Origin of the sequence: Frigoribacterium sp. Leaf172 (genome assembly GCF_001424285.1) — a bacterium.
GTDB lineage: Bacteria > Actinomycetota > Actinomycetes > Actinomycetales > Microbacteriaceae > Frigoribacterium.
Window position 1 is genome coordinate 284,126 of sequence record NZ_LMPB01000002.1, and the last position, 115,343, is coordinate 399,468.

The 115,343-nt window shown below is 69.9% G+C and carries 104 protein-coding genes, 1 tRNA gene and 1 pseudogene (2 of these 106 running past the window's edge); 28 read left to right on the forward strand and 78 right to left on the reverse strand.

The features are described from left to right. A protein-coding gene (locus tag ASF89_RS07640) for a biotin transporter BioY (protein WP_055813569.1) crosses the window boundary here: on the forward strand, positions 1-349 show its 3' portion. The gene continues 257 nt to the left of window position 1, outside the view; the window shows 349 of its 606 coding nt (coding positions 258-606); the start codon falls outside the window, past its left edge; the stop codon is at positions 347-349. A gap of 104 nt (positions 350-453) precedes the next feature. Here the strand turns inward: ASF89_RS07640 and ASF89_RS07645 are convergent, their stop codons facing one another. Genes ASF89_RS07645 through sufB form a run of 5 tightly spaced genes read right to left on the reverse strand, consistent with a single transcriptional unit; the run spans position 454 to position 4,558 of the window. Further along, positions 454-786: a metal-sulfur cluster assembly factor gene (locus ASF89_RS07645; protein WP_055797530.1), complete on the reverse strand. Its 333-nt coding sequence runs from the start codon at positions 784-786 to the stop codon at positions 454-456. A gap of 2 nt (positions 787-788) precedes the next feature. After that, the gene (gene sufC, locus ASF89_RS07650; protein ID WP_055813572.1) at positions 789-1,571 is read right to left on the reverse strand and encodes a Fe-S cluster assembly ATPase SufC; all 783 of its coding nucleotides are present in this window, start codon (positions 1,569-1,571) and stop codon (positions 789-791) included. A 12-nt stretch (positions 1,572-1,583) separates the two neighbouring features. Next, positions 1,584-1,922, reverse strand: coding sequence for a non-heme iron oxygenase ferredoxin subunit (locus ASF89_RS07655; protein ID WP_055797524.1), 339 nt, complete (start codon positions 1,920-1,922; stop codon positions 1,584-1,586). Beyond that, a complete protein-coding gene (sufD, locus tag ASF89_RS07660) occupies positions 1,919-3,139 on the reverse strand; it encodes a Fe-S cluster assembly protein SufD (RefSeq protein ID WP_055813575.1) in 1,221 nt (406 codons plus the stop codon). The genes ASF89_RS07655 and sufD overlap by 4 nt, the downstream gene beginning before the upstream one ends. Further along, positions 3,140-4,558 (reverse strand): Fe-S cluster assembly protein SufB, encoded by a 1,419-nt coding sequence (sufB, locus tag ASF89_RS07665; RefSeq protein ID WP_055797516.1) that lies wholly within the window; start codon positions 4,556-4,558, stop codon positions 3,140-3,142. It lies immediately after the preceding gene. A 346-nt stretch (positions 4,559-4,904) separates the two neighbouring features. On the opposite strand from sufB, the gene ASF89_RS07670 reads away from it, so the two are divergent. Continuing rightward, the gene (locus ASF89_RS07670) at positions 4,905-5,873 is read left to right on the forward strand and encodes a heme A synthase (RefSeq protein ID WP_235484047.1); all 969 of its coding nucleotides are present in this window, start codon (positions 4,905-4,907) and stop codon (positions 5,871-5,873) included. A gap of 163 nt (positions 5,874-6,036) precedes the next feature. On the opposite strand, the gene ASF89_RS07675 is transcribed toward ASF89_RS07670, so the two are convergent. Continuing rightward, the gene (locus ASF89_RS07675; RefSeq protein WP_055797510.1) at positions 6,037-6,960 is read right to left on the reverse strand and encodes a heme o synthase; all 924 of its coding nucleotides are present in this window, start codon (positions 6,958-6,960) and stop codon (positions 6,037-6,039) included. Between the two features lie 296 nt (positions 6,961-7,256). Between ASF89_RS07675 and tkt the strand changes: the two genes are divergently transcribed. From tkt to pgl, 6 genes are all read left to right on the forward strand, one after another. Beyond that, positions 7,257-9,350, forward strand: coding sequence for a transketolase (gene tkt, locus ASF89_RS07680; protein WP_055797507.1), 2,094 nt, complete (start codon positions 7,257-7,259; stop codon positions 9,348-9,350). Between the two features lie 29 nt (positions 9,351-9,379). Continuing rightward, entirely contained in the window at positions 9,380-10,507 is a 1,128-nt protein-coding gene (gene tal / locus ASF89_RS07685; RefSeq protein ID WP_055797503.1) for a transaldolase, read from the forward strand. Continuing rightward, positions 10,504-12,099, forward strand: a complete 1,596-nt coding sequence (locus ASF89_RS07690; protein WP_055813581.1) for a glucose-6-phosphate isomerase — start codon at positions 10,504-10,506, stop codon at positions 12,097-12,099. Before tal ends, ASF89_RS07690 begins: the two co-directional genes overlap by 4 nt. Before the next feature lie 97 nt (positions 12,100-12,196). Further along, entirely contained in the window at positions 12,197-13,732 is a 1,536-nt protein-coding gene (gene zwf / locus ASF89_RS07695) for a glucose-6-phosphate dehydrogenase (protein WP_055813583.1), read from the forward strand. After that, complete coding sequence (locus ASF89_RS07700; RefSeq protein WP_055797494.1) at positions 13,729-14,679, forward strand: glucose-6-phosphate dehydrogenase assembly protein OpcA; 951 nt, start codon at positions 13,729-13,731, stop codon at positions 14,677-14,679. The genes zwf and ASF89_RS07700 overlap by 4 nt, the downstream gene beginning before the upstream one ends. An 8-nt stretch (positions 14,680-14,687) precedes the next feature. Then, complete coding sequence (gene pgl, locus ASF89_RS07705; protein ID WP_326934176.1) at positions 14,688-15,464, forward strand: 6-phosphogluconolactonase; 777 nt, start codon at positions 14,688-14,690, stop codon at positions 15,462-15,464. A 101-nt stretch (positions 15,465-15,565) separates the two neighbouring features. On the opposite strand, the gene ASF89_RS07710 is transcribed toward pgl, so the two are convergent. From ASF89_RS07710 to polA, 20 genes are all read right to left on the reverse strand, one after another. Next, the gene (locus ASF89_RS07710; RefSeq protein ID WP_055797491.1) at positions 15,566-15,922 is read right to left on the reverse strand and encodes an RNA polymerase-binding protein RbpA; all 357 of its coding nucleotides are present in this window, start codon (positions 15,920-15,922) and stop codon (positions 15,566-15,568) included. Continuing rightward, positions 15,922-16,173: a preprotein translocase subunit SecG gene (secG, locus tag ASF89_RS07715; protein WP_055797488.1), complete on the reverse strand. Its 252-nt coding sequence runs from the start codon at positions 16,171-16,173 to the stop codon at positions 15,922-15,924. The genes ASF89_RS07710 and secG overlap by 1 nt, the downstream gene beginning before the upstream one ends. A 114-nt stretch (positions 16,174-16,287) precedes the next feature. Continuing rightward, the gene (gene tpiA / locus ASF89_RS07720; protein ID WP_055813586.1) at positions 16,288-17,076 is read right to left on the reverse strand and encodes a triose-phosphate isomerase; all 789 of its coding nucleotides are present in this window, start codon (positions 17,074-17,076) and stop codon (positions 16,288-16,290) included. Then, complete coding sequence (gene pgk, locus ASF89_RS07725) at positions 17,070-18,281, reverse strand: phosphoglycerate kinase (RefSeq protein ID WP_055813589.1); 1,212 nt, start codon at positions 18,279-18,281, stop codon at positions 17,070-17,072. Before pgk ends, tpiA begins: the two co-directional genes overlap by 7 nt. A gap of 82 nt (positions 18,282-18,363) precedes the next feature. Continuing rightward, positions 18,364-19,368 carry a type I glyceraldehyde-3-phosphate dehydrogenase gene (gene gap / locus ASF89_RS07730; RefSeq protein ID WP_055797479.1) on the reverse strand — a complete coding sequence of 335 codons (1,005 nt, stop codon included), beginning with the start codon at positions 19,366-19,368 and terminating at the stop codon, positions 18,364-18,366. A 184-nt stretch (positions 19,369-19,552) separates the two neighbouring features. Next, positions 19,553-20,533 carry a DNA-binding protein WhiA gene (gene whiA, locus ASF89_RS07735; protein WP_055813591.1) on the reverse strand — a complete coding sequence of 327 codons (981 nt, stop codon included), beginning with the start codon at positions 20,531-20,533 and terminating at the stop codon, positions 19,553-19,555. Between the two features lie 58 nt (positions 20,534-20,591). Next, the gene (rapZ, locus tag ASF89_RS07740) at positions 20,592-21,473 is read right to left on the reverse strand and encodes an RNase adapter RapZ (RefSeq protein WP_055813594.1); all 882 of its coding nucleotides are present in this window, start codon (positions 21,471-21,473) and stop codon (positions 20,592-20,594) included. Between the two features lie 42 nt (positions 21,474-21,515). Further along, on the reverse strand, positions 21,516-23,444 hold the full coding sequence (gene uvrC, locus ASF89_RS07745) for an excinuclease ABC subunit UvrC (protein ID WP_055813597.1): 1,929 nt from the start codon (positions 23,442-23,444) through the stop codon (positions 21,516-21,518). After that, a complete protein-coding gene (uvrA, locus tag ASF89_RS07750) occupies positions 23,441-26,395 on the reverse strand; it encodes an excinuclease ABC subunit UvrA (RefSeq protein WP_055813600.1) in 2,955 nt (984 codons plus the stop codon). Before uvrA ends, uvrC begins: the two co-directional genes overlap by 4 nt. 41 nt (positions 26,396-26,436) lie before the next feature. Next, positions 26,437-27,339 carry an SDR family NAD(P)-dependent oxidoreductase gene (locus ASF89_RS07755; protein ID WP_055797463.1) on the reverse strand — a complete coding sequence of 301 codons (903 nt, stop codon included), beginning with the start codon at positions 27,337-27,339 and terminating at the stop codon, positions 26,437-26,439. Further along, on the reverse strand, positions 27,329-29,395 hold the full coding sequence (gene uvrB / locus ASF89_RS07760) for an excinuclease ABC subunit UvrB (RefSeq protein WP_055813603.1): 2,067 nt from the start codon (positions 29,393-29,395) through the stop codon (positions 27,329-27,331). The genes ASF89_RS07755 and uvrB overlap by 11 nt, the downstream gene beginning before the upstream one ends. Before the next feature lie 10 nt (positions 29,396-29,405). Next, on the reverse strand, positions 29,406-30,056 hold the full coding sequence (gene coaE, locus ASF89_RS07765; protein WP_055813607.1) for a dephospho-CoA kinase: 651 nt from the start codon (positions 30,054-30,056) through the stop codon (positions 29,406-29,408). A gap of 118 nt (positions 30,057-30,174) precedes the next feature. After that, positions 30,175-31,623: a 30S ribosomal protein S1 gene (rpsA, locus tag ASF89_RS07770; protein WP_055797456.1), complete on the reverse strand. Its 1,449-nt coding sequence runs from the start codon at positions 31,621-31,623 to the stop codon at positions 30,175-30,177. Between the two features lie 173 nt (positions 31,624-31,796). Next, positions 31,797-33,482, reverse strand: coding sequence for a DUF885 domain-containing protein (locus ASF89_RS07775; protein ID WP_055813610.1), 1,686 nt, complete (start codon positions 33,480-33,482; stop codon positions 31,797-31,799). A gap of 112 nt (positions 33,483-33,594) precedes the next feature. Further along, positions 33,595-33,864 (reverse strand): HPr family phosphocarrier protein, encoded by a 270-nt coding sequence (locus ASF89_RS07780; RefSeq protein WP_055813612.1) that lies wholly within the window; start codon positions 33,862-33,864, stop codon positions 33,595-33,597. A gap of 95 nt (positions 33,865-33,959) precedes the next feature. Next, positions 33,960-34,421: a PTS sugar transporter subunit IIA gene (locus tag ASF89_RS07785; RefSeq protein WP_055797450.1), complete on the reverse strand. Its 462-nt coding sequence runs from the start codon at positions 34,419-34,421 to the stop codon at positions 33,960-33,962. A gap of 2 nt (positions 34,422-34,423) precedes the next feature. Then, positions 34,424-34,732, reverse strand: coding sequence for a PTS lactose transporter subunit IIB (locus tag ASF89_RS07790; protein ID WP_055797448.1), 309 nt, complete (start codon positions 34,730-34,732; stop codon positions 34,424-34,426). A 58-nt stretch (positions 34,733-34,790) separates the two neighbouring features. Next, positions 34,791-35,993 carry a PTS mannitol transporter subunit IICB gene (locus tag ASF89_RS07795; protein ID WP_055813615.1) on the reverse strand — a complete coding sequence of 401 codons (1,203 nt, stop codon included), beginning with the start codon at positions 35,991-35,993 and terminating at the stop codon, positions 34,791-34,793. Between the two features lie 95 nt (positions 35,994-36,088). Continuing rightward, positions 36,089-36,850, reverse strand: a complete 762-nt coding sequence (locus ASF89_RS07800) for a DeoR/GlpR family DNA-binding transcription regulator (protein WP_055797439.1) — start codon at positions 36,848-36,850, stop codon at positions 36,089-36,091. Between the two features lie 227 nt (positions 36,851-37,077). Next, complete coding sequence (polA, locus tag ASF89_RS07805) at positions 37,078-39,744, reverse strand: DNA polymerase I (RefSeq protein ID WP_055813618.1); 2,667 nt, start codon at positions 39,742-39,744, stop codon at positions 37,078-37,080. Between the two features lie 173 nt (positions 39,745-39,917). On the opposite strand from polA, the gene ASF89_RS07810 reads away from it, so the two are divergent. Further along, entirely contained in the window at positions 39,918-40,268 is a 351-nt protein-coding gene (locus tag ASF89_RS07810) for a PaaI family thioesterase (RefSeq protein WP_235484094.1), read from the forward strand. 72 nt (positions 40,269-40,340) lie between these two features. On the opposite strand, the gene ASF89_RS15850 is transcribed toward ASF89_RS07810, so the two are convergent. Further along, entirely contained in the window at positions 40,341-40,946 is a 606-nt protein-coding gene (locus tag ASF89_RS15850) for an ANTAR domain-containing response regulator (RefSeq protein ID WP_055797432.1), read from the reverse strand. A 39-nt stretch (positions 40,947-40,985) separates the two neighbouring features. Here ASF89_RS15850 and ASF89_RS07820 point away from each other — a divergent pair. Next, positions 40,986-41,068: transfer RNA gene (locus ASF89_RS07820), tRNA-Leu, on the forward strand. A 243-nt stretch (positions 41,069-41,311) separates the two neighbouring features. Then, positions 41,312-41,515: a cold-shock protein gene (locus ASF89_RS07825; protein WP_055797427.1), complete on the forward strand. Its 204-nt coding sequence runs from the start codon at positions 41,312-41,314 to the stop codon at positions 41,513-41,515. A 119-nt stretch (positions 41,516-41,634) separates the two neighbouring features. On the opposite strand, the gene ASF89_RS07830 is transcribed toward ASF89_RS07825, so the two are convergent. The 40 genes from ASF89_RS07830 to ASF89_RS08025 form a co-directional block, all read right to left on the reverse strand. After that, on the reverse strand, positions 41,635-42,213 hold the full coding sequence (locus ASF89_RS07830) for a hypothetical protein (RefSeq protein WP_055813621.1): 579 nt from the start codon (positions 42,211-42,213) through the stop codon (positions 41,635-41,637). A gap of 86 nt (positions 42,214-42,299) precedes the next feature. Continuing rightward, positions 42,300-43,748 (reverse strand): pyruvate kinase, encoded by a 1,449-nt coding sequence (gene pyk / locus ASF89_RS07835; protein ID WP_055797423.1) that lies wholly within the window; start codon positions 43,746-43,748, stop codon positions 42,300-42,302. A gap of 74 nt (positions 43,749-43,822) precedes the next feature. Then, positions 43,823-45,280: a glutamate synthase subunit beta gene (locus tag ASF89_RS07840; RefSeq protein WP_055813624.1), complete on the reverse strand. Its 1,458-nt coding sequence runs from the start codon at positions 45,278-45,280 to the stop codon at positions 43,823-43,825. Further along, positions 45,273-49,850 carry a glutamate synthase large subunit gene (gene gltB, locus ASF89_RS07845; RefSeq protein WP_055813626.1) on the reverse strand — a complete coding sequence of 1,526 codons (4,578 nt, stop codon included), beginning with the start codon at positions 49,848-49,850 and terminating at the stop codon, positions 45,273-45,275. The genes ASF89_RS07840 and gltB overlap by 8 nt, the downstream gene beginning before the upstream one ends. A gap of 271 nt (positions 49,851-50,121) precedes the next feature. Then, complete coding sequence (lgt, locus tag ASF89_RS07850) at positions 50,122-51,123, reverse strand: prolipoprotein diacylglyceryl transferase (protein WP_055813629.1); 1,002 nt, start codon at positions 51,121-51,123, stop codon at positions 50,122-50,124. Positions 51,124-51,197: 74 nt separating this feature from the next. Then, a complete protein-coding gene (gene trpA / locus ASF89_RS07855; protein ID WP_055797416.1) occupies positions 51,198-52,007 on the reverse strand; it encodes a tryptophan synthase subunit alpha in 810 nt (269 codons plus the stop codon). Then, the gene (trpB, locus tag ASF89_RS07860) at positions 52,004-53,212 is read right to left on the reverse strand and encodes a tryptophan synthase subunit beta (RefSeq protein WP_055797414.1); all 1,209 of its coding nucleotides are present in this window, start codon (positions 53,210-53,212) and stop codon (positions 52,004-52,006) included. Before trpB ends, trpA begins: the two co-directional genes overlap by 4 nt. Position 53,213: 1 nt before the next feature. Further along, the gene (gene trpC / locus ASF89_RS07865) at positions 53,214-53,987 is read right to left on the reverse strand and encodes an indole-3-glycerol phosphate synthase TrpC (RefSeq protein WP_055813632.1); all 774 of its coding nucleotides are present in this window, start codon (positions 53,985-53,987) and stop codon (positions 53,214-53,216) included. Then, positions 53,988-54,242, reverse strand: a complete 255-nt coding sequence (locus ASF89_RS07870) for a DUF6704 family protein (protein WP_055814794.1) — start codon at positions 54,240-54,242, stop codon at positions 53,988-53,990. A gap of 40 nt (positions 54,243-54,282) precedes the next feature. Beyond that, positions 54,283-54,897, reverse strand: coding sequence for a Trp biosynthesis-associated membrane protein (locus ASF89_RS07875; protein ID WP_055813635.1), 615 nt, complete (start codon positions 54,895-54,897; stop codon positions 54,283-54,285). Next, positions 54,897-56,420 carry an anthranilate synthase component I gene (locus ASF89_RS07880; RefSeq protein ID WP_235476428.1) on the reverse strand — a complete coding sequence of 508 codons (1,524 nt, stop codon included), beginning with the start codon at positions 56,418-56,420 and terminating at the stop codon, positions 54,897-54,899. The genes ASF89_RS07875 and ASF89_RS07880 overlap by 1 nt, the downstream gene beginning before the upstream one ends. Continuing rightward, positions 56,413-56,805, reverse strand: a complete 393-nt coding sequence (hisI, locus tag ASF89_RS07885; RefSeq protein WP_055813638.1) for a phosphoribosyl-AMP cyclohydrolase — start codon at positions 56,803-56,805, stop codon at positions 56,413-56,415. The genes ASF89_RS07880 and hisI overlap by 8 nt, the downstream gene beginning before the upstream one ends. Further along, complete coding sequence (gene hisF, locus ASF89_RS07890; RefSeq protein WP_055797398.1) at positions 56,802-57,596, reverse strand: imidazole glycerol phosphate synthase subunit HisF; 795 nt, start codon at positions 57,594-57,596, stop codon at positions 56,802-56,804. The genes hisI and hisF overlap by 4 nt, the downstream gene beginning before the upstream one ends. Before the next feature lies 1 nt (position 57,597). After that, positions 57,598-58,437, reverse strand: coding sequence for an ATP phosphoribosyltransferase (hisG, locus tag ASF89_RS07895; protein ID WP_055813640.1), 840 nt, complete (start codon positions 58,435-58,437; stop codon positions 57,598-57,600). Positions 58,438-58,528: 91 nt separating this feature from the next. Next, positions 58,529-58,792 (reverse strand): phosphoribosyl-ATP diphosphatase, encoded by a 264-nt coding sequence (locus tag ASF89_RS07900; protein ID WP_055797391.1) that lies wholly within the window; start codon positions 58,790-58,792, stop codon positions 58,529-58,531. Next, positions 58,789-59,454: a ribulose-phosphate 3-epimerase gene (gene rpe, locus ASF89_RS07905; RefSeq protein ID WP_055797388.1), complete on the reverse strand. Its 666-nt coding sequence runs from the start codon at positions 59,452-59,454 to the stop codon at positions 58,789-58,791. Before rpe ends, ASF89_RS07900 begins: the two co-directional genes overlap by 4 nt. Positions 59,455-59,481: 27 nt before the next feature. Then, on the reverse strand, positions 59,482-60,843 hold the full coding sequence (locus ASF89_RS07910) for an RsmB/NOP family class I SAM-dependent RNA methyltransferase (protein WP_055797384.1): 1,362 nt from the start codon (positions 60,841-60,843) through the stop codon (positions 59,482-59,484). Continuing rightward, the gene (gene fmt, locus ASF89_RS07915; protein ID WP_055813643.1) at positions 60,840-61,835 is read right to left on the reverse strand and encodes a methionyl-tRNA formyltransferase; all 996 of its coding nucleotides are present in this window, start codon (positions 61,833-61,835) and stop codon (positions 60,840-60,842) included. The genes ASF89_RS07910 and fmt overlap by 4 nt, the downstream gene beginning before the upstream one ends. A 14-nt stretch (positions 61,836-61,849) precedes the next feature. Next, the gene (locus tag ASF89_RS07920; RefSeq protein ID WP_055813646.1) at positions 61,850-63,883 is read right to left on the reverse strand and encodes a hypothetical protein; all 2,034 of its coding nucleotides are present in this window, start codon (positions 63,881-63,883) and stop codon (positions 61,850-61,852) included. A 32-nt stretch (positions 63,884-63,915) separates the two neighbouring features. Next, on the reverse strand, positions 63,916-65,136 hold the full coding sequence (metK, locus tag ASF89_RS07925; protein WP_055814799.1) for a methionine adenosyltransferase: 1,221 nt from the start codon (positions 65,134-65,136) through the stop codon (positions 63,916-63,918). A 166-nt stretch (positions 65,137-65,302) separates the two neighbouring features. Beyond that, on the reverse strand, positions 65,303-65,569 hold the full coding sequence (rpoZ, locus tag ASF89_RS07930; RefSeq protein WP_055797372.1) for a DNA-directed RNA polymerase subunit omega: 267 nt from the start codon (positions 65,567-65,569) through the stop codon (positions 65,303-65,305). A 73-nt stretch (positions 65,570-65,642) separates the two neighbouring features. Beyond that, a complete protein-coding gene (gene gmk, locus ASF89_RS07935) occupies positions 65,643-66,557 on the reverse strand; it encodes a guanylate kinase (protein WP_055813650.1) in 915 nt (304 codons plus the stop codon). Further along, entirely contained in the window at positions 66,545-67,417 is an 873-nt protein-coding gene (gene pyrF / locus ASF89_RS07940) for an orotidine-5'-phosphate decarboxylase (RefSeq protein ID WP_235484049.1), read from the reverse strand. Before pyrF ends, gmk begins: the two co-directional genes overlap by 13 nt. Beyond that, positions 67,414-70,689, reverse strand: a complete 3,276-nt coding sequence (gene carB, locus ASF89_RS07945; protein ID WP_055813653.1) for a carbamoyl-phosphate synthase large subunit — start codon at positions 70,687-70,689, stop codon at positions 67,414-67,416. The genes pyrF and carB overlap by 4 nt, the downstream gene beginning before the upstream one ends. After that, on the reverse strand, positions 70,689-71,858 hold the full coding sequence (gene carA / locus ASF89_RS07950; RefSeq protein WP_055797364.1) for a glutamine-hydrolyzing carbamoyl-phosphate synthase small subunit: 1,170 nt from the start codon (positions 71,856-71,858) through the stop codon (positions 70,689-70,691). The genes carB and carA overlap by 1 nt, the downstream gene beginning before the upstream one ends. Continuing rightward, complete coding sequence (locus tag ASF89_RS07955; RefSeq protein WP_055813656.1) at positions 71,855-72,373, reverse strand: hypothetical protein; 519 nt, start codon at positions 72,371-72,373, stop codon at positions 71,855-71,857. Before ASF89_RS07955 ends, carA begins: the two co-directional genes overlap by 4 nt. Beyond that, complete coding sequence (locus ASF89_RS07960; protein WP_082489872.1) at positions 72,370-73,743, reverse strand: dihydroorotase; 1,374 nt, start codon at positions 73,741-73,743, stop codon at positions 72,370-72,372. Before ASF89_RS07960 ends, ASF89_RS07955 begins: the two co-directional genes overlap by 4 nt. Next, positions 73,740-74,696: an aspartate carbamoyltransferase catalytic subunit gene (locus tag ASF89_RS07965; RefSeq protein WP_055813659.1), complete on the reverse strand. Its 957-nt coding sequence runs from the start codon at positions 74,694-74,696 to the stop codon at positions 73,740-73,742. The genes ASF89_RS07960 and ASF89_RS07965 overlap by 4 nt, the downstream gene beginning before the upstream one ends. Continuing rightward, positions 74,693-75,265, reverse strand: a complete 573-nt coding sequence (gene pyrR / locus ASF89_RS07970; RefSeq protein ID WP_055797353.1) for a bifunctional pyr operon transcriptional regulator/uracil phosphoribosyltransferase PyrR — start codon at positions 75,263-75,265, stop codon at positions 74,693-74,695. The genes ASF89_RS07965 and pyrR overlap by 4 nt, the downstream gene beginning before the upstream one ends. Positions 75,266-75,366: 101 nt before the next feature. Next, positions 75,367-75,777, reverse strand: coding sequence for a transcription antitermination factor NusB (gene nusB / locus ASF89_RS07975; RefSeq protein WP_055813662.1), 411 nt, complete (start codon positions 75,775-75,777; stop codon positions 75,367-75,369). An 18-nt stretch (positions 75,778-75,795) separates the two neighbouring features. Continuing rightward, positions 75,796-76,356: an elongation factor P gene (gene efp / locus ASF89_RS07980; RefSeq protein ID WP_055797347.1), complete on the reverse strand. Its 561-nt coding sequence runs from the start codon at positions 76,354-76,356 to the stop codon at positions 75,796-75,798. 105 nt (positions 76,357-76,461) lie between these two features. After that, positions 76,462-77,547, reverse strand: coding sequence for a 3-dehydroquinate synthase (aroB, locus tag ASF89_RS07985; protein WP_055813665.1), 1,086 nt, complete (start codon positions 77,545-77,547; stop codon positions 76,462-76,464). Further along, positions 77,544-78,056, reverse strand: coding sequence for a shikimate kinase (locus tag ASF89_RS07990; protein WP_235476424.1), 513 nt, complete (start codon positions 78,054-78,056; stop codon positions 77,544-77,546). Before ASF89_RS07990 ends, aroB begins: the two co-directional genes overlap by 4 nt. Continuing rightward, positions 78,053-79,273 carry a chorismate synthase gene (gene aroC / locus ASF89_RS07995; protein ID WP_055813669.1) on the reverse strand — a complete coding sequence of 407 codons (1,221 nt, stop codon included), beginning with the start codon at positions 79,271-79,273 and terminating at the stop codon, positions 78,053-78,055. The genes ASF89_RS07990 and aroC overlap by 4 nt, the downstream gene beginning before the upstream one ends. Positions 79,274-79,343: 70 nt before the next feature. Beyond that, positions 79,344-80,381 (reverse strand): endolytic transglycosylase MltG, encoded by a 1,038-nt coding sequence (gene mltG, locus ASF89_RS08000; protein WP_055813673.1) that lies wholly within the window; start codon positions 80,379-80,381, stop codon positions 79,344-79,346. Positions 80,382-80,770: 389 nt separating this feature from the next. Beyond that, positions 80,771-81,280 carry a Holliday junction resolvase RuvX gene (gene ruvX, locus ASF89_RS08005; RefSeq protein ID WP_055797333.1) on the reverse strand — a complete coding sequence of 170 codons (510 nt, stop codon included), beginning with the start codon at positions 81,278-81,280 and terminating at the stop codon, positions 80,771-80,773. Between the two features lie 6 nt (positions 81,281-81,286). Beyond that, entirely contained in the window at positions 81,287-83,956 is a 2,670-nt protein-coding gene (gene alaS / locus ASF89_RS08010) for an alanine--tRNA ligase (RefSeq protein ID WP_055813676.1), read from the reverse strand. 63 nt (positions 83,957-84,019) lie between these two features. Next, positions 84,020-84,208 (reverse strand): hypothetical protein, encoded by a 189-nt coding sequence (locus ASF89_RS08015; RefSeq protein ID WP_055797328.1) that lies wholly within the window; start codon positions 84,206-84,208, stop codon positions 84,020-84,022. A gap of 141 nt (positions 84,209-84,349) precedes the next feature. Beyond that, positions 84,350-84,979, reverse strand: coding sequence for a 30S ribosomal protein S4 (gene rpsD / locus ASF89_RS08020; protein ID WP_055797325.1), 630 nt, complete (start codon positions 84,977-84,979; stop codon positions 84,350-84,352). A 222-nt stretch (positions 84,980-85,201) separates the two neighbouring features. Then, positions 85,202-86,596 carry a replication-associated recombination protein A gene (locus ASF89_RS08025; RefSeq protein ID WP_082489874.1) on the reverse strand — a complete coding sequence of 465 codons (1,395 nt, stop codon included), beginning with the start codon at positions 86,594-86,596 and terminating at the stop codon, positions 85,202-85,204. 92 nt (positions 86,597-86,688) lie between these two features. Between ASF89_RS08025 and ASF89_RS08030 the strand changes: the two genes are divergently transcribed. The 3 genes from ASF89_RS08030 to ASF89_RS08040 all read left to right on the forward strand — a co-directional run bounded on the left by ASF89_RS08030 (position 86,689) and on the right by ASF89_RS08040 (position 89,439). After that, positions 86,689-87,477, forward strand: a complete 789-nt coding sequence (locus ASF89_RS08030; RefSeq protein WP_055813682.1) for a peptidylprolyl isomerase — start codon at positions 86,689-86,691, stop codon at positions 87,475-87,477. Between the two features lie 90 nt (positions 87,478-87,567). Then, positions 87,568-88,800, forward strand: coding sequence for a DUF349 domain-containing protein (locus ASF89_RS08035; protein WP_055797314.1), 1,233 nt, complete (start codon positions 87,568-87,570; stop codon positions 88,798-88,800). A gap of 81 nt (positions 88,801-88,881) precedes the next feature. Beyond that, the gene (locus ASF89_RS08040) at positions 88,882-89,439 is read left to right on the forward strand and encodes a hypothetical protein (RefSeq protein WP_156463349.1); all 558 of its coding nucleotides are present in this window, start codon (positions 88,882-88,884) and stop codon (positions 89,437-89,439) included. Between the two features lie 105 nt (positions 89,440-89,544). Here ASF89_RS08040 and ASF89_RS15680 read toward each other — a convergent pair whose 3' ends face one another. Next, positions 89,545-89,697: a hypothetical protein gene (locus ASF89_RS15680; RefSeq protein WP_156463350.1), complete on the reverse strand. Its 153-nt coding sequence runs from the start codon at positions 89,695-89,697 to the stop codon at positions 89,545-89,547. Between the two features lie 237 nt (positions 89,698-89,934). Here ASF89_RS15680 and ASF89_RS16090 point away from each other — a divergent pair, with 237 nt between their 5' ends. Further along, positions 89,935-90,888, forward strand: coding sequence for a sigma-70 family RNA polymerase sigma factor (locus ASF89_RS16090; RefSeq protein WP_055813687.1), 954 nt, complete (start codon positions 89,935-89,937; stop codon positions 90,886-90,888). A gap of 28 nt (positions 90,889-90,916) precedes the next feature. Here ASF89_RS16090 and ASF89_RS15370 read toward each other — a convergent pair. Beyond that, positions 90,917-91,552: pseudogene (locus ASF89_RS15370) on the reverse strand (GAF and ANTAR domain-containing protein); the annotation flags it as partial. Further along, positions 91,549-92,520: a glycosyltransferase family 9 protein gene (locus tag ASF89_RS08050; protein ID WP_055813690.1), complete on the reverse strand. Its 972-nt coding sequence runs from the start codon at positions 92,518-92,520 to the stop codon at positions 91,549-91,551. The gene ASF89_RS08050 and the pseudogene ASF89_RS15370, both read right to left, overlap by 4 nt. A 198-nt stretch (positions 92,521-92,718) precedes the next feature. Here ASF89_RS08050 and ASF89_RS08055 point away from each other — a divergent pair, with 198 nt between their 5' ends. The 8 genes from ASF89_RS08055 (at position 92,719) to ASF89_RS16095 (ending at position 101,455) form a co-directional block, all read left to right on the forward strand. Further along, the gene (locus ASF89_RS08055) at positions 92,719-93,372 is read left to right on the forward strand and encodes an HAD-IIIA family hydrolase (RefSeq protein WP_082489878.1); all 654 of its coding nucleotides are present in this window, start codon (positions 92,719-92,721) and stop codon (positions 93,370-93,372) included. Beyond that, positions 93,369-94,529 carry a glycosyltransferase family 9 protein gene (locus ASF89_RS08060; protein WP_082489879.1) on the forward strand — a complete coding sequence of 387 codons (1,161 nt, stop codon included), beginning with the start codon at positions 93,369-93,371 and terminating at the stop codon, positions 94,527-94,529. The genes ASF89_RS08055 and ASF89_RS08060 overlap by 4 nt, the downstream gene beginning before the upstream one ends. A gap of 8 nt (positions 94,530-94,537) precedes the next feature. Beyond that, positions 94,538-95,611, forward strand: coding sequence for a glycosyltransferase (locus ASF89_RS08065; protein WP_082489957.1), 1,074 nt, complete (start codon positions 94,538-94,540; stop codon positions 95,609-95,611). Further along, positions 95,608-96,879 (forward strand): glycosyltransferase, encoded by a 1,272-nt coding sequence (locus tag ASF89_RS08070; protein ID WP_055813693.1) that lies wholly within the window; start codon positions 95,608-95,610, stop codon positions 96,877-96,879. Before ASF89_RS08065 ends, ASF89_RS08070 begins: the two co-directional genes overlap by 4 nt. Beyond that, on the forward strand, positions 96,876-97,613 hold the full coding sequence (locus tag ASF89_RS08075) for an SIS domain-containing protein (protein ID WP_369814547.1): 738 nt from the start codon (positions 96,876-96,878) through the stop codon (positions 97,611-97,613). Before ASF89_RS08070 ends, ASF89_RS08075 begins: the two co-directional genes overlap by 4 nt. Continuing rightward, entirely contained in the window at positions 97,610-99,022 is a 1,413-nt protein-coding gene (locus ASF89_RS08080) for a PfkB family carbohydrate kinase (RefSeq protein ID WP_055797288.1), read from the forward strand. The genes ASF89_RS08075 and ASF89_RS08080 overlap by 4 nt, the downstream gene beginning before the upstream one ends. Positions 99,023-99,160: 138 nt before the next feature. After that, positions 99,161-99,907, forward strand: coding sequence for an SDR family oxidoreductase (locus ASF89_RS08085; protein WP_082489880.1), 747 nt, complete (start codon positions 99,161-99,163; stop codon positions 99,905-99,907). A gap of 159 nt (positions 99,908-100,066) precedes the next feature. After that, the gene (locus tag ASF89_RS16095; RefSeq protein ID WP_055813696.1) at positions 100,067-101,455 is read left to right on the forward strand and encodes a hypothetical protein; all 1,389 of its coding nucleotides are present in this window, start codon (positions 100,067-100,069) and stop codon (positions 101,453-101,455) included. A 49-nt stretch (positions 101,456-101,504) separates the two neighbouring features. On the opposite strand, the gene ASF89_RS08095 is transcribed toward ASF89_RS16095, so the two are convergent. Then, on the reverse strand, positions 101,505-102,842 hold the full coding sequence (locus tag ASF89_RS08095) for a glycosyltransferase family 9 protein (RefSeq protein WP_235484050.1): 1,338 nt from the start codon (positions 102,840-102,842) through the stop codon (positions 101,505-101,507). A 118-nt stretch (positions 102,843-102,960) separates the two neighbouring features. On the opposite strand from ASF89_RS08095, the gene ASF89_RS08100 reads away from it, so the two are divergent. The 5 genes from ASF89_RS08100 (at position 102,961) to ASF89_RS08120 (ending at position 108,545) form a co-directional block, all read left to right on the forward strand. Next, the gene (locus ASF89_RS08100) at positions 102,961-103,965 is read left to right on the forward strand and encodes an aldo/keto reductase family protein (protein WP_055813698.1); all 1,005 of its coding nucleotides are present in this window, start codon (positions 102,961-102,963) and stop codon (positions 103,963-103,965) included. Positions 103,966-104,148: 183 nt separating this feature from the next. Next, on the forward strand, positions 104,149-105,765 hold the full coding sequence (locus tag ASF89_RS08105) for an aldehyde dehydrogenase (RefSeq protein ID WP_369814548.1): 1,617 nt from the start codon (positions 104,149-104,151) through the stop codon (positions 105,763-105,765). A gap of 5 nt (positions 105,766-105,770) precedes the next feature. Beyond that, positions 105,771-107,366 (forward strand): D-glycero-beta-D-manno-heptose 1-phosphate adenylyltransferase, encoded by a 1,596-nt coding sequence (gene rfaE2 / locus ASF89_RS08110; protein WP_055814816.1) that lies wholly within the window; start codon positions 105,771-105,773, stop codon positions 107,364-107,366. Next, entirely contained in the window at positions 107,363-108,334 is a 972-nt protein-coding gene (locus tag ASF89_RS08115) for a glycosyltransferase family 2 protein (protein WP_082475139.1), read from the forward strand. Before rfaE2 ends, ASF89_RS08115 begins: the two co-directional genes overlap by 4 nt. A 16-nt stretch (positions 108,335-108,350) precedes the next feature. Further along, positions 108,351-108,545, forward strand: coding sequence for a DUF2795 domain-containing protein (locus ASF89_RS08120; RefSeq protein WP_055797278.1), 195 nt, complete (start codon positions 108,351-108,353; stop codon positions 108,543-108,545). 85 nt (positions 108,546-108,630) lie between these two features. Here the strand turns inward: ASF89_RS08120 and ASF89_RS15685 are convergent, their stop codons facing one another. The 7 genes from ASF89_RS15685 to ruvB all read right to left on the reverse strand — a co-directional run. Beyond that, a complete protein-coding gene (locus tag ASF89_RS15685; RefSeq protein ID WP_156357339.1) occupies positions 108,631-108,807 on the reverse strand; it encodes a hypothetical protein in 177 nt (58 codons plus the stop codon). Positions 108,808-108,928: 121 nt separating this feature from the next. Further along, entirely contained in the window at positions 108,929-111,217 is a 2,289-nt protein-coding gene (locus ASF89_RS08125) for a bifunctional (p)ppGpp synthetase/guanosine-3',5'-bis(diphosphate) 3'-pyrophosphohydrolase (protein ID WP_304437738.1), read from the reverse strand. Positions 111,218-111,313: 96 nt separating this feature from the next. After that, a complete protein-coding gene (locus ASF89_RS08130) occupies positions 111,314-111,661 on the reverse strand; it encodes a rhodanese-like domain-containing protein (protein WP_326934175.1) in 348 nt (115 codons plus the stop codon). Further along, positions 111,658-112,653 (reverse strand): protein translocase subunit SecF, encoded by a 996-nt coding sequence (gene secF / locus ASF89_RS08135; RefSeq protein WP_055813701.1) that lies wholly within the window; start codon positions 112,651-112,653, stop codon positions 111,658-111,660. The genes ASF89_RS08130 and secF overlap by 4 nt, the downstream gene beginning before the upstream one ends. Then, on the reverse strand, positions 112,653-114,446 hold the full coding sequence (secD, locus tag ASF89_RS08140) for a protein translocase subunit SecD (protein WP_055813704.1): 1,794 nt from the start codon (positions 114,444-114,446) through the stop codon (positions 112,653-112,655). The genes secF and secD overlap by 1 nt, the downstream gene beginning before the upstream one ends. Before the next feature lie 91 nt (positions 114,447-114,537). Then, positions 114,538-114,951 carry a preprotein translocase subunit YajC gene (gene yajC / locus ASF89_RS08145; RefSeq protein ID WP_055797270.1) on the reverse strand — a complete coding sequence of 138 codons (414 nt, stop codon included), beginning with the start codon at positions 114,949-114,951 and terminating at the stop codon, positions 114,538-114,540. 80 nt (positions 114,952-115,031) lie between these two features. Beyond that, positions 115,032-115,343, reverse strand: the 3' portion of a protein-coding gene (ruvB, locus tag ASF89_RS08150; protein ID WP_055813707.1) for a Holliday junction branch migration DNA helicase RuvB. The gene runs 714 nt beyond the window's last position; only the last 312 of its 1,026 coding nucleotides appear in the window; its start codon lies off the right edge, out of view; the stop codon is at positions 115,032-115,034.

Consider the following 115,343-nt stretch of genomic DNA (forward strand, 5'->3'; position numbering starts at 1 on the left):
GATCTTCGCGGAGTTCACGGGCGGGCCGCTCAGCGTTCTCAAGCCGAGCTTCGGATTCGTCATCGGCTTCGTCTTCACCGCGGCCCTCATCGGCTGGCTCTCCGAGCGCGACTGGGACAAGCACTGGTTCCGCTCGGCCGCGGCCTTCTTCGCCGCGAGTCTCGTCCCCTTCGCCGTCGGACTCCCCTACCTCGCCGTGGTCCTCGCACAGCTCGGCTACCCGCACGACCCGGCGAGCGTCCTGGCCGCCGGTCTCTACCCGTTCATCGTGGGCGGTGTGGCCAAGTGGCTCATCGCCGCCGCTACGCTCCCCCTCGCGTGGAGGATGCTCGACCGACGTTCACGCTGAGGCGGCCGGTCTCGAGCCGGTCTCCGCGCCTCCTCGGCATTCTCTTCCGAGAGCAGAAGAACCCCCGACCAGCACGTGGTCGGGGGTTCTTCTCGCTTGCGGCCTCAGATCGAGAAGCCGATGGAGCGCATCATGTCGCGCCCGTCGTCTGTGATCCGGTCGGGGCCCCACGGCGGCATCCAGACCCAGTTGATGCGGAACGCGTCGACGACCCCGTCCAGAGCGTTGGCCGTATCAGCCTCGATGACGTCCGTGAGAGGACAGCCGGCCGAGGTGAGCGTCATGCTGATGATGAGCGCGTTCTCGTGCTCTTCGTCCATCGCCAGGTCGTAGATGAGACCGAGGTCGACGATGTTGACACCGAGTTCGGGGTCGACGACCTCCTTCAGCGCCTCGGCGACCTCGTCGAACTTCTCGGGTGCGAGGGCGACGGCCATGCTCAGCTCACCGCCGCGGCGGCTTCGGCGGCAGCCGCGGTGACGTAGCGGTCGTAGCCCTCGTCCTCGAGGCGATCAGCCAGTTCGGGCCCGCCCTGCTCGGCGACATGACCGTCGACGAAGACGTGGACGAAGTCCGGCTTGATGTACCGCAGGATGCGCGTGTAGTGCGTGATCATCAGCAGTCCGAGGCCGGTGTTGGCCTTCGCGCGGTTGACGCCCTCGGAGACGATCTTCAGCGCATCGACGTCGAGGCCGGAGTCGGTCTCGTCGAGGACGGCGAACTTGGGCTTCAGCAGTTCGAGCTGCATGATCTCGTGGCGCTTCTTCTCGCCTCCCGAGAAGCCCTCGTTGACGTTCCGCTCGGCGAAGGAGGGGTCCATCTTGAGGTCCGACATGTGCGTCCGCAGGTCCTTGACCCAGCTGCGGATCGCCGGAGCCTCGCCGTCGAGCGCCGTCTTGGCGGTGCGGAGGAAGTTCGCGACGGTCACGCCGGGGATCTCGACCGGATACTGCATGGCGAGGAAGAGCCCGGCCTTGGCCCGCTCGTCGACGGTCATGTCGAGGACCTCGCGGCCGTCGAGCAGGATGGAGCCGCCGTCGACGTTGTACCGCGGGTGTCCGGCGATCGTGTAGGCGAGCGTGGACTTGCCGGAGCCGTTCGGGCCCATGACGGCGTGGATCTCGCCCTCGTTGATGGTGAGGTCGACGCCCTTGAGGATGGGCTTGACGCCCTGGTCGGTGTCGATGCTGACCTTGAGGTCGCGGATCTCGAGAGTGGACATGATGCTTATTCCTTACTGCGCGACGCCCGCCGGCGAAGGCGTGGCACTGGTGTCGACGTACACGTCGCCGTCGACGACGGAGACGGCGAAGACCGGGACGGGTTCGTAGGCGGGGAGGGTCAACGGCTTGCCGGTGGTGAGCTCGAACTTGGACCCGTGAGCCCAGCACTCGAGCGTGTCGTCTTCGACGAACCCCTCGGCGAGCGAGATGTCGCCGTGGGTGCACGTGTCGCCGATCGCATGGATGACGCCCGCGCTGTCCTTGACGACGGCGATGGCGACACCGTCGACGACGACGCGGAGAGCCTGCGACGGGGTGACGTCGTCGGCGGCGCAGACCTTGACGGTCATCGGCGGACCGCCCCGGTGCCGGGTGCCTGGGTCAGTTCGACCTCGAGCGCGGTGATGAGTCGATCCTGGAGCCCGGGCTCGCCGATCTTCTGCACGACCTCGCTGAGGAACCCGAGGACGACCAGCCTGCGGGCCTCGTCTTCGGAGATCCCGCGCGACTGGAGGTAGAACAGGTGCTCGTCGTCGAAGCGACCGGTCGCACTGGCGTGACCGGCACCCTGGATGTCGCCGGTCTCGATCTCGAGGTTCGGGATCGAGTCGGCGCGGGTCCCCTCGCTGAGCACGAGGTTGCGGTTCTGCTCGTAGCTGTCGGTGCCCGGAGCCGTGCGTCCGATGAGGACGTCGCCGATCCAGACGGTGCGAGCACCCTCGCCCTGGAGGGCGCCCTTGTAGTTGACACGGCTGCGCGAGTTGGGGGCGTCGTGATTGACGTACACCTGCTGCTCGAGGTGCTGTCCGGCATCGGCGAAGTAGACGCCGTAGAGCTCCGTGTCGGAGCCCTGGCCGGCCAGGTGGGCCGACGGGTTCACGCGGACGATCGAACCGCCGAGGCTGACGACGAAGTGCTTGAGCTGCGCGTCACGACCGATCGTGGCGAAGTGGCTCGCCAGGTGAACGGCATCGTCGTCCCACTCCTGGAGGGTGACGACGGTGAGGTGCGCGCCGTCCTCGACCACGATCTCGACGTTCTCGACGAGCTGCGCTGCCCCGGTGTTCCGGAGGACGACGAGCGAGGTCGTGTGAGCCGCGGCGTGGATCAGCGTGTGCCCGGCCCGGGGTTCGCGGTCGAGTCCCGATCGGCCGATCGTGATGGTCGAGGGCTCCTCGCCGGTCAGCGAGACGAGCAGCACCTTCTCGGTGCTGGACCACGCATTGGCGGAGGCCTTGTCCTCCGGGGTGCCGGCGCGGCCCACCCGCGGGTCGGTGGGGTCGATCCAGTCGACCGCCGCCCCTCCGGTCTCCCGGGCCAGGTACGCGTAAGGGGACCCGTCGAGGACGCCGTCGATGAGGGGCCGGAGGCGCGTCACCGGGCTGAGCTTCCAGTCCACCTCGCGACCGGTCACCTCGGCGAACGCCGCGGGATCGGTCGACGAGAAGCGGGCCGACCTCGTCTGGACGGGGACGAGGCTCCAGCCGCCGTCGGTGTGGGCTCCGGCGCCGTGCTGCGTGCGCTCGGAGGTGCTGCTGTCTGTGGTGGTGGGTGCTGCGGCGGACATCTAGCCGACTGATCCTTCCATGCTCATCTCGATGAGCTTGTTGAGTTCGAGCGCGTACTCCATCGGGAGCTCGCGGGCGATGGGCTCGATGAATCCACGGACGATCATCGCCATGGCCTCGTCTTCGGCCATGCCGCGCGACATGAGATAGAAGAGCTGCTCCTCGCTGACCCGCGAGACGGTCGCCTCGTGACCCAGCTGCACGTCGTCGACGCGGATGTCGATCGCCGGATACGTGTCGGAGCGGGAGATCGTGTCGACGAGCAGCGCGTCGCACCGCACGGTGTTCGCGGAGTGGTGAGCCGACGGGTCGACGCGGATCTCGCCGCGGTACCCGGCGCGTCCGCCCCCTCGGGCGATCGACTTCGAGACGATCGACGAGGTCGTGTACGGAGCCATGTGGACCATCTTCGCGCCGGCGTCCTGGTGCTGGCCGGGACCGGCGAAGGCCACCGAGAGCGTCTCGCCCTTCGCGTGCTCGCCGACCAGGTAGATGGACGGGTACTTCATCGTCACCTTGGAGCCGATGTTGCCGTCGATCCACTCCATGGTCGCGCCCTCGTGGGCGATGGCGCGCTTGGTGACGAGGTTGTAGACGTTGTTGGACCAGTTCTGGATCGTCGTGTACCGCACGCGGGCGTTCTTCTTCACGATGATCTCGACGACGGCCGAGTGCAGCGAGTCCGACTTGTAGATCGGCGCCGTGCAGCCCTCGATGTAGTGGACGTAGCTGTCCTCGTCGGCGATGATCAGCGTCCGCTCGAACTGGCCCATGTTCTCGGTGTTGATGCGGAAGTACGCCTGCAACGGGATCTCCACGTGCACGCCCTTCGGCACGTAGACGAACGAGCCGCCCGACCACACGGAGGTGTTGAGCGCGGCGAACTTGTTGTCTCCGGCGGGGATGACGGTGCCGAAGTACTCCTGGAACAGCTCGGGGTGCTCACGCAGCGCCGTGTCCGTGTCCATGAAGATGACGCCCTGCTCCTCCAGGTCCTCGCGGATCTGGTGGTAGACGACCTCGGACTCGTACTGGGCGGCGACGCCGGCGACGAGTCGATTGCGCTCCGCCTCGGGGATGCCGAGCTTCTCGTAGGTGTTCTTGATGTCGTCGGGGAGGTCGTCCCACGTCGTCGCCTGCTTCTCGGTGGAGCGGACGAAGTACTTGATGTTGTCGAAGTCGATGCCGGAGAGGTCGGCGCCCCAGGTCGGCATGGGCTTCTTCTCGAAGAGCGCGAGGCCCTTGAGGCGGTTCTTGAGCATCCACTCCGGCTCGCCCTTCAGGGCGGAGATGTCGGAGACGACCTCGGGAGACACTCCCCGGCGCGCCGAGGCGCCCGCGGCGTCGGAGTCGGCCCAGCCGAACTCGTACTGTCCCAGGCTCTCGAGCTCGGGTCGGTCGATCAACACGTCTGACATCTCTTACCTCTTCCTTCTGCTGGACCGAACACGGGGAGTCGGATGACCATTCCCGTGCTTTCCTGCGGACGCGCCTCGTCGAGACGCGCTCTCTTGGTGGCCCAGACACTCGCGATACGAGGTGAACACACCGTCGGGCGTGATCCACGCTCCAGACGACCTTATTCACGGCCGGATGACAGGTGTGCGTTGCCTAGACTTGAGCCGCGCGGAGTGGCCATGCCACCCGCTCGCACAGCGGTCTGAGCAGACCATCGGCGTCGTCGTCGACACCGTGCCGGGTTGTGTTCCTGAACCCGTTGATTCTACAGGTCGAAGCGCCGAAAGCGACGAAAGGCAACAGTTCGTGAGCAACACACAGGTGGGTCCCGCCGGAGCACTGTCCCGAGTGCGGTCGTGGCTGCCCACGACCGTCGACCGTCGTGTCCGCATCATCGCCTGGGCGTCCTTCGCCTGCCAGGTGCTGCTCATCGGCACAGGAGGCGCGGTGCGGCTCACCGGATCCGGGCTCGGCTGCCCGACATGGCCGCGGTGCACGGCCGACTCGTTCGTGAGCACGCCGGAGATGGGCATCCACGGCGTCATCGAGTTCGGCAACCGTCTGCTGACGTTCGTCCTGACGGTCGTGGTGATCCTCGCCTTCCTCGCGGTGATCCGGATGCGGGCGGTGCGTCGCGACCTGTTCCTCCTGACGCTCGTCCAGGGGCTCGGCATCCCGTTCCAGGCCGCCCTCGGGGGCATCACCGTGCTCACCGGTCTGAATCCCTACATCGTCGGCGCCCACTTCGTGGTGTCGATCTTCCTCGTGGCGTTGACCACCGTCCTCCTCTGGCGTGTGCACCGAGGACCCCGCGGGTCGCACGCCGCGACACCCCGCGGCTACGCACGCCTGGTGCACGCCGCCGCCGGCGTGGTGGGCGTCACCGTCGTCGTCGGGATCCTCACGACGGGTTCGGGCCCGCACGCAGGCGACGCCGCGACTCCCCGCAACGGCCTGGACCCCGCCGTGATGGACCACGTGCACAGCTGGCCCGCCTACGCGACACTCGTGCTCACGCTCGCCATCGTCGCCTGGACCTTGCGGGCGGGACTCCCCCGTCGGTTCCCCCTGCTGCTGCTCGGGGTGGAGCTCGTCCAGATCGCCGTGGGGATCACGCAGGCGCGCACCGGCCTCCCCCCGATCCTGGTCGGCTCGCACATGGTCCTCTCGGCGCTCCTGGTCGGCGCCATGACGGCGGTCGTGCTGTCGCTGCGGAACGAGCAGGCCCCGGATGAGATCGATGCGCCGGTGGCCGTGGAGGACGCTCGGGTCTGATCGCCCTCTCCCTGACGACCCACCGGGCCGGCGCTCGAGGCGCGTCTTAGGTACCCGACGTCCTAACGACGGTCGTCGGACGGACGCACGAATGCCCCGGGCGCGAGCCCGGGGCATTCGTCTTCCGCTCTCCGAGTCGCCGCGTGACGGCGAGGTCGCAGACCTAGAACGGGAGCAGCGGGTCGATCCCGACGGCGATGAAGAGCAGGGTCAGATACGTGATGGAGCTGTGGAACACGCGCATGGGGCGGACCTCGGCGACGTGCTGGATGGCCCGACTGTAGAGACGGTGCGCCTCCCAGATGAACCAGAGGCCGCTGGACGCGGCGACGACGGTGTAGAGCACGCCCATGCCGGCGACCGGGACGAGCAGGAGGGAGCAGACGACGGTCGCCCAGGCGTACAGGATGACCTGCAGCCCGACGATCGACCGGCCACGGACGACGGCGAGCATGGGGACGTCGGCCGCCGCGTAATCGTCCCGGTACTTCATCGAGAGCGGCCAGTAATGCGGAGGCGTCCACAGGAAGATCACCATGAAGAGGATGACGGGCGTCCAGGTGAGGCTGCCGGTCACGGCGGCCCAGCCGATCAGGACGGGCATGCACCCCGCGATGCCGCCCCAGACAATGTTCTGCGGGGTGCGGCGCTTGAGCCAGAGCGTGTACACGACGACGTAGAACAGGATGGCGCCGAGCGACAGAGCGGCCGACAGGAGATTGACCGTCAGGGCCAGCCAGGCGATCGATGCGACGCCGACGACGTAGGAGAAGATCAGAGCCTCGCGGTCGGTCACCTCCCCCGTCACCAGCGGGCGACCCTGCGTCCGCTTCATGATGCGGTCGATGTCGCGGTCGATGTAGCAGTTGAAGGCCGAGGCGGAGCCGGCGCTCAGCGCACCGCCGATCAGCGTCGCGGCGACCAGCCACAGGTTGGGGACGCCGCCCTGGGCCAGGAACATGGTCGGGGCGGTCGTGACGAGCAGGAGCTCCATGACCCGGGGTTTCGTGAGGGCCACGTAGGCCCGAGCCTTGCGACGGATGCCCCGGGGTTCGGTGTCGGGGCGGGTGTCAACGGCTGCGGTCATGAGTCCTCTAACGAGATGAGCGGTTTGCTCGAAAAGTCTAGGCGATGATCGTCGACGGTGACGGCTCTCTGGGAGTCACATGCGGGCGGGACCGGCACGTTCGTCCCTATACTGACAGGTGCTTGCCAGTCGCACGCCCGTTCGGCGCTGGAATCTCCGACACCGGAACCCACTTCCCGTCCTGATCCCACCCTGCGGTGTGCGTTCGACCGAAGCCGACGACGTCTCGGCAGGCGCATGTCAGCGCGGGAGCGAATCGACCCCGCGCAATCCGCATCAAGAAGGGTCAACTCCACGTGGCAGATCTGCAATGGGAATCCATTGACAACAAGGCCGTCGACACCGTCCGCGTCCTCGCGGCCGATTCGGTCGAGAAGGTCGGTAACGGCCACCCGGGAACGGCGATGAGCCTCGCGCCCGCCGCCTACCTCCTGTTCCAGAAGGTCATGCGTCGTGACCCCAGTGACAGCGAATGGATCGGTCGCGACCGCTTCATCCTCTCCGTCGGCCACAGCTCGCTGACGCAGTACGTCCAGTTCTACCTCGGCGGCTACGGACTCGAGCTCGACGATCTGAAGGCGCTCCGCACCTGGGGATCCAAGACCCCCGGTCACCCCGAGTACGGCCACACCGATGGCGTCGAGATCACGACCGGCCCGCTCGGCCAGGGCCTCGCCTCAGCCGTCGGCATGGCCTACGCGGCGCGCTTCGAGCGCGGCCTGTTCGACCCCGAGGCGGCCGTCGGCACCTCGCCGTTCGACCACCACGTCTACGTCATCGCCGGCGACGGCGACCTGCAGGAGGGCGTGACCAGCGAGGCGTCGTCACTCGCCGGTCACCAGCAGCTCGGCAACCTCGTCGTCATCTACGACTCCAACCAGATCTCCATCGAGGACGACACGAACATCGCCTTCACGGAGGACGTCCACAAGCGCTACGAGTCGTACGACTGGCACGTGCAGGTCGTCGACTGGAAGAAGACGGGCGAGTACGTCGAAGACGTGCAGGCGCTGAACGACGCCGTCGAGGCGGCCAAGGCCGAGACCGGCAAGCCCTCCCTCATCATCCTGAAGACCATCATCGGATGGCCTTCGCCCAAGAAGCAGAACAGCGGCAAGATCCACGGCTCGGCGCTCGGCGCGGAGGAGCTCGCGGGCCTCAAGGAGGTCCTCGGCTTCGATCCCGAGAAGAGCTTCGACGTCGACCCCGAGGTCCTCGCTCACACCCGCAAGGCCGTCGAGCGCGGCCAGGCGCAGCACGCCGAGTGGACCGAGTCGTTCGACCGGTGGGCCGAGGCCAACCCCGACAAGAAGGTGCTCCTCGACCGCGTCCTGGCTGGGGATCTCCCCGAGGGTCTCGACGAGGCGCTGCCCGTCTTCCCGACCGACAAAGAGGTGTCGACCCGCGCCGCGTCCGGCAAGGTCATCAACGCCATCGCCGGAGTCGTCCCCGAGTTCTGGGGCGGGTCCGCCGACCTCGCCGAGTCGAACCTCACGACGATCGCCGGCGGCGGCTCGTTCGTCCCGAGCGAGTGGTCGACGCACGAGTGGCAGGGCAACCCCTACGGTCGCGTGCTGCACTTCGGGATCCGCGAGCACGCCATGGGCGCGATCATGAACGGAATCGCCCTGCACGGGAACACCCGCGTCTTCGGCGGCACGTTCCTGATCTTCAGCGACTACATGCGCCCTGCGGTGCGTCTCGCCGCGCTGATGAAGTCCCCCGTCACCTACGTCTGGACCCACGACTCCGTGGCCCTCGGCGAAGACGGACCGACCCACCAGCCGGTCGAGCAGCTCGCCGCCCTCCGTGCCATCCCCGACTTCGACGTCGTCCGTCCGGCCGACGCGAACGAGACGGCGTGGGCCTGGAAGACGATCCTCGAGCGCCACAGCGGACCCGCCGGTCTCGCCCTCAGCCGTCAGAACCTGCCGGTCTTCGAGCGCGGCGAGGGCGATGCCTCCGGTGAGGAGTTCGCCTCCGCCAAGAACGTCGCCAAGGGCGCGTACGTGCTCGCCGAGGCTCCGGGAGGCACGCCTGACGTCATCCTGATCGCCACCGGCTCCGAGGTGCAGATCGCCGTCGAGGCCCGCGAGGTGCTCCGCGGCGAGGGCGTCAACGCCCGTGTCGTCTCCGCCCCGAGCCTCGAATGGTTCGACGAGCAGAGCGCCGAGTACAAGGAGTCCGTCCTGCCCGCCGCCGTCAAGGCCCGGGTCTCGATCGAAGCCGGGGTCTCGCTCCCGTGGCGTGGCATCGTGGGCGACGCCGGACGCAGCATCTCGATCGAGCACTTCGGTGCCTCCGCCGACTACAAGACGCTGTACCGGGAGTTCGGGATCACCACCGAAGCCACCGTCGCCGCCGTCAAGGACTCGCTGGCCGCTCTCTGAGCGCCGACGAAGAGAAGAGAAGAAGACACATGACTGAATCCAACACAGCTCAGCTCTCCGCAGCAGGGGTCAGCATCTGGCTCGACGACCTGTCCCGTGAGCGCATCAACGCCGGCGGTCTCGAGAAGCTCATCGCCGAGCGCAACGTCGTCGGGGTCACGACCAACCCGACGATCTTCGCCTCCGCCCTGGCCAAGGGCGAGGCCTACGACGACCAGGTCGCGCTCCTCGCCAAGAGCGGGGTCAGCGTCACCGACGCTGTCTTCGAGATCACCACCGACGACGTCACGCGCGCCAGCGACATCTTCCGTGAGATCTACGACAACACGAACGGCTTCGACGGACGCGTGTCCATCGAGGTCGAGCCCGGTCTCGCCCACGACGCCCAGGGCACCATCGACCAGGCGATCAAGCTCGCCGCCAAGGTCGGCCGCCCCAACGCGCTCATCAAGATCCCCGCCACGATCGAGGGCCTCGAGGCGATCACCGCCGTCATCGCCCAGGGCATCAGCGTCAACGTCACGTTGATCTTCAGCCTCGAGCGGTACCGCGCCGTCATCAACGCCTACCTCACCGGTCTCGAGCAGGCCAAGGCCGCCGGCATCGACATCACGTCGATCCACTCGGTCGCGTCCTTCTTCGTGTCGCGCGTCGACACCGAGATCGACAAGCGCCTCGACGCCGTCGGCACGGACGAGGCGAAGGCGCTCAAGGGCAAGGCCGGCGTCGCCAACGCCCAGCTCGCCTACGAGGTCTACACCCAGGCCTTCGACACCGAGCGCGCCAAGGGCCTGCTCGCGGCCGGCGCGAACAAGCAGCGCCCTCTCTGGGCGTCGACCGGCGTCAAGGACCCCAACGTCCTCGACACCACCTACGTGGTCGAGCTCGTCGCGGCCGACGTCGTCAACACGATGCCGGAGAAGACGCTCGAGGCGACCTTCGACCACGGCGAGATCCGCGGGGACTCGATCAGCGCCTCCTACGCCGCCGCGAACGAGGTCATGGACGCCATCGCCGCCCAGGGCGTCTCGTACGACGACGTGACCGAGGTCCTCGAGAAGGAGGGCGTCGAGAAGTTCATCGTCTCCTGGAACGAGCTGCTCGACACCGTCACCGCCGCCCTCGAGGCCTCCAAGCCCGCCGAGGAGGCCAAGTGACGATCACGATCGCCGCCAGCGGCGCCGCTGCGGAGGCTGTCGAGAAGGTCGTACCCACTCTGGTGGACGACCTGGTCGCCTCTGGCATCACGGCTCAGAACCCCACGCTGTGGGGGGCCGACGCGGAAGACGAGTCGGCCAAGCGCCTCGGCTGGACCGAAGCGGTCGTCGTCTCGACACCGCTCATCGACCAGATCGCCGAGCTCCGCGAGGAGCTCGCGGGCAAGGGCGTCGATCACGTCGTCCTGGCCGGAATGGGCGGTTCGTCTCTGGCACCCGAGGTCATCACGCGCACGTACGGCGTGGAGCTGACCGTGCTGGATGCCACCGAGCCAGGACAGGTCCTGACCGCCCTTGCCGACCGGCTCGAGCGCACCGTCCTGGTCGTCTCGTCGAAGTCGGGCTCGACGGTCGAGACCGCGAGTCAGCGGAAGACGTTCGAGAAGGCCTTCCGCGACGCAGGCATCGACCCCGTCGACCGGATCGTCGTCGTGACGGATCCGGGATCGCCCCTGGACGCGTCCGCGCGCGAGGCCGGCTATCGCGTCTTCAACGCGGACCCGAACATCGGCGGCCGCTACTCGGCGCTCTCCGCGTTCGGTCTGGTGCCGTCCGGTCTCGCCGGCGCGGACATCCGCGAGCTCCTCAGCGAAGCGGACGCCGTCACGGTGGAGCTCGCTCAGGACTCCGTCGACAACCCGGGTCTCGTGCTCGGCGCCGTCCTAGCGGGCACTCAGCCGCTCCGAGACAAGATCGCCATCGTCGCCGACGGCACGCACATCATCGGCTTCCCCGACTGGGCGGAGCAGCTGATCGCGGAGTCGACGGGCAAGCAGGGCCGTGGTCTCCTGCCGGTCGTGCTCGGGTCGGACGCCCCCGAGGTGTCGCTCGGCCTGCACGACGTGCAGGTCATCCGGCTGGTGGCCAACGCCGCCGAGACGCGTGAGGTCGCTCCCGGCGAGGTCGAGATCTCGGGTTCGCTCGGCGGGCAGATCATGGTCTGGGAGTACGCGGTCGCCGTCGCAGGGCGCCTCCTCGACATCAACCCGTTCGATCAGCCCGACGTCGAGTCGGCGAAGATCGCGACGCGCGCTCTGCTCGACGACCGGCCCGCGCCGACTCCCCCGGCGTTCACCGCCGAGGGCATCGAGGTCCGCGAGGTCGGCGGCATCGAGCTCGGCGAGTCGCTGGAGAGTGCCGTGGAGGCGCTTCTCGCGCAGCTCGACGACGACGGCTACGTGTCGATCCAGGCGTACATCGACCGGGTTGCCAACCCCGAGCTCGAGAAGCTCCGTGACGCCCTGGCGGCGCGGACCTCTCGTCCCGTCACCTTCGGCTGGGGTCCGCGGTTCCTGCACTCCACAGGTCAGTACCACAAGGGCGGGCCGGCGAACGGCGTGTTCCTGCAGATCACGCAGGTGCCGGAGCGCGACCTCGAGATCCCGGAGAGCCCCTTCACCTTCGGTCAGCTCGTCCAGGCTCAGGCCGCGGGCGACGCCAAGGTGCTCGCCGAGCACGGTCGACCGGTGCTCACCCTCACGGTCACGGACGTCACCGCAGCGCTGCCCGCGCTGCTGGCCTCCGTCCGTTGATCACGCGGGCCGGCGTCCTCGCGACGCCGGCCCGCCTCCCGGTCGGGTGTCCGTGTCCCCGCCGGGCCGTCAAGACCCCCGAAGGAACCCCATACAGATGTCACCGGTGGAGATCACCCCGGAGTCCAACCCTCTGAGGTTGCCCTCCGACCGCAGACTCAATCGCATCGCCGGACCGAGCGGTCTCATCATCTTCGGCGTGACAGGCGATCTGTCCCGCAAGAAACTCATGCCGGCCGTGTACGACCTGGCCAACCGCGGTCTGCTCCCGCCGGGATTCGCTCTCGTGGGCTTCGCTCGTCGTGAGTGGGAGGGCCAGGATTTCGAGCAGGTCGTCTACGAGGCCGTCAAGCAGTACGCGCGCACACCCTTCGACGAGGACGTCTGGCGTCAGCTCAAGCTGGGCTTCCGCTTCGTTCAGGGCGTCTTCGACGACGCTGACGCGTTCGCCCGCCTGAAGGAGACGATCGAGGAGCTCGACCGGGAACGCGGCACGATGGGCAACCACGCTTTCTACCTGTCCATCCCGCCCAAGGCCTTCCCCATCGTGACGGAGCAGCTCCGCAACTCGGGTCTCGCTGAGGAGAAGGACGGCGCCTGGCGTCGGGTGGTCATCGAGAAGCCGTTCGGCAGCGATCTCGCGACCGCTCGAGAGCTGAACGCGGTCGTCGAGACGGTCTTCGAACCCGATTCGGTCTTCCGCATCGACCACTACCTCGGCAAGGAGACCGTCCAGAATCTCCTGACTCTCCGGTTCGCGAACCAGATGTACGAGCCGCTGTGGAACTCGAACTACGTGGATCACGTCCAGATCACCATGGCCGAGGACATCGGGGTCGGCGGCCGCGCCGGTTACTACGACGGCATCGGCGCCGCACGTGACGTGATCCAGAACCACCTGCTCCAGCTCCTCGCCCTCACGGCCATGGAGGAGCCGGTCTCCTTCACCGCCAAGGACCTGCGGGCGGAGAAGGAGAAGGTCCTGTCGGCCGTGCGTCTCCCCGAGGACCTCGCGGCGGGAACGGCGCGTGGTCAGTACGCCGGCGGATGGCAGGGCGGTGAGAAGGTTCTCGGCTTCCTCGACGAGGAGGGGATGAACCCCGAGAGCCTCACCGAGACGTTCGCCGCGATCAAGCTCGAGATCGCCACACGTCGGTGGGCGGGTGTCCCGTTCTACCTCAGGGCAGGCAAGCGTCTGGGGCGTCGCGTGACCGAGATCGCCATCGTGTTCAAGCAGGTCCCGGAGAACATCTTCGGATCGCAGACGTCGCTCGGGCAGAACGCGCTCGTGGTCCGGGTCCAGCCCGACGAGGGTGTGACGCTCCGCTTCGGCTCGAAGGTGCCGGGCATCGGGACGCAGGTCCGCGACGTCACCATGGACTTCGGTTACGGGCACGCCTTCACCGAGGCGAGCCCCGAGGCCTACGAGCGTCTCATCCTCGACGTCCTCCTCGGTGATCCCCCGTTGTTCCCCCGCCACGAGGAGGTCGAGCTCTCGTGGAAGATCCTCGATCCGATCGAGGAGTTCTGGGCGACCCAGGGGCAACCCGAGCAGTACCGACCGGGTACCTGGGGCCCGGCGTCAGCTGATGAACTCATGGCCCGTGACGGCCGAACCTGGAGGCGTCCGTGATCGTCGACCTGCCCGACAGCACCATCTCCCGAGTGCAGAAGTCGCTCGTCTCCATCCGCGAGGAGGGAGGCGTCGTGGCCCTCGGTCGTGTGCTCACCCTGATCATCTCGACCTCCCTCGGCGAGGAGGAGGAGGCCATCGAGGCCGCCAACGACGCCTCACGGGAGCACCCCATGCGGGTCATCGTGATCTCCACGGCACGGGAGACCTCGGCTGCCGCGGACGCGCGTCTCGATGCGCAGATCCGCGTCGGCGGGGATGCGGGGGCCAGCGAGGTGATCGTGCTCCGCGCCTACGGCGACACGGCGAGCGACGAGGAGGGTCTCGTCACGGGACTGCTGCTCCCCGACGCGCCCGTCGTCGTCTGGTGGCCGGGCCGAGCGCCGGCGATCGTCTCCGAGTCGCCCCTGGGGCGCATCGCACAGCGGCGCATCACGGACGCGGCCAGCCAGGAGAATCCGCGTCAGACGATCGTCGACCTCGCTGAGACCTACGCGCCGGGAGACACGGACTTCGCGTGGACGCGCCTCACGCTGTGGCGGACTCAACTCGCCGCGGTCCTCGACCAGCCGCCTTACGAGCCGGTGACCGCCGTCGACGTCAGCGGCGCCCCCGACTCCCCCAGCACGCTCCTGCTCGCCGCATGGCTGCGCCTGCAGCTGCAGGTGACCGTGGAGAACGAGCTGACGACACGCGCCACGGGGTCGAGCGGCATCCAGGGGGTCCGACTGCTGCGCGCCTCCGGTGCCATCGAGCTGGAGAGGGAGCAGGAGAACATCGCGACTCTGCGACAGCCCGGCCAGCCGACCCACGACCTCTCTCTGCCGCGCCGCTCGCTCCGCGACTGCCTCGCGGAGGAACTCCGTAGACTCGACCCCGACGACCTCTTCGGAGACGTCGTCAGAAACGGGGTTCGCCAACTGAGCGAACCCGTCCAGGACAACTAGGGCAGACGATGACCGTGACGAACGAACGCCGAGTGCTCGTGCACTCCAACAAGGAATCGCTGGGGGCATCCGTCGCCGCCCGATTCATCACCAAGATCATCGACGTCATCGAGGAGCAGGACTACGCCTCGGTGGTCGTGAGCGGCGGGTCGGTGAGCACGCTCGTTCTCGCCGCCATCAATGAGTCGCCGGCACGTGACAGCGTGAACTGGTCGAAGGTGTCGTTCTGGTGGGCTGATGAGCGGTGGGTCGAGGCCGACCACGCCGACCGCAACGACGTGCAGGCGGGGATCGACCTGCTCGATCACATCGGCGTCGATCCCGCCAACGTGCACCGCTTCGGTGCGGTCGGCGATTTCGAGGACGTCGAGGCCGCCGCCGCCGCCTACCGTGAGGAGCTTCTCGCCCACGCGCAGGGAGACGACCTCTCGCCTCGTTTCGACATCACCCTCCTGGGCGTCGGCCCCGACGGCCACATCGCCTCGCTGTTCCCCGACAGAGAACAGATCCGGGCGACGGACTCGACGGTCCTCACGATCGATGACTCCCCCAAGCCTCCGCCCATCCGCCTCACTCTCAGTCTGCCGGCCATCAACAACTCGCAGCGGGTCTGGATGATCCTCGCCGGTGCCGAGAAGGCCTCGTCGCTGGGTCTCGCCTTGGCCGGAGCCGGGGCGGATCAGGTACCGGTCGCCGGCGTCAAGGGGCGTCGACGCACGGTCTTCTTCGTGGACGGAGACGCGGCCGCCGAGGTTCCCGAAAAGCTCATCGCCTCGACCTACTGATTCTCACAGAACGACGAAGCCCCGCAGCGATGCTGCGGGGCTTCGTCGTTCTGTGACGAGGTCGTCCTGGAATCGGATCGGACCCCCTCACGAGGGATGGATCAGGCCTTGCCTCGGCGGACACGCAGCTGCTGCAGCGCCTCTTCCAGAAGCTGTGCTGCTTCCTCTTCGGAGCGACGCTCTTTCACATAGGCCAGATGCGTCTTGTAGGGCTCGAGCTTGGCGACGCTCGGGGGGTTCGCCTTGTCGCGGCCTGCCGGCAGACCACTGGACGGTGAGTCGACCGTCTCGGGGATCTCGTCTTCGGGGACGTTGGCTGCGAAATGACGCACCACCTCGTTCCCGAGGGCATCCCAGTAGGAGATCGTGATCCGCTCGGCGTGATAACCGCGATCCTGCTCGCCCATGGGGCCGGCTCCGACGCGCGACCCGCGGATGGCGCTACCGCCCGACGCCATCAGGCCACCGCCGAGAACTTGGTGATGAGACCCAGCACGACGATGCACGTGATCCACACGAGACCGAGGAACACGGTGATGCGATTCAGGTTCCGCTCGGCGACCCCGGACGCACCGAGGTTGCTCGTGACGCCGCCGCCGAACATGTCGGACAGACCGCCCCCTCGACCTCGATGGAGCAGGATGAGAAGGGTCAGCAGGAGGCTCGTGATGCCGAGCAACACCTGCAGGATGACCTGGAGAATTTCCACGTGGGACCTTTCGATGCGGTGAGACCGCTAACGAGTATAACCGTCGGCCCGGTCGTCAGCGGCCTCACCCGCGGGTGGAGCGAGATGTCCGACTCGCAGCGGTTGGGTGGTCGACTAGACGCCGACGTGCGACGGGAACCTGACGATGCTCGAGAACTCCTCGATGTCCAGGCTGGCTCCTCCGACGAGGGCTCCGTCCACGTTGGGTTCGCGCATGAACGAGGCGATGTTCGTCGACTTGACGGATCCGCCGTACAGGATGCGCGTCGCGGCGGCCGAGTCGGCGCCACGTTCTCGGGACAGGGCCTCCCGCAGGGCGGCGCAGACCTGCTCGGCCTGCTCCGCCGTGGCGGCCTTGCCCGAGCCGATGGCCCAGACGGGCTCGTAGGCCACGACGATCTCGGCGTCGCCGGGGAGATCCGCGAGGGCGGCTCGGAGCTGCGCGACCGGAACCGCGCTCGGTCCGTGCTTCTCGAGATCGTCCGCCGTCTCGCCGACGCAGAGGACCGGGACGAGTCCGTTGCGGTGGGCGGCGACGACCTTGCTCGCCACGACGGCATCGGTCTCGCCGTGCATCGTCCGACGCTCCGAATGACCCACGATGACATAGCGGATGTCGAGTTTCGCGAGGAAGGCGCCCGAGATCTCGCCCGTGTGCGCTCCGGAGTCGTGCGCGGACAGATCCTGCGCGCCGAGCCCGAGCGGGAGCTTGTCGGCGTCGAGCAGCGTCTGCACGGAACGGAGATCGGTGAAAGGAGGGAACACGACGGCCTCGACGGCCGAGTGGTCGTGCTTGGCGTCTTTGAGACTCCAAGCGAGCTTCTGGACGAAGGCGATCGACTGGAGGTGATCCAGGTTCATCTTCCAGTTGCCGGCGATGAGCGGCGTGCGCGTGGTCACCATCCGAGGACCTCCAGTCCGGGGAGTCGTTTGCCCTCGAGGAACTCGAGGCTGGCTCCACCGCCGGTGGAGATGTGGCCGAACTGGTCGTCCGAGAAGCCGAGCGCCCGCACGGCGGCAGCGGAGTCCCCGCCGCCCACGACGGCGAGCCCGCGGACGTCGGTGAGCGCCTGGGCCACCGTCTTCGTCCCCTGCGCGAACGCGTCGAATTCGAACACGCCCATGGGGCCGTTCCAGAAGACCGTCTTGGACCCGAGGACGATCTCGGCGAAACGAGCGGCCGTCTCCGGCCCGATGTCCAGTCCGATCGCGTCCGAACCGAAGGCGGACGCCTCGATGCCGTCGACGGAGACGGTCTGATGATCCGCATCGGCGGAGAACGCCGAGGCCACCTCGACGTCGACGGGGAGGACGATCGTCACGCCCCTCTTCTCGGCCTCCGCGAGGTAGCCCCGGACCCGCTCGATCTGATCGGCCTCGAGGAGGCTCTTGCCGACGGGGTGACCCTGGGCGGCGAGGAAGGTGAAGAGCATGCCCCCGCCCACGAGCAGGTTGTCGACCCGGGGCAGGAGATGCTCGATGACCCCCAGCTTGTCCGACACCTTCGAACCGCCCAGGACGACCGTGTAGGGCCGCTCCGGCGTCTCCGTGAGCCTCTGGAGGACCTCGAGCTCCGCGGAGATGAGCGTGCCCGCAGCGCTGGGGAGGAGCTTCGGCAGGTCGGAGACGCTCGCCTGCTCGCGGTGCACGACCCCGAATCCGTCGGAGACGAAGACGTCGCCGAGCTCCGCGAGCTTCTCGGCGAATTCCAGACGCTCGTCCGGGTCCTTGGAGGTCTCGGCCGCGGCGAAGCGCAGGTTCTCGAGGACGGTGATCTGGCCGTCCTGGAGGGCGGCGACGGCGGCGACGGCCTCCTCCCCCACGGTCTCGGAGACGAATCCGACGCTCTTGCCGAGCAGCTCGCTGAGCCGCTGCGCCACCGGACGGAGGCTGTACTCGGCGGCGACCTCGCCGTCGGGGCGCCCCAGGTGGCTGATGACGATGACGCGGGCGCCCTGGTTGATCAGGGCGTCGAGGGTCGCGAGAGAGGCCCTGACCCGACCGTCGTCGGTGATGCGACCGTCTTTCAGGGGGACGTTGAGGTCGCAGCGGACGATGACTCGCCGACCGGACAGGGAGCCGAGGGACTCGAGTGTTCTCAGGGTCATGACCTTCTCTTCGTTCGACGAAGGCGGCCGGGCACGGGGCCCAGCCGCCTTCGGTGGTTCGGTTCTCGGGATGCCGCCGCTGTTACAGGCGGTCCGCCACGTACTTGGTCAGGTCGACCAGGCGGTTGCTGTAGCCCCACTCGTTGTCGTACCACGAGGTGATCTTCACCATGTTGCCGATGACCTTGGTCAGCCCCGAGTCGTAGATCGACGAGTGCGGGTCGGTGGTGATGTCCGACGAGACCAGCGGGTCCTCGGAGTAGGCGAGGATGCCCTTGAGCTCGCCCTCGGCGGCGGCCTTGTACGCGGCGTTGATCTGCTCGACCGTCACCGGGGTGCTCGTCTCGAGCGTGACGTCAGTGATCGAGCCGGTGGGGACCGGCACCCGGAGGGCGTAGCCGTCGAGCTTTCCGGCGAGCTCGGGGATGACGAGGCCGATGGCCTTGGCCGCTCCCGTCGAGGTCGGGACGATGTTGACCGCGGCGGCGCGAGCGCGACGCGGATCCTTGTGGGGGCCGTCCTGGAGGTTCTGGTCGGCCGTGTAGGCGTGCACGGTGGTCATGAGGCCGCGCTCGACGCCGAAGTTGTCGAGGAACACCTTCATCAGCGGAGCGAGGCTGTTCGTCGTGCACGACGCGTTCGAGATGATGTCGTGCTTGGCGGGGTCGTAGATGCCCTCGTTGACGCCCAGGACGATCGTGGCGTCGTCGCCGGTCGCCGGTGCGGAGATCAGGACCTTCTTGGCGCCCGCCGTGATGTGCTTCCGGGCGTCCTCGGCCTTGGTGAAGAAGCCGGTCGACTCGATGACGATGTCGACGCCCAGCTCGCCCCAGGGCAGGTTGGCGGGGTCGCGCTCGGCGAGCACCTTGATCGGCTTGCCGTCGACGACGATCGAGTCGCCGTCGAGCTCCACCGTCGCGTCGAGGCGACCGGTGATGGAGTCGAACTTGAGGAGGTGCGCCAGCGCGGCGTTGTCGGTGAGGTCGTTGACGGCGACGATCTCGATGTCGGTGCCCTTGGCGAGCGCAGCGCGGAAGTAGTTGCGGCCGATACGACCGAAGCCGTTGATGCCGATCTTGACGGTCAATGAAACTCCTGTTGCTCAGGCGTCGTGGGGACGCGTGGAGGGGGTGGGCGACCAGACCCGAGAACGCACCCGACACCGTGAGGAAGAGGATGCGCAGCCGTACGCGACACTACCAGGCACGGACCGGTGTTACCCGGGGCGACGCCCGGGCTCGACCACCCTTCGGAGCGGCGTCCCGCCCCCCTCAGCGGAGGTCGAGATCCGACGGCAGACCGGAGTCCGTGCCGGGCAGCCCGAGGTCGGAGGCCTTCTTGTCGGCCATGGCCAGGAGGCGCCGGATCCGACCGGCGACGGCGTCTTTCGTCATCGGCGGATCAGCGTGCTGGCCGAGCTCGTCGAGACTCGCGTCGCGGTGGGCGAGGCGGAGCGTGCCGGCGTACTTCAAGTGGTCGGGGATGTCGTCCCCGAGCAGTTCCATCGCTCGTTCCACGCGGGCGCAGGCCGCCACGGCGGCTTCCGCCGAGCGCCGGAGATTCGCGTCGTCGAAGTTGACCAGGCGGTTCGCCGTGGCCCGCACCTCCCGGCGTTGGCGCATCTCCTCCCACTCGCCCACGGAGCGCAGGGCGCCCATCGTCTTGAGCATCGAGCTGATCGCCTCGCCGTCGCGGATGAGGACGCGGTGAACCCCTCGCACCTCCCGGGCCTTCGCGGGGATGCCGAGACGACCGGCGGCGCCGACCAGGGCCATGGCCGCTTCGTTGCCCGGGCAGACGACCTCGAGCGACGCGGATCGGCCGGGGTCGGTCAGAGTGCCCTGCGCGAGGAACGCACCACGCCATATGGCGGCGAGGTCTTCTCTCGATCCCGTCGTCAGCCGATTCGGCAGGCCTCGCACCGGACGTCTGCGCTGGTCCATGAGGCCCGTCTGACGCGCGAGCGTCTCACCGGCCTCGTGTACTCGGACGAGATAGTGATTGGTGCGCCTCACGCCCGAGGCCGCGATCACCGAGACGTCGCTCCGGGCGCCGTAGAGCTCGGCGAGGTCCTTCCGGACGCGACGGGCGATGCCCGGGCTGTCGAGTTCGGCTTCGACGGCGATGCGCCCGGATATGACGTGCAACCCGCCGGCGAACCGCAGGATCGTCGCGACCTCCGCGGCTCGGACGGTCGTCCGGCTCACGTCGATCTGAGCGAGTTCTTCTTTGACGTCGGCAGTCTGGGCCAAACCTGGGTTCCTTCTCTCGGGTCGATCGGCGCGCGCACGAATCCGCCGACCGTCTCGGTCACTCCCGGCCGAGGTCGCGATGCTTCACGCTGACGGCCACACCACGGAGCCCGCGCAGATGCGCTGCCAGTTCACCGACGAGGGTGACCGATCGATGCTTGCCGCCGGTGCAGCCAATGGCGATCGTAGCGTGTCTCTTGTTCTCACGCTGATAGCCCTCGAGCACGGGCTCGAGGGCGGCCCCGAACGCGTCGATGAATCGACGCGCGCCCTGCTGAGCCATGACGTACGTCGTCACCGTCTCGTCCAGACCGTTCTGCGGACGGAGTTCCGGAACCCAGAACGGATTCGGCAGGAACCGCGCATCGCCCACCATGTCCGCATCGGTGGGGAGGCCGTACTTGAAGCCGAAGCTGAGGACGGTCACCTGGACCCCGGGATCCTCCGACTCGGCGAAGGTCTCGGTGATCGCCGTCGCGAGCTGGTGGATGTTCAGCTCCGAGGTGTCGATGATGACGTCGCTCGTCTCGCGCAGCTCCTCCATCCTGGCGCGTTCGGCCAGGATTCCGTCGAGCAGCGTGCCGTCGCCCTGGAGCGGATGGGGTCGTCTGACCTGCTCGAATCGTCGCACCAGGACGGCGTCCGTCGCGTCGAGGAACAGGACCCTGACCTTGCTCGGCATGCTCTCACGGAGAGTGCGGACCGCCTCCTGCGCCTCGGAGAACAGTCGTCCGCCCCGGACGTCGACGACCGCGGCGATCTTCGGGAGGGAGTCGCCGGCGCGTTCCGCGAGATCCAGCAACGGGCGGAGCATCTGCGCGGGCAGGTTGTCGACGACGTACCAGCCGAGGTCCTCCAGGGCGTTGCCCACGGTGGAGCGGCCTGCGCCCGACATCCCGGTCACGATCAGGACCTCTTGCTGTTCGCTTGAATCGCTCATGACGGTGACCTTCGGTCGGGGCGGTCGGGCGGTGGGTCGAGTCTAAACGGGTACGGAGGCGTCGCCGGAGGCCGTGAGGTCGTCCTCGGCCTCCACCGACTCCGCCGCCGAGTCGCCGCCGAGTCTCTCCGCCACAGCCGTGGCGAGAGCCGGTCCGATGCCCTTGATCGAGGCGATCTCGTCGATTCCAGCCTCCTTCAGACGTCTGACCGACCCGAAGTGCTTGAGGAGCCGCGCCACGCGAGACGGACCGAGCCCGGGGATCTCCGCCAGCTGCGAGGCTATGTCGCGACGTCGACGCTGGCGCTGGAACGTGATGGCGAAGCGGTGCGCTTCGTCGCGGATGCGCTGGATGAGGAACAGCGCGTCGGAGTTCCGAGGCAGGATCACCGGGAAGTCGTCGTCGGGCAGCCAGATCTCCTCCAGGCGCTTGGCGATCCCGCAGAGGGCGATGTCCGTGACCCCGGCGTCGTCGAGGGCGCGTCGAGCCGCCGCGACCTGCGGTTGACCGCCGTCGACGATCAGCAGGTTCGGACGGTAGGCGAATCGCTTCCGTTGTTCGCCGACCTCCTCCACCGGAGCGAGCTCGTCGTCCAGACGTGCGAGACGACGACTCAACGTCTGATAGATGGACTCGGTGTCGTCGGTCGACCGGGGGATGTTGAATCGGCGGTACTGGTCTTTCCGAGGCAGACCGTCTTCGAAGACGACCATGGAGGCGACGATGTTCGTGCCCGAGAGGTGCGAGACGTCGTAGCACTCCATCCGGAGCGGCGCGTCGCTCATGCCGAGGGCCTCCTGGATGTCCGCGAGAGCCGTCGAGCGGGTGGCGAAGTCCGCGCTCCGCCTCGTCTTGTAGAGCATCAGGGCCTGCTGCGCGTTGAGCGTGGCCGTCTGCATGAGGGCGGCCTTGTCGCCCCGCTGCGCCGTATGGATCTGGACCCTCCCCCTGCCTCGCAGTCCGCCGAGGACGCTCTCCAGCGCATCGTTGTCGTCGGGCACGGCCGTGACGACGACCTCTCGCGGGAGCTCGGCCCCGGCCGAGTAGGTGTCCTGGAGGATCTGCTCGACCAGTTCTCCGGTGCTGACGTCGATCTCCTTGTCGACGACCCAACCCCTCGAGCCGCGGATGCGTCCGCCCCGGACCGTGAAGAGCTGCACGGCAGCGGCCAGCTCGTCTTCGGCGAGGGCGAAGAGGTCGAGGTCGACGGAGTCGCGGAGGACCACGGCGGACTTGTCGAGGACCGCTTCGAGAGCCTGGACCTGGTCTCGGTACCTGGCCGCATCCTCGTACCGCTGGTCGATGGCCGCCGTCTTCATCTCCTTCTGCAGCCCGGCGATGACCTTCTTGTCGTAGCTCTTCATGAAGCGCACGAAGTCGTCGACGATCCGACGATGCTCCTCGATCGTGACCTTCCCCGAACACGGACCACCGCAGCGACCGATCTGGCCGGGGAAGCAGGGCTTCCCCGTCTGCATGGCCTTCTTGTAGCTGCTGTCCGAGCAGGTGCGGATCGGGAACACCTTGATCATCAGGTCGATCGTGTCGTGCACGGCCCAGATCTTCGGGTACGGACCGAAGTACTTCGCGCCTCTGATCCGGGGATTGCGCGTGACCATCACCCGGGGCGCCTCGTCGCCGAGCGTCACAGCCATGAACGGGTAGGTCTTGTCGTCGCGGAATTTGACGTTGAAGGGCGGGTCGAACTCTTTGATCCAGGTGTACTCGAGCTGCAGCGCCTCGATGTCGCTTCCCACGACAGTCCATGTCACCGAACGTGCCGTCAGGACCATCCGGCGGGTGCGTTCATGCAGCGTGGGCAGCGGGGCGAAGTAGTTGCTCAGGCGGGCTCGGAGATTCTTCGCTTTGCCGACGTACAGCACTCGACCGCGCTCGTCGAGCCATCGATAGACACCGGGGTCGGTGGGGATCTCAGCTGCCGGGGGTCGCCAGGACACCGTGTTGCTCATCGTGCGTCCAGCGCCTCCCGACGGCGTCGTGCGGGTGCCTTCTGGGTGGCGCGCGACGGGACGGCCGTGTGCCCGCTCTCGAGGATCTCGGCCAGGAACCTGCCCGTGTGGCTGTCGGGTACCTTCGCGAGGAACTCGGGCGTACCGGCGGCGATGACCGAGCCTCCTCCTGCTCCGCCCTCCGGACCCATGTCGATGAGCCAGTCGGCCGACTTGATCACGTCGAGGTTGTGCTCGATGGTGATCACGGTGTTGCCCTTGTCGACGAGACCGTTCAGCACGAGCAGCAGCTTGCGGACGTCCTCGAAGTGGAGACCGGTCGTGGGCTCGTCGAGCACGTAGATGCTCCGCCCGTTCGACCGCCGCTGAAGCTCCGTGGCGAGCTTGACGCGCTGCGCCTCTCCGCCGGACAGGGTGGTCGCGCTCTGCCCGAGACGCACGTAGCCGAGGCCGACGTCGACCAGAGTGGACATGAATCGGGAGATGGCGGAGATCGGCGCGAAGAACTCGGCCGCCTCGCTGATGGGCATGTCGAGCACCTCGGAGATGTTCTTGCCCTTGTAGAGCACCGCGAGGGTCTCCCGGTTGTAGCGAGCACCGCCGCAGACCTCGCACGCGACGTAGACGTCGGGCAGGAAGTTCATCTCGATCTTGATGGTGCCGTCGCCGGCGCAGTTCTCGCAGCGCCCGCCCTTGACGTTGAAGCTGAAGCGCCCGGGGAGGTAACCGCGCGCCTTGGCGTCGGTCGTCTCGGCGAACAGGTTCCGGATCCGGTCGAAGACGCCGGTGTACGTGGCGGGGTTCGAACGAGGCGTCCGGCCGATCGGCGCCTGGTCCACATGGACGACCTTGTCGAGGTTGTCGAGTCCGGTCACCCGGAGGTGCTTGCCCGGGATCTGCCTCGCGCCGTTCAGCTTGTTGGCCAGGACCTTGTACAGGATGTCGTTCACGAGGGACGACTTGCCCGAACCGCTCACTCCCGTGACCGCGACGAAGGTTCCCAGCGGGAACTCCACCGTGACGTCGCGCAGGTTGTTGGCCTTGGCTCCGACCACGCTCAGCATGCGCTTCTTGTCGATGGGACGTCGTTCGGTCGGAGTCTCGATCGAGCGACGACCTGACAGGTAGTCGCCTGTGTAGGAGTCGGTGTTGGCGACGAGGTCCTCGTAGTTGCCGGAGTGCACCACCGTGCCGCCGTTGACACCGGCACCGGGGCCGATGTCGACGATCCAGTCGGCGGTCTTGATCGTGTCTTCGTCGTGCTCGACGACGATGAGCGTGTTGCCCAGGTTCTTCAGTTTGACCAGGGTGTCGATGAGGCGCCGGTTGTCGCGCTGATGAAGGCCGATGCTGGGTTCGTCGAGGACATAGAGGACGCCCGTCAGCCCGGAGCCGATCTGTGTGGCGAGCCTGATGCGCTGGGCCTCACCACCGGACAGCGAGCCCGCGGCGCGACTCAGCGACAGGTAGGTGAGACCGACCTCGAGAAGGAATTCGAGTCGCACCCGGATCTCTCGGAGGACCTGCGCCGCGATCCGCGCCTCACGGACGGTCAGGGTGAGACCGTTCATGAACGCGAAGGCGTCCGCGAGACTCAGCTCGGAGACGTCGGCGATGTTGTGATCGGCCACGGTGACCGCGAGGACCTCGGGCTTCAGGCGCTTTCCGTCGCAGACCGAGCACGGGATCTCGCGGAGGTACTCCGAGTACCGCTGGCGTTGGCTGTCGCTCTCGGCTTCGGCGTACTTCCGCTCGATGTACGGCATGACGCCCTCGAAGCCGGTCGAGTACTTCATCTCCCGGCCGAAGCGGTTCTTCCACTTGACCGTGACCTCGAAGTCGTTCCCGTGCAGGACCGCCTGCTGGATGCGGGTCGGCAGCTGCGCCCACGGGGTCTTCAGGCTGAAGTCCAGATCGACGGCCAGGCCCTCGAGCAGTTTCTGGAAGTAGTTGTAGAGGCCCTTGCCCGAGTTCGTCCACGGGAGGATGACGCCCTCGACGAGGCTGAGCTCCGGGTCGCCGAGGACGAGGTCGGTGTCGACGGACATGCGGGTGCCGAGCCCGGAGCACTCGGGGCAGGCGCCGAACGGGGCGTTGAAGGAGAACGTCCTCGGTTCGATCTCGGTCAGCTGGACCGGGTGGTTGTTCGGGCAGGAGAGCTTCTCGGAGAACGTGCGGTACTTGCCGGCGGCGTCGGCGTCCGTGTCGACGAAGTCGACCGTCACGAGACCGTCGGTCAGACGGAGCGCCGTCTCGAGCGAGTCCGTCAGACGGGTGAGGCCGGACGGCAAGGCCACGAGCCGATCGACGACGACGGAGATGTCGTGCTTGACCTGCTTCTTGAGCTTCGGCGGGGCGCTGAGCTGGATCTGCTCGCCGTCGACGATGGCCCGCGAGTAGCCGGAGGACGCCAGTTCGGCGAAGAGATCGACGAACTCGCCCTTCTTCTGCGAGACGACGGGGCTGAGGACCTGGAAGCGGGTGCCCTCGTCGAGGGTCATCAGCTGATCGGCGATCTGCTGCACCGTCTGACGGCTGATCTTCTCTCCGCAGATGGCGCAGTGCGGGATGCCGATCCGGGCCCAGAGCAGACGCATGTAGTCGTAGATCTCGGTGATCGTGCCGACGGTGGATCGAGGGTTCCGGTTCGTCGACTTCTGGTCGATCGACACGGCCGGGCTGAGCCCCTCGATGAAGTCGACGTCCGGTCGATCGACCTGCCCCAGGAACTGCCTCGCGTACGCGGAGAGGGACTCGACGTAGCGCCGCTGCCCCTCCGCGAAGATCGTGTCGAAGGCGAGCGACGACTTGCCGGACCCGGAGAGCCCGGTGAACACGACGAGGGAGTCCCGTGGGATCTCGAGATCGACGTTGTGGAGATTGTGGACACGGGCCCCTCGAACACTGAGTTTCGGGACACCGTCTACGGGAGAGATTGACACTCTTACCATTCTATGAAGGCCACCGACATCGCGAGGTCGGCGCGTTCAGCTCAATCGAGGGAGGGGCGGGTGGAGGTGAGACGGGCTGACTCCGTCCAGAGGCGGTCTGCGGCTGCGAGATCGTAGGCGTGGGCTGAGGCCTTCACGAGCGCGGGTCCACCGGTCAACTGGAACCAGCCGGCCGGGCCCCAGTATTCCCCTCCCCGCACGCCTTCGGCCACCGCCGCCTCCACGAGCGGCTCGGCGCCGATCTCCTTGCCCTGCGAGAACGTGTGCATGGCGGACGTGATGACAGCCGGTGGGCGGTGGGGCACGACGACGGGAGGTCGAGGCTCGCTCAGCGATTCCCAGGAGAAGCCGGGATGCGCGACCACGCTCGACACGGTGGACGAAGCACGGCGCAGCCTCCTGTCGAGTTCGAAGCCGAAGGTCATGACGGCCAGCTTGGATCTCGCGTACGCGACGTAGTTGGAGTAGCTCGACAGCATCATCGGGTCGTCGAGGTCGAGCCGGACCCACCGATGGCTGATGCTGCCGAGATGCACCACACGGGCCGCCGGGGCGGCTTCGAGAGCGGGGAGGAGGTGCGAGACCAGAGCGAAATGCCCCAGGTGGTTCGTGCCGAACTGAAGCTCGAATCCGTCGGTCGTCTTCTGTCGACGACGCGAACCGACCACTCCCGCGTTCGCCAGCAGGACGTCCACCGGTCCGCCTGCGGCGATGGCGGCGGCGCCCGAGCGGACGGACCGGAGATCCGCCAGGTCGAGCTCGACCGTCTCGAGATCGGCCGCGGGCAGTCTGTCGATGATGGCGTCGACGGCGCGGCTCGCGCGCACCCCGTCACGGGCGGCGATGACCACCCTGTGCCCCTGGGCGGCGAGGCGCTCAGCCGCGAAGTACCCGAGCCCTGCGGTCGCACCGGTGACGACGATCCTCTTCCGATCAGCGGACATGCCCCGCCGCCTCCATCTGCCGAAGGTCCTTCTTCAGGTCGGCGACCTCATCGCGCAGTCTCCCGGCGAGCTCGAACTTCAGTTCGGCCGCGGCCTGCAGCATCTGCTCGTTGAGGTCGGCGATGATCGATTCGAGTCCGTTGGCCGCACCCGCCGCCAGACCCTCGCGTCTGAGGTTCGGCGTCGGGGCTCGTTTCTTCCCGTCTCGGCCGGCGAGGAGCGCGGCCGTGTCGGCGCCCTCCCTCGCCAGGGCCTCGGTGATGTCCGCGATCTTCTTCCGGAGAGGCTGGGGGTCGATCCCCCGCTCGAGGTTGTAGGCGATCTGCTTGTCGCGACGACGATCAGTCTCTTCGAGAGCCTGCTTCATCGAATCGGTCATCTTGTCGGCGTACATGTGGACCTGCCCGGATACGTTGCGAGCGGCGCGGCCGATGGTCTGGATGAGAGACGTGGACGACCTCAGGAATCCCTCCTTGTCGGCGTCCAGGATCGCGACGAGTGACACCTCCGGGAGGTCGAGCCCTTCACGGAGGAGGTTGATTCCGACGAGCACGTCGTAGACGCCCTGACGGAGCTCCGTCAGCAGCTCGACGCGTCGCAGGGTGTCGACGTCCGAATGCAGGTATCGGACCCGGACGCCCGCCTCCGTGAGGAAGTCGGTGAGCTCCTCCGCCATCTTCTTCGTCAGGGTCGTGACCAGCACCCGTTCGTCGCGCTCGCTCCGGAGCTTGATCTCTTCGAGCAGATCGTCGATCTGCCCCTCGGAGGGTTTGATGACGATCTCCGGGTCGATGAGACCCGTCGGGCGGATGATCTGCTCGACGACGCTGTCGGTGATCCCGAGCTCGTACTTGCCGGGGGTCGCCGAGAGGTAGACCTTCTGGCCGACGCGATCGAGGAACTCCTCGAACTTCAGCGGCCTGTTGTCGAGGGCGCTCGGGAGCCGGAAGCCGTGGTCGACCAGGGTGCGCTTGCGGGATGCGTCGCCCTCGTACATCGCGCCGATCTGCGGCACCGTGACATGGGACTCGTCGATGACGACGAGCAGATCTTCGGGGAAGTAGTCGAGCAGACAATGCGGCGCTTCGCCTGGCGACCGGCCGTCGATGTGGGACGAGTAGTTCTCGATGCCGTTGCAGAAGCCGATCTGCTCCATCATCTCGAGGTCGAAGGTCGTCCGCATCCGAAGCCGCTGCGACTCGAGGAGCTTGCCCTGCTTGTCGAGTTCGGCCAGCCGATCGGCGAGCTCGTCTTTGATCGTGCCGATGGCCCTGTGCATGACATCGGTGCCCGCGACGTAGTGGGAACCCGGGAAGACGGAGACGGCATCGAGGGTCTTCACGACGTCACCGGTCAGGGGGTGGAGCGCGTAGAGGGCCTCGACCTCGTCACCGAACATCTCGATGCGGATGGCCAGCTCTTCGTACATCGGGATGATCTCGATGGTGTCGCCGCGAACGCGGAAGTTGCCCCGAGAGAAGTCGATGTCGTTCCGCTGGTACTGCATCGACACGAATCGACGGATGAGCGTCTCGCGTTCGATCTTCTGGCCCACCTGCAGGGCGATCATGGCCTCCAGGTACCCCTCGGGTGTGCCGAGGCCGTAGATGCACGAGACCGTCGACACGACGATGACGTCGCGCCGGCTCAGAAGGGAGTTCGTCGTGGAGTGCCGCAGACGCTCGACCTCGGCGTTGATCGAGGAGTCCTTCTCGATGAACGTGTCCGTCTGGGGGACGTAGGCCTCGGGCTGGTAGTAGTCGTAGTACGACACGAAGTACTCGACCGCATTGTGGGGGAACATCTCGCGGAACTCGTTCGCGAGCTGCGCCGCCAGGGTCTTGTTGTGGGCGAGGACCAGAGTGGGGCGTTGGACCTGCTCGACGAGCCAGGCCGTCGTGGCCGACTTGCCCGTGCCGGTGGCGCCCAGCAGCACGACATCCGTCTCGCCGGCGTTGATCCGACCAGCCAGCTCGGCGATCGCCGCGGGCTGATCGCCGCTCGGTTCGTACTCGCTGACGACTTCGAAGGGACGAACACTGCGGGTCGGTTGCATACCCTCGAGTTTACGAGCGACCACCGACAGTGCTCGCCGATGAGCCGGACGCCTTGCGTGCTGACAGCGAACGGAGACGGTCGTAGAGCTCGTCGCTCCCACGGCGGGTGTCGTCGAGAGTGCCGCTCGCGTCGACCACGAGGTCGGCGGCGGCCAGACGGACGTCGTCGGGCGCCTGCGCGTCCAACCGCCTCACAGCCTCGGCCTCGGACATGCCTCGGAGTTCGACGAGGCGCCGGAGCCTAGTCTCCCGTGGCGTGTCGACCACCGCGACGACGTCGAAGTCTCCGGCACCACGGGACTCGACGAGGAGGGGCACGTCGTAGACGATGACGCGTTCCGGATCATCGGTCACGGCCTCGTTCATCCGACGCGTCGACAGCGCGCGGACCGCGGGATGGATGATGGCCTCCAGATCGGCTCGTGCGGCGGCATCGGCGAAGACGATGCCCCCGAGGGCCGCGCGGTCGAGATCACCGGCAGCGGTCAGGACGCTCCTGCCGAATCGCTCGGCCACCGCCCGCAAGCCGGGCGTGCCGGGTTCGACCACCTCGCGCGCCAGTCGATCGGCGTCGATCACAGCGGCACCACGCTCGGCGAGTCGTCCCGCCACAGTGCTCTTCCCCGCGGCGATGCCTCCGGTGAGCCCACACACGAACATCCCCAGATGCTACTCCTGCCCCTGACGCGGGTCTGCGCGCTGACGGCGTCTGAGACGCCGACAGGCGGCTCCCCGGAGGGAACCGCCTGTCGGTCGATCGGGCGCCGGAGCGCCGTGATCAGTTGCTGCTGGAGAGCTTCTCGCGCAGAGCCGCGAGCGACTCGTCGTCGGCGAGGGTGCCGGCGCCCGAAGGGGTCTCGTTCGAGAACGAGGATCCCGTGGGAACGTCGAAGGTGGTCTCCTCGGCCAGCGAAGCGGCGACCTGCTTCTTGTGCGCCTCCCAGCGCGACTGGGCGGCAGCGTAGTCCTGCTCCCACTTCTCGCGCTGCGAGTCGAAGCCCTCGCGCCATTCGTTGGTCTCCGGGTCGAAGCCCTCGGGGTACTTGTAGTTCCCCTGGTCGTCGTACTCGGTGAGCATGCCGTAGAGGGCCGGGTCGAACTCGGTCCCCTCGGGGTCGACTCCCTCGTTGGCCTGCTTGAGGCTCAGCGAGATGCGACGACGGTCGAGGTCGATGTCGATGACCTTGACGAACACCTCGTCGCCGACCGCGACGACCTGCTCGGCGAGCTCGACGTGCTTCGCCGACAGCTCCGAGATGTGCACGAGGCCCTCGATGCCGTCCGCGACGCGGACGAACGCACCGAACGGCACCAGCTTGGTGACCTTGCCGGGAGCGACCTGTCCGATGGCGTGCGTACGAGCGAAGACCTGCCAGGGGTCCTCCTGCGTGGCCTTGAGCGAGAGCGAGACGCGCTCACGGTCGAGGTCGACCTCGAGGATCTCGACGGTGACCTCCTGGCCCACCTCGACGACCTCGCTGGCGTGCTCGATGTGCTTCCAGCTCAGTTCGGAGACGTGGACCAGACCGTCGACGCCGCCCAGGTCGACGAACGCACCGAAGTTGACGATCGACGACACGATGCCCTTGCGGACCTGGCCCTTGTGGAGGTTGTTGAGGAAGGTGGTGCGGCTCTCGGACTGCGTCTGCTCGAGGAGCGCACGACGCGACAGGACCACGTTGTTGCGGTTCTTGTCGAGTTCGAGGATCTTGGCCTCGATCTCCTGGCCGAGGTACGGCGTGAGGTCGCGGACGCGGCGCAGCTCGATGAGCGAGGCCGGCAGGAACCCACGGAGTCCGATGTCGACGATGAGACCGCCCTTGACGACCTCGATGACCGTTCCGGTGACGACGCCGTCGGCGTCCTTGATCTTCTCGACATCGCCCCAGGCACGCTCGTACTGAGCGCGCTTCTTGGACAGGATCAGACGGCCTTCCTTGTCCTCCTTCTGGAGGACGAGGGCCTCGACCGTGTCGCCGACCTCGACGACCTCGGTGGGGTCGACGTCGTGCTTGATCGAGAGCTCGCGAGAGGGGATCACACCCTCCGTCTTGTAGCCGACGTCGAGGAGGACCTCGTCGCGGTCGATCTTCACGACGGTGCCTTCGATGAGGTCGCCGTCGTTGAAGAACTTCAGAGTCTTTTCGACCGCGGCCAGGAAGTCATCAGCGGATCCGATGTCGTTGATGGCGACCTGCTTGGGTGCCTTGGTCGTTACGGTTGTCATGTAGTTAGTGCTCCAGTGAAAGCATGAATCGGGCCGCTGTCGTCCGAGAGGTGTCTCGGGGTGATCGACCGCGGCGTACGGGCAGAGTGACGCAGATAGCGCAAAGACATCATAGCCACCTGTCGTGGTGGCGGCAACGGATCCGGGCTCGTGTCGGTCCGGAGCGTCCCCTGTCAGCCGAGCATCTCGCTTCGGAGGGTGTCGAGACCGACGCCGCCGAGACGGAGCGCCTCACGATGGAACCGCCGGACGTCGAAGGACTCCCCCTCGAGCGCACGACGCCGCTCGCGGATCTCCTCCCAGATGCGCTGGCCGATCTTGTACGACGGCGCCTGGCCCGGCCAGCCGAGGTACCGGTCCACCTCGAACACGACGAAGGCGTCGTCCATGTTGACGTTCTCGCGCATGAACGCCAGGGCGTTCTCCGCGTTCCAGGTCCCCCCGACGGGGAACGGCTTCTCGAGGTGCACGCCGATGTCCACGACGACGCGTGCGGCGCGCATCCGCTGGCCGTCGAGCATGCCCAGCCGGTCCCCCGGGTCGTCGAGGTAGCCCAGCTCGTCCATCAGCCGTTCCGCGTACAGCGCCCACCCCTCGGCGTGGCCGGAGGTGCCCGCGAGCTGGCGACGCCACGTGTTCAGCTGCGACCGATTGCGGACCGCCTGCCCGAGCTGCAGGTGGTGCCCGGGGACCCCCTCGTGATAGACCGTCGTGGTCTCGCGCCAGGTGTCGAACCTGGTGACGCCCTCCGGAACCGACCACCACATCCGGCCGGGCCGGGAGAAGTCGTCGCTGGGACCCGTGTAGTAGATGCCGCCGTCCTTCGTGGGCGCGATCCGGCATTCGAGCGTCCGCAGCTCGTCGGGGATGTCGAAGTGACTCCGGCCGAGCTCGTCGACCGCCCGGTCGCTGAGGCGCTGCATCCACCGTCGGAGCGCCTCCGTCCCTTCCAGCCGCCGGGCGGGATCGGCGTCGAGCACCTCGACGGCTCGGCGCACGCTGGCACCGGGTTCGATCCGCTGCGCGACGGCCTCCTGCTCGGCCGTCATCCGCGCCAGCTCGTCGAGACCCCACTCGTACGTCTCGTCCGCATCGACGGTCGCACCCAGGAAGCGTCGTGAATGGAGGGAGTACGAATCGCGTCCGACGGCGTCGCCGGAACCGGCCGCGGGGAGGATCTCCTCGGTGAGGAGAGCCCCGAGCGCGAGATAGGCCTCGGCGGCTCGAACGGCCCCGCGGGCGAGATCGCGCTCGAGAGCCGCGGGAGGCGCGGTGCCGTCGGTCGGACGACCCCCGTCGACGAGTTCGGCGAAGAAGCCGCCCCGTGCGCCGATCCGACGGCACTGTTCGGCGACCCTCTCCACCTGACGCCTCGCCGGGACGACGTCGGCTGCGACTCCCGCTCGGAGGGTGGCGACGTAGCCCTCCAGGGCGGAGGGCACGGCCGAGAGGCGGGAGGCGATGTCGGACCAGTCCGTCACGGAGACGGTCGGCATCAGATCGAAGACCTCCCGCACCTGCTGAACCGGCGAGGCGATGACGTTCAGGTCCCGGAGGTGGAACCCCGCTTCGTGGGACTCCAGATCGAGTGCGAGCTCACCACCGAGATCGCGCTGGGTCACCCGGTCGACGTCATCGAGCACGGGAGCCGCCGCGAGCTCGGCCGCGACCGATCGCACCGCCTCGACACGCCGCTCGTGTCCCTCCGGCGAGAGGTCGCCGTATCCGCCGGTGCGACCCGGGCGCCCGATCCAGGTCGCGACCGTCGGGTCGAGGTCGATCGTCGTGTCGACCCACCGCTCGGCGATGTCGTCGATGGGGGTGGGGACACGCGGCGAGGGGGACGTCTGGTCGGACATGCAGCGAGCCTAGACGCGGCGAGGGTGCTCTCGAGGCGGACGCCCCGGTACCGAGAAGGGCACCGAGCCGACCGTCAGGTCGACCCGATGCCCTTCGAGGCGCAGGAGGCGCTCAGTCCTTGTCGAGGTCCGTCTCGAGAAGGGCGGCCAGCTCGTCGAGGGCCGCGTCGGCGTTGTCGCCGTCCGTCGCGATGACGACCTCGTCGCCGTGATTGATGCCGAGGGAGAGCACCCCGAGGATGCTCACCGCGTTCACGCTCTTGCCGGCGGAGGTCGTGAGGGTGACCTTCGCGCCGGTCTTGCCGGCCGCCTGGCTGAAGAGCGAGGCGGGGCGGGCGTGAAGACCGACGCTCGAGGCGATGGTGACGGTGCGTTCGGGCATTTCTACTCCTTGGTCGTGACCGGGGCGGTCGGGTGCCGCGTACTGCGGACGGCGGTGGATCTGATCGGTCGGGGCCGACGAGAGGGGTGGGGCGGTCAGTCGTCGTCTTCGTCGGACTGGAGGAGCTCGTAGACCTCCGCGCTCGTCGTGGCCCCGCGGAGAGCCGCGGCCTTGTCGGGGTCCATCAGGATGCTCGCCAGCTGGCTGAGGATCGCGATGTGACCATTGCCCTTGGCGGCGATGCCGACGGTGACCGAGACCTCGTTGCCATCCCAGTCGACCGGAGTGGGGAACCGGAGGACGACGAGCGCGTCGCTCTTCACGGAGTCCTTCCCCGCGAGGGTGCCGTGCGGGATGGCGACGCCTTCTCCGACGTAGGTCGAGACGGAGTTCTCGCGCTCGAACATCGCGTCGATGTAGCCCTCGTCGATGGCGCCCGCCTCGACGAGCGCCTGACCGGTGGCCCGGATGGCCTCGTCTCGTGACGCTGCGGACTGGTCGAGTCGGATCGACGACTCGGCGAGGAGGGCCGTGAGCTCGGGGGCCTGTTCCGACATCGTCAGACCTCGACCGTCGTGCCGTCCTGGATCGCCTTGACGATCTTGGCGACGTTGGGGTCGCCCATGAACAGCTGGAAGGGCACCACGGGGACGTTCGGGACGACACCGCGCGCGCGCTCGGCGAGGTTGTTCTGCGTCACCACGACGTCGGCGTCGGCGGGGATCTCCGCGACGGGCGAGTGCTCGACGGTGACGCCGCTCTTCTTGAGCTGCTTCTTCAGCGTCGAGGCGAGCATGACGCTGCTCCCCATGCCGGCGTCGCAGGCGACGATGAGCTTCTTGATGGACGATCCGTCGAGTGTTGCCATGGTGGTCTCCTTGTGTAGAGGGGGGACGGGGGACGGCCGGAGCCGTCCCCCGATTCAATCACTGGGTCGCTGTGGGAGCGGCGGTGCCCTTGCTGGTGGCCTTGTTGGCCGCGGTCGCGGCCTGGGCGTCGGCGAGTGCCTGCTGCTGTGCGGCAGCGTCCTCGGCGGCCGCCTCGCGGTTCTCCTTGCGGCCGAAGCCCATCAGGAACGCGGAGACGACGAATGACACCGCGGCGGAGAGCAGGATGCCCAGGTAGATCGGCAGGATGTCTCCGCGCGCTGCTACGAGCGTGTACGCGATGATGCTGCCCGGCGAGGCGGGGCCGACGAGGCCGACGCCGAAGAGCGAGAAGACCGTGATGCCGGTGGCGCCACCGAGGATGGCGGCGACCAGGAGGACGGGCTTCATCAGCACGTAGGGGAAGTAGATCTCGTGGATGCCGCCGAAGAAGTGCACGACGATGGCGGCGGGAGCCGATGGGCGGATCGCACGCGGACCGAAGAAGAGGAACGCGAGGAGGATGCCGAGGCCGGGGCCGGGGTTCGACTCGAGCATGAAGAGGATCGACTTGCCGGTCTCCTGCGACTCGATGCCGCCCAGCGGGGTCAGCACGCCCTGGTTGATGGCGTTGTTGAGGAACAGGATCTTCGCGGGCTCGATGATGATCGAGGCCAGCGGGAGGAGACCGCGCTCGACGAGGAAGTCCACGCCGCTGCCGAAGACGCTGGTCAGCCAGTTCGTGACGGGCGCGAGGCCGAAGAAGGCGCCCACGGCCACGGCCGCGCCGATGATCCCGAGCGAGAAGTTGTTGACGAGCATCTCGAAGCCGGACTTGATGCGCCCGTCGACGACGTCGTCGAACTTCTTGAGCAGCCAGGCGGCGAGGGGCCCGACGATCATGGCGCCGAGGAACTGCGGAGCGTCCGTGGCGACGATGACGCCCATGACGCCGACCGCGCCGATGACCGCACCGCGCTGGCCGTGGATCATGCGACCACCCGTGTAGGCGATCAGGATCGGCAGGAGGTACTTGATGATCGGTCCGACGAGGCCGGGCCACGGGGTGCCGTCGCTCATCTCGCCGAATCCGCCCAGCTGCGGGACGGGAGTCCATCCGGTCTGGATGAACAGGGCCGTGATGAGACCCCAGGCGATGAACGCGCCGATGTTCGGCATGATCATGCCGGCGAGGAAGCCGCCGAAACGCTGCACGCGAGCGCGCACACCCGTTCCGGTGACCGTGGGGGTGAATTCGGACATGGGAGAGGTACTCCTTCGTACTCAGTGACGAGTCTGGTGGTGGAGGTGCGGTGAGATGGTGGTGCTTCGGGTGCGGCTGTGCGGGAGAGGCGGCATCAGACGATCACGACCCTCGGGCCGGCGCGTTCGACGTCGTCGGCCAGCTCGAGATCGACGCCGGAGTCGGTGACGATGGTGTCGACGTCGGAGAGGGGCGACACCTTGGCGAAGTCCTCTCGTCCGAACTTGCTGTGATCCGCGAGGACCACGGTCCGGCGGGAGGAGGCCAGGAGCGCGCGCTTGACCCGCGCCTCGGCGAGATCGGGGGTGCTGAGACCACGCTCGACGGAGACGCCGTTCGTCCCGATGAAGGAGACGTCGGCGAAGACGTCAGCGAGCTGGCTCCGCGTCCAGTCGCCCACGGACGAGTACGTCCTGGTGCGGATGAGTCCGCCCAGGAGGTGGAGCGTCACGTTGGGTCGGCTGATGAGGATGGTCGCGACGGCCAGCGAATGCGTGACGACCGTGAGCACGCGGTCGACGGGGAGGAGCTCCGCGAAGCGGATGGCGGTCGTTCCCGCGTCGATGATGATGGAGCCCTCGTCGGGGAGCTCGTCGAGGGCCGCGCGCGCGATCCGGTCCTTCTCGGCCGCCGCGGTCCCCTCTCGGTCGACGACCGGGGGCTCGATGCCGAGGCGCTCCACCGCGATGGCGCCGCCGTGCACCCGGCGGAGGACGCCTCGTCGCTCGAGCTCCGTGAGATCACGGCGGACGGTCTCCGGAGCGACGGACAGCTCTCTGGCCAGACCGGCGACCTCGACGCGCCCGCGTGTCAGGGCCGTGTCGAGGATCTGCTGATGACGCTCCGGTGCGTACATGCGGGACCTCGTCGTCGTGCGGGGGTGAACGCGGAAGCGTCACTCGGCGTTCAGGGAATTCAGATCGGACTGATGCCCGATGTTCACCGAGCAGAGTTTATATAAGCCCGTTTGTGCCTGTTCGTCAAGTCGCGCCTCCGTGTCAGCCTGTCTGCACGCGTGAGGACGCCCGCGATGGCCTCTGATGCGGGGATGTCCCCTGAGGTCCGACTGTGCCCGAACGGGTCTCAGTGGGCGGCGGCATCCCAGCTCTCGCCGAGACCGACGCTGACGTCGAGAGGAACGCGGAGGTCCGCGGCACCGCTCATCCGGCGCTGGACGATGTCTCGGACCGTCTCGACCTCACCAGGTGCGACCTCGACGATCATCTCGTCGTGGACCTGGAGCAGGACGCGAGAGCCGAGTTCGCGCGAATCGATCTCGGAGCGGACGCCGAGCATGGCGATCTTCATGATGTCGGCCGCCGAGCCCTGGATCGGAGCGTTGAGGGCGGCGCGCTCCGCGTTCTCGCGGAGCACGCGGTTGGGCGACTTCAGGTCGGCGAAGGGTCGTCGGCGGCCGAAGATGGTCTCCGTGTAGCCGTCTTCCCGGGCTTTCTCGACGACGTTCCGCAGGTACTCCCGCACGGCACCGAACCGGGCGAAGTAGTCGGTCATGAGCTGCTTGGCCTCGGAGCTCTCGATGCGCAACTGCTTCGAGAGCCCGAAGGCGCTCAGGCCGTAGGCGAGCCCGTAGGACATGGCCTTGACCTTCGTGCGCATCGCGGGCGAGACGTCTGCGGGATCGACGCCGAAGATGCGCGCTCCGACGAACCGGTGGAGGTCCTCGCCGTCGTTGAAAGCCTGGATGAGGCCCGCATCGCCGGAGAGGTGCGCCATGATCCGCATCTCGATCTGGGAGTAGTCGGCCGTGAGCAGCGTCTTGTACTCCGGTCCGTGGACGAACGCCGCACGGATCTCGCGGCCGACCGCCGCCTTGACCGGGATGTTCTGGAGGTTCGGGTCGACGGACGAGATCCGACCGGTGGTCGTGCCCGTCTGGTCGTAGGTCGTGTGGATGCGGGCGTCGTCGGCTATCGACTTCTCGAGCGTCTCGATGATCTGTCGGAGCTTCGTCGCATCGCGGTGCTTCAGAAGCAGATCGAGGAAGGGGTGAGGGTGCTTCTCTTGAAGATCCGCCAGGGACGCGGCGTCGGTCGAGTACCCGGTCTTCGTGGCGCGGGTCTTCGGCATCTCCAGCTGCTCGAAGAGCACCTCCTGAAGCTGCTTCGGGGACCCGAGATTGACCTCGCGCCCGATCTCCGCGAAGGCCTTCCCGGCGAGCTCCGCAGCGGACTCGCCCAGGCGGACGGAGAGGGCCTGGAGCGTCTCGCGATCGGCGGCCACGCCGGTGAGCTCCATGTCGCCGAGCACCGGGACGAGCGGAAGCTCGATCTCGGTCAGGACACGTCGGGACCCTTCGTCGAGGGCCTCGACGAAGGATTCGGACAGGCGGAGGACGAACCAGGCCTCGGACGCGACGCTGAAGTCGTCGTCGGAGGAGACGAGCTGATTCGGGTCGCCGACGGGGAGCGTCTCGCCGAGCTGCTCGTAGACCAGGTCGGAGAGTGCGAAGGAGGTGCGACCGGGCCGGAGCAGCCATGCGGCGATCCGGGGGTCGCCGACGATCCCCGTGAGCTCGAGTCCCGCGCGGGAGAGGGCCTTGTAGGCGCGCTTGGCGTCGTGGACCACCTTCGGGGTCTGGCCATCGAGCCACGCTTCGAGCGCGACGTAGTCGCCGCGTCCCGCCGCCCAGGGCACGTAGGCCGACTCCGTTGAAGTCGAGAGACCCAGTCCGACGACCCCGTCCGTGCCGTACTCGACGACGAGCCCCACGGGCGACGACGGGTCGGAGGCGTGCTTCGAGAGCCAGAAAGCGAGCTCCTCGTCGATGAGCGTGCGCACCACGGGCATGCCGACCGGCGTCGCGGTGATCGCGGGCTCGTCACCGTCGGCGGGATTCGCCGATTCGCTCAGCACGAGCACCCGGTCGAGCAGGGTGCGGAACTGGAGCTTGTCGAAGAGCTCGCGCACGGCTGTCTCGTCGATGGCGCGCCGTTCGAGGTCGGAGGGTCCGACGGGGAGTTCGACATCGGTGACGAGCCGGTTGAGCCTCCGGTTGCGGATCGCGTTGTCCTTCTGCTCGCGGAGCTTCTGACCGACGACGCCCTTGATCTCGTCGGCTCGCTCGATGATCTGATCGAGCCCGCCGTAGAGGTTGATCCATTTGACCGCGGTCTTCTCGCCGACCTTGTCGATCCCGATGAGATTGTCGCTCGTCTCACCGACGAGGGCGGCGACCTCGGGGTACTGATGCGGTTCGATGCCGTAGCGCTCGAAGACCTTGTCGCGGTCGTAGCGGGTGAGCTCGCTCACACCGCGTGCGGACGGGTAGAGGAGGGTGACGTCGTCGTTCACCATCTGGATGGCGTCTCGGTCTCCGGAGACGACGAGGACGCGGAAACCGTCGGCACGACCGCGGACCGCGAGCGTCGCCAGGATGTCGTCGGCCTCGTAGTCCTCCTTCGTGATGGTCGTGATGCCCATGGCGTGGAGAGCCTCCTGCAGGAGGGGGATCTGACCGACGAACTCGGGCGGCGTCTCGTTCCGGGTGCCCTTGTACTCGGGGTACTCGCGCGTGCGGAACGAGAAGCGCGAGATGTCGAAGGCGACCGCCAGATGGGTGGGCTTCTCGGCTTTCAGCAGACTGAGCAGCATCGAGATGAAGCCGTGGATGGCGTTCGTGTGCTGGCCCTCGCGGTTGACGAAACTGTCGACCGGCAGAGCGTAGAACGCACGGAAGGCCAGCGAGTGACCGTCGACGACGAGGAGGGTAGGCTTTGCTTCTTCCGACACCCCGTCAGCCTAGCGGGCGCCCCCGACAGCGCCGTCGGCGCGCACGCTCATGCGGACCCCCCCCCAGGAGCGACATGTCAACGCCCGAGACGCCCCTCGATCCCTCGGCGATCCTCAGCCACGACGCCGAGCGGCTCCTCGGTCGCCGAGGCGTCGGCGATCTCGCTGAGAGGATGGGGATCGTGATCGTCGAGATGAGCGCCGAACGCGCCGTGGCCAGGATGCCCGTCGAGGGCAACACGCAGCCCGTCGGCATACTCCACGGAGGCGCGCACGTCGTCCTCGCCGAGACGCTCGGCTCCATCGCGTCGTCGGTCCATGCCGGTCCGGGGCGCATCGCCATGGGCATCGAGCTGAACGCCAGCCACAGCAGGTCGGTCGCCACGGGGTGGGTCACCGGCACCTGCACGGCCGTCCACCTCGGTCGGACGTTGGCGACCCATCAGATCGTCATGACCGACGACCAGGGGCGGCTGCTCTCGACCATCCGGATCACGAACATCATCACGGAGGCGCGCGCCTGACGCGTCGACCTCGCCGCACGATGGAGCCCCGCATCCTCCGGGAGGATGCGGGGCTCCATCGTGCCGTCGGCGCTACTTCTTGGCGCTGAGCTGCTCGATGATGGCCTGGGCCACATCGTGCATCGTCAGGCGTCGATCCATGGACGCCTTCTGGATCCAGCGGAAGGCCTCGGGCTCGGTGAGGCCCATCTTCTCGTTCAGCAGACCCTTGGCCCGATCGACGAGCTTGCGCGTCTCGAAGCGCTCGACGAGGTCGGCGACCTCCGCCTCGAGGGTGATGATCTGCGTGTACCTCGAGAGGGCGATCTCGATGGCCGGGAGGAGGTCGTTGGGCGTGAAGGGCTTGACGACGTAGGCGAGGGCGCCGGCCTCGCTCGCCCGCTCGACGAGCTCCTTCTGGCTGAAGGCGGTCAGGAGGACGACCGGGGCGATGTGGTTCTTGCTCAGCGTCTCTGCGGCGCTGATGCCGTCCAGCTTCGGCATCTTGACGTCCATGATGACGAGATCGGGGCGGAGTTCGGTCGCCAGGGCGACGGCGGTCTCGCCGTCGCCTGCTTCGCCGACGACCTCGAAGCCGTTGTCGCGGAGGATCTCGACGATGTCGAGCCGGATGAGGGACTCATCCTCGGCCACGACGACACGACGGGGTGCTGCTGATGTTGCTTCCTGGTCACTCACGATGCAGAGCCTACGGTATTCTTGCCCCGGTCGTCGTGAGCCGGATTGGCGGAATGGCAGACGCGGAGCACTCAAAATGCTCTGTCCGAGAGGGCGTGTGGGTTCGAGTCCCACATCCGGCACGGTCGCGGCCAGCGACTTTTTTCGACATGCAGGTCGACAAAGTCGCATGCGGGCCGATCTTGTGCACTACGCTGGCATCACTGGTTGTTGTGTTACGCATTTGTATCTCGCGACGTTCCAGGTGGCCCTCCTCGGAGGATCCGCCCGGTGGCGTCGTTCTCAGAGGGAGCGGACAAAAAGGCACCGCGACGAGCGTTCTCGAAATCGGGAACGACAACTCTGAAAAATAAGGAACAAGAAAAATGGCAACAGGCACCGTTAAGTGGTTCAACTCCGAAAAGGGCTTCGGCTTCATCACCCCCGACGACGGATCCACTGACGTCTTCGCGCACTTCTCCGCGATCGCCGGCGACGGCTACCGCAACCTGGAGGAGAACCAGAAGGTCGAATTCGACACCGCTCAGGGCAACAAGGGCCTCCAGGCCGAGAACATCCGCGTCATCTGACTCGGCGGCGTCCTCGAGACGCCGATGATGCCAGGCACGATCTGACATCTACGGGAAAGCCCCGATCCGCTCCGGCGGGTCGGGGCTTTCTCGTACCCGGCGCCCGGCGCCCCGCGTCGTCAGTGGGGATCCCTGCTCAGACCCAGCAGGCTGGCCACGGATTCGTAGTCTCTCAAGGCCGCCTCGTAGTCGTGATCCGTAGCTGAGGCGACCTCGGGCCCCGTTCGCCCGGCCCGCGCCTCCTCGGCCAATCGGTATCGCACGACGAGCGTCGCCCAGAGGATGAGCTCATCGCCGGTGGCGTCATCCGGCGCCGCGTCGGCGACGTCCCAGGGGATCTCCACCGCCTCGCATGTCTGAGGGTCCGCCCGCCCCGCCGTCGTCGGTGCGATGAAGAGGGCTCGGGTGCCGACTGCGAGGAGAGCGCCGACGGTGGCGCCCATCCCGAAGCAGAGCAGCAGGGACAGGAGCGAGGTGACTCCCCAGACTCCCCCGGCGACGACCGCCAGGAAGAACCCGCCGGTGATCGCCCCGACGATCGACCAGACGTCGAGGTGCGTCCGCCCCGTCTCGGATCGGGCGTCGAGATCGCGCAGGTCGCTCTTCGTCTGGCTCAGGCTCCGTGATGCCCCGCTGGGCATCGCGAACAGTCGTCGATCCAGGACGAAGCACGAAGGGTGGGAGGCGTCGACCGACATGCGGACAGGGTACGCCCGGTCCACGCGACGACGCCGGGCCCCTCGCGGAGCCCGGCGTCGTGCACGGCGTGTGACAGCGGAAAGGGTCAGGCCAGGGTCGCGTAGGCCGGTGCTGCTTCCCCATGCGCATCGCCCACACGGTGCACGCGCAGATCGTTCGTCGATCCCGCGATCCCCGGAGGGGTCCCCGCGATGACGATGACCTTGTCACCGATGTCGGCGAGGTTCTTGCCGATGAGGATGTCATCGACCTGAGCGAACATCGCGTCGGTGTGCGTCACATTCTCGACCAGGTGCGACTGGACGCCCCAGCTCAAGGCCATGCGTCGCCGCGTCGCCTCGTTCGGCGTGAAGGCGAGGATCGGGATCGAGTGACGCAGACGCGACATCCTCCGGACGGAGTCACCGGACTCGGTGAAGACGCAGAGGAACTTGGCCTGGACGAAGTCGGCGACGTCGGCGGCGGCGAGGGTGATCGCACCACCCTGCGTGCGCGGCTTCGTGCCGAGAGGGGGGATCCGCTCGAGCCCGTGCTCTTCGGTGGACTGCACGATGCGGGCCATGGTCTGCACGGTGATGACGGGGTACTCCCCCACGCTGGTCTCACCGCTCAGCATCACGGCGTCCGTTCCGTCGAGGACGGCGTTCGCGACGTCGGACGTCTCGGCGCGGGTCGGGATGGGGCTGGAGATCATCGATTCGAGCATCTGCGTGGCGACGATGACGGGCTTGGCCATGCGCCGGGAGAGCTCGACGGCGTGCTTCTGGACGATCGGCACCGCTTCGAGGGGCAGCTCGACGCCGAGGTCGCCTCGGGCGACCATGATCCCGTCGAACGCGTCGATGATCGCCTCGAGGTTGTCGACGGCCTGGGGCTTCTCGATCTTCGCGATGACCGGGACCCTCTTGCCCTCCTCCGCCATGATCTCGTGGACGCGATCGACGTCGTCCGCGTCGCGGACGAACGAGAGCGCGATGAGGTCGGCTCCCAAGGCGAGTCCCCAGCGCAGATCGGCCTCGTCCTTCTCGGACAGCGCGGGGACGTTGACCGCCACGCCCGGGAGGTTGATGCCCTTGTTGTTCGAGACCGTGCCCGCCACGACGACCTCGGTCGTCACCGTGGTGCCGTCGGTCTCGAGGACCCGGAGCTTGACGCGCCCGTCGTCGATGAGCAGCGGGTCGCCGGCGCTCACGTCGGCGGGGAGACCCTTGAAGGTCGTGCCGCAGATGTCGCGGGTGCCCAGGATGTCCTCGGTCGTGATCTTGAAGACGTCGCCCACGGCGAGGTCGTGGGGGCCGTCCGAGAACTTGCCGAGCCGGATCTTGGGCCCCTGCAGGTCGACGAGGACCGCGACGGGTCGCCCGGCGTCGTCCGCAGCCCGGCGCACGTTCGCGTAGACGGTCTCGTGGACGTCGTAGCTGCCGTGGCTGAGGTTCATCCGCGCCACGTCGACTCCTGCGTCGATGATCGCTCGGATGTCGTCGTAGCTGGATGTCGCCGGCCCGAGGGTGGCGACGATCTTTGCGCGTCTCATGTGTTCCTAACGTCTAAGGGTTGTGTGGACGGCTCGGTCCCGCCCTCCCAGCTTATTCCCGCCGAGGCGGACCGTCAGACCGAGATGGAGCGATCCGTGGGCCGGACGGGGAACGGCAGAGTGGTCTGCCCCTCCAGATAGGCGTCGACGGAGGAGGCCGCGGCGCGACCCTCGGCGATGGCCCAGACGATGAGCGACTGCCCGCGACCGGCGTCGCCGGTGACGAAGACGCCGGCCTCGCTGGTCTTGTACGTCTTGTCACGGACCAGCGATCCGCGCTCGTCGACGGGGAGGCGCAGCTGAGCCTCGAGGTCGTCGCGCTCGGGTCCCGTGAACCCGAGGGCGAGGAGGACGAGGTCGGCGGGGATCTCGCGCTCGGTACCGGCCTTGGGGACGCGACGACCGTCGAGGTACTCGGTCTCCGCGACGCGGATGGCGCGCACCTCGCCGACGTCGTTGCGGAGGAACTCGACCGTCGACGCGAGGAACATGCGCTCTCCGCCCTCCTCGTGAGCGCTCGAGACCTCGAAGACCGTCGGGAACATCGGCCAGGGCTGCGACTCGGGGCGCTCCTCGGGAGGCTGCTGCCCGATGGCCAGATTGGTCACGGAGAGAGCACCCTGACGGTGCGCCGTCCCGATGCAGTCGGCACCGGTGTCGCCGCCGCCGAGGACGACGACGTGCTTTCCCTCGGCCGTGATCTGGTCGATCACCGTGTCGCCGGCACCGACCCGGTTCTGCTGGACGAGGTACTCCATGGCGAAGTGGATGCCGGACAGGTCGCGACCGGGGATGGGGAGATCGCGGGGAACCGTGGCACCCGTCGCGACGACCACGGCGTCGTACCGCGCACGGAGGTCATCCCACGTGATGTCGCGCCCGATCTCGACACCTGCGCGGAAGCGCGTGCCCTCAGCCTGCATCTGCGCCAGACGCAGCTCGATCTGCTTCTTCTCCATCTTGAAGTCGGGGATCCCGTACCGGAGGAGACCGCCGATGCGGTCGTCGCGCTCGTAGACGGCCACCGTGTGACCGGCCCGCGTCAGCTGCTGGGCGGCCGCGAGACCGGCGGGACCGGAGCCCACGACGGCCACGGTCTTCCCCGTCAGTCGCTCGGGCGGGTGGGGGGTGACCCAGCCGTTCTGGAACGCCTGATCGATGATCGACACCTCGACCTGCTTGATCGTCACCGGCGGCTGGTTGATGCCCAGCACGCAGGACGACTCGCAGGGAGCGGGGCAGAGACGACCCGTGAACTCGGGGAAGTTGTTGGTCGCGTGCAGCCGCTCGATGGCCTGACGCCCCTCGCCGCGCCACATGAGGTCGTTCCACTCCGGGATGAGGTTCCCGAGCGGGCACCCCTGGTGGCAGAACGGCACGCCGCAGTCCATGCAGCGCCCGGCCTGACGCCGGAGCTCGCCGGACTCCTGCTGCTCGTAGACCTCTTTCCAGTCCATGAGTCGCACCGATACGGGTCGACGCTTCGGGAGCTCGCGCTTCTGCGTCTTCAGGAATCCCTTGGGATCAGCCACCGGTCACCTCCAGGATTCGCTTCCATGCTTCGTCGCCATCGGGGTCGAGACCCTCGTCGACGGCCGTCTGCCGGGTGGCGAGGACGGCGGCGTAATCGCGGGGCAGCACCTTGACGAACTCGGACACGGTGGTCTCGAGGTCGTCGAGCATGCGCTCCGCCACCGGGGACCCGGTCTCGGCGAGGTGCCGGGAGAGGAGGTCCGTGAGGATCTCGACGTCGGCGCTGCCGAGGGGATGGAGCTGCAGCTCCCCCGAGGCCAGGGCGTCGGAGTTGACCCGCTCCGTCCGGAGACGGTGGACGTACGCGGTCCCCCCGGACATGCCGGCACCGAGGTTGCGGCCGGTGTCGCCGAGGATGACGGCCAGGCCGCCCGTCATGTACTCGAGCGCGTGGTCGCCCACGCCCTCGACGACGGCACTGGCGCCGGAGTTGCGGACCAGGAACCGCTCGCCGACGATGCCGCGGATGAACATGCTGCCGCGTGTCGCTCCGTAACCGATGACGTTGCCCGCGATGACGTTGTCCTCCGCGGGGAACGTGCTCGCCCGGTCGGGGCGGACGACGATGCTGCCGCCTGAGAGCCCCTTGCCGACGTAGTCGTTGCTGTCGCCCTCGAGTCGCAGGGTGATGCCCGCGGGGAGGAAGGCCCCGAGGGACTGACCGGCGGAACCACTGAGCGTCACGTCGATGCTGCCCTCGGGCAGTCCGTTCTCGCCGTGGCGCACGGTCACCTCGTGACCGAGCATCGTGCCCACCGCGCGCTCCGTGTTGCGGATCGGCAGGCTGATGTCGATGCGTCCGCCGTTCTCGAGCACGTCCATGCTGCGGGCGATGAGACCGACGTCGAAGTGCTTCTCGAGCTCGTGCTCCTGCGGACGGCGGTTGCGCCGCGGCTCGTCGTCGGCGAAGACCGGTCCGACCAGGACCGGCTCGAGGTCGAGACCCGACGCCTTCCAGTGGTCCACCGCGCGGTCGACATCGAGCACGTCGGTGCGGCCGATCGCCTCGTCGAGGCTGCGGAAACCGAGCTCGGCGAGGTACTCCCGCACCTCCTGGGCCAGGAACTCGAAGAAGTTGACGACGAACTCCGGCTTGCCCGAGAAGCGGGCCCGCAGCTCGGGGTTCTGCGTCGCGACGCCCACAGGGCAGGTGTCGAGGTGGCAGACGCGCATCATGATGCAGCCCTCGACGATCAGCGGCGCGGTCGCGAAGCCGAACTCCTCGCCGCCCAGGAGAGCGGCGATCATGACGTCCCGACCGGTCTTCATCTGGCCGTCGACCTGCACGACGACGCGGTCGCGCATGCCGTTCAGCATCAACGTCTGCTGCGTCTCGGCGAGCCCGATCTCCCAGGGGGTCCCCGCGTGCTTGAGCGAGTTGAGGGGGCTGGCGCCGGTGCCGCCGTCGTGACCGGACACGAGCACGACGTCGGCCAGCGCCTTGGTCACACCGGCCGCCACCGCGCCGATCCCGGACTGGCTGACCAGCTTGACGTGCACACGAGCCGTGGGGTTCGCGCGCTTGACGTCGAAGATGAGCTGCTTGAGGTCCTCGATGGAGTAGATGTCGTGGTGAGGCGGGGGCGAGATGAGCCCGACGCCGGGAGTCGCGTGACGCGTCCGTGCCACCCACGGGTAGACCTTGGTCGGAGGCAGCTGACCGCCTTCGCCGGGCTTGGCGCCCTGAGCCATCTTGAGCTGGATGTCCGTGGCGTGGGTGAGGTACATGCTCGTGACCCCGAAGCGTCCCGACGCGACCTGCTTCACGGCGCTGCGGCGCTCCGGGTCGAGGAGACGCTCGACGTCCTCGCCGCCCTCACCCGTGTTGGACTTGCCGCCCAGACGGTTCATGGCGATCGCGAGGGTCTCGTGCGCCTCCTTCGAGATGGATCCGTAGCTCATCGCGCCCGTCGAGAAGCGCTTGACGATGGCCTCGATCGGCTCGACCTCGTCGAGAGGGATCGCGGGCCGGACGCCGTGCTTGAACGCGAACATGCCGCGCAGCGTCATCAGGTCCTCCGACTGGTCGTCGACGAGCTTGGTGTACTCGCGGAAGATGTCGTAGCGCCGCGTGCGGGTGGCGTGCTGGAGCCGGAAGACGGTGTCGGGGTTGAAGAGGTGCTTCGGTCCCTCGCGGCGCCACTGGTACTCGCCGCCGGTCGCCAGCCGTTCGTGCGCGACGACCGAACCGTCGGCCGGGTAGGCGCTGAGGTGGCGCTCCTTGTTCTCGGCGGCGATCACGTCGATGCCGATGCCGCCGAGCATCGTCGACGTCCCGGTGAAGTACGTGTCGACGAACTCGCGACTGAGACCGACGGCCTCGAAGGCCTGGGCGGCGGCGTAGCTGGAGACCGTGGAGATGCCCATCTTGGACATGATCTTCAGCACGCCCTTGCCGAGGGCCTTGATGAGGTTGTGCACGGCGTCTTCGGGCGAGAGGCCGGTGATCATGCCCGAACGGACGAGGTTCTCGCTGGTCTCCATCGCGAGGTACGGGTTCACCGCCGAGGCGCCGTAGCCGATCAGCGTCGCGACGTGGTGCACCTCGCGGACGTCGCCTGCCTCGATGATCAGACCGACCTTCATGCGGTTCTCGGTGCGGATCAGGTGATGGTGGACGGCTGCGACCATCAGCAGCGACGGCACGGGGGCGAAGTCCTGGTTGGAGTCGCGGTCGGAGAGCACGATGAACTCCGCACCCGCCTCGATGGCGTCGTCGACCTCGTTGCACATCGCGGCGATGCGCTTCTCGAGGGCGCGCGGACCCTTGTCCGACCGGTAGAGCCCCCGGATCGTCGAGGTGACGCGCGAACCCGGGCTGGGATCGATGTGCTGGATCTTCGCGAGCTCGTCGTTGTCGATGACCGGGAAGTCGAGGATCACCTGGCGGGCGTGCTCGGGCGTGGCGGAGAGGAGGTTGCGCTCCGGACCGAGACCGAGCTTGAGAGAGGTCACCACCTGCTCGCGGATGGAGTCGAGCGGCGGGTTGGTGACCTGCGCGAACTGCTGGGTGAAGTAGTCGAACAGGAGGCGCGGGCGCTCGGAGAGGACGGCGATCGGAGTGTCGCTCCCCATGGCCCCGAGGGGCTCGGCCCCGGTCTTCGCCATCGGCGCCAGGAGTATCCGCACCTCCTCTTCGGTGTAGCCGAAGGTCCGCTGGCGCCGCGTGACGGAGGCCGGCGTGTGGACGATGTGCTCGCGGTCGGGCAGTTCGGAGAGGTGGATGCGCCCCTCGGAGAGCCACTCGCCGTACGGAGCCGAGGAGGCGAGCTCGCGCTTGATCTCGTCGTCTTCGATGAGACGACCGGCCTCGGTGTCGACGAGGAACATCTTGCCGGGTCGGAGTCGACCCTTGCGGACGACCTTCGCGGGGTCGATGTCGAGCACGCCGATCTCGCTGGCGAGCACGACCAGGCCGTCGTCGGTGACGAGATAGCGACCGGGACGCAGGCCGTTCCGGTCGAGCGTCGCGCCGACCACCGATCCGTCGGTGAACGTGATCGCCGCCGGGCCGTCCCACGCTTCCATGAGCATCGAGTGGTACTCGTAGAAGTCGCGCAGCTCGGGGTCGATGTCGACCTGGTTCTCCCAGGCCTCCGGCACCATCATCATGATCGCGTGCGGGAGCGAGCGTCCCGTCAGGCTCAGCAGCTCGACGACCTCGTCGAACGAGGCGGAGTCGCTGGCACCGGGGCTGACGATCGGGAGGATGGGCTTGAGGTCGCCGATCAGTTCGGACTCGAGCTGCGACTGGCGCGCCCGCATCCAGTTCCGATTGCCGCGCACGGTGTTGATCTCCCCGTTGTGGGCGATCATCCGGAAGGGCTGAGCGAGCGGCCACGACGGGAACGTGTTCGTCGAGTACCGCGAGTGCACGATCGCCAGCTTCGAGGCGAAGCGCTCGTCGCTCAGGTCGGGGTAGAAGGGCTCCAGCTGGAGCGTCGTCACCATGCCCTTGTAGACCATGGTGCGGCTGCTCAGTGACGTGAAGTACGCCGACAGCTTGCGCTCGGCCCGCTTCCGGAGACGGAACGCCCGCCGGTCGAGCTCGACTCCCGAGAGGCGGTTCCCGTCGGCATCCCGCTGACGGCTGGCGAGGAAGATCTGCTCGAAGGCCGGCATGGCGTTGCGTGCCAGGGTGCCCAGCTCGTCGGGACGCACCGGCACGTCGCGCCAGCCGAGGACGTCGAGGTGCTCGAGGTCCGCGATGCGCTCGATCCCGGTCTTGAGCTCGGCGCGCTCCTGCTCGTCGAGGGGCAGGTAGGCGATGCCCACGGCGTACTCCCCCGGCCGGGGGAGCTCGAAGGCGACCTCGTCGCGGAAGAAGGCGTCCGGGATCTGGCAGAGGATGCCGGCGCCGTCACCGGTGCCGGCGTCGGAGCCGATCGCACCGCGGTGTTCGAGGTTGCGGAGCGCTCCGAGCGCCGCGTCGATGATGTCGTGCCCGGCCGTGCCCCGGAGGGTCGCGACCATGGCGAGGCCGCACGCGTCCTTCTCGTTGCGCGGGTCGTAGAGACCGGCGGCGGCGGGAACCGTGCTGAACTGCTGGTGGGCTGGCGTGGGGGCCATGGAATCCGTCCTCACGAAGAGATCCTGTAGGAGTCGGGACGTCGTCGGCCCGTGTCACTGGACGTCGCCGCGGAGGTGCGGCGTGCGTCGGTCGCCGACGGACGGTGGTTCGGTTGTCCGGTGGTGCTTCGGCTCAGCGGAGTTGCCCTGACAGCTTGTGGCGGTCGTGAGGTGGTTCTCGATGCGGAGGCGGCTCCGGCTGGAGGTCGGTCTGACTCGGTCGAGTCGTGACTGCCCTGGCCTGGTGCGGTGATCCTGGAGGCGGTGTGCCTCAGGAGCGGTGTGTGGTATCGGCGTCGTCGTCCGATGCTCCGACGGCGACCAGTTCGGGTTCGTCGTCGTCCGCCTCCGTGCGTCGCGAGTCTAGCTCAGTGTCGCGTTCGATCGGCGACCGCCCCGGGGCGTACGCGCCGGGTACGCGACCGGGGTGTCGACGCGTCGCGACGACGTAGATGACGATGCCGAGGACGATGGCGGCGAAGCTCATCCAGACGTTGGTCCGGATGCCGAAGAAGAGGAGGCTGGGATCGGTTCGGATCGACTCGAACCAGGCGCGGCCGATGCCGTACCAGACGAGGTAGAACGACAGGGCCTTGCCCCACTCGAGCGTCGTCTTGCGCTCGATCAGGAGCAGGATCGCCACCCCGGCGAGCATCCACACGATCTCGTAGAGGAAGGTCGGGTGGAAGAGCGTGCCTTCGGGGAGCCCGGTCGGGTACGCCGGATTGCTGGAATCGATCTCGAGACCCCAGGGCAGGTCGGTCGGCATGCCGAACAGCTCGTTGTTGAACCAGTTGCCGAGGCGACCGCACGCCTGGGCCACGAGGAGCCCGGGAGCCAGGGCGTCCGCGAAGGTCCAGAAGCGCAGACCCGAGTACCGGCAGCCGAGCCAGACGCCGACGGCCCCGAACAGCAGAGCCCCGTAGATGGCCAGCCCGCCCTCCCAGATGAAGAGGACGTGGATGTACTGGTCCGGTGACGAGAAGTAGTCACCGGGATGCGTGATCACGTGGAAGACCCGGCCCCCGATGATGCCCATCGGGACGGCGAAGAGCATGACGTCGATGACCACGCCGTTCTCGGCGCCGCGGCGCTTGAGGCGCTGATTGGTGATGATGCCCGCGATGACGATGCCGGCCAGGATGCAGAGGGCGTAGGCGTGGATGCGCAGCGACCCGGGCAGCGAGGCGCCGAAGGTCTCGTTGATCCACGAGGTGACGTCGAAGTACTGCCAGTCGGCGGACGGACTCGGGATGCTCAGGGGAACGAACACGGGCGGTAACGCCTTTCACGGGGAACACGGGGTGTCGGCGGGCCGACGCGGAACGACTCTAGCGCGAGCGGGAGTCAGCTCGAGACGGCCGCGCCAGACGACAGATCGGCGGCGACGGCCGCCAGGGATTCGAGACCCCCGTCGGCGAGGGCGCGCACGAACGCCGAGCCGATGATGGCTCCATCGGCGTACTCGAGCACTTCGCGGACCTGCGTGGCCGTCGAGATGCCGAGACCCACGCAGGCGTACTCGACGCCGGCTGCGCGCAGCCGGTCGACGAGGGTGTGGGCTGCCGAGTCGACGTCGGTGCGCGTGCCCGTGATGCCCATCGTCGAGACGGTGTAGACGAAGCCGCGGCTGGCCTCGACCGACTGACGCAGCCGGGCGTCGCTCGAGGACGGGGCGGCGAGGAAGACCCGGTCGAGATCCGCCGCCTCGGCTGCCGAGATCCAGGCGGAGCCCTCGTCGGGGATGAGATCGGGGGTGATGAGCCCTGCTCCGCCAGCCGCGGCGAGGTCGTCGGCGAAACGCTGCACGCCGTACTGCTCGACCGGGTTCCAGTAGGTCATGACGACGACGGGGGCGTCGACACGCGATGTGATCTCGCGGACGGCGGTGAACACGTCGCGGACCCGGAAGCCCTCGGCGAGAGCCTTCTGCGTGGCGGCCTGGATCACGGGGCCGTCCATCACCGGGTCGGAGTAGGGCATGCCCAGCTCGATGACGTCGATCCCGTTCTCGGCCAGCGTGACCGCGGCCTCGATGCTCGTGGCCAGATCGGGGAAGCCGACGGGCAGATAGCCGATGACCGCACCGGAACCCGCGTCGCGACGGGCTCGGATCGCGGCCGCGACCTTGCTGCCCGAGACCTGCTCGGCGCTCACAGCTGCTGCGCCTCTTCGTCGAGGACGCCGAAGTAGCGGCTGGCCGTCGCCACGTCTTTGTCGCCTCGACCGCTCATGGAGACGAGGATCGTCCAGTCCGGGTGACGCTGGCCGAGCTTGATCGTGCCCGCGAGGGCGTGAGCCGTCTCGATGGCCGGGAGGATGCCCTCGGTCTGAGTGAGGAGCTTGAACGCCGCCATGGCTTCCGCATCGGTGACCGGCTCGTAGTGCGCCCGCCCGCTCTCGGACAGCCACGCGTGCTCGGGACCGACGCTCGGATAGTCGAGACCGGCGGAGATCGAGTGGCTCTCGAGGGTCTGTCCGTCTTCATCCTGCATGAGATAGGACTTGGTGCCCTGGAGATTGCCGATGCGACCGAGGGTGATCGAGGCCGCGTGACGCCCGGTCTCGACCCCGTCGCCGCCCGCTTCGTATCCCCACAGCTCGACCGAGGGATCGTCGAGGAACGCGTGGAAGATGCCCATGGCGTTGGACCCGCCGCCGACGCAGGCGGTGACGGCGTCGGGGAGCGCACCCGTGAGTGCGAGCACCTGTTCGCGGGCCTCCTCGCCGATGATCTTGTGGAAATCGCGCACCATCGCCGGGAAGGGATGCGGACCCGCGACCGTGCCGAGCACGTAGTGGGTGGTGTCGACGCTGGCGACCCAGTCGCGCATCGCGTCGTTGATGGCGTCTTTCAAGGTCCGGGAACCGGTCGTGACGGAGACGACCTCGGCTCCGAGGAGGCGCATGCGGGCGACGTTGAGCGCCTGACGCTCGGTGTCGACCTGGCCCATGTACACGACGCACGACATCCCGAAGAGGGCGGCGGCGGTGGCCGTGGCGACGCCGTGCTGGCCGGCGCCGGTCTCGGCGATCAGGCGGGTCTTGCCGAGCTTGCGGGCGAGGAGGGCCTGTCCGAGCACGTTGTTGATCTTGTGCGAACCCGTGTGGTTCAGGTCTTCGCGCTTGAGGATCACCCGCGCTCCCCCGGCGTGCTCGGCGAAGCGAGGGACCTCGGTGATGATCGACGGACGACCGGTGTAGGTCGCGTGCAGGGCCCGGAGCTCGGCCTGGAACTCGGGGTCGACCGCCGCGGCCTTGTACGCGGCGTCGAGCTCGTCGAGAGCCGCAACCAGGGACTCGGGGACGAATCGTCCGCCGAAGGAGCCGAAGTAGGGCCCCGTCTCATCGCGCAGTGCCAATTCAGACCTCCAGGAAGCGGGTGAGTGCGTCGACGGGATCGCCGTGCGTGACGAGAGCCTCGCCCACGAGCACGACGTCGGCGCCGGCGCGACGGTAGTGGGCGACGTCGTCGGGAGACGCGACGGCGGACTCGGCGATGCGCACCACGCCCGAGGGGATGCCGTCGGCCAGTCGGCCAAAGAGGTCGCGATCGAGCTCGAACGTCGTGAGGTCGCGGGCGTTGACCCCGAGGAGCTCCGCGCCGGCGTCGAGACCACGACGGACCTCGTCGGCGGAGTGGGTCTCGATCAGGGCGGTCATGCCGAGGGACCTGACGAGGTCGTGCAGTTCGAGCAGTCGCGGCTGGGAGAGCCCGGCCACGATCAGGAGGACGAGGTCGGCCCCGGCCGCCCTCGCCTCGAAGACCTGGTAAGGATCTGCGATGAAGTCCTTGCGGAGCACGGGGACGTCCACGACATGGCGCACCGCCTCGAGGTCGGCGAGGGTCCCCTTGAAACGCCGACCCTCGGTGAGGACGCTGATCGCGCTGGCTCCGCCGGCGGCGTACGACACGGCCAACGAGGCCGGATCGGCGATGTCGGAGAGATCGCCTCGTGAGGGACTCGACCGCTTCACCTCGGCGATGATCTTCACCCGGTCGGCGGGGCGGAGTGCGGCGACGGCGTCGAAGGCCGGGGGCCGTGCGAGGGCCGCGGCCTCGACGTCCGCGAGCGACACCAGTTCACGCCGAGCCTCGGCATCGGCGAGAGCCCCGGCGTAGAGATCGTCGAGCACTTAGTTGTGCGCCTTCGGCACGTAGCGGTGACCGCCCACGCCGTAGCCGACGCGCTTCAGCACGAGCCCGACGACGAGACCCACGACGACGAGGCCGGCGGAGGCCCAGACGATCCACGGGATCGCGAGGAAGAAGGCGACGGTTCCGATCGAGAAGGCGACCAGCATGATGATCACAGCCGTCCAGGCGGCGGGCGAGTTGCCGTGACCGAGGTCTTCGGCGGCCTCGTGGCGGTCGTCGGGCTTCGTCTGAATGCTCACGGTGCTCCTTGGATCAAGATGGGACTGCTCGAGTCTACCGGCTGCGGCCCGGGGAGGCGGGATCCTCGGTGGGGTCGTCTCCGCCGGAGAGGGTGTCCCACGCGGCGGCGGGGTCCGTGGCCGGGTCCGCCGCCACGAGCCGCGTCGCCGAGTACTTCCGAGTCGCCTGGGGCCAGGCCCCGGAGAGCACGACGACCGCCACGCCGAGGAGAGCCGACAGGACGCCGACGACGAGGGCGATCCAGGGCCAGGGGGTGGCGGAGACCGAGTCGACCAGATCGACGAGCGAGGACGCGCCCTCGACGCCCGTGGCCGTCGTGATCGGCGCGCCCGATGCGCCGATCGGATCCGCGAGGGAGGTTCCGGCGCCGAGGGCCACGGACACCCCGAGGAGGGTCTGGAGGACGCCGAGCACGATCCGGAAGACCCGCCCGGCGATGCTGAGGGCGGCGAAGAGGGCGAGGCTGGCGAGCGAGAGCGCCGACAAGGCGCCGCCGGCGACGTCGCCCCCGGCCGTGACGGGGGCGGTGCCGCCCTGAGGCAGGCGGATGACCAGCTCGAACCAGGGCTGCGTCCACGCGAGCAGGACGACTCCGGCGAGGAGGACGCCGAGGAGGATCGTGTACAGCTTGAGGCGTCGGGCGGTCATCAGGTGAGCCTCGTCATGGCGTTGGCCACGGCCACGGCACGCAAGGGAGCCGCCGCCTTGTTGCGCGCCTCCTCGTTCTCGGCGACGGGGTCGCTGTCGGCGACCAGGCCCGCCCCGGCCTGGACCCGCGCGACCCCGCCCTGCAGCAGGACCGTCCGGATGGCGATGGCCACGTCGGCGGATCCGGCGAAGTCGAAGTAGCCGACCACTCCCCCGTAGACGCCGCGCTGCGCGGGCTCCAGCTCGTCGATGATCTCGAGCGCCCGGGGCTTGGGGGCGCCCGACAGCGTGCCGGCCGGGAACGTCGCACGGAAGGCGTCGATCGCGTTGCGCCCGGGCGCGAGATCGCCCTCGACGCTCGAGACGAGGTGCATGATGTGGCTGAAGCGCTCCACCTGCATGAACTCCGTCACCTCGACCGACCCCGGTGTGCAGACCTTGAGCAGGTCGTTGCGGGCGAGATCGACCAGCATGAGATGCTCTGCCCGCTCCTTCTGGTCGGAGGCCAGCTGGTCGGCGAAGGCCTGATCGTCCTCAGGCGTGTCTCCGCGGGGCTTCGAGCCCGCGATGGGGTGCGTGTAGGCGCGTCGCCCGTCGACCTTGACGAGCGCCTCGGGCGAGGACCCGACGATCGAGTACGGACGGCCATCGACGTCGTCGAGGCTGACGAGGTACATGTACGGGCTCGGGTTGAGGGTCCGGAGGACCCGGTAGACGTCGAGCGGATCGGCCGTCAGCTCGTGATCGAAGCGCTGCGAGATGACGACCTGGAAGACGTCTCCGTCGCGGATGTACCGCTTGGACCGCTCGATGGCCGCGGCGTACTCGTCATCGCTCGAACGCCGGACGGGCGCGGGGGCGACGGTGAGATCGACGTCGGAGAGATGCGCCTCGCTCGGTTCGGCCAGCCGGCTCTGGAGATCGTCGAGTCGAGCCTGCGCGCCGCTCCAGAGCGCGTCGGCCGAGTCGGTCCGATCGTTCAGCACCGTCGCGATGAGGAGGACGGCGCCGGTGCGGTGATCGAGGGCGACCAGCTCGCTCACGAAGCTGAGGGCCTGCGCCGGGACCTCGAATTCGGCGGGCGGCGCATCGGGGAGCGACTCGAGCTCGCGAACGGCCTCCCAGCCGATGAAGCCGACGAGACCACCCGTCAGGGGCGGGATGTCGCGGAGACGGGGTGTCGCCCACCGCTCGAAGAGAGCCGAAAGCACCTCGAGGGGGCGACCGGTCGCGTCGCCGAGAGCGCGGTCGCGCGACATGCCGTAGTCGATCCACTCGACCTCGTCGCCGCGGGTCGTGAGGACCCCGAACGATGAGACCCCGATGAACGACCAGCGCGACCAGATGCCGCCCTGCTCGGCCGACTCGAGGAGGAACGTGCCGGGGCGCCCGGCCGCGAGCTTCCGGTAGACGCCGACGGGGGTCTCCCCGTCGCCGAAGAGATCGCGGACGACGGGGACGACGCGGTGCCCGTCGAGGGCGGCGTCGAACTCCGAGCGGGAGGTGGTGGCGCGGTCAGCCACGATCTCCGCCGTCGATCGAAGCGGCCGTGACGGGGTGGAGGGGGCCCACCTCGAAGCAGGAGTGAGCGCCCGTGTGACAGGCCGCGCCGATCTGCTCGACCGTCACCAGGAGGACGTCGTCGTCGCAGTCGAGGGCGGCGGCGCGGACGAACTGCGCATGACCCGAGGTGTCGCCCTTGCGCCAGTACTCCTGACGGGAACGGGACCAGAACGTGACGCGGCCCTCGGTGAGAGTCCGCGTGAGGGCCTCGGCGTCCATCCATCCCATCATGAGCACGTCTCTCGAGGTCTCCTCTTGGATGATCGCGGGGAGGAGTCCGTCGGCGTCGAAGCGCGCCTGGGCGACGACGGGGGCGACTGATTCGCGTGTGAGGGCGTCGGTCATGAGTGCTCCTGGGAACGGCGGACCAGGATGCCCGACGCCGCCAGCTCGCGCTTGACGTCGTCGACGGTCAACTGGCCCGTGTGGAAGACGGAGGCGGCGAGCACCGCATCGGCACCCGCCTCGATCGCCGGGGCGAAGTGCTCGACCGAACCCGCGCCTCCTGAAGCGACGACGGGGACCCGGCTGACGCCGCGCATCAGACCGACCAGCTCGAGGTCGAAGCCCTCGCGCGTGCCGTCGGCGTCGATCGAATTGACGAGCAGCTCGCCCGCCCCTCGCTCGACGGCCTCGCGGGCCCACTCGAGGGCGTCGAGATCGGTCTCGGTCCGACCGCCGTGGGTCGTGACGACGAAGCCCGACGGGGTCCGGGTCGAGCGCTTGACGTCGAGGGAGAGCACGACGGCCTGCGCGCCGAAGCGATCGGCGATCTCGCCGACCAGGTCGGGACGGCCGATGGCAGCGCTGTTGATGCCGATCTTGTCGGCGCCGGCTGCCTGCAGTCGAGCGACGTCGTCTGTGGAGCGCACCCCGCCTCCGACCGTGAGGGGGATGAAGACCTGCTCGGCGGTGGCCCGCACGACCTCGTACATCGTCGCCCGCTCGTCGACCGTCGCCGTGACGTCGAGGAACGTGATCTCGTCGGCACCCTGCTCGTAGTAGGTGCGGGCCAGCTCGACCGGGTCGCCGGCGTCACGCAGGTCGAGGAAGTTGACCCCCTTGACGACCCGCCCGGCCGCGACGTCGAGGCACGGGATGACGCGGACGGCGAGCGTGGGGTCGGCGCTCGTCATCTCAGAGCCTCGCGGCGTGGATGGGGCTGACCAGGATCGCGCGAGCGCCGAGGTCGTAGAGGGCGTCCATCACCTGGTTGGTGTCGGTGCGCCGGACCATGACGCGGACGGCGGCCCAGTCGGCGTCGTGGAGCGGGGAGATCGTCGGGGACTCCATCCCCGGTGCGACCGTCGTGGCGGCGTCGAGCTTCGAGACCGGGATGTCGTAGTCCATCATCACGTACTGGCGCGCCACGAGGACGCCCTGCAGTCGACGGTGCAGGACGGCCAGACCGTCGACGGTCTCGTCGGAGGCGATGAGGACCGCGGTGGACTCGAGGATGACCGGCCCGAAGATCTCGAGACCGGCGGCACGCAGGGTGCCTCCCGTCGAGACGACGTCGGCGACCGCGTCGGCGACACCCAGTCTGACCGCGCTCTCGACCGCTCCGTCGAGGCCGACGAGGGTGGCCGTGACGCCGTGCGAGGCGAGGAACGACCCCACGAGACCGGCGTAGCTCGTCGCGACTCGGGTGCCCTGGAGCTCCCGCAGGTCGGTGAAGCGACCGGGAGGGCCGGCGAACCGGAAGGTCGAGCCGCCGAACTCGAGAGGGGCGACCTCGTGCGCCGTGGAGTGCGAGTCGAGGAGGAGGTCGCGCCCGGTGATGCCGACGTCGAGAGCGCCCGAGCCGACGTAGGTCGCGATGTCCCGCGGCCGGAGATAGAAGAACTCGACGCCGTTGCGGGGGTCTTCGACGTGCAGGGTGCGGGTGTCACGGCGACCGGTGTACCCGGCCTCGCTGAGCATGGCTGTTGCGGTCTCGCTGAGGGAGCCCTTGTTGGGCACGGCTACGCGGAGCATGGTCTGTCGGTGTCCGATCTGGTCGGCCCGTCGGGGCCTGGTGTCGTCGGATCGTCGGCTGCGGACGATCGAGGAGGGGTGCGGAGACGGATCAGAGATGTCGGTACACGTCGGCGGGGGTCAAGCCCTTGGCCACCATCAGCACCTGGAGGTGGTACAGCAGCTGCGAGATCTCCTCGGCCGTGGCCGTGTCGCCCTCGTATTCGGCGGCCATCCAGACCTCGGCCGCCTCTTCGACGATCTTCTTGCCGATCTGGTGAACGCCGGCGTCGAGCTCGGCGACGGTCTTGCTGCCCTCCGGACGATCGCGGGCCTTGTCGCTGAGCTCGATGAACAGTTCGTCGAAGGTCTTCACGAGGTCAAGGGTACCGTCGCGGCGGCCGCCCGCAGCGCGGCGATGCGCTCGGCCGGGTCTCCGCCGTAGACGGCCGAACCCGCCACGACGGTGTCCGCGCCGTTCGCCACGGCGGTGACGATCGTCGAGACGTCGATGCCGCCGTCGACCTCGAGCCAGACGTCGAGACCCGAGCGGTCGACCGCTGCACGCGCGCGGGCGAGCTTCGGCATGGTCTCGGTCATGAACGACTGGCCGCCGAACCCGGGCTCGACGGTCATGACGAGGATCATGTCGAACTCGTCGAGGGTCGCGAGATAGGGCTCGATGTCCGTTCCGGGCTTGACCGCGACGGAGGCTCGCGCCCCGGAGCTGCGGACGGCCCGGGCCGTCGCGACGGGGTCCGCGGCGGCCTCGGCCGAGAACGTCACGGAGAACGCACCGAGTTCGGCGTAGCGGGGAGCCCAGCGATCGGCGTCGTCCACCATGAGGTGGATGTCGAGGGGCAGAGGACTGACCTGCTGCAGGCGTTCCACGACGGGGAGCCCGAGGGTGAGGTTCGGGACGAAGTGGCCGTCCATCACGTCGACGTGGACCAGGTCGGCGTCGGCGATGCGATGCAGGTCGCGCTCGAGGTTCGCGAAGTCGGCGGACAGGATGCTGGGGCTGATGCGGACGGGCACCCGACGATCTTACCGACGCGATCGGCGTCAGCGGCGCTTCTCGATGAGGGCCACGAACATCGCGTCGGTCCCGTGGCGATGCGGCCAGAGCTGCACGTACGGAGCCGAGCCGAGATCGACTGGCGAGCCGACGACGCGCCGGGCGGTCTCCGTCGCATCGACCACCGTGAGCTCGTCGCGTCCGCGGACGCCCGTCTCGACGATCGCCCGGGTCTCGGCCACGTGTGGCGAGCAGGTCACGTAGGCGAGCACGCCCCCCGGCGCCAGAGCGTCCACCGCGCTGGTGAAGAGGCGCGCCTGGAGCTCGGTGAGCTCGCCGACATCACGAGGCTGCTTCCGCCAGCGGGCCTCGGGGCGCCGCCGCAGGGCCCCGAGCCCGGTGCAGGGGGCGTCGAGCAGGATGCGGTCGAACGACCCGGGCCGGTCGGAGCCGAAGCGCGTCGCATCGCCCTCGAGCACCTCGATCTCGCCGGGAACCGACTCGAGCGCCTGCCGGACGAGCCCCGCGCGCGCCGGCACGAGCTCGTTGGCCAGGAGCCTCGCCCCGCCGCGAGCGGCCTCGGCCCCGAGCAGGGCCGCCTTGCCCCCGGGACCGGCGCACATGTCCAGCCACCGCTCATCGCCGACGACGGGCCGGTGCCGGCTCAGCATCAGTGCCGCCAGCTGCGATCCCTCGTCTTGCACTCGCGCTCGACCCTCGCGCACGGCGGGGTGATTCGACGGGTCGCCGCCGACGTTCGTGGCCGCGACCGGCGACAGCACGCCCCCCGGGCCGCCGAGCTCGGCGACCTCGGCGAGACCCGGCAGCGCGACGAGACTGACCCGTGGGGCCTGATTGTCCGCCTCGAGGAGATCGACCAGCTCGTCGCCCCGCGCCTCGGCGGTCAGCGACTGGCGGAACGCCCGCACGACCCAGGCGGGGTGCGACCATTCGGCGGACAGACGGTCGTCCACACCGACCGCGCCGGCGAGGACCCGCTCGCGCCAGGCGTCGGGCGTCGTGCGTGAGACCGTCCGGAGGACGCCGTTGACGAAGCCGGTGGCCGACCTGCTGCCGACCTCGCGCGCCAGCTCGACGGACTCGTCGACGGCGGCGTGGGTGGCGACCCTCGTCGAGAGCAGCTGGTGGACCCCGAGACGGAGGACGTCGAGCAGCGCCGGGTCGATCTTCTCGACGGCGCGGCGCGCGGCGATGGCTATCACGCGGTCGTAGTAGCCCTGGAGTCGCAGGGTTCCGTAGGTCAGCTCGGTCGCCAGACCGGCGTCGGCCGCGTCGAGACGGGCCCGTGCGATGCGCGACGGCAGGAGCAGGTTCGAGTAGGCGTCGTCGTCGGACACCGCTCGGAGGACGTCGAGGGCGACGCGGCGGGCGGGTTGGACCCGGCTCATTCGTGATCTCCTTCGGGGAGGGGCGAGACGAGGAGGTGCGGTGCGCCTCGGTCAGGGAGCCCGCGGAACCAGTCGGCGGCCGCCATCGGCCTCTTGCCGGCCGGCTGGACGCTGACGAGCTCGAGGGGCCCGGTCGCCGTGCCGACGAGGATCGATCGCCCCGACCGGACGAGGGCGCCCGGTCCGGGCGGACTCGAGGCTGCGTCGCGGCCGGCGTCGTCGCCGCCCTGCGGTGCGGGTTCGGGTGAGGGTTCTCTCAGCTCGAGCACCTTCAGCCGGGCTCCATCGAAGGGGACGTGGGCGCCGGGCTCCGGGGTCGTGCCCCGGTAGCGGTCGAGGACCTCGCGCGCCGGTCGACGGAGATCGAGGGCGCCATCGTCGATGGTCAGCTTCGGGGCGACGCTGACCACGCCCGTCTGCGCCACGCCGACGGCTGTTCCGGCGGCCAGGGAGTCGACGGTCCGGCCGAGGAGCGTCGCGCCCGAGACCGCCAGCTCGTCGAGCAGCGCGCCCGCGGTCTCGTCTCCCGTCAGACGGTGCTCGAGGGTTCCGTAGACGTCGCCGGCGTCGAGGTCGGCGACGAGTTGGAACACGGCGGCCCCGGTCGTCACGTCGCCGGCCATGAGCGCGCGCTGCACGGGTGCGGCGCCGCGCCAGCGCGGCAGGAGGGAGAAGTGGAGGTTCACCCACCCGAGACGCGGGAGCGACAGGACCGGCTCGCGGAGGAGCGCCCCGAAGGCGACGATGACACCGAGATCGGGTTCGAGGGCCGCGAGTCGGGCGGACACCTCGTCGGTCATGCGGCGGGTCTTGATGACCGGCAGCCCCAGCCGCTCCGCCTCGACGGCGACGGGTGTCGGGGTGAGGACGCGCTTGCGCCCCTGGGGGGTGTCGCTGCGGGTGAGCACCCCGACGATCTCGTGCTCGCTCTCCGCGAGAGCGAGCAGGGAGGGCAGAGCGGCGGCGGGGCTGCCGGCGAAGACGAGACGCACGAGGGTTCCTGAGTTCAGTCGGTGAACGGTTCGACGTCGTCGAACCGCACTCTGAGTGTAGAGACGGGGCGACCGCGCTTCTGACCGATCGCCTTGCGCCTCTCGGTCGCCGCCCTGATGACCTGGGAGCGCAGGACCTGCGCCACCTCGGCCCCCCTGCCCACGTCGAACCGGACGATGGCCCGGACGCCCGCCTCGGGGACGTCCACCGGGCCGAGGGTCTCGCCCCGGACGTCGCTCGGGAGCTCGGACAACGCCCTGGCCACCGTGTCGACGGTGCCCGTCACGGTCGCCACCCGGACGGCGGGCGGGAACCGCAGCTGACGGCGATCCGACAGCTCGGACGAGGCGAAGCGGGCGAGCTCCCAGGTGGCGAGGGCCGAGGCGAGGGCGCCGCCGACCCCGACGAGGACGACGGGGGCGCGTCGGGCGGCGAGGGCCGTCGCGTTGGCCCACCAGCGGAGGCAGTCCTCGGCGACGCGCAGACTCTCGCGCGCGAGCATCCGCTCGCCGTCGAGCAGCAGCACCGCCTGATAGCCGCCGGCCGCGATCGGCTCGGCACCGCGGGTGGCGACGATGAGCGCGGGTTCGCCGTCGACGTGCGTGATCGGTCGGGTGCCGTCGGCGACGACGACTCTGACACCGGGGAACGCCTTGCCGAGCTCGTCGGCCGTCCGGGCGGCGCCGGCGCCGACGGGCTTCATGACGGTGCCCTCGCAGGTCTGGCAGCGCCACCCGGCGGCCAGTGCTCCGCACCAGGAGCATGCGGGCTGAGCACCCTGCTGTCGCTGGACGACCGGACCGTTGCAGCGGAGGCAGCGGGCCGTGTCGCCGCACTCCGTGCAGGCGAGACGGGGCGAGTAGCCGGGGTGGGCCACCTGGACGAGCACCGGTCCGTGCTCGACCGCGGCCCGAGCCTCGGACCAGGCCGTGGAGGGGATGCGCGCCCGTGCGGCGAAGCCGTCGTGCGCAGCCTGCTGGGAGGTCGGGATCACCTTCGGCTGATAGCGCGGATCGGGCCGCACCTCGGCGAGGAATCCGACCTCGACCAGTCGCTGGACGTCGGTGCTGCGAGCGTGCCCGAGGAAGACGAGCGCCGAGCCCTGCTGGGTCTGACGGACGAGGGCGGTGTCGCGTGCGTGGACGTAGGGGCTCAGCGGTTCGGAGAACAGCGGGTCGCCGTCGTCGAAGACGACCATGACGCCCAGCCGGACGGAGGGCGCGAGGAGGACCGATCGGTTCCCGACGATGACGACCGGGTCGTCCCCGCGTGCGCGGAGAAGGGCCCGGTAGCGGTCCGCATTGGATTGTCGGGAGTCGAGACGGACGATGGAATCGGCGGGGACGACGGCGCCGAGGGCGCGCAGCACCTGGTCCTCGTCACGGTAGTCGGGCACCGCGACGATCGCGTTGTCCCCGGACGCCAGCGCGACCGCCGCGAGTTGGGCGGCGGTGACGGCCCAGTGCCCCACCCATCCCCCGCCCTCGGACAGCTCGACGAGCAGCGGGATGGCGTCCACGGCGGCTCTCCCGCGCGCCGGCACGAGGTCGAGCAGGCCCCCGGCGCGATAGCCCGTGATCTCGGCGGGTGCGGCGGCTCGATCGGCTTCGGCCGGCGGAGCCGAGTCGGCGTCCGCGCCCGACACCGTCTCGGCCGCCCGACCGGCCAGCCAGGCCTTCTCGACCCGCACCTGCCGGGGCGGTACGGCCAGCCGGAGGACGTCGCTGGCCGAGCCTCCCGCGCGGTCGGCGACGGCACGGGCGAGACGCCACACCTCGGGGGCGAGGACGGACACCTCGGAGACGACGTCCTCGACCTCGCTCAGCTCGCCGACGTGGTCCGAGCCGTCGACCAGATCGACCACGAAGGCGTCGGCGATGCGTCCGGCCGAGCGGAGCGGCACCTTGACCCGGATCCCGGGAGCCATCACGTCGCGAAGCCGCGGCGGCACGCTGTAGTCGAAGAGCCGGTCGAGCTGAGGCAGCGGGGACTCGACGAGCACACGGGCGACGACGCGACGGGGGGTCGGATCGGGCAGCAGGGTCATGACGACCTCGACCGGCCGAGTGCGCTCACCGATCAGAGCCCGGCGGCGGCCCGCAGCGCGTCGACGCGGTCGAGGGCCTCCCAGGTGAAGTCGGGGAGGTCACGGCCGAAGTGACCGTAGGTCGACGTCGCGGCGTAGATGGGACGGAGCAGGTCGAGATCACGGATGATCGCGGCGGGTCGGAGGTCGAACACCGCGCCGACCGCGTCGATGATGACCTGATCGGACACGTGGCCCGTGCCGAATGTCTCGACGTAGAGACCGACCGGAGCGGCCCGACCGATCGCGTAGGCGATCTGCAGCTCGAGACGGTCGGCGAGGCCGGCCGCCACGGCGTTCTTCGCGACCCACCGCATCGCGTACGCCGCCGACCGGTCGACCTTCGACGGGTCTTTTCCGGAGAAGGCACCACCGCCGTGTCGGCTCGCGCCGCCGTACGTGTCGACGATGATCTTGCGACCGGTGAGCCCGGCGTCGCCCTGCGGCCCCCCGATCTCGAACCGCCCGGTGGGGTTGATGATGAAACGGGTGCCGGTCGAGTCGAGGCCCGCGTCGGCCAGGACCGGCCGGATCACGTGTTCGATCACGTCGCGCTCGAGCTGCTCGCTCGAGACCGTCGGAGAATGCTGCGTGGACAGCACGACAGTGTCGACCGTGACCGGCACCACGCCGTCGTAGCCGACCGTGACCTGCGTCTTGCCGTCGGGTCGCAGATAGTCTAGCTCGCCCGACTTTCGCACCCCGGCGAGACGTTCGGCGAGGCGGTGGGCCAGCCAGACGGGCAGCGGCATGTACTGGGGGGTCTCGTTGGTGGCGTAGCCGAACATGATGCCCTGGTCGCCTGCACCCTGACGATTGAGCTCGTCGTCGTCACCGCCGCGGGCCTCGAGCGCCGAGTCCACACCCTGAGCGATGTCCGGCGACTGCGAGCCGATCGACACCTCGACACCGCAGGTCCGCCCGTCGAAGCTGACGGCCGACGAGTCGTAGCCGATGCCCACGATCAGATCGCGGACGATGGTGGGGATGTCGACGTAGCCCTTGGTGGTCACCTCGCCGGCCACGTGGACCAGGCCGGTCGTCACCATGGTCTCGACCGCGACGCGGCTCGCCGGGTCGACCGCCAGCAGAGCGTCGAGGATGCCGTCGGAGATCTGGTCGCAGATCTTGTCGGGATGACCCTCGGTCACCGACTCGGAGGTGAACAGCCGGAGGCCGCTCGGAGTCGACGTGCTCGCGTGGTGGTGGTCGATCGTGGTCAAGGGGATCCCCTCGTGGGCTGGTGGGCGGCGCGACTCTGGCGTCGGACCGGTGGACGTGACGAGGCCCCGCGGGATCGTCTCCCGGGGGCCTCGTACGAGTCTAGAACCGACCCCTGACAGTGGTCGGACTGTGACGTCACGCCTGAAGGCGCTGCGATCAGTCGACCGGCGTCGCCAGCGGCTTGACCTCGAGCTTGTCCTCGTTGATCTCGTGCATCGCGACGGAGAGGGGCTTGTCGTCGATCGTGCTGTCGACCAGGGGGCCGACGTTGTCGAACAGGCTGCCTTCGTGGAGGTCCGCGTAGTAGTCGTTGATCTGACGCGCGCGCTTGGAGGCGAAGATGACGAGCGCGTACTTCGACTCGACCTTCGAGAGCAGCTCGTCGATGGGGGGATCGATGATGCCCTTGTTCTTGTCGGCCATGGTTACTCCTCGTTCGTGGTGCGTTGTCTCGGCGTGCCGACCGGGCAGGCCGAGGGGGAAGTCGTGGCGTCGATCAGTCGCGCGGGCGCGCGTCGTCGGACGCAGTCATCAATTCTACGACCTCGCGGGCCGCTTCGGCCACGTCGTGGTTCACGACCTTGACGTCGAACTCGTCTTGAGCGGCGAGCTCGACCTTGGCCGTCTCGAGTCGACGGTGCTGCTCGGCGGCGTCCTCCGTGCCCCGGCCGATCAGTCTGCGGACCAGTTCGTCCCAGGTGGGCGGCAGCAGGAAGACGAGCACGGCCTCGGGCATGGCGGCCCGCACGAGTCGCGCTCCCTGCAGATCGATCTCGAGAAGGACGCTCCGACCGTCGCGGAGCGCGGCGTCGATGGGGGGCCGGGGTGTGCCGTACCGGTAGGAGTTGTGCACCGTCGCGTACTCGAGCAGCTCCCGGTCGCGGATCATGCGGTCGAACTCGGCGTCGTCCACGAAGTAGTAGTGGACGCCGTCGACCTCACCCGGCCGCGGTGCGCGCGTCGTGGCGGAGATCGACAGATGGACGTCGGGGTAGTTGTCGCGGATGTGCGCCGACACCGTGCCCTTGCCCACGGCCGTCGGCCCGGCCAGCACGACGAGACGCGAGCGCAGACGACCGCGGACCTCGCGGTGCGCGAGCCAGTCCCCCAGCGTCCGCCGCTGACGGACGCCGAGGCCGCCGACCCGCTTCGACTCGGCGATCCCGAGCTCGGCCATGATGCGTGCGGCGCGGGTGGGACCGATGCCGGGCATGCTCGTCAGCAGTTCGCGGACCCGGAGGGTCGCCTCGGGTGCCGTGGGCTCCCCCGCCCACGCGGCCTCGGCCACGTCGAGGGCCGGTCGCCGACGGTCGGCGACCGCCGACTTCACGGCGGCGCGGCCCCTCCGTGCGGCGACGGCGGCACGAGCGGCCGCGGCGCGATCCACCGGCGGCGGCGTCAGACGAGGCATCGGCGGATCTCATCCGAGTCACGACGGACGGCGTCGGCGAGCCCGGCCGGACCCCGGTCGAGCAGAGCCCGCGACGTCGACACGAGGACGGACCGCGAGGCCGACCCGAAGAGGGAGGGGATGTCGCGGTAGCGGGCGCCCTGATGACCGAATCCGGGCGCGAGGATTGGCGTGGTGGTCAGGAGGTCGACGTCGATCCCGGCGTCGACCAGGTCGACCGTCGCGCCGAGCACCAGCCCCACCGAGCCGAACCGGGTCTCTCCGGCGTTCTGGTTGTCGTGCAGCACGTCGTCGACGATACCGCCCGCGACGGTGCGGACCGTGCCGTCCGGGTCGGTGCGCCGCGCGGACTGGGTGACCCGCGCCTCCGGGTTCGATGTCGCCCCGAGCACGAAGAGGCCCGCGCCCGAACGACGCGCCCTCGCGACCAGACCCGTCATCGAGGCGAACCCCAGATACGGCGACACGGTCAGCGCGTCGACGCGGAGGGGCGAGCCGGTGTCGAACCAGGCGTCCCCGTAGGCGTCCATCGTGCTGCCGATGTCACCTCGCTTCGCGTCGCCGACGACCAGCAGCCCGGCCTGACGCGCGGCGTCGAGGACGTCCTCCAACGCGGCGAAGCCGGCCGAACCCCAGCGCTCGTAGAACGCGACCTGCGGCTTGACGATCCCCGCGCCTCCTCGCCAGACGGCCTCGACGACCCGCAGACCGAACTCGCGGACGCCGTCGGCGCTGCGCGACAGCCCCCAGGCATCGAGGAGGTGCCCGTGCGGGTCAATGCCGACGCACAGCGGGCCGGAGCGTCCGACGACCTCGACGAGGCGCTCACCGAACGGCGGCAGGACCGTGCCCGCCGTCACCGGCGGGCCGCCCGCGCCAGACCGTAGTCTTGAAGGCTCGTCACCTCGAGCTCGCTCTGCACGGCCTCGATCGAGGCCACGGCCGCACCCAGCTGGGCGATGGTCGTGAACAGCGCCTTGTCGGCGGCCACGGTCGCGGCCCGGATCTCGTACCCGTCGGCGCGGGCGCTCGACCCGCTCGGCGTGTTGATGACGATGTCCACCTCGTCGGCGTTGATCAGGTCGACCACCGAGTGCCCGCCGGCGCTGAACTTGGCCACCGTGTCGGCCGTGATGCCGTTGCGGACGAGGACGGTGGCCGTCCCCTCCGTCGCGAGGATGCGGAAACCCAGCTGCTGCAGGCGGAGCACCGGCAGGACGATCGCCCGCTTGTCGCGGTCCGCGACGCTGACGAAGACGGTGCCCGAGGTCGGCAGCCCGCCGTAGGCCGCGGTCTGGCTCTTGGCGAACGCCCGGGGGAAGTCGCGGTCGATGCCCATGACCTCGCCCGTGGAACGCATCTCGGGGCTGAGCACGCTGTCGACGATCTGACCGTCCTTCGTGCGGAAGCGCTTGAAGGGCAGCACCGCCTCCTTCACCGAGATCGGCGAGTCGAGAGGGACGTCCGAGCCGTCGAGAGCGGGCAGCAGACCGCTGTCGACCAGCTCGCGGACGCTCTGTCCGACCATGATCAGCGACGCCGCCTTCGCGAGGGGGATGCCGAGGGCCTTCGAGACGAAGGGGACGGTGCGACTCGCGCGGGGGTTCGCCTCGATGACGTACAGGACGCCGGCGGCGATCGCGAACTGCACGTTGAGCAGACCCGACACCCCGATCCCGCGGGCGATCTCGAGGGTCGCCGCGCGGACCCGATCGATCTCGCCCTTGCCGAGCGTCACGGACGGGAGCGTGCAGCTCGAGTCGCCGGAGTGGATGCCGGCCTCCTCGATGTGCTCCATGATGCCGCCGACGTACAGCTCGGTGCCGTCGTAGAGGGCGTCGACATCGATCTCGACGGCGTCGTCGAGGAACCGGTCGACCAGCAGCGGAGCATCGGGTCCGATGATCGCCTGGTCCTCGACGCGCACGAAGTAGTCGGCCAGCGAGGGGCTGTCGTAGACGATCTCCATGCCGCGCCCGCCGAGCACGTACGACGGACGGACCAGGACGGGATAGCCGATCTCCTCGGCGACCGCGACGGCGCTCTCGTGGTCGGTGGCCGTGCCGTTCCGAGGTGCGAGGAGACCCGCCGCGTCGAGGATGCCCTGGAAGAGGCCCCGTTCTTCGGCCGAGTCGATCGCGTCGGGTGTCGTGCCGAGGATGGGGACGCCGGCCGCCTCCAGCCCCTTCGCGAGGCCCAGCGCGGTCTGACCGCCGAGCTGCACGACGACGCCGACGAGCTCGCCGCTCGCGCTCTCGGCGTAAACCACCTCGAGGACGTCCTCGAGGGTCAGCGGCTCGAAGTAGAGCCGGTCGCTCGTGTCGTAGTCGGTCGAGACGGTCTCGGGGTTGCAGTTGATCATGATGGTCTCGAAGCCGGCGTCGCCGAGCGCGAAGCTGGCGTGCACGCACGAGTAGTCGAACTCGACCCCCTGCCCGATTCGGTTCGGACCCGAGCCGAGGATGATGACCTTGCGGCGATCGCTCGCGACGACCTCGGTCTCGACGTCGTAGCTCGAGTAGTGGTACGGCGTCAGGGCAGGGAACTCCCCCGCGCACGTGTCGACCGTCTTGAAGACGGGACGGACGCCGAGCCCGTGGCGCTCGTCGCGCACCTGCTGCTCGGACACGCCGCGCAGCTGACCCAGCTGCACGTCGCTGAAACCGTGGTCCTTCGCGAAGGCGATCGTCTCGGCGTCGAGGGACCCCGCGCTCGCCACGGTCTCGGCGACCTCGTTGATGAGCACGATCTGATCCACGAACCACGGGTCGATCTTCGTGGCCTCGAAGACCTCGTCGGCCGTCGCACCCGCGCGGAGGGCCTGCTGGACCGTGACGATGCGACCATCGGTCGGCGTCGCGGCCAACGCGAGCAGCGCCTCCTTGTCTCCGGGGTCGCCCTGCCAGTGGAAGCTCGAGCCGCGCTTCTCGAGCGAGCGCAGCGCCTTCTGCAGCGCCTGCGAGAAGTTGCGACCGAGGGCCATGGCCTCGCCCACGCTCTTCATGGTCGTGCTGAGGGTCGTGTCGGCGGCCGGGAACTTCTCGAACGCGAAGCGCGGGACCTTGACGACGACGTAGTCGAGCGTGGGCTCGAAGGAGGCGGGGGTCACCTTCGTGATGTCGTTGGGGATCTCGTCGAGGCGGTACCCGAGAGCCAGCTTCGCGGCGATCTTCGCGATGGGGAAGCCCGTCGCCTTCGACGCGAGGGCGCTGGAGCGCGACACGCGCGGGTTCATCTCGATGACGATCACCCGGCCGTTCGACGGGTCGATGGCGAACTGGATGTTGCACCCGCCGGTGTCGACGCCGACGCGACGGATGATGTCGATGCTGATGTCGCGCAGGTTCTGATACTCGCGGTCGGTCAGGGTGAGCGCCGGCGCGACGGTGATGCTGTCGCCGGTGTGGACCCCGACGGGGTCGACGTTCTCGATCGAGCAGACGACGACGGTGTTGTCGGCCGTGTCGCGCATCATCTCGAGCTCGTACTCCTTCCAGCCGAGGATGCTCTCTTCGAGGAGGACCTCGGTGGTGGGGCTCTGGTGCAGGCCATCGGTGACCATGCGGACGAGCTCGTCGCGCGTGTAGGCGAAGCCGGAGCCGAGACCGCCCATCGTGTACGACGGTCGGATGACGAGGGGGTACCCCAGGTCCTCGGCGTAGTCGACGGCCTGCTCGACCGTCCGCGCGATGTACGACTTGGCGACGTCGGCGCCCGACTCGAGCACGAGGTCCTTGAAGAGCTGGCGGTCCTCGCCCTTCTTGATGGCCTCGACCTTGGCGCCGATCAGCTCGACGCCGTGCTTGGCGAGGATCCCCTCCTCGTCGAGCTTGATGGCCGCGTTCAGCGCCGTCTGTCCGCCGAGGGTGGGGAGGATCGCGTCGGGGCGCTCCTTCACGATGATCGCCTCGAGCACCTCGGACGTGATGGGCTCGATGTAGGTCGCGTCGGCGAAGTCGGGGTCGGTCATGATCGTCGCCGGGTTCGGGTTGACGAGGATGACGCGCACCCCCTCTTCACGGAGCACACGGCAGGCCTGCGTGCCGGAGTAGTCGAACTCGGCCGCCTGGCCGATGACGATCGGCCCGGAGCCGATGACGAGGACGGAGTTGATGTCAGCGCGCTTGGGCATCAGTTGCTGCTTTCGATGTCGGAGCCGAAGTCGACGGACTCGCCGTGGGATCGTGCGACGACCGCCTCGCGGAAGCGGTCGAAGAGGTGGTTGCTGTCGTGCGGGCCGGCGGCGGCCTCCGGGTGGTACTGCACGGAGAAGGCCGGGATGTCGAGAGCGCGGAGTCCCTCGACGACCTGGTCGTTGAGGCTGTAGTGGCTGACCTCGACGCGACCGAATCCGGCCGGAGAGTCGAGGACGCCCTCGATGGGCGCGTCGACCGCGAAGCCGTGGTTCTGGCTCGTGATCTCGACGCGGTTCGTCGTCTTGTCGAGCACGGGCTGGTTGATGCCGCGGTGACCGAAGGGCAGCTTGTAGGTGCCGAAGCCGAGCGCGCGGCCGAAGAGCTGGTTGCCGAAGCAGATGCCGAAGTAGGGCAGGCCGTCGCGCAGCGCCCCCTGGAGCAGCTCGACCTGCGAGTCGCTCGCCGCAGGGTCGCCGGGGCCGTTGGAGTAGAAGAGCGCGTCGGGTCCGAGCGCGCGCAGCTCGTCGAGCGTCGTGGACTGCGGCAGGACGTGCACCTCGAAGCCGCGCTGGGCGAGGTACCGCAGGGTCGACGTCTTGACGCCGAGGTCGAGGACGGCCACCGAGCCGATGCGCTCGCCGACGGGCTCGACGACGTAGGGCTCGAGGGTCGAGACCCGGCTCGAGAGGTTGAGACCGCGCATGCCGGCCCCCGCCGTGACGAGGGCGAGCTGCTCGGCGGGATCGAGCTCGGCGTCGGGGCCGCTGAACACGCCGCCCTTCATGGAACCCGCGTCGCGGAGCCTGCGGGTCACGGCCCGGGTGTCGATGCCGCGGATGCCCACCACGCCGTCGCCGACGAGCTGGTCGTCGAGGCTGCCCTGCGCGCGATGGTTGGAGACGACCCGGCTGGCGTCGCGGACGACGTAACCGGCGACCCAGATGCGGCGGGACTCGGGATCCGTGTCGTTGACCCCGGTGTTCCCGATGTGCGGTGCCGTCATGACGACGATCTGGCCGGCGTACGAGGGGTCGGTCAGAGTCTCCTGGTAGCCGGTCATGCCGGTGGCGAAGACGACCTCGCCGAGAGTGCGGCCGACGGCGCCGTAGGCGAGCCCGACGTGGCGGGATCCGTCTTCGAGGACAAGGACGGCTTTTTCGGTCAAGGCTTCTCTCCAGTGCTGGTCTCGGCCCGGGGGGCCGTGGGGATGAGTTCGCGGACGCGGTCGACGACGGCGGTCGGGTCGTCGAGGATGCGCAGGTAGGTGTCGACGTCGGTCTCGCCGAGGGTCCAGGCGATGAGGACGAGACCACCCTCTTCGACGACCCGGTCGATGGTCCAGGTGGCCCGTCCGACGTCGCGGATCGAGGAGGCGCGGATCAGCTTCGCGGGCTCGCCGGCGATCTCGAGGCGGACCCCCTCGGGGTGGACGGAGACGACCGCACGACCGCGGAAGCCGAGGCCTCCGACGACGATGCGGTCGAGCGGATCACCCGCTCGGGAGGTGGCCACGTAGAAGCCGTCCGTCTCGACCCGGGTCGATCCGAGCACCGAGGGGGCGATCTCGGGGAGCGCGATGTCGGACTGACGCCGCCCCCGAGCACGCCATGAGCGCGCCATCTGCCAGATGAGCGCGGCGAGCAGGACGAGGATGCCGAGGCCGATCCACCAGTAGGTCATCGGGTCGACGCCCCCGTCTCGATCGCGAGCCGACGGGCGGCGACCCCCGCCGAGGCGCGCGCCACCGTCTCGGTCTCGACGACCCGACCGGACTCGACGGTGGCATAGCCCTGGTGGAAGGTCGCCATGACCCGGCCGGGCAGGTCGTAGTCGATGAAGGGCGAGTTCACGCTCTTGCCCGCCAGATGGTCGACGGAGAAGGTGCGGGTCACGCTCCGATCGTAGAGCGTCAGCTCGGCCGGCTCACCGACCGCCAACGGCCGACCCTGGCCCGCCACGCGCCCGATCACGGCCGGCGTCGTCGACATGATCCGGGCGACGTCGGCCCAGCCGATGAGGCCCGTGTCGACCATGATGCGCTGCACGACCGGCAGCGCGGTCTCGAGCCCGACCATGCCGTTGGCGGCGGAGTCCCACTCGCAGCACTTCGCCTCGGAGGTGTGGGGCGCGTGGTCGGTCGCCACGATGTCGATCGTCCCGTCGGCGAGGGCGGCCCGGAGGGCCTCGACGTCGTCGTGTCCGCGCAGCGGCGGGTTCACCTTGAACCGCGAGTCGTAGCCGGCGACGAGGTCCTCCGTCAGCAGCAGGTGGTGGGGCGTGACCTCGGCGGTGACGTCGATTCCGCGGGACTTCGCCCACCGGATCACCGCGACGCTGCCCGCCGTCGAGACGTGACAGACGTGCAGCCGGGCACCGACGTGATCCGCGAGGAGCACATCGCGCGCGATGATGGCCTCTTCGGCGACGGCGGGCCAGCCCGCGAGGCCGAGCTCTGCCGACAGCGCACCCTCGTTCATCTGGGCGCCGACGGTCAGTCGGGGTTCCTGCGCGTGCTGGGCGACGACTCCCCCGAAGCCCTTCACGTACTCGAGGGCCCGGCGCATCAGCAGCGGATCGCTGACGCAGTGGCCGTCGTCGGAGAAGACCCGGACGGCGGCTCGTGAGCGGGCCATGGCGCCGATCTCGGAGAGGTGCGTCCCCTCGAGCCCCCGCGACACGGCGCCGATCGGCCGGACGGTGACGTAACCCGCACGGTCGCCGAGCGCCTGGACCTGCTCGACGACGCCGGCGGTGTCGGCGACGGGCGACGAGTTCGCCATGGCGTTCACCGCGGTGAAGCCGCCTGCGGCAGCGGCCCGCGAACCGGTGAGCACGGTCTCGCTGCCTTCGCCGCCCGGCTCGCGGAGGTGCGTGTGGAGGTCCACGAGCCCGGGCAGGACCAGCAGGCCGTCGGCGTCGACGATCGACGCGCCCGCGGCGCTGAGGCCCGACCCGAGTTCGACGACGACTCCGTCGCGGACGAGCACGTCGGTGCGCGTTCCCTCGACCGTCTCGACGGCGCGGATCAGGTGGGTGGTCGTGGTGGTCACAGGGAGTCCTCCCGGTCGCCGGCGAGGGTCAGGTAGAGCACGGCCATCCGCACGGCGACGCCGTTGGCGACCTGCTCGCGGACGGTCGAACGGGGTGAGTCGGCGGCCTCGTCGCTGATCTCGAGGCCGCGGTTCATGGGGCCGGGGTGCATCACGATCGCGGTCGCGGGCAGTGCGCGGAAGCGGGCGGCGCTGAGGCCCCAGGATCGGGCGTACTCGCGGGCGTTCGGGAAGAACGCCTCGTTCATGCGCTCCTGCTGGATGCGCAGCATCATCACCACGTCGGGCCGGACGCGGGCGAGCGCCTCGTCGAGGTCGTAGAAGACGTCGACGCCGAACCGGCTGACGTCGACGGGGAGGAGCGTGGGAGGCGCGACGACGGAGACGTGCGCCCCGAGTGTCCGCAGGAGCCAGGCGTTCGACCGTGCGACCCGCGAGTGCAGGATGTCGCCGACGATCACGACGCGGAGTCCGTCGAGGTCGCGACCCCGACTGGCCGCCCCATGGAGCCGGCGCCGCATCGTAAAGGCGTCCAGCAGAGCCTGCGTCGGGTGCTCGTGGGTGCCGTCGCCGGCGTTGACGACCGCGGCCTCCACCCAGCCGCTGTCGGCGAGGACCCGCGGCGCGCCGGAGGACGGGTGGCGGATGACGATGCCGTCCGCCCCCATGGCAGCGAGGGTCTGCGCGGTGTCCTTGAGGGACTCCCCCTTCGAGACGCTCGATCCCTTCGCTGCGAAGTTGATGACGTCGGCGCTGAGCCGCTTCGCCGCCGCCTCGAACGAGATGCGGGTGCGGGTGCTGTCTTCGTAGAAGAGGTTGACGACCGTCGTGCCTCGGAGCGTCGGCAGCTTCCGCACCTCGCGCGTGCTGACGTCGGCCATGTCCTCGGCGATGTCGAGGATGCGCAGGGCGTCGTCCAGAGCGAGGTCGGCCGTGCTGAGCAGATGCCTCACGACGTCTCCCCGCCGGTGGCGTCGTCGACCGACGACGCGCCTCCTTCGATCGCCACGAGCTCGTCGTCGTCGACGCCGAGCACGCGCACGAAGATGCGCTCGGACGTCGAGGTCGGCAGGTTCTTGCCCACGAAGTCGGCGCGGATCGGCAGTTCGCGGTGCCCGCGATCGACCAGCACGGCCAGTCGGACGGCACGGGGACGCCCGAGCGAGCTGAGCGCGTCGAGCGCAGCCCGGATGGTGCGCCCCGAGTACAGGACGTCGTCGACGAGGACGACCGTCTTGCCGTCGATGCCGCCGACGGGCAACGACGTCGGGCGGGAGGCGCGGGTCGGCTGTCGCCGGAGGTCGTCGCGGTACATGGTCACGTCGACGGTGCCCACGGGCACCGATCCGCCGGAGATGCTCTCGAGCGACGCCGCGATCCGCTCGGCGAGGACGACGCCCCGGGTCGGGATGCCCAGGACGACCAGATCGGCGGCCCCGCGGTTCGACTCGAGGATCTCGTGGGAGATGCGCGTCAGTGCGCGCGTGATGTCAGCCTGACTCAGCACGGTGCGTGTGCTCAATCGGACCCCCTTCCCCGCCTCTCGGGACGGAACTTAAAGGATGTCGGATGTCATGGATTTCGAGGATCGCGGCTGATGCCGCGATCCGACCGGGATCCAGCCTAGCTGCTGGCGGCGATCCGTCCGAGCAGACCGTTGACGAAGACCGCCGAGTCGTCGGTGCTGAGCGACTGCGCCAGCTCGACGGCCTCGCTGATCGCCACGTGATCGGGGATCTCGTCGTTGTGGCCGAGCTCCCAAATGCCGATGCGCAGGATCGCCCGGTCGAGCGTCGGCATGCGATTGAGCGACCAGCCCTGCGAGTACGTCTCGATGAGCTCGTCGATCTCGGAACGGTGGTCGATGACGCCCTGCACGATCTCGCGGGCGTAACCCCAGCTCGAGTTCCGCTCGGGCTGGGCCATGGCCCGCGTGGTCTCCATGACGAGGGCGTCGGTCATGCTGATCTCGCGGATGTCGGCGACGTACAGGACGTCGAGGGCGCGCTTGCGCGCTTTGGTACGGGCACTCACTGCGGTCGACGACCCCGACTAGCTGACGCGGCCGAGGTAGCTGCCGTCGCGGGTGTCGACCTTGACCTTCGTGCCGTTCTCGAGGAAGAGCGGGACCTGGATCTCGTAGCCGGTCTCGACGGTGGCCGACTTCGTGCCGCCCGTCGACCGGTCGCCCTGCAGTCCGGGCTCGGTGTAGGTGACCTCGAGGATGACCGAGGCGGGCAGCTCGATGTAGAGCGGCGTGCCGTCGTGCAGCGCCATCTGGACGTTCTGGTTCTCGAGCATGAAGTTCTTGGCGTCGCCGACGACCGTGGCGGGCACGTTGATCTGGTCGTAGTCGCTGGTGTCCATGAAGACGTAGCCGTCGGCCTCGGCGTAGAGGTACGTGAACTCGCGGCGGTCGACGTTGGCGAAGTCGATCTTCGTGCCGGCGTTGAAGGTCTTGTCGACCACCTTGCCCGACATGACGTTCTTCATCTTGGTCCGGACGAACGCCCCACCCTTGCCCGGCTTCACGTGCTGGAACTCGATCACGTTCCAGAGCTGTCCGTCGAGGTTGAGGACGGCACCGTTTTTGATGTCGTTGGTAGTCGCCATGCGCGAGGGATCCGTTCGGAGTCGGGGAGTTGACGGCCCGATGAGGCCACCGACGAGTGTAGCGGACACCCGTGCGGCGACGGGCGAGGCAGCGCTACGGGCCGGTCAGGACCCGATCTCCTGATAGGCCGCGAAGAGCAGGCTCTGGTCGGGTCCCTGGATGACGGTCGGCCTGCCGATCCCGTCGAGGACGATGAACCGGAGCATGCCCGCCCGCGCCTTCTTGTCGCGCTGCATGGTCGCGAGGAGGGTGTTCCAGCGGCCCAGCGGATAGCTGACGGGCAGGGTCAGGGATTCGAGGATCCGGCGGTGGCGGTCGACCGCCTCGTCCGAGAGCCGACCCGTGAGGCGTGCGAGCTCGGCCGCGAAGACCATTCCGACCGAGACGGCCGCGCCGTGACGCCATTGGTAGCGCTCGGCGTGCTCGACCGCGTGCCCGAGGGTGTGTCCGTAGTTCAGGATCTCGCGGAGCCCCTGCTCGGTGAGATCCTCGCCCACCACCCGCGCCTTGAGAGCGATCGAGAGCTCCACCACGCGCCGGAACTCGGGCGTCGACGGGTCGGTCGCGCGGTCGACGTCGGCCTCGACGATGTCGAGGATCTCGGGCTCGGCGATGAACCCGGCCTTCACGATCTCGGCGAAGCCCGCGAGGATCTCGTTCTTCGACAGGGTGTCGAGCATGTCGAGGTCGGCCAGGACGGCGATGGGCGGATGGAAGGCCCCGACGAGGTTCTTGCCCTCGGCCGTGTTGATGCCGGTTTTGCCGCCGACGCTGGCGTCGACCATGCCCAGGACGCTCGTGGGGACCTGCACGAGGGCGACGCCGCGCAGCCAGGTCGCGGCGACGAATCCGGCGAGGTCGGTGATCGCCCCGCCGCCGAGCCCGAGGACGACGTCCGTCCGGGTGAAGTCGGCCTGCCCGAGGACCTGCCAGCAGAACGCCGCGACCTCGACGCGCTTGGCGTCCTCGGCGTCGGGGACCTCGGCGATGAGCGCCTCGTACCCCGCCTCGACGAGGGTCTCGCGCACCTCGTTCGCCTTGCGGCCGAGCGTCGGGGCGTGCACGATGAGCACCTTCTTCGCCTGCGGGGGCAGGAGGGCCGGGAGTCCCGTTACGAGGCCGCGCCCGACGTGGACGTCGTACGGGGCGTCGCCTCCGACGCGGATCGTCGTGGTGGGCTGTTCGGTCACGGGGTACCTCTCTCGGGGTCGAGCCAGGCCACGATGTCGTCGACGACCGACGAGACCGGGCGATGGGACGTGTCGACGACGACCGAGGCCACGTCGCGGTAGACGGGATCGCGTTCGGCGGCGATCGCGCGCCAGGCGTCGATCCCCCCTCGCGCGAGCAGCGGGCGGGATCCGCCGGCGAGCCGGGACTCGACGGCGGAGGCGCTGACGGTGAGCATCACGACGGGCAGGCCCGCCAGGGAGGCGCGGGTGGACCCGTCGAGGACGGCTCCCCCGCCGAGCGACACGACGCCGTCGGAGCCGAGCGCCTCGGCGACGACCTCACGCTCCAGAGAGCGGAACACGGCCTCGCCGTCTCGTTCGAAGATCTCGGGGATGGGGCCGTGCCGCTGGACGATGACCCGGTCGCTGTCGACGAACGGGGAGCCGAGCCGGCGGGCGAGCTTCTTGCCGATGCTCGACTTGCCGGCGCCCATCGGGCCGATGAGCACGACGGGCCGACGTGTCACGGTCGGTCGGACTCGTGCGGCTCGCTGACGTCGCCGGTCCGCAGGTTCTCGGGGATCGCGTCGAGATAGCCGCGGAGGTTGCGGGCCGTCTCCCGGAGGGAGTCGCCCCCGAACTTCTCGAGCACCGAGTTGGCGAGGACGAGGGCGACCATGGACTCCGCCACGACGCCCGCCGCGGGCACGGCGCAGACGTCGGAGCGCTGGTGGTGGGCCTTGGACTCCTCGCCGCTCGTGACGTCGACGGTCGCGAGCGCCCGGGGAACCGTGGCGATCGGCTTCATGCCGGCCCGGACGCGGAGGACCGTGCCGGTGCTCATCCCGCCCTCGGTGCCGCCGGCGCGGTCGGTGTCACGCGAGATGACTCCGCCCGACCGGTGGAGCTCGTCGTGCGCGACCGACCCGCGCCTCCTGGTGGTCTCGAATCCGTCGCCGACCTCGACGCCCTTGATGGCCTGGATGCCCATGAGGGCGGCCGCCAGCTGCGAGTCGAGGCGGCGATCCCAGTGCACGTGCGAGCCGAGGCCCGGGGGGACGCCGTAGGCCAGGACCTCGACGACCCCGCCGAGCGTGTCACCGTCGCGCTTGGCGGACTCGACCTCGTCGACCATGGCCGCGCTCGTCGCCTCGTCGAAGCACCGCAGAGGGTCGTCGTCGAGGCGGTCGAGGTCGGACGGCAGCGGGAGGGGCGAGCCCTCGGGGACGCGGACCGGGCCGATCGAGAGCGTGTGGCTGACGAGCTCGATGCCGAGCTCGGAGAGGAACGACCGGGCGACGGCGCCGAGGGCCACGCGGGCGGCGGTCTCACGCGCGCTCGCGCGTTCGAGGATCGGCCGGGCCTCGTCGAAGTCGTACTTCTGCATCCCGACGAGATCAGCGTGCCCGGGCCGGGGACGCGTCAGAGGCGCGCTCCGACCCCGCGAGGCGTCGCCGATCTCGACCGGCTCGGGGTTCATCACCTCGACCCACTTGGGCCACTCGGTGTTTCCGACCCGCAGGGCGACGGGGCCGCCCATGGTCAGGCCGTGCCGGACGCCGCCGGAGATGTGCAGCTCGTCCTGCTCGAACTTCATGCGCGAGCCGCGGCCGTAGCCGAGACGACGGCGGGCCAGATCGGACTTGATCGCGCTCGACGAGACGGGCACCCCCGCGGGGAGCCCCTCGAGGACGGCGATGAGCTCGGGGCCGTGTGATTCCCCTGCGGTCAACCAACGAAGCATGGGAGCAATCCTCCCACAGCGCGAGAGCGCCCCCGGCCGATCGACCGGGGGCGCTCTCCTCACGAGGAGATCACTGGTACTCGGGGTGCTCGCGCATCCACGCCTGCCACTGGGCCACCGCGACCTCGTGCTCGGCGAAGGTGGTCGAGAACGTCGTCTCGCCCGAGTCGAGGTTCACGGTCACGAAGTACCGCCACGTTCCGTCGGCCGGCTTGACGGCGGCGTCGAGCGCGAGGTCGCCGGGGTTCGAGATCGGCCCGACCGGGAGCCCCTCGTTCATGTAGGTGTTGTACGGGTTCGACGCGTCGCCGCGCTCCTCGTCCGTGGTGGTGACCCGGTGGGTGTTCCCGGTCCCGTACGCGACCGTGGCGTCGGACTGCAGCAGCATGCCGTCGTCGAGGCGGTTGAGGAACACCCGCGACACCTTGGGGTAGTCGGCCGCGAGACCGGCCTCGCGCTGCACGATGGAGGCGAGCGTGATGACGCGCTGGTAGTCCGCGGGCTGGACCCCGAGCGCCGTCAGGCGGGCGACCTGCGTGTCGACCATCAGCTGGAGGTAGCCGTGGGCGTCCAGATCGGGATCGAGGTCGTAGGTCGCCGGGAACAGGTAGCCCTCGAGGGAGGTGGCCTCGGCCGGCAGCCCGAAGGAGGCGACGTCGGCCGCGGCGGCCGTGATCTGCTCGAGCGGGATGTCCGTGGCCTCGGAGAGGAGGCTGTAGATGTCGACGGCGGCCGTGCCCTCGGGGATGACGAGCCGGTTGACGATGCGGTTCGCGTCGTCCTGCAGAGCGTCGATCGCCGCCTGGGCGCTCATCTCCCTCTGCAGCGCGTAGGTGCCGGGCTGGAAGGTGAGCGTCTCGTCGGTGAGGAGGATCGCGTAGGCGGCCTCGTAGCTCTTCGTCACCCCGCTGTCGGCGAGGTTGGCCGCGATGTCGGAACCGACCTGACCGTCGACGATGGCGAAGTCGACCTCCTCGCCGTTGCCGGAGCCGGTGAAGTCGGCCGGGGCCTCGTCGCCGCTGAACCGCGCCACGATCGGGGCGATGGCGCCCCAGGCGGCGAAGACCCCGGCGGTCCCTCCGGCGAGCACCACGACGAGGATCGACACGAGGATGATCGTGCCCCGGTGCCGACCGCGCTCACGGGGTTCTCGAGAGTCGCGCCCGCGCGACCCGCGCGGCTCACGACCCGCCCGTCGCCCGTCGGGCGCGTCGTCCACCATCGGCTCGGGGCGGACGTCGCGGGGCTCGCGGTCCTCTGACGGCGTCACGGGCGAGGGCGGCGTGGGCGCGGCCTCCCGAGCCGCGGCGCTCCGCTCACGCTCGCGTTGGGCCCTGCGCGACTCGGGGAGCGGCGACCCGATCGGCTCAGCGGGGGCGGGCCTCTCGGTCGCGGGGTCGGACTGCGTCGACTCGCCGGGAGGCTGCCGATCGTTTCGACGTCGGGAGTGGGCTGCGACGTGAAGATGTCGTCCCATCGGGGGTCGTCGGCCACGAATCAACGTCCTTCGTCGGTGTCGGGTTCCGTCCGAGCGCCGTCGGTGGCGTCGGCGGCGCTCACCAGCTGACCGGGCGGGCGACCGCTCGATCGCTCGAGATCGAGCGCGTGCTGGAGAATGATAACAGCGGCCACTTGATCGATCACGGATCGTTGCGTCCGACCCTTGCGGCCGGAGGCGCGGAGGGCGCCTTGCGCGCTGACGGTCGAGAGTCGCTCGTCGACGAGACGGACGGGCACGTCGGCGGCCGAGGCGAGGGCGTCGGCGAAGGCGCGGGCGTCGCCGGTCGAGGCCGTGTCGCGACCGGCCAGCGACAGGGGCAGTCCCACCACGATCTCGATCGCCTCGAGCTCCCGGACGTGACGCATGATGGCATCGACGTCCGATGTGCCCGAGGAGGCACGGGGCACGGTCTCGACGGGCGTCGCGATCATCGCACCCGGGTCGGTGCGGGCGACGCCGACGCGGGCCTTGCCCACGTCGACGCCGAGACGCACTCCGGATCGCATCGCGCCTCAGCCGCGCAGGGCGGCGATGATGCCGTCGAGCGCGCGAGGGATGGCGGAGACGTCCGAGCCGCCACCCTGTGCGAGGTCGTCCTTGCCGCCTCCCCCGCCGCCGAGCACCGCCGCGGCGCCCTTGGCGAGGGCTCCCGCCTTGGCACCCGAGCGTCGCGCCGCATCGCTGGTCGCGACGATGACGGCGGGCTTGCCGGCGACGTCGGCCGCGAGGGCGACGACCGACGCGGTCTGGGAACCCAGTCGTTCGCGGACCGACGTCACCAGCGACCGCAGCTCGTCGGTGGACTTGAGCGTGCCGACGCTGTCCGCGACGACGGTGAGGTCGCCGACGGACGCTGCGGAGTCGGCCAGAGCCGGCACCCTCGTCGCCAGGTGGGCGCGCTCGAACTCGGCGATCCGCTTCTCGGCCGACTTCAGGCTCGTGACGAGATCGCCGACGCGATCGGCCAGCTGTTCGCGCGGCGCGCGGAGCGACGAGGTCAGCTGCGACACGATGGCGCGTTCGGTCGCGAACTCCCGGAACGCATCGAGACCGACGAGGGACTCGACGCGGCGGTTCGTCGAACCGACCGAGGTCTCGCTGATGAGGTTGATGATGCCGATCTGAGCGCTCGTCGAGACGTGGGTGCCCGCGCAGAGCTCGCGCGACCAGGGGCCGCCGATGTCGACCATGCGGACGGTCTCTCCGTACTTCTCGCCGAAGAGGGCCATGGCGCCGAGGGATCGCGCCTCGTCGAGGGGGAGCTCACGCGTGACGACCCCCAGGTCGTCGCGGATGGCCCGGTTGGCGACATCCTCGATCTCGCTGCGGGTGGCGGGGGTCAGCGCCTGATTCCAGTTGAAGTCCAGACGCATGTAGCCGGCCTTGTTGTACGAACCGGCCTGGTGGGCCTCGGGCCCGAGAACCTCGCGGAGCGCAGCGTGGATGAGGTGCGTGGCCGAGTGCGCCTGGGTCGCGCCGCGTCGGTAGACGGGGTCGACGACGCTCGTGGCCGAGTCGCCGACGCCGACCTCGCCCGACCTCACCTGCACGCGGTGGCTGATCAGCCCCTTGACGGGCTTCTGCACGTCGAGCACCTCGAGGTCGAAGCCGGCACCCACGATGGCGCCCGCGTCGGCGTCCTGGCCCCCGGACTCGGCGTAGAGCGACGTCTCGGCGAGGATGACCTCGGCGATGTCGCCCGCGACGGCTCGATCCACGGAGGCGCCGTCGACGATGATGCCGAGCACCCGGGTCGGGGTGTCGAGGACGTCATAGCCGGTGAAGACGGTCTCACCCGCAGCGCGGAACCCGCTGTAGACGCTGAGATCGGCCAGGGCGACCTTCCGCGACTTGGCGTCGGCCTTGGCCCGCGACCTCTGCTCCGACATCAGGGTGTCGAAGGCGGCGCGGTCGACGGTGAGACCGTTCTCTTCGGCGATCTCGAGGGTGAGGTCGATGGGGAAGCCGAAGGTGTCGTGCAGCAGGAATGCCGTGTCGCCGGCGAGACGCGGGGTCTTCTCGGAGCTCGAGGCCCGGGTGTCGACGACGGCGTCGTCGAGGATCGCCGTGCCCGCCGCGAGGGTGCGCAGGAAGGTCTCCTCCTCGGCGTAGGCGAGCCGCGAGATGCGGTCGAAGTCGCCCTCGACCTCTGGGTACGCGGACTTCATCGCGTCGCGCGAGGCGGGGAACAGCTCGGGGAAGGTCGCGCCGTCCACACCGAGCAGTCGCATCGATCGGACGCTGCGTCGGAGCAGTCGGCGGAGGATGTACCCTCGGCCCTCGTTGGACGGTCGCACGCCGTCGGACAGCAGCATGAGCGAGCTGCGGATGTGGTCCGCGATGATGCGCATGCGGACGTCGTCGTCGTGCACAGCGCCGTAGCGGCGCCCGGACAGTTCGGAGGCCTTGTCGAGGACGGGGCGGACCTGGTCGATCTCGTACATGTTGTCGACGCCCTGCTTGAGGAACGCGACGCGCTCGAGGCCCATCCCGGTGTCGATGTTCTTGTTCGGGAGCTCGCGGACGATGTCGAAGTCGACCTTCGAGCGGACGTTCTCGATCTGGTACTGCATGAAGACGAGGTTCCAGATCTCGACGTACCGGTCATCGTCGGTCGCCGGGCCGCCGTCGGCGCCGTAGGCCGGACCCCGGTCGAAGAAGATCTCGGAGCACGGTCCCGCAGGGCCGGGCTGACCGGTGTGCCAGTAGTTCGTGTCCTTGCCGAGCCGCTGGATCCTCTCGTCGGGGAGTCCGGCGATGTCCTTCCAGAGGGCGATGGCCTCGTCGTCCTCCTCGTAGACGGTGACCCAGAGGTCGGCGGGGTCGAAGGCGAGTCCGCCGTCCGCCTCGCTCGACGTGAGCAGCTCCCATGCGTAGCCGATGGCCTCCGCCTTGAAGTAGTCGCCGAACGAGAAGTTGCCGTTCATCTGGAAGAACGTGCCGTGCCGCGGGGTCTTGCCGACCTCTTCGATGTCGTTCGTGCGGATGCACTTCTGCACGCTGGTGGCGCGAGGGTAGGGGGTCGGCACGAGACCGGTGAGATACGGGATGAACGGCACCATGCCGGCCACCGTGAAGAGGAGGCTCGGGTCGTCGCTGACGAGGGAGGCGGAGGGGACGACGGTGTGACCGCGTTCTCCGAAGTAGTCGAGCCAACGGCGGCGGATCTCGGCGGTCTGCATGGTTCTCCGGTGTGGGGTGATCGGTGTGGCGGGAGGGCGAGGAGGCGCGCGAGGGCGCGAGGATCAGCTCGCCGTGTCGGAACGGAGCTCGGCCTCGCGCGACCGATAGCCGTCGACGAGGGCTGCGCGGAAGGAGGTCAGACTGCCGTCGAGTTCGCCGAAGAGGCGGCTGCCCCGTGGGGTCTTGTTGTACAGGTGCGCTGCGGTGAAGCCGACGACGACGCCGACGCTCAGCAGGAACAGGCTCTTCACGGGGACTCCTCACAGGGGTCGTGCGGACGGCGCACGAGACGACACAATAGTTTACCCACCGTGCGCACGGTGGACGCCGACGACGAAGGGAGCGCGCCACGGATCGTGGCGCGCTCCCTCGGAGTGCTGTCGGTGCTGGGGTCAGCGGGCGGCGTAGTACTCGACGACCAGCTGGACCTCGCAGGTCACGGGGACCTCGACGCGCTTCGGGCGACGCACGAGGCGGGCCTGCAGCTTGTCGATCTCGACCTCGAGGTAACCCGGGACCTTGGGAAGCAGGTCGACGTGACCGCCGGCCGCTGCGACCTGGAAGGGCTCCATCTTCTCGCTCTTCGACGCGACGTGGATCATCTGACCCGGCTTCACGCGGAACGAGGGGCGGTCGACGAGCTTGCCGTCGACGAGGATGTGGCGGTGCACGACCATCTGACGGGCCTGAGCCGTGGTGCGGGCGAAGCCGGCACGCAGGACCAGCGCGTCGAGACGGGTCTCGAGCAGCTCGACCAGGTTCTCACCGGTCAGACCGGCCGACTTGCGGGCCTCGTTGAAGACGATCTTCAGCTGGGCTTCGCGGATGCCGTACTGGGCGCGCAGACGCTGCTTCTCACGGAGACGGACGGCGTAGTCGCTGTCGGTCTTCCGCTTGGTGCGGCCGTGCTCGCCGGGAGCGTAGGGACGCTTCTCGAGGTAGCGGGCGGCCTTGGGGGTCAGCGCGATGCCGAGGGCACGCGACAGACGGGTCTTGCTACGGGTACGTGACTTGGTGGACACGGTTTCCTTCTCTGATCGTGTGAAAGCTGACGGTCGGAACTGCTCGAACGCGGCGGAGCGCCGCTCTGACCGATGGACGGACAGGTCGAGGTCTCGACGAAACACGAGGGATGATGCCGCGGGAACCGGTCGGCTAAAGACCTGAACCCTTGATCGAATGTCGTCACTGCAGCCGTGCGTGACAGACCGATACCAGGCGGCGATCAGCTTAACACGCGCCGGTCACTCTCCGCGAATGATGCGGCGCAGTTTCTCGAGGCGTGTCGTCACGGCGTTCTCGTTGCCGTGGGTCGTCGGATCGTAGTAGGTCGTCCCCGCGAGCTCGTCGGGCAGGTACTGCTGGGCCACGACACCCAGCTCCGAATCGTGCGAGTACCGGTAGCCCTTGCCATGGCCGAGGCGCCGGGCACCCGGGTAGTGGGCGTCGCGCAGGTGCTTCGGAACCCGGCCGACCCGACCCGCCCTGACGTCCGCGATGGCCGCGTCGAGGGCGCTGTACGACCGGTTCGACTTCGGTGCGGTCGCCAGATAGACGACGGCCTCGGCCAGGGGGATGCGCCCCTTGGGCATGCCGATCATCTGCACGGCCGTCGCCGCGGAGACCGCCACCGTGAGCGCCTGCGGGTCGGCCATGCCGATGTCCTCGCTCGCCGAGACGATGATGCGACGGCAGATGAAGCGAGGATCCTCACCGGCCTCGATCATGCGAGCGAGGTAGTGCAGCGCCGCGTCGACGTCCGAGCCCCGGATGGACTTGATGAAGGCGCTGATGACGTCGTAGTGCTCGTCGCCGTTGCGGTCGTAGCGCAGCAGCGCCCGATCGACGGACTGCGCCACGGTCTCCGCCGTGATCACGGGCCGGCCGTCGTCCGGGTCGTCGTCGTAGTCGGCGTCGGGGTCGTAGTCCGCGTCGGGGTCCGCGCCCGGTGCGCCCGGCATGCGCAGGCTCGACGCCGCAGCCGACTGCGCCGACGCCTCGAGCGCCGTCAGGGCGCGCCGAGCGTCGCCCGAGGCGAGACGGACGATCGTCGCCAGGGCCTCGTCGTCGAGGATCACGCTGTCGGCCAGGCCCCGGGGGTCGTGCACCGCGCGCTTGACCAGGTCGCCGAGGTCGTCGTCGCTCAGCTGCTCGAGGGTCAGGAGGAGCGACCTCGACAGAAGGGGCGTGATGACCGAGAACGAGGGGTTCTCGGTCGTCGCGGCGATGAGGATCACCCAGCCGTTCTCGACGCCGGGCAGGAGGGCGTCCTGCTGGGCCTTCGTGAAGCGGTGGATCTCGTCGAGGAAGAGGACGGTCGTCGTCCCGTAGAGGTCGCGGTTCGTGAGCGCCTTCTCCATCACCTGGCGCACGTCCTTGACGCCGGCCGTCACCGCCGAGAGCTCGATGAACTGCCGGCCGGAGGTGTGGGCGATGGCCTGCGCCAGCGTGGTCTTGCCCGTGCCGGGCGGACCCCAGAGGATGACCGAGACGGCCCCCTGCTCGCCCGTGGCGTCCGACGCCAGCATCACGAGCGGCGAGCCCGGCCGGAGCAGGTGCCGCTGCCCCGCGACCTCGTCGAGGCTGGTGGGGCGCATGCGGACCGCCAGTGGGGTCGAGCTCTGCGGGAGCGGGCTCATGGGGACCCATGCTAGACCGGGCCCCCGACAGCGACCCGCCGCGCGGCTCCGATACAGTTCGGGTCGATCATCAGCACGGGCATGGAGGACACGTGGCAGCGAGGAACGACGACCGCGAGACCCGCCGACGGCGACGTCTCTACGAGGCCCGGAAGAGCATCCACGCCGGGCAGACGGCGCGCCGCCGACGGGACGACGTCCGTGCGGGGATCGTCGCCGTCGTCGTCATCACCCTGGCCGTCGTCTCGCAGGTCGTCTACACGTCGTCCGGTCCCGGCGCCGAGCAGCCGGCCTCGACCGCTGCTCCGACGCCCACCCCCTCGGCGACCTCGACGGGCGAGGTGCCGAGCTCGGACATCGCGGAGGACCGCGTCTGGACGGGCAGCATCGTCCTCAACGACGACGTCCCGCTCGAGATCAGCCTGGACGGCACGAAGGCCCCCCAGGCGACCTCGGTGCTCGTCGACCTGATCCGCAGCGGCTTCTACGACGGCACGGCCTGCCATCGGCTGAGCGACGCCCCCTCGGCCGAGTTCCTGCAGTGCGGCTCGGCGAACGGCGACGGCACGGGCGACGCGGGCTTCACCTTCGGCCCCCTCGAGAACGTGCCCTCCGACGGGACGTACCCGGCCGGCACCATCGCGATGGCGCGAGGCGACGACCCGAACTCTCAGTCCACGCAGTTCTTCATCACCTACGGCGAGACGACCCTCGACACGTCGACCGGCGGGTACACGGTCGTCGGCTCGGTCACCGCGGGCCTGGACGGCCTCACGTCGTCCATCGCCGACGGCGGCGTGGAGCCGCCGGCCGAGGGCCAGGAGTCCACGGACGGTCCCCCGGTCGTCGAGACCACCATCACGGCCGCCACCATCGAATAGGCCGCGGTCGCCGCCGGTGCAATAGGCTGGGGTCCCATCATCGGGGCCCGTCCTGGGCCTCGTGACGAGCACATCCAGCAAGGGACAACAGTGGCTACTGACGATCAGGCACCCTGGGGCCGCGTCGACGACGACGGCACCGTCTACGTCCGGGAGTCCGAGGGCGAACGCGCTGTCGGTCAGTACCCCGACGCGACGCCCGACGAGGCGCTCGCCTACTACGAACGCAAGTACACCGAGCTCAACGGTCAGGTGACGCTGCTCGAGCAGCGGGTCGCTCGCGGCGCTTCGGCGTCGGACGTGACGAAGACGGTCAACCAGCTCAAGGCGCTGCTCGTCGAGCCGAGCGCCGTCGGTGACCTCGAAGCGCTCCGGACCCGTGTCGCCGCGCTCGACTCGACCGTCGGAGAACTGACCCAGAAGCAGAGCGCCGAGGCGCAGGAGGCGCTGGCCGAGGCCGTCGCGGTGCGGACCGCCCTCGTCGTCGAGGCCGAGACGCTCGCCGCCCAGGACCCGGCCCGAGTTCAGTGGAAGCAGGTCACCGCCACGATCGACGAGATCTTCGCGAGATGGCAGAAGCACCAGCAGGACGGTCCGCGCATCCCCAAAGGCGAGGGCAACGAGCTCTGGAAGCGCTTCCGGACCGCGCGTTCGACGATCGACCAGAACCGCAAGGCGTTCTACGCCGAGCTCGACGCCACGCACCGTGAGGCGCGCCAGCGCAAGCAGGCGCTCGTCGAGTCGGCCGACGCCCTCGCGGCCAAGGGCGCCGACGGCATCCCCGACTACCGTCGACTGCTCGACGACTGGAAGCGCGCCGGCCGGGCCGGCAAGAAGTACGACGACGCGCTCTGGGCCCGCTTCAAGCGCGCCGGCGACGTGCTCTACGCCGCCAAGGGCGAGGTCGTGGCTCAGGACAACGTCGAGTACGAGGGCAACCTCCAGGCGAAGCTCGCGCTCCTCGACGAGGCCGAGCGGATCCTCACGGTCAGCGACCGCGTCGCCGCTCGGGAGTCCCTGACGTCGATCCAGCTGCGCTGGGACGAGATCGGCCGCGTTCCGCGCGAGCAGCTGCGTGCCGTCGAGGATCGCCTCCGCAAGGTCGAGTCGCACGTCAGGACGCTCGACGAGGAGTTCTGGCAGAAGAACAACCCGGAGCGCAAGGCGCGTTCCGAGGGTCTCGCCAGCCAGCTGCAGGATGCCATCTCCAAGCTCGAGGACGAGCTCGCCGCAGCCGAGGCGGGCGGAGACGCCCGCAAGGTCAAGGACGCCCGCGAGGCGCTCGACGCCCGCAAGGTCTGGCTCGACGCACTCGGTTCCTGATCCGCACCGACGCCGCCCGGCTCTCCACAGGGAGAGACCGGGCGGTTCGTCGTCTCGCCGTCCGTGGGGCAGGCTGGCGACGTGCCCGCCCCGCTCCCCCGCCTGCTGACGGCGGCCCAGCTCTCCGAGACGGAGCTGCGGGTCGCCGCGCTCGACGGGGAGGTCTACCCGATCGGGGACTGCTGGGCGGAGATCGCGACGCCGGATGATCCGGTGCTGCGCGCCTCCTCGGTCGCCGGCCTCTTCGGTCGTCACGTCATCGCCGCCCGCGACAGCGCCGCGTGGATCCTGATGGCCCCGGGAGGCCCACCGTGGCGGCACTTCGGCATCGTGCCCCCGGCGGCCCGCCACCGGGGTCCTGACGGTCGGGTCGCGATCAGCGAGATGACCATCGACGGCGACGAGATCGTCGATCTGGCCGGTGTGCAGGTCACGACCCCCGCGCGGACGGCGCTCGACATCGCCCGCGCCTCGGGGTGGAGCGTCACCGACCGACGGCGGGTCGACGAGCTCTGCCGTTCGTACTCGGTCGCCTGGGCGCAGATCCACCGCCTGGTCGAGCGACGCTCGCGACTCCCGCACCGTCGCCGGGCCGAGGTCCGTCTGCGCGCTCTCCTGGATCCCCTCGGAGCCCGGTGACATCGCCCGCCCGCCCGAGGCCCGGCGCCTGGGGGCGCCGGAGCGGAGAGACGACGGAGGCGCGGCGAGGGTCCGACCCTCACCGCGCCTCCGTCGTGCCCGGCGTCAGTCGTCGGTCGACTCGGAGTCCTTGTCGTCGTCGACGAGACCGGGCTTCTTGCCATCGGGCAGGTCGTCCGTGTAGGTCTCCTGCTCGTCGGTGATGTTCTCGGTGGAGCCGTCGGGGGCGGTGGACGGGGTGCTGTCGTCTGTGCTCATGCGGGGCACAATACGCCGATCGGCGGGCTCGCGACCCGTCACGTCGACCGGTCGGCCGATGCGCGGACCCCGGGGTACGGGAAGCCTGAGCGGGACGACGGCCGACGGGAAGATAGCCCCCGGCGCATCGTCATGGCAAGGGGGGTGCTCCGCCGGGAGGGAGGTGGTTCGGTCGACCCACGACGACGGCGGCCAAGCAACGAGCCGCCCCGCCTCAGCAGGATCGAGGACCACGCCGTGCGGACCTCCAGCAGCAGCGTCACCACCGTCACCAGCACCACCGCCGTCGTCCCCTCCGGGGACGCTCATCGGGTCTCGTCGGCCCGGACGCCGAGCGAGGAGCGTCGCCGCGTCGAGACGCTCGCGCTCTACGCCCTCTCGGAGGCGGACCCGCCCACGGACCGGGAGGCCGCCCGTCGATCGCTCGTCGCCCGGGTCGTCGAGACGCACCTCGATGTGGCCGACGCCGTGGCGCGCCGCTACGCATCGGCGGGAGTCGAACGCGAGGACCTCGGTCAGGTGGCGCGGCTCGGGCTCGTCAAGGCGGCCCTCCGCTTCGACTGCACCGTGGGCGAGGACTTCGTCGCCTTCGCGGCACCCACGGTGTCGGGCGAGGTCAAGCGGCATCTCCGGGACACGACGTGGTTCGTGCGGCCCCCTCGCCGTCTGCAGGAGCTCTGCTCCGCCGCCCTGACGACCCGCGCCTCCCTGGCGCAGTCGCTCGGGCGGATCCCCGACGTCGCCGAGATCGCCGCGGAGCTGCGCGAGCCGGAGGGCGAGGTCGATGAGGCGCTGCGGGCCCGTGCCGACCGCCTCGCCGGATCGCTCGACGTCGTCGTGGACCCCGAGTCGGGTGTCACGGTCGGCGAGACCATCGCGGCCGACGACCCGTGGCCGCACGCGGAGGCGCGGTGCGAGCTGGACCGCGCGATCGCCGCCCTTCCCGAGCGTGACCGCGTGATCGTCCGTCTGCGCTTCGTCGACGAGCTGAGTCAGGCCGAGATCGGACGGATGCTCGGCGTCACGCAGATGCAGGTGTCCCGTCTGCTGACGAAGGTGCTCGCCCGGCTGCGCGACCAGCTCGACGACGCGCCGGCGGCCCGTCCGACGCCTCCGCCGGTGGCGCCGATCTCGTCTCGTCGGGCAGCGACCGCGTCTCGACCAGCCGCGCGGCGACCTCTCTCAGCTTGACGTTGCCGCGCTGCGAGTATCGGCGGAGGACCGCGAAGGCGGTGTCGGCGTCGAGGCCGTGGCGCTCCATCAGGATCCCCTGCGCCTGCCCGACGAGGGTCCGGGACTCGCGCACGCTGGCGAGGTCCTCGGCGGCGCGCAAGGCGGCCAGCGCCAGGGCGACCTGCCGCACGAGGAGTCGCAGAGGCTCGTCGTCGACGCGCCGGAGGGCCCCGGGGATCGCCGCGTACAGGGTGAGGAGTCCGATGTCGTCTCCGCGCGCCGCGAGGGGCAGCGTGAGCGTCGTCCCGACCCCTGAGGCGGCGAGGTCGCGCGACCAGCCCGGCCATCGTCCGTCGAGGGAGGTGTCGTCGACGAGGTCGGACCGCTCGCGTGCGCGTCCGACGGCGACGACGTCCGCCGCCGCGCGGCCGCCTCGCCGTGCGATCCCGACGCCGGGCGACGGATGATGATCGCGCAGCCGGTCGAGCAGCTCGCCCCGTCGCGTCGTGGCGACGATGCCCGGGAGTCCGTCGTCGGTCACGTGATGCAGCCTGACCGCCGCGTCGTCGCAGCGCGTCAGCGCCCGGACGTAGCCGACGGCCCGCTGGACGGTGACGCGCAGGTCGGGCTCCGACTGCAGGTCGGCCGTCAGAGAGGCGAAGAAGTCGGCGTCGCCGCTCATCGGACCGCCCGGCGGAGCACGTCGCGACCAGCGGACACGACGTCCGCGGCGGAGACGGCCAGGAGCGCCGGATCCGGTTCCGAGCCGAACGTGTCGCCGACGCGCGAGGCGGCGTCGGTGAGGACCACGTGCGGCCCGGTGGCCGGGGGCCCCCACTCCTCGGGCGGCGCCGGACCGAAGAGGACGACGGAGGGCGTCGAGTAGGCCGAGGCCAGATGGGCCGCCCCGGTGTCGACGCTCACGACGAGCGCGGCGTCCGCGACGAGGGACGCCATCTGCGCGAGGTCGATGGCGCCCGCCAGGACGTGCTCGGCCACCTCGACGTCCGTCAGACCGGCGGACGCGGCCACATCGAGCGCCCGCGCCCGTTCCGCGGTGCTGCCGGTCAGCACCACACGATGCCCGTCGTCGCGGAACGACCGGACGACGCGGGCGAAGCGGTCGACCGGCCAGTGCCGCGAGGCGTAGAAGGCTCCGACGTGCACGACGACCGCCCCGGGGGCGGGGCTCGGGACGCGGGGCCGGTCGATGCTGATGTCGCCCTCGTCGGCGGGCATCCCGTGCTCGGTCGCGAGCCGCGCCCAGCGATGCCGCTCGAGGACGCCGTCCTCCCACGTCGGGCCCGTCCATCCGGGGCTCTCGTGGCCGAGGCGCACCCGTGCGTCGAGCTGCTCGAGCGCACGCCGGCTCTCGGGGCCGTTCCCGTGGAGGTTCATGACCGTGTCGAGGCGCCCGGGCGCGATGCCGAGCGGATGGTCGAGACCCGGTGTCGGCCAGAGCACGTCGAGCCCGGGCACGAGATCCGCGATCGGCTCCAGCCACCCGGGGACGGCGAGCACGATCCGGTGCTCGGGACGCTCGCGGACGACGGCGTTCAGGGCGGGCACGGCGACCAGCAGATCACCGAGCTTGAGGGCCCTGAGGGCCAGGAGCTCGGGAGCGCCGTCGGCGTCGGGGAGTCGTCGCATGCGGCCACGCTGCCATCGGGCGTCTCGACGTGTCGAGGGGTTGCGCAGCGCTCAGAAGGGCGCAAGGGCGTGGGTGGCACGCACCCTCCTCCTGCGGCGCGGCGCCGACGGCGGCGGGGCGGAAGCGAGGAGGAGGGCTCGGAGAAGAAGGCGACCGGGGCACGTTTCACGGCGGGCGCCCGGGGGCAGGGACCGGTCATGACCAGCTCGAGCCGCACCTCCTCGCGTGCCGGTGCGGTGCTCTTCGACCGCGACGGCACGCTCGTCGTCGACGTGGTGCGCAACGGCGACCCCGCCCGCGTGGTCCTCATGCCGGGTGCCCGGGAGGCGGTGGCCGCCGTCCGTCGGGCCGGTCTCGCCATCGGAGCGGTCACCAATCAGTCCGCCGTCGGCGAGGGTGCGCTGACCCGGGAGCGGGTCGACGCGGTCAACCGCCGCGTGGACGAGCTCGTCGGTCGGCTGGACTTCTGGGCCGTCTGCCCTCATGCCGCGTCGGAGGGCTGCGGCTGCCGCAAGCCGGCGCCGGGACTGGTGCTGACCGCGGCGGACGCGCTCGGCGTCGAGCCGGGCGACTGCGTCGTGATCGGCGACATCGGCAGCGACGTCGTCGCAGCGCGCGCCGCGGGGGCCCGCTCCGTGCTCGTGCCCACGGCCGTGACCCTGCAGGAGGAGATCGACGACGCCGACGTGGTCGCCGCCGACATCCGGCGGGCGGTCGACCTCGCCGTCGCGCACCTCACCGGGCGCGGCGTCCGCCCCGTCGTCGGGCCGGCGTCCGCCGACACCGCCGGCCGCGGCCTCGTGCCCGACGGCCTCGCGTCGACCGCTCCTCCCGCGGGCGGTGCGGCATGACCCGCCGCGTGCTCGTCGCGCGACTCGACAGCGCCGGCGACGTACTGATCTCCGGTCCCGCGATCCGCGCCGTCGCGGCGCAGCCCGACGTCGAGGTCACCGTGCTCGCCGGTCCGCAGGGCGCCGCCGCCGCCCGCCTCCTGCCGGGCGTCGACCGGGTCCTCACCTGGGCGGCACCGTGGATCGTCGACCCGGCCCCCGCCGTCTCGGACGCCCGCCTCGACGAGCTCGCCGAGCTGCTCGCCGACGTCGACCCCGAGGAGGCGGTGATCCTGACCTCGTTCCACCAGTCGCCCCTGCCACTGGCCCTCCTGCTCCGGCTGGCGGGCGTCGTCCGCATCACGGGAGCCTCCGTCGACTACGCGGGCAGCCTGCTCGACGTCCGCCTCCGACCCGGCGAGACGCTCGACGAGGATCAGCCCGAGCCCGAGCGGGCCCGACGGATCGCCGAGGCGGCCGGCTTCGCATCGCCCGCGGGCGACGACGGTCGCCTCGCCGTCGAGCCGGGCGAAGCGGCGCGGGCAGCCGCCGTGGCTCTGCTCGCCGAGACCGTCGGCGACGCCCCGTTCGTGGTCGTGCATCCCGGGGCGGCCGTCCCCTCGCGCGCCTGGTCGGTCGACCGCAACCGCGAGACCGTCGAGGCGCTGGCCTCGGCCGGCTGGATCGTCGTCGTGACGGGAGCAGCCGCCGAGGCGCCGCTGGCGCGCGCGGTCGCGGGCCGAGTCGGCGTCGACCTGTCGGGGCGCACCGATCTCGGGGTCCTCGCGGTGGTCCTCGAGCGAGCGGCGGCCGTCGTCACCGGCAACACCGGCCCTGCCCATCTCGCCGCCGCCGTGGGCACCCCCGTCGTCAGTCTCTTCTCCCCCGTCGTGCCGGCCTCGCGCTGGGCTCCCTACGGCGTGCCCGTGGTGCTGCTCGGCGATCAGTCGGCGGCCTGCCGGGGCAGTCGCGCGCGCGAGTGCCCCGTCGCGGGGCATCCGTGCCTGACGGGCGTCACCGCCGCGGATGCGGCCGAGGCCGTGACGCGACTCGCGGGACGACCGGGGCGCCACGGCCTCGAGGAGGCCACCCGCGCCTCCTCGGCTCCCCTTCGGACGAGGCCCCGCACGACCGCGGGCGCGTCCCGTCCGATCGAATCCGAGGAGGCCGCCCGATGACCGGACGCCTGACGATCCTGCTCTGGCACGTGCACGGCGGCTGGACCGACGCCTTCGTGCGCGGCGACCACGAGTACCTGCTGCCGACGACCCGCGAAGGAGGCGCGTGGGGACTCGGCCGGGCCGGTCGCGACTGGCCGGACTCCGTGACGGAGGTCGCCCCGGAGTCGCTCCACGACGCCGACGTCGACCTCGTCGTGCTGCAGCGCACCGAGGAGCTCGCCGAGGCCGAGCGTCTGCTCGGCCGCCCCCTCGGCCGCGGCCCCGGGCGCGTGCCGGCCGTCTTCGTCGAGCACAACACGCCGAGGGTCGCGGTCCCCGACAGCCGACACCCCCTCGCCGAGCGCGACGACGTGCTCGTGGTGCACGTCACCCACTTCAACGCCCTGTTCTGGGACTGCGGCGACGCCCCCACCACCGTGGTCGAGCACGGAGTCGTCGACCCGGGCCCCCTCTACACGGGCGAGCTCGCGCGACTCGGCGTCGTCGTCAACGACCCCGTGCGCCGAGGGAGGGTCACCGGCACCGACCTGCTGCCGAGCTTCGCCGCAGCGGCCCCGCTCGACGTCTTCGGCATGGGGGCGGACGACCTTCCGCGGGTCACCGGACTCGGGCCCGATCGGCTCGAGGTCGTCGGCGACCTCCCGACGCGTGAGCTCCACCGACGACTGGCTCGGTGCCGCGTCTACCTGCACCCGATCCGCTGGACCAGCCTCGGGCTGTCGCTCATCGAGGCGATGCAGGCGGGGATGCCGGTCGTCGCGCTCGCCACGACGGAGGCTCTGCGCGCCGTCCCGCCGGACGCCGGCGCCCTCTCGACGGACCTCGACGAGCTCGTGCGCGCCGCCCGCGAGCTGATCGCCGACCCGGACGCCGCCCGGGCCGCAGGCGAGGCGGCGAGGACCCACGCCCTCGAGCGCTTCGGCCTCGCGCGCTTCCTGACCGACTGGGACGCCGTCCTCGGCGGCGTCGTGGCGGGCGGGCCGCGCGCCGCCCCCGGACGGCCGCCTCGCCGGCGGACCGACCGCCTCGACCGCACCGACCGACCCGCCATCCCGGCGACGGAGAGGACACCCGCATGAGAATCGCCATGGTCTCCGAGCACGCCAGCCCCCTCGCCGTCCTCGGCGGGGTGGACGCCGGGGGGCAGAACGTGCACGTCGCCGAGCTCTCGGCCGCCCTCGTGCGGCGCGGCCATGAGGTCGTCGTCTACACGCGGCGCGACGGCACCGACCTGCCGGAACGCGTCGAGATGCCGTCGGGGGTCACCGTCGTTCACGTCGACGCCGGACCCCCTTCGCCCCTCCCCAAGGACGAGCTGCTGCCCCACATGCGCGCCCTCGCCGACGGACTCGAGCGAGCGTGGCTGGAGGATCGCCCCGACGTGGTGCACGCGCACTTCTGGATGAGCGGTCTGGCCGCGGTCGCCGCCGCCCGCCGTCGCGCGATCCGAGGAGCCGGCGGCGATCCGGTGCCCGTCGTGCAGACGTTCCACGCCCTCGGACACGTCAAGCGGCGCCACCAGGGTCTGCTCGACACGAGCCCGCCCGATCGCGAGTGGCTCGAGCCCCGCGTCGGCGCCGACGTCGACACGGTCATCGCCACCTGCTCGGACGAGGTCTTCGAGCTGCGGCACATCGGCGTCCCCGCCGACCGGATCGACGTGGCGCCCTGCGGCGTCGACAGCGGCCTCTTCACCCCGGACGGCCCGCAGGAGGCGCGGGGACGCCCCGTCAGGATGGCCACCGTCGGTCGCCTGGTCACCCGCAAGGGCCACGGCAACGCGATCTCCGCCCTCGCCCGGCTGGTCGCCGACGGCCGCGACGCCGAGCTGCTCGTCATCGGCGGGCCCCCGCGCGCGCAGCTGAGCGACGACCCGACGTATCGGGCGCTGGCCGCGCTCGCAGCGGAGCTCGGCGTGAGCGACCGCGTCGACTTCCGCGGACGGGTCGAGCAGCGCGAGCTGCCCGTCGTGCTCCGCTCGCTCGACGCGCTCGTCTGCACCCCCTGGTACGAGCCGTTCGGCATCGTCCCGCTCGAGGCGATGGCCTGCGGGGTCCCCGTCGTGGCCGCCAGCGTCGGCGGACTCATCGACACCGTGGTCGACGGCACGACGGGACGGCTCGTGCCGCCGCGGGACCCCGAGGCGATCTCGGGTGCGCTCTCGGCGCTGCTCGACGACCCCGCGACGGCCGCGGGCTACGGCCGTGAGGGCCGTCGGCGAGCAGTGGCCCGCTACTCCTGGGACCGCATCGCCGGCGTGACCGCCACCAGCTACCGCTCGACCATCCGCCGCTCGGCCGCCGAGGCCCGGGCGGCTCGGGAGCCTCTGACAGGAGCGACCCTGTGACCTCGATCATCCGCACCCGGCCCCTCACCATCGTGCGCACCGCGACCAGTCCGGGGATCCGCCCCCCGGAGGCGCCGGAGGCCGCGCCTCCGGGGACGCCGACGACCACGGCACCCGATCACGCCGATCTCGTGCGCGAGCACCTCGTCACGCTCGTCCCGGTGCTCCGGGCGCTCGGCGACGAGGCCGACCATCTGCGCGACTGGGGCGTCGAGCTCGCCGCGCGTCTGAGCGCCGGCGCCCGGCTGCTCGCGGCGGGCAACGGCGGGTCGGCGGCCGAGGCGCAGCATCTGACGAGCGAGTTCGTCGGACGCTTCGCCGCGGACAGGCCGTCGTTCTCGGCCATCTCGCTGCACGCGGAGTCGAGCGCCGTGACGGCGATCGGCAACGACTACGGCTACGACCGGGTCTTCGCCCGGCAGGTGCAGGGGCACGGTCGCGCGGGCGACGTCCTGGTGCTGCTGTCGACGAGCGGCGCGAGCCGCAACCTCGTCGAGGCGGCCGAGGCCGCTCGGGAGATCGGCGTCACCACCTGGGCGCTGACGGGACCGGGGCCGAACCCGCTCTCGTCCGTCTGCGACGACGCCGTCACCCTGCCGGGGCCGTCGTCCAACGTGCAGGAGGCTCAGCTCATCGCGGTCCACGCCCTCTGCCTCGTCTTCGACGCGGAGATCGAGCGCACCGGGGTCGCCGGCCCCGATCGCCGCGGCACGGGCCTCGGAGGGCGACCGTGAGCGGGGTCGTGGTCGTCGGCGACACCCTGCTGGACGTCGACGTGATCGGCACGGCCACGAGGCTCAGTCCTGACGGACCCGTCCCCGTGGTGGACGTCTCGGCACGCAGTCGACGTGCCGGCGGCGCCGGGCTGGTCGCCGCGATGCTCGCCCTCGACGGCGTCGAGGTCACGCTCGTCACAGCCCTCGCGGACGACGACGGCGCCGCCGAGCTCCGGGCCGCGCTGGGCGCCGTGCCCGTCGTCGCGGGTCCGCTCGGCGCCGGCACGCCGACCAAGACACGGCTCCGGGCCGAGGGCGGACACGCGATCGCCCGCGTCGACGACCACTGCGGTCCCGTCGCCCCGCCGACGGTCACCGACGAGATGCTCGAGGCGGTGCTCGGGGCGGACGCCCTCGTCGTCGCCGACTACGGTCGGGGGCTCACCGCCGCGGAGCCCCTCCGCGCCGCCCTGCGGACGGCCGCCCGACGGGGTGTGCCGGTGGTCTGGGACCCGCACCCCCGCGGTGCGCGCCCCGTGCCCGGCTGCACCGTCGTCACCCCGAACCAGGGCGAGGCGCAGGCCCTGCACCGGGCCGAGGTGGACGACATCCCCTCGGCCGGGGCGGCCGGGGCGGCGCTCCGGCGCCGCTGGGACGTCGCGAGCGTCGCCGTCACGCTCGGGTCGCGCGGCGCCGTGCTCGTCACGCACGACACCGCCGCGGTCGCCGCCCACGTGCCGGCCCCCGCGATCGGCACGGTCGACCCGTGCGGTGCCGGCGACCGGCTCGCGTCGGCCCTCGCCGTGGCGCTCGTCGAGGGACTCCCCCTCGACGAGGCGCTCGGCCGCGCCGTCCACGCGGCGGCGGCGTTCCTCGCCGCCGGAGGGGTGGCGGCTCTCGATCTGTCGGCGCTCGGGAGGCGCGGTGACCGTTCTGCGGACGACGCACCTCCCGAACCGGTCGTCCTGCCCGGTGCCGACGCCCTCGCCGTGTGCCGGCGCGTCGCCGCCGGCGGCGGCACGGTCGTCGCCACCGGGGGCTGCTTCGACCTGCTGCACGCCGGCCACGCCCGGACGCTCGCAGCAGCCCGGGCGCTCGGCGACTGCCTGGTGGTCTGCGTGAACAGCGACGCGTCGGTGAGCCGTCTGAAGGGCCCCGAGCGCCCGATCATGAGCCAGGGCGACCGGGTCGACCTCCTGCTGGCGCTCGAGTGCGTGGACGCCGTGATCGTCTTCGACGAGGACACCCCGCACGCCGTGCTCGACCGGCTGAGGCCCGACGTCTGGGTCAAGGGCGGCGATTACGACGCCGAGACCCTGCCCGAGGCGTCGCTCGTGGCGGGCTGGGGCGGGCGCACCGTCACCGTGCCGTTCCACCCGGGGCGCTCGACGACCCGTCTCGCGTCGGCCCTCGCCCGCGTGGGATGACCTGCGCCTCCCGACCTGCGCCTCCCGACCTGCGCCTCCTGACCTGCACCTCCTGGCCCGCCGCGACCGGCACCCGCCCTCGAACCCGCATCGCGTCGCGCACACCGCGACGTCGTGCACCCACCGGAAGGAACCACCATGACCACGACCGACCCGACCACCGTCCCCACGCCCACCGAGGCGCGGGCCGCCCGCCGAGGCCCCGGACGCGTCCTCGTGACGGGCGGCGCCAGCGGCCTCGGCGCGGCCGTCGCCCGTGCCGTCCACTTCGCCGGAGGCACTCCGATCGTGCTCGACCTCGTGGTCGACGGCGTCCCCGAGGGGATCGACGCGCACCAGGTCGACGTCTCGGACTCGAGGGCCGTCGAGGCGGCCGTGATCGCCGCGGCCGCGGCGCACGGCGGTCTCGATGCGGTCGTCACGGCCGCCGGCATCGACACCCCGGCGCCCCTCGACGGCATCAGCACGGAGACGTGGGAGAAGATCGTCGCGGTCAACCTCCTCGGCACGGTGTCCACCGTCCGGGCGGCCCTCCCCCACCTCCGCGAGTCCCGCGGGCGCGTGGTGACGGTGGCCTCGTCGCTCGGCATCAAGGCCGTGGGCGACGCGACGGCGTACTGCGCGTCGAAGTTCGGGGTCGTCGGCTTCACCCGCTCGCTGGCGGCCGAGCTGAAGGGCGTCGTCGGCGTGACGACGCTCATCCCCTCCGGCATGAGGACCCGCTTCTTCGACGCGCGCGACGAGCAGTACAAGCCGCAGGACGACTCCCGTCTGCAGGACCCGGCCGACGTCGCCGACGCCGTGCTGTACGTGCTCGGCATGCCCGCGACGAGCGAGATCCGCGAACTCGTCGTCACCCACCCCGAGGAGGACAGCTGGCCCTGAGCGCCACGCGTCTGGGACACGATGCGGAGCACCCCGGGCCGGCGCCTCGCCGGGCCACACCACGGGGGCCGCGAGAGGGCGTCCGCGCGACCAGCCGACATGCGATGTGTAGCATTCTGATCAGCGTGCCACTCCGGCACGCCTGATCCAAGGAGCACCATGCCCCCCAAGAAAGCCTGCCTCGCGACGATCGGCGCCACCGGCGTCGTCCTCGCCTCCCTCGTCGCCGGCCCGGCGTTCGCCGCGCCCGCGCCGACCGCCGGCACCGCCACCGCGGCCGCCGCCACCGCCGAGGAGGGCCGCGTGGCCGTCCCCGTCCTCACCGCCACCCAGGTCAGCAGCGGCCTCCTCGTCGTCGACGTGCAGGGCACGCCGAACTCGATGGTCGACTTCACCTACGACGACGGCCAGAGCCGCCGCGTGCTGCTCGACGACTCGGGCCACAACACGATCCAGCTCGGCATCGCGAACGGTCGCGCGTACACGTTCCAGATGACGGCGACGCTCTTCGACGACGAGAACCGGGTCGTCGACCGCGTCGACTTCGAGTGGAGCGTCGACCCCCGCGAGGTCGCTCCCCCGACCGACGACTCGCCGGCCGACCCCGGTGCGGGCCTCGTGACGTACGACGTCACGTCGATCGGGCACGACTACGCGCAGGTCGTCCTCACCGGCCCGGCCGGCAAGCGCTACGGCGTCGTCGACGCTCACGGCCGCTGGGCCGGCAGCGGCGTGTTCTCGTCGGCGGGCACGGACAACATCAGCCTGTACGTGCCCGCGGGCGTGGTGACCCGGTACACCCTCGAGCTCAGGGAGAACTACGAGGTCGTCGACAAGGCCGACATCGTGATCGACCGCACGGCGGGCGACCCCGTCACGCCGACGCCCGAGGTGCCGGTCGAGCCCGAGGTGCCCGTCGAGCCGGAGACCCCGGTCGAGCCCGAGCTCCCCGTCGAGACCGAGGTCCCCGTCGAGCCGGAGACCCCGGTCGAGCCCGAGCAGCCCGGCACGCCCGGTGACGCCCGCGCATCGTTCGAGATCACCAGTGTCGACCAGGGCTACGCCCAGGTGGCCCTCACCGGACCGGCCGGCGCCAACTGGAGCGTCTCCGACGCCGACGGCCGCTGGGCCGGCGGCGGCCGCTTCGGCGCCTCGGGCACCGACCGCGTGTCGCTGAGCGCCCTGGCCGGCGAGCAGACGTCGTACACGCTCGCCCTGCGCGAGGACTACACCGTGGTCGAGAGCCACGAGATCGTCATCGACCGCGTCGGCGACGTCGAGCAGCCCCCCGTGGTGCCCGTCACGCCGACGCCGGGCGAGGTCGTCGTCGGCGAGATCCGCGACGGCGTCGCCTCGGTCTCGATCACCGGCCCGTTCTTCGGGGCCTACCTGGTGCACGACGCGGCGGGCGACTACGTCGCCGGCGGTCGCTTCGAGGGCTACCGCAGCACGATCCGGGTCCCCGCCCCCGCCGGCGTCGTGTCGACCTACCAGCTCACGATGATCGGCGTCGACGGCCCGGTCGAGTTCTCGGTCGACGCCCGCTAGGCGTCACCCCGACCCCGTCGACGGTCCGCGCCCCGGGCCGTCGGCGGGGTCAGCCCCGCAGGCCGTACGTCGGGTCGACCTGCGTCCCCCCGGGGCGGGCCGCCGTCTCGGCGACCGGTTCGCCCCGGGCCGGGCCCGGGGCACCGGCACCGTCCCCGGCGTCGTCCCCGTCGACGACCTCGCGCTCGTCGAGGTCGCACTCGACGGCCTCGCGCTCGGCCCGTTCCCCGCGGTCGGCGAGCACCCCGTCGAGCACCTCCCGAGTGTTCTCCCACATCTCGTCGAGCGTGACGGCGTCGACCACGCTCGCGTCGTGCTCGCAGCGCTCCGCCGTCCACCCGACCTGCGTGATGTCGACGCCGCAGACGGGGCAGGCCGTGGTGAACGCCATGGCGACGCGGTGCAGGGTGCGGCCGAGGGCACCCGCGTTGATCACGTTGCCGAACCAGAACACCGAGCTCGTCGCCGTGCCGACGGCCTCCGCCACGTGCCGCGGACCGCTGTCGTTCCCCACGAAGGCGTCGACCGACGCCAGCACCCCGACGAGGTCGGAGAGGCTCAGCCGACCGGCGAGCGAGCCCACCAGGGAGGCGCGGCGCGGCTCCCGCGCGCGCGACACGGCCACGATCCGGTCGGCCAGGGCGACGTCCTCGCCTTCGCCGACGACGACGACCCGCACGCCGTGGTGCGCGAGCCGGGCCGCGAGGTGACCGAAGCGGTCGGGCGACCAGCGCCTCCTCGGGTCGCTCGCCCCGGGATGGAGGGCGACCACCGGCCGGCCGTCACCGTCGGGGCCCGAGCGGCCGAGCAGCTCGGCACCGCGCTCGAGCTCGGCCGGGGTCGGGGCCAGCACGGTGCCTCCGGCGGGGGCCGCCCCGACGAGCGCGACGACCTCGAGGGCCCGCAGCACCTCGTGCTGGTAGTAGACGTACGGGATCGTGCGCTCGAGCGGCACCGCGTCGGAGGTGCGGGTGCCGATCGTGTGCCGTGCCCGGAGCCGCAGCAGGAAGGGGTTCGAGTTGCGACCGCCGCCGTGCACCTGCACCGCGAGGTCGTAGCCCCGGGCGCGGTGCCGCGCGACGAAGCGCTCGGTGGCGGCGTCGTCGACCTCGGTACCCGACGCATCGCCCACGCCCGGCACGACGGGCAGCACGTCGACCTCGTCGACGACTTCGGGCCGGCCCGCCAGGAGCGCACGGTGCACGGGCGACCCCAGCAGGGTCACCGAGGCGCCCGGGTAGCTCGCCCTCAGCGCGGCGATCGCCGGCAGGGCGAAGACGAGGTCGCCGAGCCCGCCGCCGCGCAGCACGGCGATGCGCCGCACGTCGGGGAGCGTCTCGCCGAGCGGCGGGAGTCCGGGCACGGGCCGACGTCGTTCGCAGCTCACGGTGATCCTCTCTCTGTCGATGCTCCCGTGCCCGCCGACACGCGTCGCCAAACCACGGTGTGCGGACTACCGTGCACGGCGGCGCGCATCGGAGCGCGCCCGACAAGGAGCACACCCCATGGAATTCAGGTACCTCGGCAACTCGGGCCTCAAGGTCTCCGAGCTCACCTTCGGCAACTGGCTCACCCACGGCTCGCAGGTCGAGAACGACACGGCGGCCGCCTGCGTCCGGACCTCCCTCGACGTCGGCATCTCGACGTTCGACACCGCCGACGTCTACGCGAACACCCAGGCCGAGGTCGTGCTCGGCGAGGCCCTGAAGGGCGAGCGGCGCGAATCGGTCGAGATCTTCACCAAGGTCTACGGCCCCACCGGCCCCAAGGGGCACAACGACACCGGGCTCAGCCGCAAGCACATCACCGAGTCGATCAACGCATCGCTCACGCGGCTCCAGACCGACTACGTCGACCTCTACCAGGCGCACCGCTACGACGTCGAGACGCCCCTCGAGGAGACGATGGAGACCTTCGCCGACCTGGTGCGCCAGGGAAAGGTCCTCTACATCGGCGTCTCGGAGTGGAACGCCGAGCAGCTGCGCGAGGCGCACGCCCTCGCCCGCGAGCTCAAGATCCAGCTCGTGTCGAATCAGCCCGAGTACTCGCTGCTCTGGCGCGTCATCGAGGAGGAGGTGGTGCCGACCTCGAAGGAGCTCGGCATCTCGCAGATCGTCTGGTCGCCCATCGCCCAGGGCGTGCTGACCGGCAAGTACGCGAAGGGCGCCGCCCTGCCCGAGGGCAGCCGCGCGACGGACCAGAAGGGCGGCGCGGCGATGATCGAGCGCTGGATGCGCGACGACGTGCTCGACGCGGTCGCCCAGCTGAAGCCCATCGCGGACGACCTGGGCCTCACGCAGGCTCAGCTCTCCCTCGCCTGGGTGCTCTCGAACGAGAACGTCGCCTCGGCGATCATCGGCGCCTCGCGCCCCGAGCAGGTCGAGTCGAACGCGAAGGCGTCGGGCGTCACGCTCGAGGCCGACGTGCTGTCGAGGATCGAGTCGATCTTCGAGGGACTCGCCGAGACCGACCCTCGGAAGACGCAGATGCCGGCCGGTCGCGAGGCGTAGCCGGACCGAGGAGGCGCGGGTCGACGGGGCGGGATCGCCCACCCGACCCGCGCCTCCTGCGTGCCGTGCCGGCGACGACGCGGATCGTGACGTGTGAGGCCGACCCTGCCGGGGTAGGGCAGGGGCACCGACACGAGAGGACGCCCTCATGAGCACCTTCGCCCCCAGCACCCCGGTGCCGATGTGAGTCGCCCGACGACGGGCCCGACCGGTCTCGCCGAGCGGGCCCCGCACGCCGTCCCGGCGGCGGCGGTCGGCACCGGCACCGGCACCGGCACCCTGACCGTGCTCGACCCGCGCGACGACTCGTTCGTCGGCAGCGTCGTCGAGGCCGGCCGCGAGGAGGTCGCCGACGCCGTGCGCCGGGCCCGGTCGGCCCAGGATGCCTGGATGCGCACCCCGGCGGCGGACCGCGGGGTCCTGCTGCACGCGGCCGCGACCGCGCTCCGCGAGCGTGCGGACGAGATGGCGGCACTGAACGGACGCGAGACCGGCAAGCCCTTCGACGACGCTCTCGGCGGCGTGCTCGCCGGCGCCGACACCCTGCGTCAGTACGCCGAGATCGGTCCTCTGCACCGCGGCCGCAGTCTCGTGGGTGCTCGCGACGCGGCCGACTTCACCATCGATCAGCCCCGAGGCGTCGTCGCGGTCATCACGCCCTGGAACGACCCCGTGGCGGTCGCGTGCGGTCTCATCGGCGCGGCGCTCGTCACGGGCAGCACCGTCGTGCACAAGCCGAGCGAACGCTGCCCGCACGTGGGCCGCATGCTCGGCGAGGTCCTCTCCGGAGTCCTGCCCCCCGAGGTGCTCATGACGGTCTCCGGAGGCGGCGCGGTCGGCGCCGCCCTCACCGAGCAGCCCGACGTCGACGCGATCGCGCACGTCGGCTCCACCGCGACCGGCCGCCGCATCGCCCGCGTCGCCGCCCTCACCGGCGCCCATGTCGTGCTCGAGAACGGCGGCGATGACGCCTTGATCGTCGACGCGGGCGTCGATCCCGTGTGGGCCGCCGAGCAGGCCGCCGTCGGCGCGTTCGCCAACGCGGGTCAGATCTGCACGAGCGTCGAACGCGTCTTCGTGCATCGCGAGATCGCGCCGGCGTTCGTCGAGGCCCTGGCGGCCGAGGCGACGCGTCGCAACGGACGGCACGAGCTCGGCCCCCTCGTCGACCGTCGGCTCCGCGACGAGGTGCAGCGCCAGGTCGACGAGGCCCTGGCGAGCGGCGCCTCCGCCCTCGTGGGCGGCGCCGTGCCGTCGGGGCCGGGCGCGTGGTACCCGGCGACCGTCCTGGTCGACTGCGGTCCGAGGATGACGATCATGCAGGAGGAGACGTTCGGCCCGGTCGCGCCCGTGCAGGTGGTCGCCGACTTCGACGAGGCCCTGGCCCTCGCCTCGGCCAACCGGTACGGACTCGCCGCGACCGTGCTCACGGGCTCGATCGCGAACGCCAACCGCGCCGTGGCCGAGCTTCCGGTGGGCGCGGTCAAGATCAACGCCGTCTTCGGCGGGGCCCCCGGCGGCTCCGCCCAGCCTCGCGGAGAGAGCGGGGCGGGCTTCGGCTACGGGCCCGAGCTGCTCGACGAGATGACCCTCACGAAGGTGGTCCACTACGGCTCCCCCGTGCTGACCGCGACCGGCGGGGCGCCGACCGACGAGGTCGCGGTCGATGCCGGACCCGGCCGGACCCCGCATCCCCAGGACCCGGCCGAGGGCGGAGACCCGGACGCCGAGGGCGCGTCAGACGCCGAGGGCGATGACCAGCCCCGGGTGCATCCCGGGCAGCCCGCGGAGGGCGGGTGATCGGCATGCCGGTCGACCTGACGAGGGTCCGCGGACTGAGTCCCGACGTGGTCCGCGCGCTGCGCGAGACGGCCCCGGTGGTGAGCGTCGTCGGCGATCTCATGCTCGACGGCTGGTGGCAGGGCACGACGGAGCGCATGACGCGCGAGGCCCCCGCGCCCGTCGTCGAGGTGGCGACCCGACGGTACGTGCCCGGAGGAGCCGCCAACACGGCGGTGAACCTCGCGGCCCTCGGTGCGCGCGTCCGGGTCGCGGGTCTCGTCGGCGACGACGACGCGGGTCGGCGTCTCACGGCCCTTCTCGCGGCCCACGGCGTCGACACGACGGGTGTCGTCCGCGTGCGCGGCCTGACGACCGTCGCGAAGAACCGCGTGCTCGTCGACGATCAGGTGCTCATCCGGCTCGACGACCTCGCGACCGAGCCCCCGCCTGCCGAGGCTCTGGCCCTGCTCGCCGAGAACGCGTCGACGCAGTCGCACGGCGCCGACGCCGAGCTCGTCTGCGACTACGGCTCCGGCGCCCTCACCGGGGCCGTGCTCGACGCCCTCATCGCGCGAGAGCGGAGCAGGCGTCCGGGCCTGGTCGTCGTCGATGCTCACGACCTTCGGCCCTGGGCGCGCCTGCGTCCGGACATCGTGACCCCCAACGCGGCCGAGACGGCCGCGCTGGTCCCGCTCTCCATAGGCGACGCCGTCCCGAGCGACGAGCGCGTGGCCCGCGTCACCGGCGCAGCGGATGCGCTGCTCGACGCGACCGACGCCGCGGCCGTCGTCGTCACGCTCGATCACGACGGGACCCTCACCCTCGCGAGGGATCCCCTCGACGTGACGACCGCCTCCTCGGTCTCCGCCGCCGAGGACGAGGCCGACTCGGACGCCGCGGACCACCCCCGGCAGGAGGCGCGGGTACGCCATCGCACCTGGGCCCGGCGCGCGCGCGAGCGGCAGGCCTCCGGCGCCGGGGACTCGTTCGTCGCGGCGCTCACCGTGGCCCGCGCCGCGGGTCTGCCGCTCACGACGAGCGTCGATCTGGCTCAAGCGGCCGCGGATGTCGTCGTGCAGCGCTTCGGCACCTCCGTCTGCTCGACCGACGACCTCCTCGTCCATCTCGACCGCACGGGCGATCTCCTGCTGCCGGCCGACGACCTCGCCCGGCGACTCGACGACGAACGCGCCGCCGGGCGCCGCATCGTCCTCACCAACGGCTGCTTCGACGTGCTGCACCGGGGGCACACGACGTACCTGACCCAGGCGAAGCAGCTGGGCGACGTGCTCGTGGTCGCACTGAACGACGACGATTCGACGGGTCGGCTGAAAGGCCCCGGCCGGCCGGTCAACGCCCTCGCCGACCGGGCCGGAGTCCTCTCGGCGCTCAGCTGCGTCGACTACGTGACGTCGTTCTCGACCGACACGCCCATCCCCCTGATCCGGCGGATCCGCCCGGATCTCTACGCCAAGGGCGGCGACTACACGCCGCAGATGCTCGAAGAGACCTCGGCCGTGCTCGAGGGCGGCGGCGAGGTGCGGATCCTCGACTACGTCGCCGACCACTCGACGACAGGCCTCGTCGAACGCATCCGCGGCGCGGGGAGCGCTCCATGACCGTCAGCAGACGCTGGTCGGGTGCGTGGGCCTCGTCGGCGGTCGTCGACGAGGGAGCCGCGCCTCCGGTGCCCCCCGCGATCGACGTGCTCGTGCCCACGGCCGACCGGCCGGCCGAGCTCGCCGTCACTCTCGCCGGCCTCGCCGCGCAGGACGACCCGCCCTTTTCGGTGGTGATCAGCGACCAGTCGACGGGAGAGCCCGACTGGGCGGCACCCGCCGCGCAGGCGATGCTGCGGGTGCTGCGGGCCCAGGGTCGTCCCGTCTCCACCCACGTGCACCACCCGCGGCGGGGGCTCGCCGAGCACCGGCAGTCGCTGCTCGAGCGGGCCACTGCGCCCGCCGTGCTGTTCCTCGACGACGACGTGTGGCTCGAACCCGGCACCCTCACCCGACTGCACGACGCTCTGGAGCGGCTCGACTGCGGCTTCGTCGGGTCGGCCGTCCAGGGGCTGTCGCATCTCGGCGACGTGCGGCCTCAGGAGCGCGAGGCGTTCGAACTCTGGCCGGGCCGCGTCGAGCCCGAGCGCATCCGGCGGGGCGGCCCCGGCTTCGAGCGATGGCCGCTGCACAACGCGGCCAACCTCGCCCACGAGGCCGCGAGCCTCGACCTCGAGCCGGGTGACTGGGCGGCGTATCGGGTCGCGTGGGTGGGCGGCTGCGCGCTGTACCGCCGAGAGACGCTGCTCGAGGTCGGAGGCTTCGACTTCTGGGACGAGCTGCCGCCCGATCACGCGGGCGAGGACGTCGCCGCGCAGTGGCGCGTGATGGAACGCCGAGGAGGCGCGGGCATCGTCCCCAGCGGAGCCGTCCACCTCGAGGCGCCCACCACCGTGCCGCACCGAGACGTCGAGGCGACCGACGTGGTCGACCTCGACCGTCTCGTCGGATCCGACCGGCCGGAGAAGCCGGTGGGCGCCGACGGGACCGAGCGGCCGGTCGACTCCGACCGGCTGACCACGAGATGAGAAGAGAGAGACCGTCATGGCCGATACCCCGAACCCCATCCAGATGCAGAAGTACCTCAGCGGCATCGACTACCCGGTGTCGAAGGACGACCTGATCGCCGCCGCCGAGGACCAGGGTGCCCCCGATGACGTGATCGAGGCGCTGCAGGGGCTGGAGGGCGATTCGTTCGACGCTCCGACCGCGGTCAGCAAGGGCGTCGCCGACGAGTGAGCGCCGTCTGACGCGCCCCGCCCGGGGTGCCGCGCACGGCCTCGGACCTCGGACCTCGTCTGAGGTCGTGCGCGGCGGTCCCGGCTCAGACCTGGTCGGGCGAGGGGGTGGTGCCCGCGGCGGGCTCGTCCGCCTGGACGTCGTCGTCGACGTCGCCGTCCGCGTCGAGGTCGTAGTCCTGGCCCTTCAGGGCCTGGTCCCACTTCTTCCCGTCGTCGGCGTCGGCGTCGCTGCTCTGGAACTCCAGGGGCTCGTCTCTCATGCTGTCCTCCTCGTGTCGGGATCCGCACCGCCCGATCGGGCGCTGCCCGCCCCACGGTAGGCCGCTCCAGGGCCAGCGTCCCGGTCGGACCCGACGAGTCGCACCGGGCGGAGCCGAGGAGTCAGCCGGCGCTGACCCGGTACACGTCGTACACGGCGTCGATGCGTCTGACCGCGTTGAGCACCCGGTCGAGGTGCGTGGTGTCGCCCATCTCGAAGACGAACCGACTGAGTGCCAGCCTCTCGTCCGACGTCGAGACGCTCGCCGACAGGATGTTGACGTGATGCTCGCTGAGGACGCGCGTCACGTCGCTCAGGAGGCCGCTGCGATCGAGCGCCTCGATCTGGATCTGCACGAGGAACACGCTCTTCGACGACGGCGCCCATTCGACGTCGATCATCCGCTCCGGCTCGTTCATCAGGCTCTGCACGTTGTGGCAGGTGGCCTGGTGGACGCTGACACCCTGACCCCTCGTCACGAAGCCCACGATCTGATCACCGGGGACGGGCGTGCAGCACTTCGCGAGCTTCACGAGGATGTCGGGCGCCCCTCGTACGAGCACGCCCGAGTCGCTGTTGCGCAGCGGGCGCGTGGCTCCCTTGCTCGGGAACTCGAACTCGCCCTCCTCGACCTCGTTCTGCTGCTGGACGGCCGAGAGGATCTTCTCGATGACCGATTGCGTCGACAGGTGGCCCTCGCCGACGGCCGCGTACAGACTCGACACGTCGTCGTAGCGCAGCAGGGCGGCGACCTCGGCGATGCTGTCCTGGTTCATGAGCTTCTGCAGGGGCAGGTTCTGCTTCCGCATCGCCCGGGCGATGGCGTCCTTGCCCTGCTCGATCGCCTCGTCGCGGCGCTCCTTGGTGAACCACTGCCGGATCTTGTTCCGGGCCCGGGGGCTCTTGACGAACATGAGCCAGTCCTGGCTCGGACCGGAGTCGGGATTCTTCGACGTGAAGACCTCGACCACGTCGCCGCTCGACAGAGCGCTCTCGAGCGGGACCAGTCGGCCGTTGACCTTGGCGCCCATGGTCCGATGCCCGACCTCGGTGTGCACCGCGTACGCGAAGTCCACCGGGGTGGCGCCCGACGGCAGCCCGATGACCTTGCCCTGCGGCGTGAAGACGTAGACCTCCTTCGCGCCGATCTCGAAGCGCAGGCTGTCGAGGAACTCCCCCGGGTCGGCCGTCTCGGCCTGCCAGTCGGAGATGTGGGCGAGCCAGGCCATGTCGGTGTCGGTCCGGGCACCGGTGGCCGACTCGTCACGGCCCCCGTTCATCCGCTGCTTGTACTTCCAGTGTGCGGCCACGCCGAACTCGGCCCGCTGATGCATCTCGTGCGTGCGGATCTGGATCTCGACGGGGCGGCCCTTCGGGCCGATGACCGTCGTGTGCAGCGATTGGTACAGATTGAACTTGGGCGTGGCGATGTAGTCCTTGAACCGGCCCGGGATGGGGTTCCATCGGGCGTGGATCGAGCCGAGGACGGCGTAGCAGTCGCGCAGCGAGTTCACGAGCACGCGGATCCCGACCAGGTCGTAGATCTCGTCGAACTCCCGCCCGCGGACGATCATCTTCTGGTAGATCGAGTAGTACTGCTTGGGGCGACCGACGACGTCGCCGCGGATCTTCGTCGACTTGAGATCCGACTTCACGGCGTTGATGACGTTCTGGACGAACTGCTCGCGCTGGGGAGTGCGCTGCTTGACGAGGTTGTCGATCTCGACGTAGAGCTTCGGGTGCAGAACCGCGAACGAGAGGTCCTCCAGCTCCCACTTGATCGTCTGGATGCCCAGCCGGTGCGCCAACGGCGCGTAGATCTCGAGGGTCTCGGTCGCCTTGCGGGTGGCGGACGCGCTCTCGACGAAGCCCCACGTCCGGGCGTTGTGCAGTCGGTCGGCCAGCTTGATGACCAGGACGCGGATGTCCTTCGACATGGCGACGACCATCTTGCGGACGGTCTCGGCCTGCGCGCTGTCGCCGTACTTCAGCTTGTCGAGCTTCGTGACGCCGTCGACGAGCATCGTGATCTCGTCGCCGAAGTCGCTCTGCAGCATCGCGAGCGTGTAGTCCGTGTCCTCGACGGTGTCGTGCAGCAGCGCGGCGGCGATCGTCTTGGAGCCGATGCCCAGGTCGGCCAGGATCTGCGCGACGGCCACCGGATGCGTGATGTACGGCTCGCCGCTCTTGCGCAGCTGCCCCCGATGCGCCTTCTCGGCCACGGAGTACGCGCGTTCGATGATGACGAGATCGGCCTTGGGATGGTGCATGCGCACCGTCTTGACGAGACGGTCGACGGCGCCGGCGGGCTGGCTGCGGGAGAACAGCCGCGGGAGCAGCGTGCGGAGCGACGCCGTCCCTCCGGCCGGCTCGGTCGAGGAGGCGCTCTGGCTGGTGGTGATCTCGGTCACGGACGACCCTCGCTCTCGTGGTCGCGGGCGTCTCCGCCTGCGGGGTGCTGCCGCGTCGTGACGCGGAGCCGACAGGGCAACGCTACTCGCTCGGCGTCAGTCGACCGACGCCGGTGAGCCGTTCTCGGAACGGAGTTCGCCGTCGGCGTCCCGCCACGCCAGCATGCCGCCCTCGACGTTCACCGCGTCGATCCCGGCGCGACGCAGGGCTGCGGTGGCTCGGAGGGAGCGCATCCCCGCATGGCAGACCACCAGGACCTGCTCATCGGTGGGGATCTCGCCCAGCCGATCGCCGAGCTCGGACAGAGGGACGAGGGTCGCCTGAGGCGCGTGGCCCGCGTCCCATTCGGACTGCTCGCGGACGTCGATCAGTCGTGCACCGCCGTCGGCGCGTTCGATGGCCTCGGCGGCGGTGATGCCGGGCAGGTCGTCGATCGGGCTCACGGCGCCTCCACCAGCGTCGTGTCGGAGGACTCCGTCTTGCGGGCATCGCGCTTGGCGATCTCCGGCTCACGGAGTCGGAGCGTGGCGTACAGAGGCGAGGCGATGAAGATCGTGGAGTACGTGCCGACCAGGATGCCGATGAACAGGGCCAGCGAGATGTCGCGGAGTGTGCCGGCACCGAGCACGAACGCTCCGATGAAGAGGATCGCCGCGACGGGCAGCAGAGCGACGACGGACGTGTTGATCGACCGGACGAGCGTCTGGTTGATCGCCAGGTTGATGGACTGGCCGAAGGTGCGGCGAGATCCCTCGCCGTCTTCCGTGGTGTTCTCGCGGATCTTGTCGAAGACCACCACCGTGTCGTAGAGCGAGTATCCGAGGATCGTCAGGAACCCGATGACCGCGGCCGGGGTGACCTCGAAGCCGACGATGCCGTAGATGCCCGCCGTGAGCACGAGGTCGTGCAGCAGGGCGGCCATCGCCGCCAGCGACATCTTCCAGGTGCGGAAGTAGAGGGTCATGCCGATCGCGGCGAGGATCAGGAAGATCACGAGACCCTTGATCGCCTGACCGGTGATGTCCGCACCCCACGACGCCCCGATGAACGACGAGGTGACGCGATCGTAGGGTACGTCGTAGGCGGTGGCGAGGGCGGCGGCCAGGTCGTTCGTCTCGGCGGCCTCGAGCTGCGACGTCTGGACGCGGATGGTGTCCGTGCCGACCTGCGTCACGCGGGGGTTCGAGTCGGGCACGACCTCCTCGACCGTCTCGGCGGCGAGGTCCTGGTCGAGCTCGGCGGGCTGTGCGATCTGGAACTCGGACCCGCCCGTGAACTCGATGCCGAAGTGGAAACCGCCGCGCAGGAACGGGACGGTCACCGAGATCAGGATGACGAGCGCTGCGATCCAGTACCAGGTCCGGCGTCGTCCAACGATGTCGTACGAGCGGGACCCGGTGTAGAGGTCGTTGCCGAACTTCGAGAAGCTGGCCATCAGGAGTTGGTCCCTTCGTCGCCGGACGCGTCCGCGCCCGGTCGGGTGTTCTTCTCGGCGGCCTTGCGCTCGGCGATGGTCTGGCGGATGACCGCCTCGCGTCCGCCGGCCTTCTTGCGACCGCTCACGACCACGGGCTCGCGGAAGCGCGCCCGACCCCGGTACACGGCACCGAGCGCCTTCGGGTCGAGTCCGCTGAGGCGGTGGCCGTCGCCGAAGAAGCGGGTGCGGGCGATCAGCTGCAGCATGGGGTGGGTGAACAGCGACACGACGATGAGGTCGATGACCGTGGTGATCCCGAGCGTCAGAGCGAAGCCCTTGACGTTGCCGACGGCGAGGATGAACAGTGTGATCGCCGCCAGGAAGTTGACCGTGTCGGACGCGATGACGGTCCGGATGGCTCGCTTCCAGCCCGACTCGACGGCGTTCTCGAGGATGCGCCCGTCGCGGAGCTCGTCACGGATGCGCTCGAAGTAGACGATGAACGAGTCGGCCGTGATGCCGATGGCGACGATGAGCCCGGTGACCCCCGCCAGCGAGAGTCGGTACCCCTCGCGCCACGACAGGATGGCGATGACGAGGTAGGTCAGTGCCGCGGCGATGATCAGCGACAGCACGGTCACGAAGGCCAGCGCCCGGTACTGGATCAGCGAGTAGATGACGACGAGGATCAGACCGATGAGCCCGGCGATCAGACCGCTGACGAGCTGGGTCTGACCGAGCGTCGCCGTGATCGTCTCGTTGCTCTGCACGGAGAAGCTGAGGGGCAGGGCGCCGAACTTCAGCTGGTCGGCCAGCGCCTTCGAGCTGTCCTGGGTGAACTGACCGGTGATCTGCGCGCGACCGTCGGTGATCGCGGCATTGGCCGACGGGGCCGTGATGACCTGGTTGTCGAGGGTCACGGCGAACTGATTCTGAGGTGCCTGCAGGGTCACGAGGCGCGAGGTCACGTCGGCGAACTGGTCGCTGCCCTGGCCGTCGAACTCGAGATTGACCGCCCAGGTGTTGGTGGAGTTGCCCTGCGAGTCGGTGGCGAGCCCGTTCGTCGCGTCGCTGATGTCGCTGCCCTCGACCTCGACGGGACCGAGGATGTACTTGGCGGTGCCGTCGGTGGAGCAGGTCACGAGCGGCTCGTCGTCGGGCGCCGTGGCCAGTTCGTTGTCGGCCGCGCAGTTGTAGTTCTCGTAGACGTCGGCCAGCTGCGGCGTGATCCAGGCGAGGTCCGAGCCGTTCGTGGGAGACGCCGTCGGCGTGCTCTCGAGATCGGGGTTCGGCGTGTAGGGCTCGGTCTCCGACCCCGGCTCGGCGCTGGCGCTCGGGCTGGCGCTGGCGCTGGCGCCGTCGGCCTCGCCGCCGACCTCGGCGCTCGACGCGGCACCGGTGAACAGCACCGGGCGGAACGACAGCTTCGCCGAAGCCTCGATGCGCTCGAGCGTCGCGTTGTCGGGCCGCCCCGGGATGGAGACGACGATGTTCTGACTGCCCTGCTTGGTGATCTCCGACTCGGAGACCCCGGCCGAGTCGATGCGCTGCCGGATGATCGTCACGGCCTGATCGAGCTGCTGGCTCGAGACCGTCTCGCCGTTCTGCAGCTGGGCGGCCAACGTGATCTGGGTTCCGCCCTGGAGGTCGAGGGCCAGCTCGGGGACCCAGCTCGCGCCGTTCCACCAGCCCTCCCGACCGGAGTCGTTCAGCACGGTCGCCGTGCCGTTCAGCGCCGTCAGTCCGGCGATGATCACCAGGAGCCAGGTCAGCGAACGGATGGCTTTCTTCACCGGGGTCGAACGTGCCACGGAGGAACTCAGCTTTCTCATGGGAACGCGCGCCCGACAGGGGCGCGCGCGAGTCGGTCCCGGTCGTCAGTGCACGACCGGGAGGACGGGATCAGGCGGTGGGCTTGTCGGAGTCCTTGGCGGTCGACGTCTCGATGCGGGGCTCATCGGCACGCTCGCCGTAGACGGGCGAGTCGAGCGCGGGGTCGGATGCCACGACGGGACGGTCGTCGTCGACGACATCGTCGTCGGCCACGGTCTCGTCGACCGGGTCGACGACCCGCCCGAGGGTCTGACGATGCACCTTGACGATCGTGCCCGGAGAGACCTCGACCTCGGCGACGTTCGTCTCGTCGTCGATGGAGACGACGGTTCCGTAGAGACCGAACGTGAGCATGACCTCGACGCCGGGGACCATCTTGCGCTGGAGCTCGGCCTGCTGGCTGTCGCGCTTGCGCTTGTTGCGGAACATGAAGAAGACGAGGACCACCAGAAGGAGGACCATGATGACTGTTGTGGCGTCCATGCGGAACTGCCTTTCGAAGCTCGTGGTGTGAGGGCGACGGCGACGGGGACTAGCTCGCCGCGCCGACTGGCCTGGAGGAATTATAGGTCATCGCCGAACAGGCCCCCTGAGTCGCGTGTCAGGCCGAAGTGCCGGTAGGCCTCGGGCGTCGCGATGCGACCCCGGGGCGTCCTCGTGACGAGTCCGACGCGGACGAGGAACGGCTCGACGACGGACTCGATCGTGTCCGCCTCCTCGCCGACCGAGACCGCGAGGGTGTTGAGTCCGACCGGCCCGCCGTCGAATCGGCGCAGGATCGTCGACAGGACCTCGCGGTCGAGGCGGTCGAGCCCCAGATCGTCCACGTCGTAGAGCGCGAGCGCCTCCTGGACGGTCGCGAGATCGGCGGGACG

Coding starts and splice junctions, on each gene's coding strand:
- ASF89_RS07710 (WP_055797491.1), bottom strand. CDS start 15,922: ATGGCGTCGGGCGGTAGCGCCATCCGCGGGTCGCGCGTCGGAGCCGGC.
- coaE (WP_055813607.1), bottom strand. CDS start 30,056: ATGTTCGTGTGTGGGCTCACCGGAGGCATCGCCGCGGGGAAGAGCACT.
- ASF89_RS15680 (WP_156463350.1), bottom strand. CDS start 89,697: ATGAGCACAGACGACAGCACCCCGTCCACCGCCCCCGACGGCTCCACC.
- sufD (WP_055813575.1), bottom strand. CDS start 3,139: ATGTCCGCCGCAGCACCCACCACCACAGACAGCAGCACCTCCGAGCGC.
- pgk (WP_055813589.1), bottom strand. CDS start 18,281: ATGACCCTGAGAACACTCGAGTCCCTCGGCTCCCTGTCCGGTCGGCGA.
- rpsA (WP_055797456.1), bottom strand. CDS start 31,623: ATGACAACCGTAACGACCAAGGCACCCAAGCAGGTCGCCATCAACGAC.
- ASF89_RS07790 (WP_055797448.1), bottom strand. CDS start 34,732: ATGGCAACACTCGACGGATCGTCCATCAAGAAGCTCATCGTCGCCTGC.
- ASF89_RS07795 (WP_055813615.1), bottom strand. CDS start 35,993: ATGTCCGAATTCACCCCCACGGTCACCGGAACGGGTGTGCGCGCTCGC.
- ASF89_RS08085 (WP_082489880.1), top strand. CDS start 99,161: ATGACCACGACCGACCCGACCACCGTCCCCACGCCCACCGAGGCGCGG.
- yajC (WP_055797270.1), bottom strand. CDS start 114,951: ATGGACGCCACAACAGTCATCATGGTCCTCCTTCTGGTGGTCCTCGTC.
- rfaE2 (WP_055814816.1), top strand. CDS start 105,771: ATGCCGGTCGACCTGACGAGGGTCCGCGGACTGAGTCCCGACGTGGTC.
- hisG (WP_055813640.1), bottom strand. CDS start 58,437: ATGCTCCGCGTAGCCGTGCCCAACAAGGGCTCCCTCAGCGAGACCGCA.
- ASF89_RS07830 (WP_055813621.1), bottom strand. CDS start 42,213: ATGTCGGTCGACGCCTCCCACCCTTCGTGCTTCGTCCTGGATCGACGA.
- ASF89_RS08025 (WP_082489874.1), bottom strand. CDS start 86,596: ATGAGCCCGCTCCCGCAGAGCTCGACCCCACTGGCGGTCCGCATGCGC.
- pgl (WP_326934176.1), top strand. CDS start 14,688: ATGACCGTGACGAACGAACGCCGAGTGCTCGTGCACTCCAACAAGGAA.
- ASF89_RS07645 (WP_055797530.1), bottom strand. CDS start 786: ATGGCCGTCGCCCTCGCACCCGAGAAGTTCGACGAGGTCGCCGAGGCG.
- uvrA (WP_055813600.1), bottom strand. CDS start 26,395: ATGGTAAGAGTGTCAATCTCTCCCGTAGACGGTGTCCCGAAACTCAGT.
- ASF89_RS08050 (WP_055813690.1), bottom strand. CDS start 92,520: ATGCGACGACTCCCCGACGCCGACGGCGCTCCCGAGCTCCTGGCCCTC.
- gmk (WP_055813650.1), bottom strand. CDS start 66,557: ATGCCTCGTCTGACGCCGCCGCCGGTGGATCGCGCCGCGGCCGCTCGT.
- efp (WP_055797347.1), bottom strand. CDS start 76,356: ATGGCGACTACCAACGACATCAAAAACGGTGCCGTCCTCAACCTCGAC.
- hisF (WP_055797398.1), bottom strand. CDS start 57,596: ATGACGAGCGCCGACCCCACGCTCGCCGTCCGCGTCATCCCGTGCCTC.
- ASF89_RS15685 (WP_156357339.1), bottom strand. CDS start 108,807: ATGAGAGACGAGCCCCTGGAGTTCCAGAGCAGCGACGCCGACGCCGAC.
- ASF89_RS07800 (WP_055797439.1), bottom strand. CDS start 36,850: ATGTACGCACCGGAGCGTCATCAGCAGATCCTCGACACGGCCCTGACA.
- ASF89_RS08055 (WP_082489878.1), top strand. CDS start 92,719: ATGACCAGCTCGAGCCGCACCTCCTCGCGTGCCGGTGCGGTGCTCTTC.
- ASF89_RS16095 (WP_055813696.1), top strand. CDS start 100,067: ATGCCCCCCAAGAAAGCCTGCCTCGCGACGATCGGCGCCACCGGCGTC.
- uvrC (WP_055813597.1), bottom strand. CDS start 23,444: ATGAGCAACACGGTGTCCTGGCGACCCCCGGCAGCTGAGATCCCCACC.
- secF (WP_055813701.1), bottom strand. CDS start 112,653: ATGGCCAGCTTCTCGAAGTTCGGCAACGACCTCTACACCGGGTCCCGC.
- zwf (WP_055813583.1), top strand. CDS start 12,197: ATGTCACCGGTGGAGATCACCCCGGAGTCCAACCCTCTGAGGTTGCCC.
- ASF89_RS07780 (WP_055813612.1), bottom strand. CDS start 33,864: ATGCCCGAACGCACCGTCACCATCGCCTCGAGCGTCGGTCTTCACGCC.
- hisI (WP_055813638.1), bottom strand. CDS start 56,805: ATGACCGACGCCCTCACACGCGAATCAGTCGCCCCCGTCGTCGCCCAG.
- ASF89_RS07875 (WP_055813635.1), bottom strand. CDS start 54,897: ATGACCGCCCGACGCCTCAAGCTGTACACGATCCTCCTCGGCGTCCTC.
- ruvX (WP_055797333.1), bottom strand. CDS start 81,280: ATGCGATCCGGAGTGCGTCTCGGCGTCGACGTGGGCAAGGCCCGCGTC.
- ASF89_RS07810 (WP_235484094.1), top strand. CDS start 39,918: ATGGGGATCGTGATCGTCGAGATGAGCGCCGAACGCGCCGTGGCCAGG.
- ASF89_RS07755 (WP_055797463.1), bottom strand. CDS start 27,339: ATGTCCGCTGATCGGAAGAGGATCGTCGTCACCGGTGCGACCGCAGGG.
- tal (WP_055797503.1), top strand. CDS start 9,380: ATGACTGAATCCAACACAGCTCAGCTCTCCGCAGCAGGGGTCAGCATC.
- ASF89_RS08120 (WP_055797278.1), top strand. CDS start 108,351: ATGGCCGATACCCCGAACCCCATCCAGATGCAGAAGTACCTCAGCGGC.
- ASF89_RS08115 (WP_082475139.1), top strand. CDS start 107,363: ATGACCGTCAGCAGACGCTGGTCGGGTGCGTGGGCCTCGTCGGCGGTC.
- ASF89_RS07675 (WP_055797510.1), bottom strand. CDS start 6,960: ATGACCGCAGCCGTTGACACCCGCCCCGACACCGAACCCCGGGGCATC.
- gltB (WP_055813626.1), bottom strand. CDS start 49,850: ATGGCCCCCACGCCAGCCCACCAGCAGTTCAGCACGGTTCCCGCCGCC.
- ASF89_RS07785 (WP_055797450.1), bottom strand. CDS start 34,421: ATGTCGGAACAGGCCCCCGAGCTCACGGCCCTCCTCGCCGAGTCGTCG.
- rapZ (WP_055813594.1), bottom strand. CDS start 21,473: ATGAGCGATTCAAGCGAACAGCAAGAGGTCCTGATCGTGACCGGGATG.
- uvrB (WP_055813603.1), bottom strand. CDS start 29,395: ATGCAACCGACCCGCAGTGTTCGTCCCTTCGAAGTCGTCAGCGAGTAC.
- tpiA (WP_055813586.1), bottom strand. CDS start 17,076: ATGGTGACCACGCGCACGCCGCTCATCGCCGGCAACTGGAAGATGAAC.
- sufB (WP_055797516.1), bottom strand. CDS start 4,558: ATGTCAGACGTGTTGATCGACCGACCCGAGCTCGAGAGCCTGGGACAG.
- pyk (WP_055797423.1), bottom strand. CDS start 43,748: ATGAGACGCGCAAAGATCGTCGCCACCCTCGGGCCGGCGACATCCAGC.
- ASF89_RS07825 (WP_055797427.1), top strand. CDS start 41,312: ATGGCAACAGGCACCGTTAAGTGGTTCAACTCCGAAAAGGGCTTCGGC.
- ASF89_RS07655 (WP_055797524.1), bottom strand. CDS start 1,922: ATGACCGTCAAGGTCTGCGCCGCCGACGACGTCACCCCGTCGCAGGCT.
- sufC (WP_055813572.1), bottom strand. CDS start 1,571: ATGTCCACTCTCGAGATCCGCGACCTCAAGGTCAGCATCGACACCGAC.
- ASF89_RS08100 (WP_055813698.1), top strand. CDS start 102,961: ATGGAATTCAGGTACCTCGGCAACTCGGGCCTCAAGGTCTCCGAGCTC.
- ASF89_RS07920 (WP_055813646.1), bottom strand. CDS start 63,883: ATGACCCTGCTGCCCGATCCGACCCCCCGTCGCGTCGTCGCCCGTGTG.
- ASF89_RS07910 (WP_055797384.1), bottom strand. CDS start 60,843: ATGAGCCGGGTCCAACCCGCCCGCCGCGTCGCCCTCGACGTCCTCCGA.
- alaS (WP_055813676.1), bottom strand. CDS start 83,956: ATGCAGACCGCCGAGATCCGCCGCCGTTGGCTCGACTACTTCGGAGAA.
- ASF89_RS07775 (WP_055813610.1), bottom strand. CDS start 33,482: ATGTCCGACCAGACGTCCCCCTCGCCGCGTGTCCCCACCCCCATCGAC.
- aroC (WP_055813669.1), bottom strand. CDS start 79,273: ATGCTTCGTTGGTTGACCGCAGGGGAATCACACGGCCCCGAGCTCATC.
- ASF89_RS08070 (WP_055813693.1), top strand. CDS start 95,608: ATGAGAATCGCCATGGTCTCCGAGCACGCCAGCCCCCTCGCCGTCCTC.
- ASF89_RS07955 (WP_055813656.1), bottom strand. CDS start 72,373: ATGACCTACTGGTGGATCGGCCTCGGCATCCTCGTCCTGCTCGCCGCG.
- ASF89_RS08060 (WP_082489879.1), top strand. CDS start 93,369: ATGACCCGCCGCGTGCTCGTCGCGCGACTCGACAGCGCCGGCGACGTA.
- carB (WP_055813653.1), bottom strand. CDS start 70,689: ATGCCCAAGCGCGCTGACATCAACTCCGTCCTCGTCATCGGCTCCGGG.
- rpoZ (WP_055797372.1), bottom strand. CDS start 65,569: ATGGCCGACAAGAACAAGGGCATCATCGATCCCCCCATCGACGAGCTG.